The sequence below is a fragment of the Haloarchaeobius salinus genome, from assembly GCF_024464185.1.
Lineage (GTDB): Archaea > Halobacteriota > Halobacteria > Halobacteriales > Natrialbaceae > Haloarchaeobius > Haloarchaeobius salinus.
In genome coordinates, this window is the sequence record NZ_JANHAU010000006.1 from 56604 (window position 1) to 167196 (window position 110593).

General features: G+C 69.9%; 114 protein-coding genes (2 of these 114 only partly in view). 59 read left to right on the forward strand and 55 right to left on the reverse strand.

The window, feature by feature from the left end:
- Both NO345_RS16875 and NO345_RS16880 read right to left on the reverse strand, forming a co-directional pair.
- Positions 1-733: the 5' portion of a metal-dependent hydrolase gene (locus NO345_RS16875; protein ID WP_256301175.1), read on the reverse strand. It extends 224 nt beyond the left edge of the window; only the first 733 of its 957 coding nucleotides appear in the window; it begins with the start codon at positions 731-733; its stop codon lies beyond the left edge, outside the window.
- Between the two features lie 42 nt (positions 734-775).
- Positions 776-1909: a hypothetical protein gene (locus NO345_RS16880; protein WP_256301176.1), complete on the reverse strand. Its 1134-nt coding sequence runs from the start codon at positions 1907-1909 to the stop codon at positions 776-778.
- 82 nt (positions 1910-1991) lie between these two features.
- Between NO345_RS16880 and NO345_RS16885 the strand changes: the two genes are divergently transcribed.
- On the forward strand, positions 1992-2282 hold the full coding sequence (locus tag NO345_RS16885) for a hypothetical protein (RefSeq protein WP_256301178.1): 291 nt from the start codon (positions 1992-1994) through the stop codon (positions 2280-2282).
- 4 nt (positions 2283-2286) lie between these two features.
- On the opposite strand, the gene NO345_RS16890 is transcribed toward NO345_RS16885, so the two are convergent.
- Positions 2287-2946 (reverse strand): protein sorting system archaetidylserine decarboxylase, encoded by a 660-nt coding sequence (locus NO345_RS16890; RefSeq protein ID WP_256301180.1) that lies wholly within the window; start codon positions 2944-2946, stop codon positions 2287-2289.
- Positions 2947-3273: 327 nt separating this feature from the next.
- On the reverse strand, positions 3274-6105 hold the full coding sequence (locus tag NO345_RS16895) for a DEAD/DEAH box helicase (RefSeq protein WP_256301182.1): 2832 nt from the start codon (positions 6103-6105) through the stop codon (positions 3274-3276).
- A 112-nt stretch (positions 6106-6217) separates the two neighbouring features.
- On the opposite strand from NO345_RS16895, the gene NO345_RS16900 reads away from it, so the two are divergent.
- Complete coding sequence (locus NO345_RS16900) at positions 6218-7561, forward strand: hypothetical protein (RefSeq protein WP_256301184.1); 1344 nt, start codon at positions 6218-6220, stop codon at positions 7559-7561.
- Here the strand turns inward: NO345_RS16900 and NO345_RS16905 are convergent.
- Genes NO345_RS16905 through NO345_RS16915 form a run of 3 tightly spaced genes read right to left on the reverse strand, consistent with a single transcriptional unit; the run spans position 7558 to position 11171 of the window.
- Positions 7558-8295 (reverse strand): metallophosphoesterase, encoded by a 738-nt coding sequence (locus NO345_RS16905; RefSeq protein ID WP_256301186.1) that lies wholly within the window; start codon positions 8293-8295, stop codon positions 7558-7560. The genes NO345_RS16900 and NO345_RS16905 overlap by 4 nt on opposite strands.
- 3 nt (positions 8296-8298) lie before the next feature.
- Complete coding sequence (locus NO345_RS16910) at positions 8299-9897, reverse strand: hypothetical protein (protein WP_256301187.1); 1599 nt, start codon at positions 9895-9897, stop codon at positions 8299-8301.
- Complete coding sequence (locus NO345_RS16915) at positions 9894-11171, reverse strand: Single-stranded DNA binding protein (protein WP_256301189.1); 1278 nt, start codon at positions 11169-11171, stop codon at positions 9894-9896. Before NO345_RS16915 ends, NO345_RS16910 begins: the two co-directional genes overlap by 4 nt.
- 85 nt (positions 11172-11256) lie before the next feature.
- Here NO345_RS16915 and pyrB point away from each other — a divergent pair, with 85 nt between their 5' ends.
- From pyrB to NO345_RS16930, 3 genes are all read left to right on the forward strand, one after another.
- Positions 11257-12171, forward strand: coding sequence for an aspartate carbamoyltransferase (gene pyrB / locus NO345_RS16920; RefSeq protein ID WP_256301191.1), 915 nt, complete (start codon positions 11257-11259; stop codon positions 12169-12171).
- Entirely contained in the window at positions 12168-12635 is a 468-nt protein-coding gene (pyrI, locus tag NO345_RS16925) for an aspartate carbamoyltransferase regulatory subunit (protein ID WP_256301193.1), read from the forward strand. Before pyrB ends, pyrI begins: the two co-directional genes overlap by 4 nt.
- Positions 12636-12880: 245 nt before the next feature.
- Positions 12881-13762, forward strand: a complete 882-nt coding sequence (locus tag NO345_RS16930) for a hypothetical protein (protein ID WP_256301195.1) — start codon at positions 12881-12883, stop codon at positions 13760-13762.
- 23 nt (positions 13763-13785) lie between these two features.
- On the opposite strand, the gene NO345_RS16935 is transcribed toward NO345_RS16930, so the two are convergent.
- Positions 13786-14253 carry a GNAT family N-acetyltransferase gene (locus NO345_RS16935; protein WP_256301197.1) on the reverse strand — a complete coding sequence of 156 codons (468 nt, stop codon included), beginning with the start codon at positions 14251-14253 and terminating at the stop codon, positions 13786-13788.
- 219 nt (positions 14254-14472) lie between these two features.
- Between NO345_RS16935 and NO345_RS16940 the strand changes: the two genes are divergently transcribed.
- The 8 genes from NO345_RS16940 (at position 14473) to NO345_RS16975 (ending at position 19512) form a co-directional block, all read left to right on the forward strand.
- Positions 14473-15165, forward strand: coding sequence for a type 1 glutamine amidotransferase domain-containing protein (locus tag NO345_RS16940; protein ID WP_256301199.1), 693 nt, complete (start codon positions 14473-14475; stop codon positions 15163-15165).
- A gap of 72 nt (positions 15166-15237) precedes the next feature.
- Entirely contained in the window at positions 15238-15444 is a 207-nt protein-coding gene (locus tag NO345_RS16945; protein ID WP_256301201.1) for a DUF1918 domain-containing protein, read from the forward strand.
- A 25-nt stretch (positions 15445-15469) separates the two neighbouring features.
- Positions 15470-15913, forward strand: a complete 444-nt coding sequence (locus NO345_RS16950) for an RNA-binding protein (protein ID WP_256301203.1) — start codon at positions 15470-15472, stop codon at positions 15911-15913.
- 192 nt (positions 15914-16105) lie between these two features.
- Entirely contained in the window at positions 16106-16810 is a 705-nt protein-coding gene (locus NO345_RS16955) for an RNase P subunit p30 family protein (RefSeq protein WP_256301205.1), read from the forward strand.
- The gene (locus NO345_RS16960; protein ID WP_256301207.1) at positions 16794-17408 is read left to right on the forward strand and encodes a class I SAM-dependent methyltransferase; all 615 of its coding nucleotides are present in this window, start codon (positions 16794-16796) and stop codon (positions 17406-17408) included. Before NO345_RS16955 ends, NO345_RS16960 begins: the two co-directional genes overlap by 17 nt.
- 53 nt (positions 17409-17461) lie before the next feature.
- Complete coding sequence (locus NO345_RS16965) at positions 17462-17941, forward strand: Rpp14/Pop5 family protein (RefSeq protein WP_256301209.1); 480 nt, start codon at positions 17462-17464, stop codon at positions 17939-17941.
- A gap of 6 nt (positions 17942-17947) precedes the next feature.
- Positions 17948-18736: an archaeal proteasome endopeptidase complex subunit alpha gene (psmA, locus tag NO345_RS16970; protein ID WP_256301211.1), complete on the forward strand. Its 789-nt coding sequence runs from the start codon at positions 17948-17950 to the stop codon at positions 18734-18736.
- Positions 18737-18786: 50 nt separating this feature from the next.
- Complete coding sequence (locus NO345_RS16975) at positions 18787-19512, forward strand: ribosome assembly factor SBDS (RefSeq protein ID WP_256301213.1); 726 nt, start codon at positions 18787-18789, stop codon at positions 19510-19512.
- 136 nt (positions 19513-19648) lie between these two features.
- Here NO345_RS16975 and NO345_RS16980 read toward each other — a convergent pair whose 3' ends face one another.
- On the reverse strand, positions 19649-19975 hold the full coding sequence (locus tag NO345_RS16980) for an FUN14 domain-containing protein (protein ID WP_256301214.1): 327 nt from the start codon (positions 19973-19975) through the stop codon (positions 19649-19651).
- Between the two features lie 309 nt (positions 19976-20284).
- Here NO345_RS16980 and hflX point away from each other — a divergent pair, with 309 nt between their 5' ends.
- A complete protein-coding gene (gene hflX, locus NO345_RS16985; protein WP_256301216.1) occupies positions 20285-21577 on the forward strand; it encodes a GTPase HflX in 1293 nt (430 codons plus the stop codon).
- A 19-nt stretch (positions 21578-21596) separates the two neighbouring features.
- Here the strand turns inward: hflX and moaC are convergent, their stop codons facing one another.
- The 4 genes from moaC to NO345_RS17005 all read right to left on the reverse strand — a co-directional run bounded on the left by moaC (position 21597) and on the right by NO345_RS17005 (position 24903).
- Positions 21597-22121 carry a cyclic pyranopterin monophosphate synthase MoaC gene (moaC, locus tag NO345_RS16990; RefSeq protein ID WP_256301218.1) on the reverse strand — a complete coding sequence of 175 codons (525 nt, stop codon included), beginning with the start codon at positions 22119-22121 and terminating at the stop codon, positions 21597-21599.
- Complete coding sequence (locus NO345_RS16995) at positions 22114-23553, reverse strand: NAD(P)H-hydrate dehydratase (protein WP_256301220.1); 1440 nt, start codon at positions 23551-23553, stop codon at positions 22114-22116. The genes moaC and NO345_RS16995 overlap by 8 nt, the downstream gene beginning before the upstream one ends.
- An 85-nt stretch (positions 23554-23638) precedes the next feature.
- Positions 23639-23920 carry an acylphosphatase gene (locus tag NO345_RS17000; protein WP_256301222.1) on the reverse strand — a complete coding sequence of 94 codons (282 nt, stop codon included), beginning with the start codon at positions 23918-23920 and terminating at the stop codon, positions 23639-23641.
- Positions 23921-23976: 56 nt separating this feature from the next.
- Positions 23977-24903, reverse strand: a complete 927-nt coding sequence (locus NO345_RS17005) for a DNA-3-methyladenine glycosylase family protein (protein WP_256301224.1) — start codon at positions 24901-24903, stop codon at positions 23977-23979.
- Between the two features lie 135 nt (positions 24904-25038).
- Here NO345_RS17005 and NO345_RS17010 point away from each other — a divergent pair, with 135 nt between their 5' ends.
- On the forward strand, positions 25039-25503 hold the full coding sequence (locus NO345_RS17010; protein WP_256301226.1) for a DUF555 domain-containing protein: 465 nt from the start codon (positions 25039-25041) through the stop codon (positions 25501-25503).
- Positions 25504-25587: 84 nt separating this feature from the next.
- On the opposite strand, the gene NO345_RS17015 is transcribed toward NO345_RS17010, so the two are convergent.
- Positions 25588-25827 carry a UPF0058 family protein gene (locus tag NO345_RS17015; RefSeq protein WP_089731908.1) on the reverse strand — a complete coding sequence of 80 codons (240 nt, stop codon included), beginning with the start codon at positions 25825-25827 and terminating at the stop codon, positions 25588-25590.
- 204 nt (positions 25828-26031) lie between these two features.
- Between NO345_RS17015 and NO345_RS17020 the strand changes: the two genes are divergently transcribed.
- Both NO345_RS17020 and NO345_RS17025 read left to right on the forward strand, forming a co-directional pair.
- Entirely contained in the window at positions 26032-26811 is a 780-nt protein-coding gene (locus tag NO345_RS17020; RefSeq protein ID WP_256301228.1) for a DICT sensory domain-containing protein, read from the forward strand.
- Positions 26808-27563 (forward strand): class I SAM-dependent methyltransferase, encoded by a 756-nt coding sequence (locus NO345_RS17025; protein ID WP_368407890.1) that lies wholly within the window; start codon positions 26808-26810, stop codon positions 27561-27563. Before NO345_RS17020 ends, NO345_RS17025 begins: the two co-directional genes overlap by 4 nt.
- A gap of 57 nt (positions 27564-27620) precedes the next feature.
- On the opposite strand, the gene NO345_RS17030 is transcribed toward NO345_RS17025, so the two are convergent.
- Positions 27621-27920 (reverse strand): PadR family transcriptional regulator, encoded by a 300-nt coding sequence (locus tag NO345_RS17030; RefSeq protein ID WP_256301230.1) that lies wholly within the window; start codon positions 27918-27920, stop codon positions 27621-27623.
- Between the two features lie 309 nt (positions 27921-28229).
- Between NO345_RS17030 and NO345_RS17035 the strand changes: the two genes are divergently transcribed.
- Together NO345_RS17035 and msrA are read left to right on the forward strand one after the other, a co-directional pair.
- Positions 28230-29288: a CNNM domain-containing protein gene (locus tag NO345_RS17035; protein ID WP_256301232.1), complete on the forward strand. Its 1059-nt coding sequence runs from the start codon at positions 28230-28232 to the stop codon at positions 29286-29288.
- Positions 29289-29331: 43 nt separating this feature from the next.
- Positions 29332-29859 (forward strand): peptide-methionine (S)-S-oxide reductase MsrA, encoded by a 528-nt coding sequence (msrA, locus tag NO345_RS17040; RefSeq protein ID WP_256301234.1) that lies wholly within the window; start codon positions 29332-29334, stop codon positions 29857-29859.
- Positions 29860-29879: 20 nt separating this feature from the next.
- Here the strand turns inward: msrA and NO345_RS17045 are convergent, their stop codons facing one another.
- Positions 29880-32948: a PAS domain-containing protein gene (locus tag NO345_RS17045; protein WP_256301236.1), complete on the reverse strand. Its 3069-nt coding sequence runs from the start codon at positions 32946-32948 to the stop codon at positions 29880-29882.
- A gap of 95 nt (positions 32949-33043) precedes the next feature.
- Positions 33044-34033 (reverse strand): aldo/keto reductase, encoded by a 990-nt coding sequence (locus NO345_RS17050; protein WP_256301238.1) that lies wholly within the window; start codon positions 34031-34033, stop codon positions 33044-33046.
- Positions 34034-34315: 282 nt separating this feature from the next.
- On the opposite strand from NO345_RS17050, the gene NO345_RS17055 reads away from it, so the two are divergent.
- Together NO345_RS17055 and NO345_RS17060 are read left to right on the forward strand one after the other, a co-directional pair.
- Positions 34316-34603 carry a DUF8028 family protein gene (locus tag NO345_RS17055; RefSeq protein WP_497007332.1) on the forward strand — a complete coding sequence of 96 codons (288 nt, stop codon included), beginning with the start codon at positions 34316-34318 and terminating at the stop codon, positions 34601-34603.
- A gap of 126 nt (positions 34604-34729) precedes the next feature.
- Entirely contained in the window at positions 34730-35443 is a 714-nt protein-coding gene (locus tag NO345_RS17060; RefSeq protein ID WP_256301240.1) for a 5-formyltetrahydrofolate cyclo-ligase, read from the forward strand.
- 29 nt (positions 35444-35472) lie between these two features.
- On the opposite strand, the gene NO345_RS17065 is transcribed toward NO345_RS17060, so the two are convergent.
- From NO345_RS17065 to gfo6, 4 genes are all read right to left on the reverse strand, one after another.
- Entirely contained in the window at positions 35473-35829 is a 357-nt protein-coding gene (locus tag NO345_RS17065; RefSeq protein ID WP_256301241.1) for a hypothetical protein, read from the reverse strand.
- Between the two features lie 234 nt (positions 35830-36063).
- On the reverse strand, positions 36064-36891 hold the full coding sequence (locus NO345_RS17070) for a TrmB family transcriptional regulator (protein ID WP_256301243.1): 828 nt from the start codon (positions 36889-36891) through the stop codon (positions 36064-36066).
- Positions 36892-36997: 106 nt separating this feature from the next.
- Complete coding sequence (locus tag NO345_RS17075) at positions 36998-38026, reverse strand: transcription initiation factor IIB (protein ID WP_256301245.1); 1029 nt, start codon at positions 38024-38026, stop codon at positions 36998-37000.
- 313 nt (positions 38027-38339) lie between these two features.
- Entirely contained in the window at positions 38340-39416 is a 1077-nt protein-coding gene (gene gfo6 / locus NO345_RS17080; protein ID WP_256301247.1) for a D-xylose 1-dehydrogenase Gfo6, read from the reverse strand.
- A 117-nt stretch (positions 39417-39533) separates the two neighbouring features.
- On the opposite strand from gfo6, the gene NO345_RS17085 reads away from it, so the two are divergent.
- From NO345_RS17085 to NO345_RS17110, 6 genes are all read left to right on the forward strand, one after another.
- The gene (locus tag NO345_RS17085) at positions 39534-40049 is read left to right on the forward strand and encodes a hypothetical protein (RefSeq protein ID WP_256301248.1); all 516 of its coding nucleotides are present in this window, start codon (positions 39534-39536) and stop codon (positions 40047-40049) included.
- A gap of 45 nt (positions 40050-40094) precedes the next feature.
- A complete protein-coding gene (locus NO345_RS17090) occupies positions 40095-40796 on the forward strand; it encodes a ribulose-1,5-bisphosphate 5-phosphatase (RefSeq protein WP_256301250.1) in 702 nt (233 codons plus the stop codon).
- The gene (locus tag NO345_RS17095) at positions 40793-41422 is read left to right on the forward strand and encodes a ribulose-1-phosphate aldolase (protein ID WP_256301252.1); all 630 of its coding nucleotides are present in this window, start codon (positions 40793-40795) and stop codon (positions 41420-41422) included. Before NO345_RS17090 ends, NO345_RS17095 begins: the two co-directional genes overlap by 4 nt.
- Positions 41423-41882: 460 nt before the next feature.
- Positions 41883-45269, forward strand: coding sequence for a tetratricopeptide repeat protein (locus NO345_RS17100; protein WP_256301253.1), 3387 nt, complete (start codon positions 41883-41885; stop codon positions 45267-45269).
- A 60-nt stretch (positions 45270-45329) separates the two neighbouring features.
- Positions 45330-45749 (forward strand): CopG family ribbon-helix-helix protein, encoded by a 420-nt coding sequence (locus NO345_RS17105; RefSeq protein WP_256301254.1) that lies wholly within the window; start codon positions 45330-45332, stop codon positions 45747-45749.
- The gene (locus tag NO345_RS17110) at positions 45746-46405 is read left to right on the forward strand and encodes a type 1 glutamine amidotransferase (protein WP_256301255.1); all 660 of its coding nucleotides are present in this window, start codon (positions 45746-45748) and stop codon (positions 46403-46405) included. Before NO345_RS17105 ends, NO345_RS17110 begins: the two co-directional genes overlap by 4 nt.
- Before the next feature lie 16 nt (positions 46406-46421).
- On the opposite strand, the gene NO345_RS17115 is transcribed toward NO345_RS17110, so the two are convergent.
- The 3 genes from NO345_RS17115 to NO345_RS17125 all read right to left on the reverse strand — a co-directional run bounded on the left by NO345_RS17115 (position 46422) and on the right by NO345_RS17125 (position 49896).
- Positions 46422-48128: a helicase HerA domain-containing protein gene (locus NO345_RS17115; RefSeq protein ID WP_256301257.1), complete on the reverse strand. Its 1707-nt coding sequence runs from the start codon at positions 48126-48128 to the stop codon at positions 46422-46424.
- A gap of 57 nt (positions 48129-48185) precedes the next feature.
- On the reverse strand, positions 48186-49391 hold the full coding sequence (locus NO345_RS17120; protein WP_256301259.1) for a hypothetical protein: 1206 nt from the start codon (positions 49389-49391) through the stop codon (positions 48186-48188).
- Between the two features lie 322 nt (positions 49392-49713).
- Positions 49714-49896, reverse strand: a complete 183-nt coding sequence (locus NO345_RS17125; protein WP_256301261.1) for a hypothetical protein — start codon at positions 49894-49896, stop codon at positions 49714-49716.
- Between the two features lie 225 nt (positions 49897-50121).
- Here NO345_RS17125 and NO345_RS17130 point away from each other — a divergent pair, with 225 nt between their 5' ends.
- The gene (locus NO345_RS17130) at positions 50122-50670 is read left to right on the forward strand and encodes a hypothetical protein (RefSeq protein WP_256301263.1); all 549 of its coding nucleotides are present in this window, start codon (positions 50122-50124) and stop codon (positions 50668-50670) included.
- Here NO345_RS17130 and NO345_RS17135 read toward each other — a convergent pair.
- Entirely contained in the window at positions 50667-51665 is a 999-nt protein-coding gene (locus NO345_RS17135; RefSeq protein ID WP_256301265.1) for a BtrH N-terminal domain-containing protein, read from the reverse strand. The genes NO345_RS17130 and NO345_RS17135 overlap by 4 nt on opposite strands.
- A gap of 121 nt (positions 51666-51786) precedes the next feature.
- On the opposite strand from NO345_RS17135, the gene NO345_RS17140 reads away from it, so the two are divergent.
- Together NO345_RS17140 and NO345_RS17145 are read left to right on the forward strand one after the other, a co-directional pair.
- The gene (locus NO345_RS17140; RefSeq protein ID WP_256301266.1) at positions 51787-52575 is read left to right on the forward strand and encodes an N-acyl homoserine lactonase family protein; all 789 of its coding nucleotides are present in this window, start codon (positions 51787-51789) and stop codon (positions 52573-52575) included.
- 60 nt (positions 52576-52635) lie between these two features.
- Complete coding sequence (locus NO345_RS17145) at positions 52636-53796, forward strand: pyridoxal phosphate-dependent aminotransferase (protein WP_256301268.1); 1161 nt, start codon at positions 52636-52638, stop codon at positions 53794-53796.
- 263 nt (positions 53797-54059) lie between these two features.
- On the opposite strand, the gene NO345_RS17150 is transcribed toward NO345_RS17145, so the two are convergent.
- The 3 genes from NO345_RS17150 to NO345_RS17160 all read right to left on the reverse strand — a co-directional run bounded on the left by NO345_RS17150 (position 54060) and on the right by NO345_RS17160 (position 56511).
- The gene (locus NO345_RS17150; RefSeq protein ID WP_256301270.1) at positions 54060-54788 is read right to left on the reverse strand and encodes a 3-oxoacyl-ACP reductase family protein; all 729 of its coding nucleotides are present in this window, start codon (positions 54786-54788) and stop codon (positions 54060-54062) included.
- A gap of 75 nt (positions 54789-54863) precedes the next feature.
- Entirely contained in the window at positions 54864-55499 is a 636-nt protein-coding gene (locus NO345_RS17155) for a hypothetical protein (protein ID WP_256301272.1), read from the reverse strand.
- Positions 55500-55521: 22 nt separating this feature from the next.
- Positions 55522-56511, reverse strand: coding sequence for an MBL fold metallo-hydrolase (locus tag NO345_RS17160; protein ID WP_256301274.1), 990 nt, complete (start codon positions 56509-56511; stop codon positions 55522-55524).
- 108 nt (positions 56512-56619) lie between these two features.
- Between NO345_RS17160 and NO345_RS17165 the strand changes: the two genes are divergently transcribed.
- From NO345_RS17165 to NO345_RS17175, 3 genes are read left to right on the forward strand one after another with little or no spacing between them, the layout of a single operon-like run.
- A complete protein-coding gene (locus tag NO345_RS17165; protein WP_256301276.1) occupies positions 56620-57741 on the forward strand; it encodes a DUF7544 domain-containing protein in 1122 nt (373 codons plus the stop codon).
- 43 nt (positions 57742-57784) lie between these two features.
- Positions 57785-58987 (forward strand): alpha-hydroxy-acid oxidizing protein, encoded by a 1203-nt coding sequence (locus NO345_RS17170; protein WP_256301278.1) that lies wholly within the window; start codon positions 57785-57787, stop codon positions 58985-58987.
- A gap of 38 nt (positions 58988-59025) precedes the next feature.
- On the forward strand, positions 59026-59937 hold the full coding sequence (locus NO345_RS17175; protein ID WP_256301280.1) for a rhodanese-like domain-containing protein: 912 nt from the start codon (positions 59026-59028) through the stop codon (positions 59935-59937).
- Between the two features lie 3 nt (positions 59938-59940).
- Here the strand turns inward: NO345_RS17175 and NO345_RS17180 are convergent, their stop codons facing one another.
- On the reverse strand, positions 59941-60699 hold the full coding sequence (locus NO345_RS17180; protein ID WP_256301282.1) for an NAD-dependent protein deacylase: 759 nt from the start codon (positions 60697-60699) through the stop codon (positions 59941-59943).
- Between the two features lie 125 nt (positions 60700-60824).
- Here NO345_RS17180 and NO345_RS17185 point away from each other — a divergent pair, with 125 nt between their 5' ends.
- The 3 genes from NO345_RS17185 to NO345_RS17195 all read left to right on the forward strand — a co-directional run bounded on the left by NO345_RS17185 (position 60825) and on the right by NO345_RS17195 (position 62790).
- A complete protein-coding gene (locus NO345_RS17185; protein WP_256301284.1) occupies positions 60825-61286 on the forward strand; it encodes a hypothetical protein in 462 nt (153 codons plus the stop codon).
- Positions 61287-61386: 100 nt separating this feature from the next.
- Positions 61387-62001 carry a translation initiation factor IF-2 subunit beta gene (locus tag NO345_RS17190; RefSeq protein ID WP_256301286.1) on the forward strand — a complete coding sequence of 205 codons (615 nt, stop codon included), beginning with the start codon at positions 61387-61389 and terminating at the stop codon, positions 61999-62001.
- Between the two features lie 90 nt (positions 62002-62091).
- Entirely contained in the window at positions 62092-62790 is a 699-nt protein-coding gene (locus NO345_RS17195) for an SDR family NAD(P)-dependent oxidoreductase (RefSeq protein WP_256301288.1), read from the forward strand.
- Positions 62791-62803: 13 nt separating this feature from the next.
- Here NO345_RS17195 and NO345_RS17200 read toward each other — a convergent pair whose 3' ends face one another.
- Positions 62804-64000, reverse strand: a complete 1197-nt coding sequence (locus NO345_RS17200; RefSeq protein WP_256301290.1) for a thiolase family protein — start codon at positions 63998-64000, stop codon at positions 62804-62806.
- A gap of 426 nt (positions 64001-64426) precedes the next feature.
- Here NO345_RS17200 and NO345_RS17205 point away from each other — a divergent pair, with 426 nt between their 5' ends.
- Complete coding sequence (locus NO345_RS17205) at positions 64427-65206, forward strand: hypothetical protein (RefSeq protein ID WP_256301292.1); 780 nt, start codon at positions 64427-64429, stop codon at positions 65204-65206.
- Positions 65207-65430: 224 nt separating this feature from the next.
- Here NO345_RS17205 and NO345_RS17210 read toward each other — a convergent pair whose 3' ends face one another.
- The 5 genes from NO345_RS17210 to NO345_RS17230 form a co-directional block, all read right to left on the reverse strand.
- Positions 65431-65829 (reverse strand): universal stress protein, encoded by a 399-nt coding sequence (locus NO345_RS17210; protein WP_256301294.1) that lies wholly within the window; start codon positions 65827-65829, stop codon positions 65431-65433.
- A gap of 56 nt (positions 65830-65885) precedes the next feature.
- Positions 65886-66506: a VOC family protein gene (locus tag NO345_RS17215; protein WP_256301296.1), complete on the reverse strand. Its 621-nt coding sequence runs from the start codon at positions 66504-66506 to the stop codon at positions 65886-65888.
- A gap of 94 nt (positions 66507-66600) precedes the next feature.
- Entirely contained in the window at positions 66601-68028 is a 1428-nt protein-coding gene (locus NO345_RS17220; RefSeq protein WP_256301298.1) for a hypothetical protein, read from the reverse strand.
- Positions 68021-68776, reverse strand: coding sequence for an ABC transporter ATP-binding protein (locus NO345_RS17225; RefSeq protein ID WP_256301300.1), 756 nt, complete (start codon positions 68774-68776; stop codon positions 68021-68023). Before NO345_RS17225 ends, NO345_RS17220 begins: the two co-directional genes overlap by 8 nt.
- 117 nt (positions 68777-68893) lie before the next feature.
- Positions 68894-69436, reverse strand: a complete 543-nt coding sequence (locus NO345_RS17230; protein ID WP_256301302.1) for a DUF7344 domain-containing protein — start codon at positions 69434-69436, stop codon at positions 68894-68896.
- Between the two features lie 278 nt (positions 69437-69714).
- On the opposite strand from NO345_RS17230, the gene NO345_RS17235 reads away from it, so the two are divergent.
- From NO345_RS17235 to mutS, 4 genes are all read left to right on the forward strand, one after another.
- On the forward strand, positions 69715-69861 hold the full coding sequence (locus tag NO345_RS17235; RefSeq protein ID WP_256301304.1) for a universal stress protein: 147 nt from the start codon (positions 69715-69717) through the stop codon (positions 69859-69861).
- A gap of 4 nt (positions 69862-69865) precedes the next feature.
- On the forward strand, positions 69866-70885 hold the full coding sequence (locus tag NO345_RS17240) for a sodium:calcium antiporter (RefSeq protein WP_256301306.1): 1020 nt from the start codon (positions 69866-69868) through the stop codon (positions 70883-70885).
- Between the two features lie 50 nt (positions 70886-70935).
- Positions 70936-71496, forward strand: a complete 561-nt coding sequence (locus NO345_RS17245) for an SRPBCC family protein (RefSeq protein ID WP_256301308.1) — start codon at positions 70936-70938, stop codon at positions 71494-71496.
- Positions 71497-71563: 67 nt separating this feature from the next.
- Positions 71564-74242, forward strand: a complete 2679-nt coding sequence (gene mutS / locus NO345_RS17250) for a DNA mismatch repair protein MutS (protein WP_256301310.1) — start codon at positions 71564-71566, stop codon at positions 74240-74242.
- An 8-nt stretch (positions 74243-74250) separates the two neighbouring features.
- On the opposite strand, the gene NO345_RS17255 is transcribed toward mutS, so the two are convergent.
- The 3 genes from NO345_RS17255 to NO345_RS17265 all read right to left on the reverse strand — a co-directional run bounded on the left by NO345_RS17255 (position 74251) and on the right by NO345_RS17265 (position 76205).
- Complete coding sequence (locus tag NO345_RS17255; protein WP_256301311.1) at positions 74251-74718, reverse strand: cupin domain-containing protein; 468 nt, start codon at positions 74716-74718, stop codon at positions 74251-74253.
- Positions 74719-74792: 74 nt separating this feature from the next.
- On the reverse strand, positions 74793-75575 hold the full coding sequence (gene nucS / locus NO345_RS17260; protein WP_256301313.1) for an endonuclease NucS: 783 nt from the start codon (positions 75573-75575) through the stop codon (positions 74793-74795).
- A gap of 54 nt (positions 75576-75629) precedes the next feature.
- Positions 75630-76205: a DUF6735 family protein gene (locus NO345_RS17265; protein WP_256301314.1), complete on the reverse strand. Its 576-nt coding sequence runs from the start codon at positions 76203-76205 to the stop codon at positions 75630-75632.
- 156 nt (positions 76206-76361) lie between these two features.
- On the opposite strand from NO345_RS17265, the gene NO345_RS17270 reads away from it, so the two are divergent.
- Positions 76362-76976: a hypothetical protein gene (locus tag NO345_RS17270; RefSeq protein ID WP_256301316.1), complete on the forward strand. Its 615-nt coding sequence runs from the start codon at positions 76362-76364 to the stop codon at positions 76974-76976.
- Positions 76977-76981: 5 nt separating this feature from the next.
- On the opposite strand, the gene NO345_RS17275 is transcribed toward NO345_RS17270, so the two are convergent.
- Positions 76982-77623 carry a helix-turn-helix domain-containing protein gene (locus tag NO345_RS17275; protein WP_256301318.1) on the reverse strand — a complete coding sequence of 214 codons (642 nt, stop codon included), beginning with the start codon at positions 77621-77623 and terminating at the stop codon, positions 76982-76984.
- An 83-nt stretch (positions 77624-77706) separates the two neighbouring features.
- Between NO345_RS17275 and hutU the strand changes: the two genes are divergently transcribed.
- The 3 genes from hutU to hutI are packed head-to-tail and all read left to right on the forward strand — an operon-like array spanning position 77707 to position 81613.
- Positions 77707-79476, forward strand: coding sequence for a urocanate hydratase (hutU, locus tag NO345_RS17280; RefSeq protein WP_256301320.1), 1770 nt, complete (start codon positions 77707-77709; stop codon positions 79474-79476).
- Positions 79473-80399: a formimidoylglutamase gene (hutG, locus tag NO345_RS17285; RefSeq protein WP_256301322.1), complete on the forward strand. Its 927-nt coding sequence runs from the start codon at positions 79473-79475 to the stop codon at positions 80397-80399. The genes hutU and hutG overlap by 4 nt, the downstream gene beginning before the upstream one ends.
- The gene (hutI, locus tag NO345_RS17290) at positions 80396-81613 is read left to right on the forward strand and encodes an imidazolonepropionase (protein ID WP_256301323.1); all 1218 of its coding nucleotides are present in this window, start codon (positions 80396-80398) and stop codon (positions 81611-81613) included. Before hutG ends, hutI begins: the two co-directional genes overlap by 4 nt.
- A 15-nt stretch (positions 81614-81628) precedes the next feature.
- On the opposite strand, the gene NO345_RS17295 is transcribed toward hutI, so the two are convergent.
- Positions 81629-82813: an MFS transporter gene (locus tag NO345_RS17295; protein ID WP_256301325.1), complete on the reverse strand. Its 1185-nt coding sequence runs from the start codon at positions 82811-82813 to the stop codon at positions 81629-81631.
- 132 nt (positions 82814-82945) lie between these two features.
- On the opposite strand from NO345_RS17295, the gene NO345_RS17300 reads away from it, so the two are divergent.
- Entirely contained in the window at positions 82946-83224 is a 279-nt protein-coding gene (locus NO345_RS17300) for a DUF8152 family protein (protein WP_256301327.1), read from the forward strand.
- Positions 83225-83247: 23 nt separating this feature from the next.
- On the opposite strand, the gene NO345_RS17305 is transcribed toward NO345_RS17300, so the two are convergent.
- Complete coding sequence (locus NO345_RS17305; RefSeq protein WP_256301328.1) at positions 83248-84282, reverse strand: YhjD/YihY/BrkB family envelope integrity protein; 1035 nt, start codon at positions 84280-84282, stop codon at positions 83248-83250.
- Between the two features lie 123 nt (positions 84283-84405).
- Between NO345_RS17305 and NO345_RS17310 the strand changes: the two genes are divergently transcribed.
- Positions 84406-85365: a carbohydrate kinase family protein gene (locus NO345_RS17310; RefSeq protein ID WP_256301330.1), complete on the forward strand. Its 960-nt coding sequence runs from the start codon at positions 84406-84408 to the stop codon at positions 85363-85365.
- Here the strand turns inward: NO345_RS17310 and NO345_RS17315 are convergent.
- Positions 85357-86442, reverse strand: a complete 1086-nt coding sequence (locus NO345_RS17315; RefSeq protein WP_256301332.1) for a M24 family metallopeptidase — start codon at positions 86440-86442, stop codon at positions 85357-85359. The genes NO345_RS17310 and NO345_RS17315 overlap by 9 nt on opposite strands.
- Positions 86439-87560 carry a Gfo/Idh/MocA family protein gene (locus NO345_RS17320; RefSeq protein ID WP_256301334.1) on the reverse strand — a complete coding sequence of 374 codons (1122 nt, stop codon included), beginning with the start codon at positions 87558-87560 and terminating at the stop codon, positions 86439-86441. Before NO345_RS17320 ends, NO345_RS17315 begins: the two co-directional genes overlap by 4 nt.
- An 85-nt stretch (positions 87561-87645) precedes the next feature.
- On the opposite strand from NO345_RS17320, the gene NO345_RS17325 reads away from it, so the two are divergent.
- Complete coding sequence (locus tag NO345_RS17325) at positions 87646-88212, forward strand: DUF8054 domain-containing protein (RefSeq protein WP_256301335.1); 567 nt, start codon at positions 87646-87648, stop codon at positions 88210-88212.
- An 11-nt stretch (positions 88213-88223) separates the two neighbouring features.
- On the opposite strand, the gene NO345_RS17330 is transcribed toward NO345_RS17325, so the two are convergent.
- Entirely contained in the window at positions 88224-88673 is a 450-nt protein-coding gene (locus NO345_RS17330; RefSeq protein WP_256301337.1) for a universal stress protein, read from the reverse strand.
- 222 nt (positions 88674-88895) lie between these two features.
- Here NO345_RS17330 and hutH point away from each other — a divergent pair, with 222 nt between their 5' ends.
- The 3 genes from hutH (at position 88896) to NO345_RS17345 (ending at position 93817) form a co-directional block, all read left to right on the forward strand.
- The gene (hutH, locus tag NO345_RS17335; protein WP_256301339.1) at positions 88896-90464 is read left to right on the forward strand and encodes a histidine ammonia-lyase; all 1569 of its coding nucleotides are present in this window, start codon (positions 88896-88898) and stop codon (positions 90462-90464) included.
- Between the two features lie 291 nt (positions 90465-90755).
- Positions 90756-92900 (forward strand): NERD domain-containing protein, encoded by a 2145-nt coding sequence (locus NO345_RS17340; RefSeq protein ID WP_256301340.1) that lies wholly within the window; start codon positions 90756-90758, stop codon positions 92898-92900.
- 140 nt (positions 92901-93040) lie between these two features.
- On the forward strand, positions 93041-93817 hold the full coding sequence (locus NO345_RS17345) for an SDR family NAD(P)-dependent oxidoreductase (RefSeq protein WP_256301342.1): 777 nt from the start codon (positions 93041-93043) through the stop codon (positions 93815-93817).
- A 12-nt stretch (positions 93818-93829) separates the two neighbouring features.
- On the opposite strand, the gene NO345_RS17350 is transcribed toward NO345_RS17345, so the two are convergent.
- A complete protein-coding gene (locus tag NO345_RS17350; RefSeq protein WP_256301344.1) occupies positions 93830-94882 on the reverse strand; it encodes a M48 family metalloprotease in 1053 nt (350 codons plus the stop codon).
- A gap of 136 nt (positions 94883-95018) precedes the next feature.
- Here NO345_RS17350 and NO345_RS19890 point away from each other — a divergent pair, with 136 nt between their 5' ends.
- From NO345_RS19890 to NO345_RS17370, 4 genes are read left to right on the forward strand one after another with little or no spacing between them, the layout of a single operon-like run.
- A complete protein-coding gene (locus NO345_RS19890) occupies positions 95019-96098 on the forward strand; it encodes a DUF4129 domain-containing protein (RefSeq protein WP_256301346.1) in 1080 nt (359 codons plus the stop codon).
- Positions 96095-96748: a DUF7269 family protein gene (locus NO345_RS17360; RefSeq protein ID WP_256301347.1), complete on the forward strand. Its 654-nt coding sequence runs from the start codon at positions 96095-96097 to the stop codon at positions 96746-96748. The genes NO345_RS19890 and NO345_RS17360 overlap by 4 nt, the downstream gene beginning before the upstream one ends.
- Positions 96745-98091, forward strand: coding sequence for a DUF58 domain-containing protein (locus tag NO345_RS17365; RefSeq protein WP_256301349.1), 1347 nt, complete (start codon positions 96745-96747; stop codon positions 98089-98091). The genes NO345_RS17360 and NO345_RS17365 overlap by 4 nt, the downstream gene beginning before the upstream one ends.
- Positions 98088-99698, forward strand: coding sequence for a DUF7519 family protein (locus NO345_RS17370; RefSeq protein WP_256301351.1), 1611 nt, complete (start codon positions 98088-98090; stop codon positions 99696-99698). Before NO345_RS17365 ends, NO345_RS17370 begins: the two co-directional genes overlap by 4 nt.
- Here NO345_RS17370 and NO345_RS17375 read toward each other — a convergent pair whose 3' ends face one another.
- From NO345_RS17375 to NO345_RS17420, 10 genes are all read right to left on the reverse strand, one after another.
- Complete coding sequence (locus NO345_RS17375) at positions 99699-101282, reverse strand: succinic semialdehyde dehydrogenase (RefSeq protein ID WP_256301353.1); 1584 nt, start codon at positions 101280-101282, stop codon at positions 99699-99701. It lies immediately after the preceding gene.
- A gap of 43 nt (positions 101283-101325) precedes the next feature.
- Positions 101326-101796 (reverse strand): pyridoxamine 5'-phosphate oxidase family protein, encoded by a 471-nt coding sequence (locus tag NO345_RS17380; RefSeq protein WP_256301355.1) that lies wholly within the window; start codon positions 101794-101796, stop codon positions 101326-101328.
- Entirely contained in the window at positions 101796-102230 is a 435-nt protein-coding gene (locus NO345_RS17385; protein ID WP_256301357.1) for a universal stress protein, read from the reverse strand. Before NO345_RS17385 ends, NO345_RS17380 begins: the two co-directional genes overlap by 1 nt.
- Positions 102231-102290: 60 nt before the next feature.
- Entirely contained in the window at positions 102291-102617 is a 327-nt protein-coding gene (locus NO345_RS17390; RefSeq protein ID WP_256301359.1) for a putative quinol monooxygenase, read from the reverse strand.
- Between the two features lie 53 nt (positions 102618-102670).
- Entirely contained in the window at positions 102671-103522 is an 852-nt protein-coding gene (locus tag NO345_RS17395; protein ID WP_256301361.1) for an MBL fold metallo-hydrolase, read from the reverse strand.
- A gap of 91 nt (positions 103523-103613) precedes the next feature.
- A complete protein-coding gene (locus NO345_RS17400; protein WP_256301362.1) occupies positions 103614-103868 on the reverse strand; it encodes an MTH865 family protein in 255 nt (84 codons plus the stop codon).
- Positions 103869-104166: 298 nt separating this feature from the next.
- A complete protein-coding gene (locus NO345_RS17405) occupies positions 104167-104487 on the reverse strand; it encodes a hypothetical protein (protein ID WP_256301364.1) in 321 nt (106 codons plus the stop codon).
- 312 nt (positions 104488-104799) lie between these two features.
- Positions 104800-104985: a hypothetical protein gene (locus NO345_RS17410; RefSeq protein WP_256301366.1), complete on the reverse strand. Its 186-nt coding sequence runs from the start codon at positions 104983-104985 to the stop codon at positions 104800-104802.
- 151 nt (positions 104986-105136) lie between these two features.
- On the reverse strand, positions 105137-105952 hold the full coding sequence (locus NO345_RS17415; protein ID WP_256301368.1) for a DUF7839 domain-containing protein: 816 nt from the start codon (positions 105950-105952) through the stop codon (positions 105137-105139).
- An 86-nt stretch (positions 105953-106038) separates the two neighbouring features.
- A complete protein-coding gene (locus NO345_RS17420) occupies positions 106039-106878 on the reverse strand; it encodes an alpha/beta fold hydrolase (RefSeq protein WP_256301370.1) in 840 nt (279 codons plus the stop codon).
- A 95-nt stretch (positions 106879-106973) separates the two neighbouring features.
- Here NO345_RS17420 and NO345_RS17425 point away from each other — a divergent pair, with 95 nt between their 5' ends.
- The 4 genes from NO345_RS17425 to NO345_RS17440 form a co-directional block, all read left to right on the forward strand.
- A complete protein-coding gene (locus NO345_RS17425; protein WP_256301372.1) occupies positions 106974-107771 on the forward strand; it encodes an MOSC domain-containing protein in 798 nt (265 codons plus the stop codon).
- 9 nt (positions 107772-107780) lie between these two features.
- Positions 107781-108446 (forward strand): cob(I)yrinic acid a,c-diamide adenosyltransferase, encoded by a 666-nt coding sequence (locus NO345_RS17430; RefSeq protein ID WP_256301374.1) that lies wholly within the window; start codon positions 107781-107783, stop codon positions 108444-108446.
- A gap of 72 nt (positions 108447-108518) precedes the next feature.
- Entirely contained in the window at positions 108519-109637 is a 1119-nt protein-coding gene (locus NO345_RS17435) for a hypothetical protein (RefSeq protein WP_256301376.1), read from the forward strand.
- A 22-nt stretch (positions 109638-109659) separates the two neighbouring features.
- Positions 109660-110593, forward strand: partial view of a hypothetical protein gene (locus NO345_RS17440; protein ID WP_256301378.1) — the 5' portion only. 107 nt of this gene lie beyond the right edge of the window; the window shows 934 of its 1041 coding nt (coding positions 1-934); its start codon is at positions 109660-109662; its stop codon lies off the right edge, out of view.

Here is a 110593-nt window from a genome sequence, read left to right on the forward strand (position 1 = left end):
CGCCGAGAGCGGCCAGGGGCGAGACGAACTCCGCCACCCGGCGGTCGTGGACGTGGCAGATGGTCCACAGCGCGAACCACGCGAGCAGAACCTCGATGAGGAACAGCGAGACGAGGTTCACCGTCGGGTCGGCGGCGACCGCCAGCTTCGAGGACGGGCCGGCGTCCGTGAGCGGGTACAACAGCGTCGGCGGGATACCCATGAAGAAATCCCCGAAGGGGTGGGTCAACAGTCCTATCGCGGCGGCAGCACCGTTCAGAACGGGCGGAACTCCCTGCGAGAACGCGAGAGAGCCGACGACGGTCAGTCCGACGAGATACAGCACGAGGAGTCCGAGTCCGAGACGGTCGTGTGTCAGGTAGCCGACCGCGAACAGGCCCACCGTCGGCACCGACAGGGCGAGAAGACGGCTCGGTTCCGACGTCGCTTCGGAGACGTACCCGAGGAGTCCGACGTACAGGGTGCCGAGGACGCCGACGACGAGCGAGTGCGTGAGCTTCCGGTGAATCTTCCACGAATCGGTGTGCCCCCAGAGCGACTCGGTGACGGGGAACAGGTTCTCCGGGCGCGCGTTCAACGCCACGTAGAGGGTGTACACCGTGTCGATGTCCGGGACCATGCCGAAGCCGCCGGCGACGGCCGCCAGCACCAGTGACTCCCGTTTCGTCGCGCCGACGTACGAGCCGAGGAGTCCACCGAGCGCGAACGCCAGCAGCCCGTGTCCTACGTACATCGACACCGCTCCGTGTCGTTGCAGTCCCGGCGTGGTATCGTTCTACGGCAGCGCATGCGTGTTCCAGAAGATGTCGGTCGCGCGATGACGGTCGTTGTACGCCTCCAGTCCGGTCCCCAACACGCCACGGAGCATGACGTCGTCGTACAGCGTCGAGTGCGTGTAGTCGACGAACGTCATCGGAATCACGAGCTCGTCGTCCTCGCGGAGCACGCTCCCGATGGCGGTGTAGGCGTGCTTGTGGCGTGTGTCGATGACAATTCCGGCGAACACAGGCACCGTTTGCGCGTACGGCGACACCGAATGCAGCGCCTCGATGGAGCGGTAGACGAACTCGTAGCAGAACATCCCGCTGTTGCGTCCGTCCTCCAGCGCCTCGAAGGTCGTCGGCGATTCGAAGTGCTGGCGCAGGTCGATGCTGCCGAGCAGCACGTTGTCCTCGACCGAGCCGGCGGCGTACCGCGGGATGTCGTAGCTCGTGTGGCCGCGGAACGCGCCGACGAGCCCGTCGACGACGGCTTTCGGTTCCCGGGGGTCCGCGCCGGCGAACGCCTCGACCGTCGCCGGGTCGACATCGGTGTAGCGATTCTCGCGCAGTCGTGCGACCGCGCCGGGGCGTGCGTCGCCCTCGCGGATACGCTCGAAGAACGGCTCGTACGTCGAGAACTCGAAGCGCACGCCGTCGACGTCGGCGGCGTTCTCGTCGACCATCGCCGCGAGGACGTCGTGGTCCGCGACGAGCGGTTCGAACAACGAGAGGCCGAGTTCTTCGTCGAGCGCCCGTGCGTCGCCTCGCGTCGCGGTCGCGAGGTCGAGCGTCTCGTCGACGCCGTCGCCCTCGAGGAAGGCCACACCGTCGTCGAACACGAGTTCGTGGCCGCGAACGCTCGTCCACGTGCTGCGGGGCTGGAGCCGCTCTCCCACCACCGTCGTGAGGTCCTGGTCGAGGAGGTGCGTGCCCTCGACGATGCCGTAGCCGACCACCACGTTGTCGAGTGCCTTCGCGCCGCCGGCGAAGCCGACCGTCCCGAGCGCGGTGAGCGCGCGTCGACGGGTGACACGCCTGCCACCGCCCGTCGCGTGCGGATCGTCCCCCGACCCGGCGCCCGCTCCGCCGTCGTCGCGTCCCTCGTCCCCGGCCAGCGGGAGTCGCTCGCGAACGGAGTCCCAGTTCACGTCCTGACCGACGTGACAGCCGGGCCTAAAAGTTCCGTCCCCCGACGCAACCGATTAGTTGCTGCTCGTACGTGTTCGGTACGTGTTCGACGTCGTAGAGCGGGTCCGGGCCGCCGAGCTGTTCGGACTCGCGGTGTTCCTGCTCGTGGGGGTCGTCGCGGTCGCACTCGGCACCTGGAGCTTCCTCTCGATCTTCGTCGAGCTTCCGGACCTGGTCGTCCAGAACGTGGGGGTTGTTGACGAGGTGTCGTTCGGGGTGGTCCTCGCCAGCGGGCTGGTCGGCCTCGGCCTCGCCGTCGTGGTGATGCTCGGCTGGCTCGCCGTCGCGTCGACGGCCTACGGGTGGCTGAAGGCGCGGCTGGGCCGGGAGTGACGGGTCAGGCCGTCTCGTCGGTCGCCGACTCGACTGCTGCCAGCACCGACTCGCCGGCACGCACGGTGTCGCCCTTCGAGACGCGCAGGTCCGACCGGTCGACCGCGGGTGGGAACAGCACGTCGGCGCGGCTCCCGAAGGCGATGTGGCCGACGCGGTCCCCGCGGTCGACCTTCGCGCCCGGCTCGACCCACGGATGGATGCGGCGGGCGAACGCGCCGGCAATCTGGGTGAGCTCGACCTCGGTGCCGTCGAGCGGGCTCGGGTCGCCCGCGGCCGGATCCGACGCGTCGATGCGGATGTGAACGCGCTCGTTCCTGTCCGAGTCCTTCGAGAACGCCGGGCGGTGCGCGCCGGGGACGTGCTCGACCTCGCGGACGGTCCCCGAGACCGGAGCCCGGTTGACGTGCACGTCGGTGACGTTCATGAACACGCCGACACGGAGCCTGTCGTCCTCCTCGCGGACGACGGAGACCCGCCCGTCGGCAGGTGAGACGACGCCCGAGGGCGGCGGCGAGCGTGGTGGGTCGCGGAAGAAGTGCAGCGTCGCCGCGCCGGCGAGGACGAACGCCAGCCCGGCGATGGGCGTCGCCAGCACCGTCGCGACCGGGGCGGCGGCGAACAGGAGGCCGGCGTACCGCCGACCGTCGGGCACGAATCGCATGCTTCGACCACCGGGGGCGACGGCTTTGTGCGTTTCGGGACCGGGCGAGTCCCTATCAGGGTACTAATTGGTAAGAGTGCCTCGCCATTGCACTGCTTACAGATTAGCGGGAGGGGATATCTCCTCGCCCGACGACAGGACGGTATGGACTACTCCCCCAACTGTCCTGTCTGTGGTGCAACGAACACGATGTCGACGCCCCTCGCGGGGCCATCCTCGGAGTTCTACTGTCCGAGCTGCGATTCGGCCTTCTGACAGCACCGCGGACGACCCGGGCCACACTCCCCCCTTCCGGCCCGGGTCACACCATACTATTCGTGACGACAGCTACCAGAAGCTCTGCGTCCGGGCGTACTCGCGCTCCTGGGCGAGGAGGTCGCGGTAGAACGCCTGTTCGTCCTCGCGCAGTTTGTTGATGACCCGGGCCGCGTTCGTCGGGCCGACGCCACGCGCCGCGAGGGCGATGACCGCCTGCTTGCCGTGGCTCTGGACGAGGCTCGCCGCCTTGTACGCTCGTTCGGTCTTGTACTCCTGTTCGTCGTCCTTCTCCGTGGCACGCACCGCGGCGACGGTCTCCTCGTCCCACGGGTTGAGCGCGGCGATCATCGTCGAGCCACACTCGGGACACTCGGGCTGGTCGCGCACCCGCCGGACCTTCGTCTTCTGCTTCCAGTCCTGGCAGTGCACGCAGAGCTGGATGACGCGGTCGTTGCGGATGCGGTCTTTCACCGTCTCGATGACGCTCGCATCCGCGTTCTCGGGCGACAGCAGCTCCTTGCCGGCGGAGCGCCCGTCGGTGCCGATGGGGGTGCGGTCGCCGTGGACGAGCACCTCGCAGTCGCCGTCGCGAATCGCCCGGAGCACGTCGGCGGCGTTCTCGACGGCGAGGTCCTCGTGGAACACCTCGCGGACCGCCTCGTCGTAGATCGGGGTGTCCGAGAGTGCGGCGAGCAGTCTGTCGCCGGAGACGCCGCTGCCCTCCCAGCGCTTGAGCGCGCCGAACTTCGCGGCCACCTGCGAGAGCCGGAACTTGAGCGCGTCGGAGCGCTTCAGCGAGAGCTCGACGATGGCCTCGACGTGGTCCGGGTCGGTCGTCTCCAGTAGCTCGCGCACCTCGCCGAGCGAGACGCCCGACGGCACCTCCAGCTCGATGCGGTACGGGTCGGTGTCGAGCCCGACGGTCGAGCCTGCGCGTTGGCCGAGCAGCGAGGAGAGCACCCGGCCGAGCGTCGCGTTCGTCTTGTGCCCGAACGGGGCGTTGACGACGAACGTGTTGCCCCGTCCCTCGACGACGATGCGCTCGCCGGTCGGCGTCGGGGCCTCGGCCTCGACGTGGTCCTCGACCTGCGCCAGCGCGCTCGCGAGCGTCGCCTCGTCGGCCGGGTAGCGGTTCGCGAACTCGCGGGCGACGCTGGTCCGGGTTGCGCCGCGCTCGAACTGCGGCGTCGCCACGTCCCGCATCGCGCCGACCTCGCGGGCGACCGCCTCCGGCACCGGGATCTCCTGGCCGACCCACGACGGCACCTCGCCGGCGGGGTCGGAGACGGGCGACACCTTCACCGTGGACTCCTCGTCGTCGACGTTGACGATGCGCCACATCTCGCCGCGCTGGACGAACACCTCTCCCGCGGTGGCGAAGTTGACGACGAACCGCTCGTCGAGTGTGCCGACCTGCTGGCCGCTGGCGACGTCCTCGACGTCGTACGTCTCCTCGTCGGGGATCATCGAGAGGTTCGCGTAGACGTACTGCCAGGTGCCGCCGGTCGTCTCGACGGTGTCGGCGGCCTCGTCGAACCAGACGACGCGGTTGCCCTTCAGCTCGGAGACGACCGCACGGAGGTCGGCCTCCGAGAGGTCGCGGAAGGGGTACGCCCGGGTGAACAGCTCGTGGAGGGCGGGGATGGATATCTCGTCGAAGTCCATCGCGATGCCCGGCACCTGGTTCGCCACCACGTCGAGGCTACCCTCGTGGATGTTCGCCCGCTCGACCTCGCCGTCTCTGGCCCGGCGGGCGATGGCCAGCGCCTCGAACGTGTCGTCGGCGCGTGTCGTCACGACGGTCCCCGAAGAGATCTCGTCGCGGCGGTGGCCCGCACGGCCGACGCGCTGGAGGAGGCGGGCGACCTCGCGGGGGCTCTGGTACTGGACGACGTGGTCGATTCGGCCCACGTCGATGCCCAGCTCCATCGAGGAGGTACAGAGCAGGCCGTCGAGCTCGCCGGCCTTGAACGCGTCCTCGACCTCGATGCGGGCCTCCTTCGAGAGCGAGCCGTGGTGCACGCCGATGTCGGCACCGAGCTCCTTGAACCGCGAGCCCAGCGCCTCCGCCGTCTGTCGCGTATTGACGAAGATGAGGGTCGACTCGTGGGACTCGACGAGGTCGAGGATGGTCCGGACGTGGCTGGCGACCGTCGCGTCGGTGACGAGCTCGCTCGCGAGGCGTTCGTCGCCGTCCTCGACGGTGGGCTCCACGACCGACACGTCGAGGTCGCTGCCGACGTCGACCTGTCGTATCTCGCAGCCCCGGCCGCCGGTGAGGAACGCGCCGACCTCCTCGGGGTCGCCGACCGTCGCGGAGAGGCCGACGCGCTGGAACGGCCCTGCGAGCTCCCGCAGGCGCTCCAGCGCCACCGTCAACTGCGCGCCACGTTTCGAGGCCGCCAGCTCGTGTACCTCGTCGACGACGACGTGCTGCAGCGACTCGAGGCCGGTCCGGAGCTTCGAGCCGGTCAGCATCGCCTGCACCGTCTCCGGCGTCGTCACCAGCACGTCCGGCGGGTTGTTCGCCTGCTTCGAGCGCTGGTAGTCAGTCGTGTCCCCGTGGCGCACGTCCACGTCGAGCCCGAGCTGCTCGCCCCACCAGTCCAGCCGTTCGCGCATGTCCCGGTTGAGCGCCCGCAGCGGCGTGATGTACAGCGCCCGGAAACCGTAGGTGCCGCGCTCCTCGTCCTCGTGCTGGACGAGCGCGTCGAACACCGGGAGCATCGCCGTCTCGGTCTTGCCGGTGCCGGTCGGCGCGACGACCAGCGTGTGCTCGCCCGCCGCGATGGGTGGCAGTGCGCGTCGCTGGGTGCGCGTCGGCGTCTGGAACCCCCTGTCGGACAGCGCCGACCGTACCTCGCTCCCGAGGACGGTGAACGCGGCCGCTCCCTGCGTCATCGCCCGTTCTAACGGCGCGAACGGAATAAGTCGCTCGACGGTTCGTTTCGAGCCACAAAATCAGGATTTTTGACAAAGCGACTATCTCCCTCTACTCCGGTGATACATCCGGATGCGTGTACCCAACAGGTGGTATGGGGGGTACACAGTCGACGTCGAGGCGGACGGCGTCGTCGTGAGGAAGGGCCTCGACCTGGAAACCCTCCCGTTACCGGCGGTGAAGTTCGCGTTCGAGTCTGCGCGGGACGCCCCGGTCGGGGTCCGTCTCACAGAGCGACTGCCAGAGCCCGTCCAGCGGGAGCACGTCGCGGTCCACGCCGACTACGGCGGCCAGGGCTGGACCGCCTTCGAGGACGGTCGGCTCGTCTACACCGGCTCGGTCCCGCCGGGTGATACGGTCGTCACCCTGCTGATGGTCTGGCTCTCCGAACCCGACCACATCTACGGCTTCCTCGGGCAGCCACACCTGCGGGTCACGTCGAACCCGAACGCACCGTCGCTCCGCCCGGTCGGCGTCGAGACCGACCTGCTCCGTGTGGACGGCCGGTTCGCCTCCGACGAGCCGTTCGAGCGGATCCGTGCGGCCGTCGAGCGCGCGCTCTCGACGCCCGGCGACGCCGACGGTCAGGAGGTCGGATCACAGCCCGTCGCGGCCCCGCCACCGGGCGGGACCTGGGACGACAGCGAGAGCGCGTCTTCCGGCGGCGGACCTGCACGGTGCACCTCGGTCACCGAACCGATACGCGAGGCACTCCCCGAACCGGACAACGACTGGCCGCACCCCGTCGTCCGTGGCGGCGCTGGCGAGCTCGACCCGCCGGACGAGGGGACCACCGACGCCCTGCTCGACCAGCCCGTCGCGCCGGGCAGTCACTTCGTCCGCGTCGAGACGCGCGACAGCTACCACGGCGGCGGCGCGGTCGTCGTCGCCCAGGAGCTCGCCAACGCCTTCGAGATCGACGGTCGACAGGTCTCCGGCGACGGCCGCCGGGACATCGTCGACGTGGTGGTCGTCACCGACCAGTCCCCCGGTCGCATCGTCGAGGCGCTGGTCGACCGCCCGCAGGTCGTCGACGTGTTCGTCTCCCCGGTCACGGCGGCGGACGAAGCACCCGACCCCGTGATCGACGACGTCGTCGAGACGTTCGAGGAGCTCGCCGCCGAGTTCGACCCCGTCGATGCCGCCGAGCTGGAGGCCGAGCTCGACGAGACCGAGTTCCCCGGCCCCGACGGCGACGAGTTCACCATCGCCGACCTCGTCGAGGGCGAGATCGACGCCGCCGACGTGGCCGGTGACGCCGCCGACGACGAGCTGCACACGCTCCAGGAGGAGATCGGCCGGCTCGCCGACCGCGTCGCCGAGCTGGAGGAGGAACTCGACTCGCTCGACGGCGAGCCGGCGGACGTCCGCGACGACGACGGAGAGCCGACCGTCGAACCGGACGCCGACGACTAGACGCGACCGTACTCGCCGAGCCGGGTGCCGTCGAGCAGGTACGCCTGCGCGCTCGGCAGTCCATCGGGGAGGAACGGCGCGAGGAAGTCCTCGTTCACGTTCACCCACGTGCCACCGCAGAGGTCGTTGAACGCCGGGAACACCACGAGCTCGGCGTCGGTCCACGCGAGGTCCGGGTCGCGCTCGGCGAACGGCTCGCGTGCGAGCGGCCCCCGGAGCCAGACGCGTTCGATACGGCTCCCGCCGACCTCGTCGGTGAGCCGCACACAGGGGTGTTCGTGGCCGATACAGACGATGTCGGCGGCGAGCACCTCGACGTCGGGCCAGGTGTGGCCGTGTGCGAACCCCACGTCGCCGAGCCTGACGCCGGTGCCGTCGGTGACGGTCGCGTCGACCCACGACTCGATGTCGCCGTCGTGGTTGCCCTTGACGACCGTCGTCGGCACGTCGATGGACTCCAGCAGCACCTCTATCTCGCCGCGCTCCGCGCCGCCGGGGCCACCGATGGAGTGCATGAAGTCGCCGAGGACGACGAACCGGTCGGGAGCGGCCGAATCGAGCATCGCGAGGACGCTCTCGCGCCGCGCTTCGCCCCGGCTTTCGACGTGGACGCCGCTCTCGACCCTGAGTCCGGCCTCGATGCCGGCGTGGAAGTCGGCGACGACGAGTACGCGCTCCTCGCCGGTGTCGACGACGGCAGCCGGCCGGTCCGGTACCGGCTCGACGCTCGCCATCGCTCAGATCGCCTTCAGGCGGTCGTCGCCCGGCTCGTAGCACTGCCCGCCGATGAGCGCGTCCTGGATGGCGTCCTCGACTGCATCCTCGGACGCGCCGGTCTCGCCGGACACGCGGTCGACCAGTTCCGCGCGGTCCGCCCCGTCGCCGTCGTCGAGTTCGGCCATGACCTCGAGCAGGTGCGATTCGAGGTCGACGTCCTCGGCGGGCTCCTCCTCTCCGCCCTCGTCCGCCTCGGCGTCGGCTTCGTCCGCCTCGGCGTCGGCTTCGTCCGCCTCGGCGTCGGCCTCCGGTTCGTCGGCGTTCGGTTCCTCCGCGAGCTCGGCGTCGTCCTCGGGTTCGGGCGTCTCAATGCCGGCCTCGCCGGGGTCGGCCACGTCGTTCCCGCTTGCGAACTCGGTGCCGAACTCGTCCTCGATCTCCTCGCGCTCCGCCTCGCCCATCTCGTACATCCCGCCGTCGTCAGCTGCGGGTGACGCGTCGGCTTCGGTGGCGTCCTCCCCGTCGTCGCCGAGGTCGCCCGGCTCGAAGTCGCCGATGCCGGCGGCCTCGTCGTCCTTGGGTTCGCTCTCGGCGTCGCTCGTTCCGGCCCCTGCGTCGCCCGTCTCCGACCCGGCTGCGGGCTCGTCTGTCGTCTCGGACTCCCCGACGGACTCCGGTTCTGGCTCGCTCTCCGCCAGCTCGTTCCCGTCGGGTCCGGCGGAGGGCTCACTCTCCGCGGGTTCCGAGTCTGGCCCACTCGTCGCTTCGGCGTCGACATCGGTGGACTCCGCATCCTCGTCGGCCGCCCCGTCGTCGGCTGTCCCGCCGTCACCTTCGTCGTCGCCCCCGGGCGCGACCGGCTCTGCCTCACCGAGCGGCGAGCCGAACGCGGCGCGGTCCTCGTCGAGGAGGTCCGCCCAGGTCGCGGTGCCGTCGCCCTCGTTGCTCGGGTCGATGGTGACCGCGGTGGCCTCGTCGCGGTCGCCGGTGACCACGCGGACCCCGTCGAGAGCGGTCTCGCGGAGCCGGGAGAGGTAGGCCGCGGTCGTGCCGTAGTGGTCCATCGCCCGCGGGATGCCGTCGGCGAGTCCCGGCGGGACACCGCGGGACTGCAGGGCGGCACGGAGGGCGTCGCCGCGCTCCCCGAGGCCGGCCGCGGCAGCGTAGGTCGCGACGCGTTCGAGCGTCTGCTCGGCGGTGTCGACCACCCAACGGTCGCGGGTCGCAGCGTCGACCTGGGTGATGCTCTCCGGGCGGACCGACGTGTACACGCGGTCGGAGTCGTCCGGCGAGAAGGTGCGGGCCTTGCCGGTCACCGCGACGAACGCGGGCGTCTGGAGTCGTTCGAGCGCGGCCATCTCGTCGGGCTGGTACTGCCCGGCGTAGACGACGAACGCGCCGGTCGGGTCGACGATGCGCCCGCGGAGTACGTCCTCGTTGACCGATTCGACCTCGGTGAGGACGCCGACCGCGAAGAGCCGGTTGACGCGTGCGCCCGTCGGCGTGATGACGTAGTTCGGCGCGCGCTCCTCGTCGGCCTCCTGGTGCGAGAGCGTCGCGTCGTCGAACTCCGCAGCAAAGAGTCGGTAGGCGGTCTCGCGGCGCTGGATGTCGCTCATGCGTCCACCTCCTCGAGCAGCGCCCGCGCACGCTCGGCCGGGTCGTCGTCGGTCCGGTCGAAGCTCGTCGCGTCGCAGTTCGCACCGTAGTCGTCCACCGAGAAGTGCCCCCGCACCCGGTACTCGAAGCCCACGATGTTCTCGCGGATGTCCTCGGCGACGACCTCCTTGTCCATCGCGTCGCGTGCCTGCTCCTTCGCGTCGTCGAGGGTGCCGTCGTACACCTGCTCGGTCAGCTCGCGGTCGAGGACGACGGTGACGGTGGCGGTGCCGTCGTCGAGGATGGCCTTCACGCGCAGGTCGTCCTCGCCCTCGACGTCACCGTGACTGCGGCACTGGCCGTTCTGGACGATGCGGTTGCATTCCGGACAGCGCTCGATGAGCCCGGAGCCGTCACGCACGGCGAGCACGTCGCCGACGAGCTCGACGTCGTACATCCCGCCGGTGGCGATGGCCTCCGCGACGGAGACCTGTGTGGCGTCCTCGCCGACCGTGATGTCGCGGTCGAGGGGCGTGACGGTCGAGTACTCGGAGACGTTCACCTCGGGGACCCCGCGGTACTCGCGGACGTAGGCGTTCTCGACGCGGACGGGCTCGCCGTTCTCGATGGCCTCGTGGACCTCCCACGCGGTAAAGGGCAGGCGGCCGGACTCGTCGCCGAGGACGCCGCTGAGGATGTCGGTCTCGCCCTCGCGGCCGTCGATGGTTCGTCGCTCGACCTCCTCGACGGCGACCTCGATGGTGACGCCGCGGTCGCCGGACTGGAGCTCGTGCAGGGTCGCCTCGCCGCCGACCTCGTAGGGCACGTCGAGCTCCTCGTCGAGGAACGAGAGCGAGGTGCTCTCGCCGAGGTTGAGTTCGGGTTCGCCGTCCCACTCGCGCACGCCGGCGTTGCCGGCCTGCACGGTGTCGCCCGCGCTCAGACCGAAGTCCGTCCACGCGGTGTAGGATATCTTCCCGGTCTCGTCGGCGAGTTCGCCCTCGAAGATGTCCTGCTGTTCGCCCTGCGTCTGGATGGAGCGCTTGCCGACGGTGAGCACGCGGGCGGTCAGGCTGACGCTGCTGTCGTCGGTCGTCACGTCGCCGATGTCCTTCTCCGAGGGGGTACCGCCACCACCGCCGCTGCTGCCGTCGCCGTACTTGCGGCGGAGGCTCTGGACGGCTTCGTCCATCGGGACGCTGTACGACACCAGGTTCTCGAGGTCCGATTTGACCTCCTCTTTGTCGACACCGAGGTCGGAGGCGAGTTCCTCGGCGCGGTCGTCGAGACTCATGCCCGCGGATTGGTCGCGTTCCCATAAAAGGATTCGTGGCGGAAGATGGTTGGATTCAAGTCCGCCGCCGGAGCCTGTTCACTCGATGCGACACGACCACCTGCTGACGGCGAACCAGCTCACGCGGGGGGACATCGAACTCGTCCTCGACCGCGCGGCCGAGGTGGACGCGAACCCGGCGTCGTTCGGCAAGCGACACGCCGGCAAGCTCCTCGGGCTCTGCTTCTTCGAGCCGAGTACGCGCACGAAGATGAGCTTCGAGGCGGCGATGAAGCGTCTCGGCGGCGACGTGGTCGACATGGGTTCCGTCGACTCGTCGTCCGTGAAGAAGGGGGAGTCACTCGCGGACACCGTCCGGGTCGTCGAGGGCTACGCCGACGCGCTCGTCCTCCGTCACCCGCTGATGGGCGCGGCGAAGATGGCCAGCGAGTTCGTCGACGTGCCGCTCGTCAACGCCGGCGACGGCGCGGGCCACCACCCGACACAGACCCTGCTCGACCTGTACACCATCCGCGAGAACGCGGGGCTGGACGACCTCTCCATCGGTATCATGGGCGACCTGAAGTACGGCCGTACCGTGCACTCGCTGGCGACGGCGCTGACGAACTTCGACGCGAGCCAGCACTTCGTCTCGCCCGAGTCGCTCGAACTGCCCCGTTCGGTCCGCTACGACCTGCACGAGGCCGGTGCGACGGTACGCGAGCACACCGACCTGGAGACGGTGCTGCCCCAGCTCGACGTGCTCTACGTCACGCGCATCCAGCGCGAGCGGTTCCCCGACGAGAACGAGTACCACCGCATCGCCGGCGAGTACCAGATCGACGCGGAGACGCTCGAGGACGCGAAGGACGACCTCACCGTCATGCACCCGCTGCCGCGCGTCGACGAGATCGCGCCGGAGATAGACGACACCGACCACGCGCGGTACTTCGAACAGGCACACAACGGCGTCCCGGTCAGGATGGCGCTGCTCGACCTGCTGCTGGAGGGAGACTCATGAGCGACACCGACAAGCAACTGCGCGTCTCGAAGATCGAGAACGGTACCGTCATCGACCACGTCCGCGGGGGCCAGGCGCTGAACGTGCTCGCCATCCTCGGCATCGACGGCAGCGGCGGCGAGCAGGTGGCCATCGGTATGAACGTCCCGTCGGGCACGCTCGCGACGAAGGACATCGTGAAGGTCGAGGGCCGCGAGTTGAGCCAGGACGAGGTGGACGTGCTCTCGCTCATCGCGCCCGACGCGACCATCAACATCGTCCGCGACTACGAGGTCGTCGAGAAGCACCGCGTCGACCGCCCCGAGAGCGTCACGGGCGTGCTCTCCTGTCCGAACCGTAACTGCATCACCAACGTCGACGAGCCCGTCGAGACGCGTTTCGCCGTCTTGCGGGACGGCGTGCGGTGTGAGTTCTGTGGCACCATCGTGCGCGAGGACATCGCGAGCCACATCGCCGACGACTAGCTAATTCAGTCCCTCGATGATCGGAAACGAAATCGGTTCGGAAAGGACTAAATAGTCACCGGACGAACGTATTCCCATGTCGAGGAAGGTCAAACTCCTGCTCGCCCTGTTAGTCGCAGTGCTCGTGTACAAGATGGTCGCCGGCGGCGGTTCCACGGTCGAAGTCGACTACGACCTCGACGAGGAATAGCCCCTCGCGCCCTCTTTCGAACCACTTACCCCGCAAGCACCCCGTAGCGACGGGTATGTACGGCGTCGTCACGCGCAACGAGGAGGAGCTCGACTGGGCGGAGTTCGAGCTGGGGTTCTACGAGGTCAAGGACGTGACCGGCAGGGCCGTCGAGCCCGTCGCGTCGGCGGTGAACATGGTCTCCTGCTTCGGCGATACCGCGGCGGGCGAGGCGAAACCGGACCTCGTCCCCGTCAGCGACGAGGGCGAGCCGGCGACCCGTGAGCGGCCCTACTTCGACTGGGGCTACATCTGCCCGACCCGTGAGCGGTACCGTGCGGGTCTGCTGGAGACCATCGAGGACTGCGCCGACGCCAACGAGGCGGTGCGGCTCGACGACGTGGGGTTCCCCCGCGAGGAGTACTGCTACTGCGAGCACTGCCGGGACTCGTACGCCGGCTGGCGCGCGGACCGCGACGGCGGCGAGCCCGCCGACTACGACCTGGACGAGGCCGACGACGCGGACCGGTTCGACTGGCGCGCCGACGTCATCACCGAGTTCGTGGAGGAGGCCGTGGACCGGATTCCGGGAAGGGCCTACTTCACGCTCTATCCGGACCCGTACCCGGGGCACCTCTACCGGCGGGCCGGGCTGGACCTCGACGCCATCGCCGAGCACGTCGACGAGTTCGTCGTCCCGCTGTACGACTTGGTGTACGAGACGACGTACTGGCTGGAGGTCATCGCGAGCGGGTTCGTCGACGCGCTCTCGAAGCCCTTCTCCATCGAGCTGTACGCCGTCGACGTCGACATCGACAACCTCGCGCACGCGACCGAGGTCGCCGACGAGTACGCCGAGGACGTCTACTTCGGCTACGACGCGAGCCAGGCCCGGGCGACCATCCGTCGGATGAAGGCGGATTCGCAGGACGGGCAGACGTTCGGCGACGTCGAGTAGGGCGACGGGCGTGGTGTGGGTGCTCAGATTCGCGTGCGCATCGAGCGGTACGCCTGCTCCATGCCGTACGCCTCGAAGAACTCGGTCGCGCGCTCGTTGTCGACGTGGACCGAGAGCGAGAAGAACCCACAGCCGCGCTCGCGCCCCCACCTGACGAGGCTGTCCAGCAACTCCGTCGCGACGCCCTCGCGTCGATACTCGGGTTTGACGTAGAGGCCGTCGCAGTAGACGGCCGGCGGGCGGTCGTAGATCGGCGGCGTCGGCGACACCGCGCCGGAGACGTCGCCGGCGAGCTCGCCGTCGTCGGTGACGGCGACGAGGATCGTTCTGTCGTCCTCGCCGAGCCAGCTGTCGAGGCTCGGCGTCGTACGGGCCTGCTCGGTCAGGTTGCAGTACTGGGGCTCGCGCTCCTCGGCTTCGAGGAAGCCGGGGCGGAGCAGTTCGGTGGCGATGCGGTCGTGTTCGTCGGGTCTGGGTTCGCGTATCTCCATGGGTGACTGTCGGTGTCAGTCGCGCACGATACGGCGTCGTGAACGGGCGCGCCGTGGTGCCGGGCCACCCGTCCGGGCTCAGTCGCGGGTCACGGCCACCACTGCAGCGGCCCGTCACTTCGTCCTTTCGCCGCCCTGCGAACGTGTCACGCGTGACGGATACGGCAGTGCGAACCGCTTCCTCGGCCCTGAAAGGTCTCCGTGACCTAGCCGGAGCGCATGAGTTCTGCACTGTTCGTCGTCAGCCAGGAGGGGTACTGGGCGGAGGAGTGCTTCGAGCCACTGACCACGCTGACCGCGGCCGAGGCCGACGTGACCGTGGCCACACCGGACGGCGACCCGCCGGTCGTCGACGAGCGCTCGCTCGACCCCGACGAGGTCGGGGAGCAGTACGCACAGGAGGCGCGGGAGATCCACGAGACCGACGAGCGTCTCGACGACCCGGAGCCGCTCGCGACCGTCGACGCCGCAGACTACGACGCGGTCGTGTTCCCCGGCGGCCACGGCACCGTCTGGGACGTCAACCAGGACCGCCACGCTCGCGGGCTCCTGCGCGACGCCGTCGCCGGCGACGAGGGGAAGGCGCTCGTCGTCTGCCACGCCGCCGGCATCCTCGCGTTCACCCGTGAGGCCGACGGCTCGTTCCTCGTCGACGGCCGCAGCGTCACCGGCTTCCCGAACGCCTGGGAGGCGGACATCGTCGACGAGCACGACATCATGCCCGACGGCCGCAAGCTCCCGTACTGGGTCGAGGACGAGGTGGTCGCGGCCGGCGGTGACTGGGACGCCGAGCTCGAATCGGACACGTCGGTCACCGTCGACGGCGACCTCATCACGGCTCGCGGCCCGCCGTCGTCGTCCGCGGCCGCCGCGACGCTGCTGTCCGAACTCGGCATCGAGACGCCGATCTGAGACGGCGCGGGACGTGTCGACGGCCAACCGCGAATCAGTCCCTTTTTATCGCCGCCACGGATACTCCGGAGCATGAGCTTCGAGGAAGACGACACCGTCGTCCTGCACGACAAGCACAGCGAGTTCGACGGCGAGACCGGCACCATCACGCAGGTCATGGACACGATGTTCGGCGACGCCACCTACACCGTCTCCTTCGAGGACGGCCAGGAGCAGGGCATCCCCGAGGACCAGCTCGAGGCCGCCGAGGCCGACGACGACGAAGACGACGAGGAGTAATCCCGCGAAACGCGGTCCCAGTACAATGGCTTCGGTCCCGTTCCACTACGTCGACCTCCGTGCGTTCAGCTATGCGACGGAGGACGAGAAGCGCGTCGAGGACGCCCTCCGTCACTACCTCCCCGAGGAGTTCGAGCTGGAGCGGGCCGAGAGCAAGGGACACCACGGGGACCGCATCGTCGTCCTCTCCGCCCGCGTGGAGAACGCCGACGACGTGCGCCACGTCCTCGCGAGGCTGGCCGAGGCCCCCGAGGTCGACCGGCTGGTCGACGAACTCGACGACCGCGTCACCGAGAACTGCGAGTTCTTCGTCCACCTCGACAAGCAGGCCGCGTTCTCGGGCGAGACCGCGCTGGGTGACGGCATCACGTTCCGGGCGAAGGTCGAGGCGTACCCGGCGAATCGCGAGAAGGCCGTCGTCAACGCCGAGGAGACGCTGGAGCTGTTGGCCGACGACGACGAGGAGTAGCACTGGGGTCGCCGGCTCCGTTCGGTTGCGGTCGCGCCTGGTTCTGACCGCCCCAACTCGACCAGCCCCGTGCTCCTCGATTGGCCGGGGCGCGACGTGGCCACACGGGAGGAGTTTACGATGTTTGTAAACCAACGGTGTCCCCGACAGGGAACCGGAACCCTAAGGGAAGCCGCCGAGAGACGGCGAGCCATGTACGAGGCCGTCCACGCTCACCCGGACGGCGACGCGACCGTCGCCCGCTACGCCCACACGGCCGCCAGCTACGGCTTCGACGGCGTCGTGGTGCGGAACCACGGCGACGCCCGCGCCGACTACGACGCCGAGCGAATCCGCGAGGAGACGGGCGTCGACGTGGTGCACGGCATGGAGATCCGCGCGGACGACCCCTCGCAGGCGAGCGGCTACGTCGGCAACTACCGGGGCGACCACACCCTCCTGCTGGTCCACGGCGGGACGAACGCGATGAACCGGTTCGCGGTCGAACAGGACCGCGTGGACGTGCTCGCACACCCGATGCGTGGCGACGGCGACGTGAACCACGTGCTGGCGAAGGCCGCCGTCGAGCACGGCGTGCGGCTGGAGTTCGACCTGAGCCGGGTCTGTCGGCTCTCCGGCGGCGGTCGCGTGCAGGCGCTCCGGGGCCTGCGGAAGCTCGCCGAGCTGGTCGACTACTACGACGCGCCGTTCGTCGTCAGCGCCGACCCGACGAGCCACCTGCAGCTGCGTGCCCCGCGCGAGCTGGCCGCCGTCGGCGAGATAATCGGGCTCGGCGAGGAGCGCATCAGGGAGGGCCTTGCCGAGTGGGGGCGGCTCGCGGAGCGCAACCGCGAGCGCCAGTCCGAGTCCTTCATAGAACCCGGCGTGCGTAGAGGCCGGTATGAAGAGGACGCTTGAGGAACACGCCGCCCGCTTCGACGAGGTCGCCGGGGAGTACGACGACGAGCACAACCAGACCGACGAGTACCGCGCCTGCGTCTCGCTCGTGTTGGACCACGCCCGCGACGCCCTCTCGGGCACCGAAACGGTGCTCGACGTGGGCTGTGGAACCGGCGCAATCGGGCTCTCGCTCGCCGGGGACGCGGGAAAGGTGGTCTTCCGCGACATCAGCCAGGGGATGCTCGACGAGGCGCGCCGGAAGGCCGACGAGGCCGGACTCGAGAACGTCGAGTTCGGCGAGGGGAGCTTCCGCGAGCCGGACTACGGGGGGGACGTGGCGGTGGTCGTCTCGAACTTCGCGATGCACCACCTCTCCGACGAGGAGAAGCGCGAGGCCATCGACGTGCTCGCCGGGCTCGGGCCGGACCGCATCGTCCTCGGCGACGTGATGTTCTTCGGCGAACCCGACCCGGACGAGCCGTTCTACTCGCCCGAGGTCGACGACCCCTCCACCGTCGGACACCTCGCGGACTGCTTCACCGACGCGGGCTACGCGCTCATCGCGGTCGAGCCGGTCCACGACCAGGTCGGCGTGCTCGTCGGCGAGCGCGTCTGAGCCGACCATCGACTTCGAGAGGTTGAAGCGGCCACCGCCCGAACACCCGGACAGTGAAGCACCTCCCGAAGCACCTCCGGCCGCGCTACCGCTACCTCGCGGTCGAACTGGAGTCGACGCCGGACGCCTCGCTCTCGCGGCGGTCGTTCCAGCGCGAGCTCTGGTACGCGGCGGGGAACCTGCTCGGCGACCCCGGCAGCGCCGATACCGACTGCACGGTCGTCCGCTTCTCGTTCTCCGAGGGGACCGGCGAGGCGGTCGTCCGCGCACGACACGGTCACGCCGACGCCGCACGGGCCGCACTGACCTGCGTGGCGAGCGTCGATGGACACGACCTCGGCGTCGTCGTGCGGGGGATTTCCGGGACGATACGGGCCTGTGAAGAAAAGTATTTAGGACGGCCGAGGCAAACCTCGGCCCAGAGAACCGTCGCGTTCGAGGACGACGAACGACCGGCAGTCGAGCGGGAGGGCGTTCTCGACGTGCGAGTCGACGACCGGTACGTCGGCGCGACGAACACGGATTTCGAGTGACACACAATGCAGGGACAACAACAGCAGGCGTACGACCGGGGTATCACCATCTTCTCCCCGGACGGGCGTCTCTACCAGGTCGAGTACGCCCGCGAGGCGGTCAAACGCGGGACGGCGAGCATCGGCGTCCGAACAGCGGAGGGGGTCGTCCTCGCGGTCGACAAGCGCATCCGCTCCCCGCTGATGGAGCGCACGAGCGTCGAGAAGATCCACAAGGCCGACGACCACGTCGGCATCGCGAGCGCGGGCCACGTCGCCGACGCACGCAAGCTCATCGACTTCACGCGCCGCGACGCACAGGTCAACCAGCTCCGCTACGGCGAGCCGATCGGCATCGAGACGCTGACGAAGCACGTCACCGACCACATCCAGCAGTACACGCAGGTCGGCGGCGCGCGCCCGTTCGGCGTCGCGCTCATCGTCGGCGGCGTCGAGGACGGTGAACCGCGACTCTACGAGACCGACCCGTCGGGCACCCCCTACGAGTGGAAGGCGCTCGCGGTCGGCGCGGACCGCGGCGAGATCCAGGAGTACCTCGAGACGAACTACGACGACGACGCCGACCTCGAGGGCGGCATCGAGCTCGCGCTCTCGGCGCTCGCGACGGCCAACGAGGGAGAGCTGCGCCCCGAGGGTGTCGGGATAGCGACCGTCGACGCCGAGTCCGAGCAGTTCGTCGAGCTGACCGACGACGAGACCGAGGAGTACCTAGCGGCCTACGACCTGCTCGCGGCCGAGGAGGACGACGACGCTGGCGACGCGGACGACGAGGCCGACGACGACTCCGAGGAGTGACCACCCGTCACGGGAAACACCTTTTTAATCACCCCGCGTAAGGTTCGGGTATGATTTCGCTCGACGAAGCGGTGACCGCGCGACTGGAGAGCCACGGTGCGCGGTTCGAGGTTCTCGTCGACCCCGACGCCGCGCTGGCGATCAAACGAGACGAGTTCGAGGGCGACCTGGAGGACGTCATCGCGGCCGAGGACGTGTTCGAGGACGCCTCCCGCGGCGACCGCCCCGCCGAGAGTGACCTCGAGAAGGTGTTCGAGACAACCGACCCGATGGAGATCATCCCCGAGGTCATCAAGCGCGGGGAGATCCAGATAACCGCGGACCAGCGCCGCGAGATGCAGGAACAGAAGCGGAAGCAGCTCGTGAACAAGATCGCCCGGAACGCGGTCAACCCGCAGATGGACGACGCGCCCCACCCACCGGAGCGCATCGAGTCCGCGCTGGAGCAGGCCGGCTTCAAGGTCGACCCGATGGAGCCCGTCGAGAGCCAGGTCGACGACGCGCTCGACGCGCTCCGACCGGTCATCCCCATCCGGTTCGACGAGGTCACGGTGGCGGTCCACGTTCCGGCGGACTACGCGGGCAGCACGCAGGCCCAGGTCCGGAGCTACGGCGAGCTCGAACGCGAGGAGTGGCAGAACGACGGCTCGTGGATCGGCGTCGTCCGCTTCCCTGCGGGGATGCAGAACGACTTCTACGACATGGTCAACGACCGGACCAGCGGCACCGCCGAGACGCGCATCGTCAAGGACGAGGACGAGCTGAGCACGCGGTAGGGCCGTCGCGAGACTCGCCTCTCGACGGCCAGTGACGGTCCTACCGGCTGTCGGTCACGACGTACCGGTCGCTCACTCGTCGAGGTCCACGCCGCCGAAAATCGACCCGCGGGAGGCCGGAGAGCGCCGCCGTCGATTATCCCTTCTTGAAGCCGACCATGAAGCCGCCGGTGAAGCCCGCGCCGATGGACAGCGTGGAGAGGATCGGCTCGACCCAGCCGGTGTCGACCTCCTGTGCGCCCTCGGCAGCGCCGAGGATGCCGCCGCTGAGCTCGTCCCACTTCACGCTGATGTAGCCCTTCGATTCGAGGAACTTGAACAGCGCCAGTTCGATGCCGACGAGGATGGCGATGATCTTCGCCACCTTCTTCGCCGCGAACCCGATGAGGCCGCCGATGACCGCCCCCGTCCCGAACTCCAGCCCGAGTTGCTGGGGGTCGATGGCCAGCTGTAGGGATAGCATATCCTGATACGGACGCGACTGCTGAATAAGTCTTTTGGGACCTGTATTTAACAGAGTGCGGGAGGGCGGTACGATTCGGTGGTCGGGACTGACGACCGACACGAACCGCTGGGCGGGCGGGAGTACGGTCCCGTTACCGGGCTGTCGCAGGGAGAGATTCAAGAGGGGTGAGCGGCTACAGCCGGTATGCAACGTGTTCGCAGAATCGAGGTGGCGGACCGCCGAGCCTGAGGTTCGCCGCCCGGCGGGCAGCGCCCCGCTGGGAGCGTCGCAGTATCGACCGGCCGGCCGCCCGGCCGAGGTGACCCGATGAGAGCCATCGTCGCGAAGCGCGTCGACAGCGGCGTCGCCGACACCGAGGAGATACGCCAGCTCGCAGCGGCGGCGGGCTACGACGTGGTCGCGGAGCTGACGCAGTCCCGGACCGCCGACCCGGCGCTCCAGCTGGGCGAGGGGAAGGCCGACGAGCTGGCGGCGCTCGCCGCCCGGGAGGACGCGGACACGGTCATCTTCGACAACCGGCTCGGGCCGTACCAGATGTACAACCTGGGACAGAAGCTCCCGGACGACACGGAGCTGATGGACCGGTTCACGCTCATCCTGGAGATCTTCGGCCAGCGCGCCCAGACACGCAAGGCACAGCTCCAGGTCGAGCTGGCGGAGCTCCGGTACGAGCTCCCGCGCGCCGAGGCCAAGACCAGCCTCGCCAAGCGCGACGAGCACCCCGGCTTCATGGGGCTGGGCGAGTACGACGAGAGCCGCGAGCAGGACATCAAGGACCAGATCTCCCGCATCCGGGACGAACTGGCCCGTATCGAGCAGACCGAGCAGGACCGCCGCGAGCGCCGCCACGAGGCCGGCTTCGACCTCGTCGCGCTCGCCGGCTACACCAACGCGGGGAAGTCGACGCTCCTGCGCCGGCTGGCGACGGACCTCGACGTGGGCGAGAACGAGGACCTGCATCCCGACCTCGACGCGACCGCCGAGTCCGAGGACCGGTTGTTCACGACGCTGGGGACGACGACCCGGCGGGCGGACATCGACGACCGCGACGTGCTGCTGACGGACACGGTCGGGTTCATCTCCGACCTGCCCCACTGGCTCGTCGAGTCGTTCAAGTCCACGCTCGACTCGGTGTACCGGGCCGACCTCGTGCTGCTGGTCGTCGACGTGAGCGAGCCCGTCGAGGAGATCCGCGAGAAGCTCGTCACGTCCCACGACACGCTGTACGAGCGCAACGAGGCCCCCATCGTCACCGTGCTGAACAAGATCGACAAGGTCGACGCCGAGGCGCTCGCCGAGAAGCGCGAGGCGCTCTCCGCGCTCGCGCCGAACCCCGTCGCGGTGTCGGGCATGGAGGGCCTGAACGTCGACGAGCTGCGCGAGCGCATCGTCCACGAACTGCCGGACTGGGAGCGCGAGCGGCTCGTCCTCCCGATGACGGACGACACGATGAGCCTCGTCTCGTGGATCCACGACAACGCGAACGTCGACGACGTCACCTACGGCGACGAGGACGTCGTGGTCGACTTCGAGGCGCGGCCGGCCGTGGTCGAGAAAGCACGGTCGCGGGCGGGCGACCTCTCGACGCCGGTGCAGTAAGGCTGACCGGCCCCCGGCGTTACTCGACCCGTTCTTTCGTCTTCTCGACCACGCTGACGCCCTCGATTCGGGTCTCGGGGTACTCGCCGTCGTCGTCCTTCTCGGCCGCCTTCACCATGTCCCAGACGACGTTCAACCCCGTCGTCACGCCCTCCAGTGCCTCCATCTCGCAGCCGGTCTTCCCGGTCGTCTCGACGGCGACGGTCAGCCTGACGCGGTCGTCGGCGACCTCGAACGCGGTGTCGACGTTGGTGATGGGGATCTGGTGGCACATCGGGATGGTCTCCCAGGTGTGCTTGACCGCCTGGATGGCCCCGATTCGAGCCGTCGCGAGCACGTCGCCCTTCTCGACCTCGTTCGCACGGATGGCGTCGACAGTCGACTCGCGGAGGCGGATGGTCCCCTCCGCGACGGCCCGTCGCCGGGAGTCCGGCTTCGCGCCGACGTCAACCATCTGAGCGTCGCCGTCGTCGTCGACGTGGGTGAGGTCGCGGGCGTCGCCGGTCGGCTCGCTGTCCTCGCCTGCCGCCCCACCCTCAGACATCTCGACCACCCCACATCGCGTACGGAATCTCGTCGAGCAGGTCGCTGGCGAACAGGCCGTAGCCCTGCTCGGCGACGACGGCGTCGCCGGCGAGCCCATTGACGTACGCCGCCACCGAGCCGGCGGTGACGGGGTCGTGCGTGCTCGCGAGCGCGGCGCAGATGCCCGCGAGCACGTCGCCGGTGCCGCCGACGGTCATCCCGGGGTTGCCGGTCCGGTTGACGCGGGTCGTCTCGCCGTCGGTCACCACGTCGTAGGCACCCTTGACGAGGAGCGTCTGTTCGAGGTCGGCGGCGAAGTCGGCGACGAGGTCGGCCCGTGTCTCCCAGTCGTCGTCGGTCTCACCGCCCATGGCGACGAGTTCGCCCTGGTGGGGCGTACAGAGCAGCTCGGCCTCTGTGTCGAGGTCGGGAACCGCCCGGAGCGCGTCGGCGTCGACGACCGCGCGCCCGTCGTACTCGGCGAGGAACTCGCGGACGGCGGTGAGGGTCCCCTCGGCGCGGCCGAGCCCGGGGCCGACGAGCACGCAGTCGGCGTCGACGGCGGCGTCGAGCAGCTGGTCGACGTGAGTCGGGCGGAGCAGCTCGCCGGCGAACCCGCGGACGATGAGCCCCGCCTCGTAGCCCTGGACGGTGTCTGCGACGCTCGTCGGGCAGGCGACGCGCACGAGGTCCGCTCCGGCGCGCATCGCGGCCTGCGCGGAGAGAGCGGGTGCACCGGTGTAGGGGCCGCCACCGACGACCAGCACCTCGCCGAAGTCGCCCTTGTGGGCCATCGAGTCCCGGGAGAGCACGCGCAGGTCGCCAGGGCCGACGAACGTCTCGGCGGCGTCGGGGATGCCGATGTCGGCGACGGTGACCGTGGCGTCCACGTCGGCGAGCCCGGGCTTCGCGTCGTGGAACGTGACGACGTGGTCGGCCTCGACCGCGACGCCGGCCCCCTCGCCGGTGTCGGCGTCGACGCCGGAGGGGACGTCGACCGCGACGACCGTCGCGTCGGCCTCGTTGATGGCTCTCGCTGCTGTCGCCTCGGGCTCGCGGAGCGCGCCCGTCACGCCGGTGCCGAGCATCGCGTCGACGACCACGTCGGCGTCGGGGAGCGAGACGGCGGTCGAGTCACGCACCTCGCGGGTGTCGTACTCGGCCTGCTGGAGTGCGTCCCAGTTCTCCCGGGCGATATCGGTCGTGATAGTGTCTGCACGCCCGAGCAGCAGCGTCGTCACCTCGAACTCGTCGAGGAAGCGGACGGTGACGAACGCGTCCCCGCCGTTGTTCCCGCGGCCGGCGACGACGACGATCCGATCACCCGGCTCGGCAGCCTCGCGGACGGCACGTGCGACGGCGTGCCCGCTCGACTCCATCAACTGTTTGCGGGGGACGCCGAGCCCCTCGGCGTTCTCGTCGACCTGGGCCATCCGGTCGCTCGAAATCATGTCCGTGGGTTCGGACGGGGACGTGGTAAATCCGCCCCCTCGCGCGGTGCGGTCGACGCCAGCCCGCGGGCCGACGGTCCGGCTGTCAGCGCCGAATCCGGAAGCCCTCCTCGCCCTGTGGCTCCTCGTACTCGACCGCCACCGACTCGACGTTCGCGGCCGGCGAGCCCTCGTGGCACCACTCCACCATCGCCTCGACGGCGTCCTCCGGCCCCTCGAACACGGCCTCGACGCGGCCGTCGTCGAGGTTGCGGACCCACCCGTCGACGCCGTGCTCGGTGGCGGCGTCGCGGGTGTTCGAGCGGTAGTAGACGCCCTGGACGCGACCGGAGACGAACACGTGTGCGCGGGTCCGTTCCTCGCTCATGGGTGAGACGACGGCGACGTGGGAGAAAAACGTAGGTGTCGTGGCGTCGCTGTTCGTCACCCCCGCGTCCGCAGCAGGTGGAACACGTAGGTCTGCACGTACCCGGCGTAGCGGCCGCCGAAGCGGTCACGGAGCGCCCGCGACGTGTCGGCGTAGTTGCCGCGGTCGCAGTCCGGGTAGTAGTCGGAGACGACGGTGCGCATCCACGTGTCCAGCGGGATGGCCTCGTCGTAGCCCAGCGAGAACAGCAGGATGCAGTCGGCGACCTTCTCGCCCACGCCGACGAACCGCGTGAGGGACTCGCGGGCGTCCTCGTACGCCAGCCCGGCGGCCTCGGCGGGGTGGGCTTCGCCCGTGGCGACCATCTCGGCGGTGCGCTGGACGTAGGGCGCACGGTAGCCGAGCCCGAGGTCGCGCAGTTCGGCCTCGGTCGTCGCCGCGAGCCGGTCGGGGGTCGGGAACGCGTGGTAGGTGCGGTCCCCGAGGTCGACCGCCTCGCCGTACTCGCGGGCGAGCGTCGACACCATCTCGTGGATGCGCTCGACTCGCATCTGGGCCGAGCAGATGAACGAGACGGTGCAGCCGAAGGGTGGGTCCTGCACCAGCCGGAGCCCGCGGTAGGCGTCGTAGGCCTCCCCTATCAGCGCCTCGTCGGGTGCATCCGCGACGATGGCGTCGAGGTCGTCGTCGAGTCGGAGGAGGTGGACGAGCGCGTCGTGGGCGTCGCAGGTCGCCTCCCACTCGAGCGCGTCGTCGGCGACGCGGAACCGGATGGCGTGTGGCCCGCGGTCGGGCAGGGGCACGGCAGCCCCGTCCTGCTCGTCGAGCGACAGTGCGGTGCAGTACCACGGCGACCCGTCGTCGTCGCCCTCGTACATCCGTCCGTCCTCGCGTCGCCAGAGGTACGACTGGCCGCTCTCCAGCGTCGCGTGGGCGTCGAAGCCGCCGGGGAGCGACGACAGCGGGATAGACCCTGTCTCCATCGTCCGAGGGTCCGGGCCGCGCCCGTTTGGGGGTTACGAACCCGGTACGCCGTGCCCACCACCCCCGTCGTCGTCGGCCGACGGGGTGAACGAACGCCAACCTTGATACTGTTCGGCAGAGTAACACAGAATAGCATGAACTGCAGAGTTGTCGTCGAAGCTGCAGTGCCGGTATACGACGTAGCGACACCGGACGAGGCCGTTCGTATCGCCATCTCGAAAACTGGTGAGATGCTGAATCCGGACCTGAACTACGTGGAGATCAACATGGGCAGCCGGACCTCGCCCTCGGGCGAGGAGCTCCCGCCGGCGTTCATCGCGGCCGACGAGGCGCTGGTCGCCCTCGAGCTCGAGATGACGGTGTTCAACGTCGAGCGCGAGGAGCACGCCTCCCGCATCGCCCGCAAGGAGATCGGGATGCGTCTGGAGAACATCCCGCTGGAGGTCCTCGAGGTCGAGGTCCTCGAGGAGGACGAGGAGACGGACGACGACGAATCCACTGGCGACGAACTTGACGAGGAGGCGGGCGACGACACCGTGGCGGGCGAGGACGAGGGCGATGAGGAGGTCCTCCCCGAGTTCGAGGACCTCATCGAGTAGTCGGGGCGGGAGAGCCGAGTTCGAGAGAGAGAGAGAGAGCCGCCGCTGGTCGGTGCTGGTTCGGTGTAGGACGAGAACTCCCGTTTAGTCTGCGGAGACGGCGACCGTCTCTTCGGACTCCTCGGAACTCATATCGGAGGTGATGCCGTTCGCGAGTGCAAAAACAGCCGCCTTGTGGTCGGTCTTCGATTTGTGGATGCTCGTTGGTCGAATACCAAGCGATTCGTACTCGTCTAGGTTGAGGTCGCCGTCGGCCGTTGTCTCGTAGTGTGTCGATACTTCTGCGAGCAGTCCGTGAAGGTGGATGAGCTCCTGCTTCTTCATAGCAAACCGTTCTACCGTCTGGAGGGTTATATTATTATCCTGAGTCGCGTTAACACACGGTCTCTCCAGTCACCCCGCAGACAGCCGCTCACGGCCGCCTCCGGGTCGAAACGGGCCGTCGAAGCGAACTGGATTGTTGCTTGCGGTTTCCCGTGTGACGCACCCGGCGAGAACGTTTAATGTCGTCCGGGAACTGTCACTCGTATGGGTCTCAGACAGCTTATCGAGCGCGTCGAGGGGGAGTCACGGACCCTGACGGTCGTCGACAGGCAGAGCTCCGACATCGTCCAGGGGATGCTGGACGACCTGTTCGACGAGCAGCCCGTCGACGTCGTCGAGGACGGCGGCGAGGACTCCGTTCCGAACGACACCGTCGTCGTCTCGCGGACGGACGGGTCGACGGTCCACTCCTCGCTGGAGTCGATCCAGAACACGATCCTGTTCGTCAACTCCGACACCTACATCTCCGGCTCCCGCGACCTGGACGAGGTCGACACCCCGGAGGCCATCCTCGGTCTTGCCGACACGGTGTTCACCGTCGAGGGCTACCCGGACACCCGCAAGCAGAAGTTCCTCCTCATCGAGCTCTCCCGCTACATCGAGGCACGGGCGTGGCGACACGGCGTCGGCGAGCTCCACTCGAGCTTCCAGTACCTCTCGCGGCTGCGGGACGAGCGCGGCACCCACGAGGTGTACCGCGCCCTCGGTGCGACCGACCTCGACGTGAACATCTACGGGCTCGACGACGCCGCGGTCCCACCGGACATCGACGCGAACGTCCACACGAACGCGGTCGACGAGGACCTCAGACGGGCGTGGTTCGTCGTCTACACCCACCCGTCCGACCCGAGCGAGTCGGCCGCACTCGTCTGCTACCGTCTGCCGGCCGAGGACGGTCGTATCGGACCGTGGAAGGGCTTCTGGACGTTCGACGCGGACCGCGTCGCGGGGGTCCGGTCGTACGTCACCGAGACCCTCCAGTGACCGACGGACCGTCGACCGGGGGACACCGGCTCTTCGCTGCCGTCTACGACCCGGTGGTCGCGCCGTTCGAGCGGCGCATCGCGGTGCACCGGCGCTGGCTGGCGGCCGACCTCGAGGGGACGGTGCTGGACGTCGGCGTCGGCACCGGTGCGATGTTCCCCTTTCTCGCGGCGAGCGACGCCGGCGAGGTCGTCGGGGTGGAGCCCGACCCCCACATGCGAAAGCGCGCGGTCGAACGCGCCCGCGAGTGCGGGCTCTCGGTCACGATACACCCGACCGGGGCGGAGTCGCTCCCGCTCGCGGACGACAGCGTCGACGTCGTCGTCGCCGCGCTCGTGTTCTGTACCATCCCCGACTTCGACGCGGCGCTGGACGAGGTCGCCCGCGTGCTGAAGCCCGGTGGCGAGTTCCGGTTCCTCGAACACGTCCGGGCCGAGGGCTGGGCCGCGCGACTCCAGTCGACGGTCCAGCTGGTCTGGGGGCATCTCGCGGCGGGGTGTCAGCTCGACCGCGCGACGGACGAGCGGTTCCTCGCGGACGACCGCTTCGAGGCGGTCGCGTTCGAGCGGCTCGACGCCGGGATCCCGCCGGTCGACCCCATCGTCCGGGGGAAGCTTCGCCGCCGTGACGACCCAGCCAGTGGCGAGGTGGCCGACGGCGGACTCCGCGGACGGCTCCGTGGACTGCTCGGGCGTGGACCGGCACCGCCGCTGTCGGTCGTCGCCTCGAAAGAATGGATCGGGGTGCTGTGAATCCGTGGTCCCTGTTCCCTCGTGTGCTGCCCGTCGGTGGCGGGACCTGTCGGTCGGTTACGAAGACGCCTCTGCCGTCTCCATCCGGTCGACGTACTGCGCTTCCCACTCCTGTCTGGCGTCGATCTCGCGGCGACCGCGCCGGGTCAGTGTGTAGAAGTTCGTCCGCCGGTCGAGCTCGCCCTTCTCGACGAGGCCCTTGTCGACGAGCGTGTCGAGGTTCGGGTAGAGTCGACCGTGGTGAATCTCGGATTCGTAGTAGTCTTCGAGCTCTTCCTTGATCGCCAGTCCGTGGGGGTCGTCGAGCCCCGCAATCACGTACAACAGGTCCCGCTGGAACCCTGTAAGGTCGTACATAGTAATACAGAAGTATCCCGAGAAAATGAGTGTTTTGTTTCCTGAATCGATGTGGCCGATTCGGTTTCGGTGTCTTCAACACCGAGAGGATTCGACCGAATCCAGCGTATCGGCGGGCGGATATTTGGGGACACCGGTAAGGGAGATGGGAGAAGCTCGAGCACAGTCGCCAGCTCCGAGGCGCGGTGAGATGGCCCGAGGTATCTCCCCCAACATAAAGAGGACATCGGTTCGGAGCCACCACCCAGCGTCGACCCAAGGTGGTAACCCCGGCCATTTTTGAGTCCCTGGATGGAAGCCGGCCACGAGATGAACTCGCTCGAAATCGCCGCCCGGTTACTCGCGGGTCTCGGTCTCATCCTGGCGAACGGGTTCTTCGTCGCCATCGAATTCGCACTGACACGGGTCAGACAGTACTCCGAATCCGAGTTCGACACGCCGGCGCTCCGACGCGCCTGGGAGATGACCGACGACCTGGAGATCTACCTGACGAGCTGTCAGGTCGGCATCACGGCATCGAGCATCGCGGTCGGTATCGTCGCCGAACCCGCACTCGGGGCCATCTTCGAACCGTACTTCCACAACACGGCGCTGGCCTCGATCGGGGCGGGTGGGCTCCTCGCGTTCCTCATCATCAACCTCGTCCACCTCACCCACGGCGAGCAGACGCCGACCTACCTCGGTGTCGAGCGCACGAAGTTCGTCTGCAAGTGGGGCGCGCGCCCGCTGTACTGGTTCGCGTGGCTCATCTCGCCCATCATCAGCGTCGGCGACACCGTGGCGAAGGCGACGCTGAAGCTCTTCGGCGTCGAGATGACCGGGGCCTGGCTCGAGGCCGAGGAGGACGTCATCGAGAGCCGCGCGCAGCTCCGCACCCGGCTGAACTCCCTGCTCGAACAGGGTGACCTCTCCAAGGAGCGCCACGAGGAGGTCATCAACGCGCTGACCGTCGACGAGATCATGGTCGACGACGTGATGGTCGACATCGACGACGCGGTCGTCCTCTCGACCGAGGACCCCGTCGAGGAGAACCTCCAGAAGGTGTACGACTCGCCGCACACCCGCTACCCGCTCGTCGGCAGCGACCTCGACGACTACCGCGGCGTCGTCTACGTCCCGTCGCTGCTCGAGCACGTCGACGAGATTCGCACCGGGGAGTGGGACCTCGAGGACGTGGCCGCACCGCCGATGACCGTCGCCGCCGACACCAGCGTCAGCGACGTCATCGACCAGTTCCAGGCCGAGGGACAGGAGCTCGCGCTCGCCATGTCCGAGGGCGAGGTCGAGGGGCTCGTCACGGCGACCGACGCGCTGGAGACCGTCATGGGCGACATCGAGGACCCGCTCGACCGCGACGCGATGGAGTGAGCCTTCCGACGGGGTTTTTGCCGTGCCAGCCGTACGGTCGTTCATGACGACAGCACGAGCGACGCTCGGCGGCGGCTGCTTCTGGTGCATCGAGGCGGCGTTCGAGGAGCTCGACGGCGTCGAGTCGGTCACATCGGGCTACGCCGGCGGGCACGTCGAGGACCCGACGTACGAACGGGTCTGCTCCGGCGAGACGGGGCACGCGGAGGTCGTCCAGGTCGAGTACGACACGGGCGTCCTCGGCTTCGAGGACGTGCTCAAGGTGTTCTTCACGGTCCACGACCCGACGCAGCTGAACCGGCAGGGACCGGACGTCGGCACCCAGTACCGCTCCATCATCCTCGCACACGACGAGGACCAGCGGGAGTTCGCCGCGGCGTTCGTCGACGAACTCGACAGCGAGTACGACGACGACGTGGTGACGGAGGTCGTCGACCTGGAGACGTTCTACGAGGCCGAGGAGTCCCATCAGGACTACTACGACAAGAACCCGAACGACCGCTACTGCACGTTCCACGCGGACCCGAAGATCGAGAAGGTCCGCGAGAAGTTCGCGACGAAGGCACAGTAGCGGGCTCGTCGCCTCGACCGTCACTCCGCCCCCGGTGCGACCGGGAGCAATACGACGGCCCGGGAGCCATCCTCCGACCGTTCCAGCCTGAGTTCGCCGTCCGACTTCGAGACCAGCCAGCGGACGATCCACAGTCCGAGCCCGTCGGAGTGGTCCAGAGCGGTCTCCAGGCGGGATTCGCGGAGCTCGATCTCCGATTCGGGGATGCCCGGGCCATCGTCGCTGACGACGAGTCGGACGGTGGTCTCGTCCCGGCGCGCCACCGACACCTCGACCGACGGGTCGTCCCCGTCGTGGTGGACGACCGCGTTCTCCAGCAGGTTGTCGAGGACGAGCCTGAAGTGCTCGTGTGCGAGCACCGGCGGCCCGCTCGCCTCGGTGAGCGTCACCGCCGCGTGGGGGTAGGTGTCGGCCGCGTCGGCGACGACGCGCTCGGCGAGCGAGCCGAGGTCGATGGACGTCCGCGTCTCAGACTCGAACGCGGCCTCGATGCGTCTGGCACGGTGGCTCAGCGTCTCCAGGTCGGCCAGCGACTGCCGGATCGCCTCGACCGTGGCCATGGGCACGTCCGCCTGCTCGGTGATGCGGTCGAGGAGCCCACCGACGACGGTCAGATGCGTCCGAAGGTCGTGCCGGAGGACGCGGTTCAGCACGCTCACCCGCTCCGCCTGGTTCTGGAACGCCTGCTCGTGTCGCTTCTGCTCGGTGATGTCCGAGAAGGAGACGATGACCTCGCCCTCCTCACCGCCGACGGGTGCGGCGTTGACGAGCAGCCAGAGCCGCTCGCCGTCGGCCCGGTCGACCACGTACACCTCGTTCCGTATCGCCGTCCCGGTCGCCGCGACCTCCCGGAACCAGCCGTTCTCGAGCTCCGGCCCGTCGTCCGTGGTGGGGGTCACACGCCAGGGCTCGCGGTCGTAGGCGGCCGCGAGCGTCTCCGTCTCGTCGACGCCGAAGATGTCGCGTGCCCGCTGGTTCTCCTGTTCGAGCTCGCCGTCGCTCCCGACGACGAGGATGCCGACCGGACTGGTCTCGAGGAGCCGCTGCTGGCGCTCCCGTTCGGCCGCCAGCTCGTCCTCGACGACCTTCCGCTGGAGGATGGCTCCGAGGTGCGCCGTGATGGTTTCGAGCAGCTCGAGGAACCGGTCGTCGCGACCCTGGCTCGTGTCTGTCAGGAACACGAGCACGGTCAGGACGCTTCCGTCGGTCCCGAGGACGGGCATCCCGACGGCGCTCTCCAGGCCGAAGTGGGCGCTCTCCTCGAGCCGTGGGAGCTGTGCGTCGGTCCCGCGCCCGAGGTCCAGCACCCACTCGTGGTTCCCCGACGCCCAGACACGGCCGGGGAGTCCCACCCCGGGGGCGAACCGGAACGTCTCGCTCTGTCGGCCGAACGGTTCGAGTTCGGGGTCCGCGGTCCACCAGGTGTTCTGCAGCCGTAGCTCCTCGCCATCCGGGAGCCAGGCCTCGCCGTAGACGACGTTCGTGCTGGTGACGACCGTCCGCAGCGTCTCGGTCAGCGCGGCCTCGAGGTCCGGTGACCGGGCGGCCGACTGGATGGCGTCGAGGAGCAGTTCCCGCTCTCGGTTCGCCCGTACCTCCTCGCTGATATCGATACCCTCGACGACGATGGAGGCCACGGTGCCGTCGTCGCGAACGACCGGCCGGAGCGAGGTGTCGAGGTGGACGACCTCGCCGTCGTCACCGACGTTCGTCGTCTTGAACCGGACGAACTCGCCGTCGGCCGCGCGCTCGATGGCCGAGCTGATCCGGTCCTGTTCGGCGTCGGAGTGGTCCCACCACGGGAGCCGCCAGAACAGGTGCCCGGTCGCCTCGTCCGCGGTGACGCCGGCGAACTCGCAGGCCCGGTCGTTCACGTCCAGCAGCCGCCCGTCGGTGTCGAGGATGCCGAGGAACGACATCGGGTCGTCGAAGACTGCCTGAAAGCGACGCTCCGTGCGCCGGAGCTGCTCGGCGCGTGCTTCCCGCTCCGTCACGTCGCGCCCGATGCCACAGATGCCGGCGACCTCGCCATCGACCACGAACGGACTCGTCTTGAACTCGTACGGCCGCAACTCGCCACGGCCCGTGCGGACGTCGAGCTGGATGGTCCGCGTCTCGCCCGCGGTGACCGCTGCGAGGTGCTCGTCGAGCCTGGACCGGTCGGCGTCGGCGAACACCGAGTGCAGGTCGAGTCCGTCCAGCTCGCTCGCCGTCCTGTCGAGCACCGTCTCGACGGTGGAGTTCCAGCGCTGCAGGTGCCCGTCCCGGTCGAGGACGAAGTACGCGTCCTCGATGGATTCGAGCACGTTCTCGGTCGTCTCGCGTTCGCGCCGGAGACGCGACTCACGTTCGACGCGCTCGGTCACGTCGCGCGTGGAGACGACGTAGCCGTCGACCGGCGCGGTGAGGTCCTCGCTCTGACTGACGGATTCGAGCCAGCGCCAGGAGCCGTCGGCGTGCCGTGCGCGGTAGACGCTCGTGCTGACCAGCGCCTCCGACTCCTCGAGAACGGCCTCCGTCTCCGCGGCCACCTCGCGCCTGTCGTCGGGGTGGACGTAGTCGAAGACGGGGGACCCGACGAACTCGTCGCGGTCGTAGCCCAGGATGTCCTCGACAGCGGGGTTCGCGTACCGGATACGGCCGTCGGGGTCGACGACCGTGATGAGGTCCTGTGCGTGCTCGACCAGTGGTTCGAAGTCCGAGACGGTCGGATGCGTGCTGCCGGACCACGAGTCGACCGTCTGGCGGACACGCAGCGCGAACCGTCCCCGATCCGTCACCGCATCCTGCCAGATGATCTCGTCGACGGGCCCCGAAGCGGCAGCCTCGGCCAGGCCCGCATCGTCGACGACGAGCAGCGCGGGCGGTCGGTGGGGGAGCACGTCGGCACACCGTCTGAACCAGGCGAGGCCGGGGAGGCCGACGGCGACGACGCACGTCTCGGATGGGTCGTCGAGTGCGGCGACGCGGTCGGTCGCCTCGGCGGGCGGGAGGACGTCGTCGACACCGTCGACGGGGGGCTGCTCGAGTGCTCGAGGCCCATCCTCGACGGTGACCCAGACGATGCTGACCGGGGAGTCTACAGACATCGGCGGTTACTACAGGTACCGAACAGGAACCGAGGTAAAGTCTTGGCGGCTCTCCCCGACACAGCCATCTCGCCGCCGAGCAGGACCGACGACCGTCAGAGGTCGCCGAGCGGCTGCCCCTTCGCGTCGGCGAGCCGTTCGAACTGCTCCTGGCTCAGGTCGACCGCGGCCGCGCCGAGGTTCTCCTCGAGCTGTTCGACGGTGCGCGCACCGAGCAGCGGGACGCTGACGCGGTCGTGGTGCTGGAGCCACGCGATGGCGGTCTGGGCGGGCGATGCGCCCACCTCGTCGGCGACGGCGTGGAGCTCGTCGAGCAGGTCGAAGTTCTCGTCGGTGAGGTAGTTCTCGCGGAAGCGGTCCTCGGCGGCGACCTTCGAGTCCTCGGGGGTCTGGTCCTCACGCGTGTACTTCCCGGTGAGGAAGCCCTGGGCGAGCGGGCTCCACGGGCAGAGCCCGAGGTCGTAGTCGGCGCACATGTCGAGGTAGTTCGCCTCGACCTCGCGGTCGGCGAGGTTGTACCGGGGCTGCGTGACGGTGAAGGGCTCGTAGCCCTTGCGCTCGGCGAGCTCGTTCGCCTTCGCGACCTTCCAGGCGTTCGGGTACAGCGTCGACGCGCCGAGGTAGTTCACCTTGCCGTCCTCGACGAACCGGTTCAGCGTGCGCATGAACTCCTCGGCGGGCGTGTCGTCGTCCCAGCGGTGGATGTACAGCAGGTCGACGTAGTCGGTGCCGAGACGGTCGAGCATGCGGTCGATCTGCCGACGGAGATGCTTCCGGGAGAGCCCGCGGCCGTTCGGGTCGTCCTCGCGTGTCGGCCAGTAGATCTTGGATGCGATGACGTAGTCCTCGCGGTCGCGGTCCGCCAGCCAGTTGCCGATCCACGTCTCGCTGTCGCCGCCCCCGTAGACGTCCGCCGTGTCGATGAACCGTCCACCGTGGGACTCGTAGGCGTCGAGCAGTTCGTAGGCACGGCTCTCGCCGATCTCGACGCCCGCCTCGGTCTCGCGGCCGAAGCGCCAGGTGCCGAAGGCGAGTTCGCTGACCATCGTGCCCGTCCGTCCGAGCGGAACGTAGTCCAGTTCCATAGGCTCGGGTTGCGCGCCCGGACGTATAAATTCGGAACCCCCGGTAAACCGCTCGTGGTGCGCGCGACTGTTTATCGCCGGCCGAACGGCCCGTTCGAGAGCGTCAGGCAACGCCTGATACCGCTCTCCCAGATCGGACGTGGCCGTGTGCAGAGAACCCTCTTGGGGTCGCACAGGTGCTTGTAAAACTTCTAAACGCCGCTCGAAAGGTCTCGAAGAACGACGAAACGACATGGAGGCTGGTAAAACACACCGAAATTAACCGAACGCTCGGCCCGTTATATGGGGCTGTCCGACCAAGGTGTTGGTGCCGACGAGGTGCCCCCGATGTCCACCGCGCTTCCCGACACCCACGACGCACGCATCGACGTCAGATCACTGCTCGCTCCCGTTCGAAAGGGCAGCTTCTGGCTCGCAGTCGTCCTCCCGTTCGTCCACCTGCCGCTGCTCGCGTCGGGCCTCGGGAGCGCGGACGGCGCAGGGGCGTTCCTCGTACTGCTGGCCCTGAACGCGCTCGCGCTCGTCGTCGGCCACGGTCACGGGCCCGACGACGACGCCGCAGGCGCGTGAGGTCCACGGCACCCCACCCCTCCACCACCACGACCCGATTTCCACACCTCGTCCCCGGCGGGGGTATCCAGTACACGACCACCGACACCTCCGCCTTTTTTCGCGTCCGGCCCCAACCCCGACCCGATGGACAAGGAGACGATCCGCCGGGCGGTCTGGGACGACCTCGAGGAGAGCGGGACGGCGCGGTTCCCGTACCCGCCGCACGACCGTATCCCGAACTTCGCGGGGGCGGACGCGGCGGCCGACCGACTGGCCGAGACCGACGAGTGGCGGGCCGCGGACACCGTGAAGGCGAACCCCGACGCCCCACAGCTCCCGGTCCGGCGGGCCGCGCTCCGGGCCGGCAAGACCCTCTACGTCGCGGTGCCACGGCTGCGCGACGAGCGGTGCTTCGTCGAGCTTGACCCCGATGCGGTCGTGGACGTCGACGCCGCGACGACCGTGGGTGGGCTGGCCGACGCCGGTGTCGCCGTCGGCCCCGAGGACGTGCCACACGTGGACCTCGTCGTCAGCGGGAGCGTCGCCGTCTCGGAGGACGGCGCGCGGATCGGAAAGGGCGAGGGCTACAGCGACCTCGAGTTCGCGGTCCTGCGCGAGTTCGACCGCGTCACCGACGAGACGACCGTCGCGACGACGGTCCACGAACGACAGGTCCGGTCGGAGCCGCTCCCGCACGACGCCCACGACGTACCGATGGACCTCGTCGTGACGCCGGAGCGGACGTTCCGTCCGGGCCGGGACGGCCGACGACCGACCGGGCTCGACTGGACGGCGCTCTCCGGGGAGCGAATCGGTGAGATACCGGTCCTGCAGCGACTCCACGACGAGAACCGTTGAAGACGGTCGGGGGCCGGGAGACCGCGGGCTCAGAACTGCAGCGGGTAGTCCGACGGCTCGCGCGCCACGTCCACGAGGAGCTCGCGCGCGGCGTCGACGACCGCGTCGGACTCGCCCGTCGCATCCTCGGCGGCCGATTCGACGCGCATCCGCGTGACCGTCGGGGTACAGAAGTCGAGCGTCGTCGGCTCCAGCCCGAGGACGGTCGTCGCGGCGTCGAACCGACGCTCGAACGGGGCGCTGTGGTCCAGTACCGGGTTGACGTCGGTCCCGCCATCGCGTCCGGACGCCGGCCGGGGTCGCGTGGCGTCCGGGTCGGACGGGAAGACGCTGTCGCGCCGGACCGGGTCGACGGGCTCGGTCGTGAAGATCGACTCCTGACACATCCCGTGTACAGCGTTCCGGACGGACCATGAATCGTACGGCCGCGGTTCGAGCGGGGACTGAGCGGCTCCAGGGAGTGGCTGTGTCGGAGGGGACGCCGACGACACGCTCGCCGCCGACTTCCACTGCGAGCGGGCCGGCCAGCTGCTCGATGTGCTGGTCGAACAGCGGCCGGACCTCGTGAGAAACCTCCGCACCGTCGCCGCACAGTGACCGAGTCGTCGCACGTCGCCCGTCTACAGCGTCGCCGTACCCTCTACCTCGCCGCGGATCGCGTTCGCGAGCAGCGGCCGCATCATCCCGACGAGCGGTGCCTCCCCGCTGTCGGTCCAGACGGCCCGGTGCGTGCGGACGCTCGGAAGCTCGGCCGGGGCGTCCGCGCTGACGAGCAGCGCCTCGCCGTCGGTCATCAGGACGCTCGACACCGCACCGTCCCGGATGGGGACCGTCTCCCACCAGGTCCACGTCTCGACGACGGTCGCGCCCGCGACGTGGTCGGCGACGCGCTGCCGGATGGACTCGTCGGGCGAGCCGACTGTCACGTCGACGCCGGCCTCGGCCGCCAGGACGAGCGCGTCGAGCAGGTCGTCGGTCAGGAGGTCGGGCGCGGCGACGGCGAACATCACCTCGTCGGCGGCGGCCTCGACGAGCGTGGCCATCCGCTCGGCGACCTCGTCGCTCCCGTCGGTGACCCATATCTCGCCGCCCTCGTCGCCGCGCTCGTCCTCGCGGAGCCGGGGGAGCAACTCGGCGAGGCGCTCCAGCTTGCGGTCGACACGCCGCTCGATGGTGTCGAGGGCGTCGTCGGAGTCGCTCCCGCGGTACTGGCGCGGCTTGGACTGCTGGACGTCGACGAGCCCACGGTCTTGCAACGTCTCCATGCAGTCGTACACACGTGCCTGCGGGACGTCCGCGACCTCGCTGGCCTCCTTCGCGGTTCCCTGTCCGATGCGGGCGAGTGCGACGAAGCACTTCGCCTCGTACTCGGTCAGCTCGAACGATTTGAGGAGTTCGACCGTCTCCGCGACGATGTCGTCGGTCGACCCCGCGTCGGTGTCTGTCATGCTCGGTCAGGTCGTTGGCTCTGGTTTGGCCGGTAGTCGTTTAGTCGTTCGCACTGGCTCCGGTGGCTGACCAGCACCCCGGAGCGCACGGGCCCGAACGAGGTCATCAGGCCGTCGCCTGGGGCGTCTGCTGGAACTCCTCGTCGGCCTGGAGCAGCTCCTTGTAGCGGTTCCGGATGGTCACCTCGCTCACGTCGGCGGCCTCGCCGATCTCGCGCTGGGTGAGCTTCTCGTCGGTCAGCAGCGAGGCGGCGTAGATGGCCGCCGCGGCGAGCCCGACGGGCGACTTGCCGCTGTGGACGCTCTGGCGCTTGCCGGCCTCCAGCAGCTCCTCGGCGCGGTGTTTGAGCTCGTTGGGGACCGCGAGCTCGGAGCAGAACCGCGGGAGGTAGTCCAGCGGGTCGGCGGGCTCGAGCGCGAGGTCGAGCTCCTTGACGATGTAGCGGTACGCGCGGGCGAACTCCCGGCGGCCGACGCGGCTGACCGGCGCGAACTCGTCGAGGCTCCGCGGGACGTTCGCCTGCCGCGCGGCGGCGTACAGCGACGCCGTCGCCATCGCCTCGATGGACCGTCCCGGCAGGAGGTCGTCCTCCAGCGCGCGGCGGTAGATGACCGACGCGGTCTCCTGGACGTTGTCCGGGAGGTCGAGCGCGCTGGCCATCCGCGTGATCTCGCCGAGGGCCTGCTTGAGGTTGCGGTCGCGGGCGCTCTGTGCACGGAAGCGCTCGTCCCAGGTGCGCAGGCGCTGCATCTTCTGGCGCTTGCGCGAGGAGAGGGCGGAGCCGTAGGCGTCCTTGTTCTGCCAGTCGATGACCGACGAGAGCCCCTTGTCGTGGAGCATCTGCGTCGTCGGTGCGCCGACGCGGGACTTCTCGTTCTTCTCCCGGCTGTCGAACGCGCGCCACTCGGGGCCGTGGTCGACGAGGTCCTCCTCGAGGACCATGCCACAGCCGGCACAGACCGTCTCACCGTGTTCGTCGTCGGTGATGGCGTCGGCACCGCACTCGGGACAGACCTCGAGCTCCTCCCGGGTGTCCTCGGCGGCCTCGCGCTGCTCGTCCGCTCTGGTACGCCGTCTTCCGCGCGACGGCGCTCGACTCTCGGTCGTCTTCAGCGTCTGTTTCGGTCCGGTCATGGGTGAACCATCGAGCGGCTCGGGTGCTCGTGTACGTCCACCTATGGTGCATACTACCTTAATAGTTTCTGCTAGAGTACTACGATAGTAGAAAACAGACTGTTGGTCGCTACCCGGGCGCAGTATCGCGGTTTCGGGGACACACGTGGACGGACCGATGTGGCGCACCTACCGAGGGAGTACCCGACGGCGGCCGACGGTGAACCCGCACCGGGGACGTGACTCGGGGCACGGATGTACGGTACCACCGCTCCCCACTTCGTCGTACACCGCTACACGTTAGGTACGGTGCTCCTCGAGAGCGGGACGCGTCTCAGAGCTGGTGGCGTGTCCCGTCGTCGGCCGCCGCGTAGACCGCCTCGACCGTCCGCATGTCGACGAGACCGTGCTCGCCGTCGGCCGGGATCTCCTTCCCGCCGAGGACACGGTCCGCGAAGAAGCAGAATATCTCGCGCATCTGGTCGGCCGGCTCGTACGTCACCCTGGTCTCGCCCGTCGCCGTCGAGACGAGTAGCTCGTTCTCCCGGTCACCGAAGAAGCCAGGTCGCAGCCGGAGCTCACCCGCCGTCCCCACGATTCGGAACTCGGCGGTCTTGTACGCGTTCTGCGAGACGGAACAGAGCGCGGTGACGCCGTCGGGGAACGCGAGCTGGAAGCTCGCGCGCTCGTCGGGCACGCGGTCGAACCACTCGCTCCCGCCGGACCAGGTCGATGCACTCACCGCCACCGGGTCCGCATCGAGCACGAACCGTGTGGTGTTGATGGGGTAGACGCCGAGGTCGGTGACCGACGCGCCGGGGCCCGCGAGCTCCGGGTCCAGCCGCCAGTGCGACGGGTCGTCGAACATCTCCGCGATGGGCTGGGACATGTGGCCGTGGACCGTCACGGGGTCGCCGACGACCCCCTCGCGCACGAGTCGCCGGACTGCACGGCAGGCCCGGTCGGTCTGCATCCGGTAGCCGACCATCAGCGGCACGCCGGCGTCCGCACAGGCCGCGACGAGGCGCTCCGCACGCTCGACGGACCCTTCCATCGGTTTCTCGCAGAGCACCGCCTTCCCGAACTCGGCGGCGGTCTCGACGTGTGGCAGGTGGAGCGCGTTCGGCGTGCAGACGTACACCGCGTCGTAGGCGTCGACGGCCTCGCCCGCGGCGAACTCGTCGTAGGAGATGCCGTGTTCGACCGACGCCCAGTCGGTGACGACGTGCTCGCGCTTCGCCGCGGAGCTGCTGACGCCGACCGTGGCGCGGCAGTGCTCCAGGTCGGCGAGCGCGGGCAGGACACGCTCGCGTGACCACCAGCCCAGGCCGACGATGGCGACCCGGAGCGTGCCGTCGGCCGTGTGTTCCCAGTCGCGCCCGTCCGTCCCGAGATGTACGTCGAGGTCCATGGTCGACCGTCCACGGCGACGACCGTAACTCCCCGGACTACGGCGAGACTGGCGGGGGCGGCGCGTCGGCGAGGGCAACCGTTTTCGCCCGCCGGCCCCACTGCCAGAGCGAGAAGCGTGTCCCACGTCGCCGCCGGAACCAACCTCGTCGTGACTGCCCTCCTCGCACCCGGCATCGTCGCCCACGAGTTCGCACACGAGCTCGCATGCCGGCTGCTCGGGGTGCCAGTCCACGGGAGTGCGTACCTCAACCCGCTGGCGAGCGACGCGTACGTCGACCACGAACCCATCGAGTCGTTCCCCGCCGACGCCGCCGTCGCGCTCGCCCCACTGGTCGTCAACACGGGGCTCGCGCTCGCCGCGTTCGGCGGCGCGGTCGTGCTGGCCGGGACGCCGCTGTGGCCCCTGCTCGTCTGGGTCGGTGGCACCCTCGCACTCACCGCGTTCCCCAGCCACACCGACACCGAGTCGCTGGTCGAGACGGCGCGGAGCCTCCCCGCGCTCGCCCAGCCAGTCGGTCTGCTCGTCGCGGTCCCGGTCCGGCTCGCGACCGCGGTCCCGGGTGTCTCCGGCTTCTACGGCTTCTTCTACGCGCTCTGGCTGTACGCCGCCGTGGCCGGCCCCGCGGGGTGAAGAGGGACACCCTAATGTACCACCGACCCCACGGTTCGGGGTACCATGGACTACAGTGCGGTCTTCTTCGACCTCGACAACACGCTGTACCCGTACCAGCCCTGCAACGCGGCCGGTAAGCGGGCGGCCTGGCATCGTGCGACCGAGCTCGGCTACGACCTCGACCGGGAGGCGTTCGAGGCCCGCTACCAGGAGGCCCGGAGCGAGGTGAAACGCGAGCTCGCCGGCACCGCGTCGGCCCACGAGCGGTTCCTCTACTTCAAGCGGCTCATCGAGATCCACACGGGCACGCACAAGTCCCGTCACGCGCTGGAGCTCGGCGAGGCGTACTGGGAGGCGTACATCGACGAGATGGCGCTGTTCGACGGCGTCGTCGAGACGTTCGACGCCATCGCCGCGGCGGGGCTGGACATCGCCATCGTGAGCAACCTCACGACCCGTATCCAGCTGAAGAAGATCGAGCACCTCGGCATCGAGGGGAGCATCGACCTCGTCGTCACCAGCGAGGAGGCCGGCTCGGAGAAGCCGGCCTCGATCATGTTCACGCTGCCGCTCTCGCAGCTCGACCTGCGGCCGAGCGAGGTCGTGATGGTCGGCGACTCCGTGACGGCTGACATCGAGGGCGGGAACGCTGTCGGGCTGACGACGGTGCTGTTCAACTCCGAGGAGACGGAACTGGAGAGCCGGCGACGGCCCGACCACCACGTCGACGAGTTCGCCGATGTCGCTGAGGTGGTCGCCGCATGAGCTACGAACGGCAGCGCCAGGCGGTCGTCGACTGGGCACCCGAACTCGCGGACCTCACGCCGGGCCGGACCGGCAACCTGAGCGTGCGCGAGGGCGACGCCTTCGCCGTGACGCCGACCGGTGTGCCCTACGACGGCTTCGACGCCGAGGACGTACCCGTCGTCGACCTCGCGGGCGAACAGCTCGCGGGCGAGATGAAGCCCTCCAGCGAGGTCCCGATGCACCGGCACCTCTACCGGTTCCTCGACACCGGCGCTGTCGTGCACACGCACTCGACGTGGTCGACGACGATGTCGGTGCTCCACGAGCCGCTGCCCCCGGTGCACTACATGATCGTCGCGGTCGGCCGCGAGGTGCCGGTCGCGGAGTACGCGCCGTACGGCACCGAGGAACTGGCCCGGAACATCGTCGACGCGATGGACGAGGCGGACTCGCGGGCCTGCTTCGTCGAGAACCACGGGCTCGTCGTCACCGGCGAGGACCTCCCGGAGGCCGTCGAGAACACCGGTCACGTCGAGAACCTCTCGCAGGTGTACCTGCAGGCGAAGGAGAACGGCGAGCCACGGGCGCTCTCCGACGAGCAGCTCGCGGTCGTCGAGGAGAAGTTCGAGTCCTACGGGCAGTAGTACAGGTCGTCGCGTTCACGGCCTGCGAGTCCCCTGACTGGACGGACCGAATCGTCGCGGGGACGGAAGGTTCGGTGGACGGGCGGTGGTGGGCACGATCCCCGCCCGTCGTCGCTGCCACCGGCGGCCTGGGCAAGGGGCCGGTGGCGTCCGAAACCGCACGGCCGACGGGTGTGGGCAGGCACGAACCCGCGCCGTCGGCCATACCACCGGGGACCTGGGCAGGGACCCGATGGCGTGACAGGACCAGCGGCGCAGCCACGTCGGCGTCCCCCCGGGCACCGACGTGGTTCGGGCCGAACGTCTCGACCCTCCGTATCCCCCATCACGTCGACGTGGCCGAAGGGCCCACTGATCCCACTCGTGGCAACGGATGCATCCATCCTCAACTCACCGACCGACACAGTGTCTCAGGACGTGAGTTTTAATAATGACCCTGACAAATCACTGCTGACGATACATGAGTCCCGACGACGTCGCGTCCGCGGTCGAACTCCTCGACCGGCGGCGGCAGGTACTGGGCCACCTCGGTGGAGACGGACAGCACGTCAGGGACCTCTGCGACGAGCTGGACGTGTCACGCTCGACGGTCAACCGGGCCCTCCGCGAGCTCGAGGACGCGGGGTGGGTCGAGCGCGCGGACGACGGCTACGTCCGGACGACGACGGGCTCGCTGGCCCTCCAGAAGTACCGCGACCAGGTCACGGCCCTCGACGCCGTCCAGACACACGCCGATGCGCTGTCCCCACTGCCGGGCGACACGCTCCTCGACCCGGCGGTGCTGGCCGACGCGACCGTCGAGACGGTTGCCGACGCCGACCCGTTCGAGCTCGTGGGGCGGCTCCGCTCGGCGTTCGAGGACGCCAACGCCGTTCGCGGGGCCTGGCCCGCCGTCACCGACGACCGGACCGTCAGCGCACTCGCGACGCTCGCGGACGACCGTGGAGCCGTCGCACTCGGCGTCGACGAGACGGTGCACGCGACGATGCGGTCGGTCGCGCCGACGGTCTTCGGACAGACCGGCACCGAACACTGTCGGGTCGAGACCAGCGACGACGTGCCCGCGCGTCTCGGGGTCTTCCTCGTCGACGGCCCCGACGACCGACGCGTACTCGTGACGATCTACGACGGGGCCGGCACCATCCACGCAGTCGCCGACGTACCGGCGAACGACGCGGTGAGCAGCTGGGCCACGTCCGTGTTCGACACCACCGGGGTCCCGTCGTTCGACCGGACGGCGGTCGTCAGCCCCATCGTGACCGCCGGGTCGGAAGCCCCGGCGTGGCACGACGAGACCCAGGACGTGCTCCGTAGCCAGGGGTTCGTCCCCGTGGACGCGAGCACGCTCGCCCACGACGGCGAGTGGTCGCCCGGGGCCATGCTCCGGACGACGCCGACGCTCGCGGCCGTCGCGGCCGGGCAGACACTCGACCGCGAGCACGTCGTCGATGGGCAGCGACGGGAGGTCTCGGTCGACCTCGTCGACGCGCTCGCGGCGGGCGGGAACCTGGCGCTCGTCGGCCCGCCGGGGTCGGGCAAGAGCACGGTCTGCAAGGCCGTCGCGTGTCGCTGGCGGGACCGCGGCATCGGCCCGGTCTGCTACAGGGAGAGCGACAGCGCCGCGGTGCTCGACGATCCCTTGACGCTCGCCTCGTCGCTCGAGACGGCGTCCGGAACCCCGCTCGTCGTCGTCGAGGACGCCGTCCGACCGACGGCCAACGCCATCTTCGAGACCGTCGAGCAGCTCACCGACGAGGTCGCCTTCCTGTTCGACTCCCGGCGGTCCGAGTGGGCATCGCCGCCGGAGCCGCTCGACCCCCGCCGCGAGTCCCTCCGGCGCGACGGCGTCGAGTTCGTTCCCGTCCCCGGCCTGGACGACGAGGAGCGCGAGCGACTCCACCACCACGTCGAGGCCATCGTCGACGGCCCGATCCCCCCGTTCGACGAGTTCGTCGCCGACGAGGACAGCGCCGACGACTCCCTGGGGACGCCCCGAGCCGCGGGGAGCAAGGGTGCCGGGGAACTGCTGACGCTGGCTCACCGCTACGGCCACGCGGCGGACATCTCCCTCGAACGGGACCGACGGGCCGCGAGCCCGCTGTCGCGCAACGTCCGTGACGTCTACGACGCCGTCGCCGACGACCGGGACGTGCTCGTCGTCGCGACGCTCGTGAACGTGCTCAACGCCGCGGGACTCCCGGTGGACCGTGACCTCCTCGACGCGCTCGCCCTCGTGGACGACGGCCCCGACGGCCACGCCGTCGAGACCGCGGTGGACGTGCTCGAGGGTCGGATGCTGTTCCCCGACGAGAACGGGATGGAGGTGGTCCACGACGAGTGGTCGCACCGGTTCCTCACGCACCTGGTCGAGGAGCGCGAGGACGCCAGCGCACATCGCGTCTTCGCCGCGTCCGTCAACCCGCTGTTCCGACTCGTGACCGAGCCCGACCTGCGCGAGGAACTCGTCCGCTACCGACAGGGCGACGCCCCGACCGTCGCCGCGTTCGACGACAGCCCGGACCACTGGCGGGACGTGGTCGTCGACCGCGTCTACGACCTCGGCCGGGACTCCCCCAGCCTCGCCTCGCTGTACGGGCACCCGAAGTACACCGAGCTGACGCTGCCCGACTCCTGCTCCACGCTGTGTCGGCGCAGAGCCCTCGTTGGGCGCGCACAGATGCACGTCAACGCCGGCGAGTTCGAGGCGGGCCGCCAGGAGTGCGAACGCATCGTCGAGATCGCGGCGGCGCTCGAACCGGAGCGGAAGGGCACGCTGCTGCGTGCACGGAGCCTGGAGTTGCGGAGCATCATCGCCGAGCACAAGGGGGAGTTCGACCGCTCCCGCGAGCTGGCCGAACAGTCGCTGGCGCTGGTCCGGGAGGTCGACGACCGGAAGGGAGAGGCGTCCGTACTGAACGGCCTCGGCCTGGTCGCGTGGTACCAGGGCGACATCGACGAGGCCGAGCGGCGACTCCGGGACGCGCTCGCGATCTACGACGAGGTGCAGGTGAAGGAGACGGAGTCGTCGGTCCTGAGCCATCTGGGGATCATCCAGTGGGAGCGCGGGAACCTCGAGAAGGCCGTCGAGTTCTTCGAGGCGAGCCACCACATCCGACACGAGATCGGTGCCCGTCGGAAGGCCATCAGCACCAGCATCAACCTCGGCGTCGCGGCCAGGGATCGCGGCGACCTCGACGAGGCCGTCGGCCGGCTCCGTGGTGCCGTCGAGGAGGCGCGACTCCTCGGCGTCGCGAAGCAGGAATCGAACGCGAACAGGGCACTCGGGAACGCGCTCCGCTGGCGTGGCGAGTTCGACGGGTCCGCGGAGCACCTAGAGCGTGCGCTCGAGATCGCCCGCGACGAGGAGCTCCGGTACCACGAGTGCCGCGCGCTGCGTGGGCTGGCGGCGACCCGGCGGGAACGCGGCGAGCTCGGCGAGTCGGAGCGGTTGCTCGACGCCTGCGACGAACTCGCGACCGATGTCGGTGACGGGCGGGATACTGCACTCGCACGGGCACACCGTGGCCTGCTCGTACTCGCCCATGGAGCCCCCGACGAGGCCAGCACGGTGCTCGGCGAGGCCGTCGAGACCCTGGAGTCGCTCGACCGGTCGCCTGGGCTGGCACGGGCCAGACGCTGGCACGCACGGGCGCTCGATGCCGCCGGCGAGCACGAGCGGGCTCGCGACGCCTACGAGGCGGCCGTCGACCAGTACGAACGTATCGGTGCGACCCCCTACCTGCGGGAGACGCTCGACGAGCTCAGCGAGGTCTGTGAGCGCACCGGCGCGGACGAGACGGCGGCGACGTACCGGGACCGACTGGACGCCCTCGAGGCTAACAACTGACGTCGCCTCAGCCAGTAGCGATACGAACTTCTTAATATATCTGGGCGGTTGTGTTAATACATGACCGTCGTCAGCGTCTCCATGCCGGAGGAGTTGCTCGAACGCATCGACCAGTTCGCGGACGAACACGGCTACACGGGCCGGAGCGAGGTCGTCCGCGAGGCCTCGCGGAACCTGCTCGGCGAGTTCGAGGACAAGAAACTGGAGGACAGGGAGCTCATCGGGGTCGTCACCGTGCTGTTCGACTACGAGTCCTCGAAGGTCGAACACCGGATGATGAACCTCCGGCACGAGTACGAGGACCTCGTCGCCTCGAACGTCCACAACCACGTCGGCGACCACTACTGCATGGAGCTGTTCATCCTCGAGGGGAGCCTCACCGACATCTCGACGTTCGTCGGCAAGATCCGGGCCACGAAGGACATCCTCTCGGTCGACTACTCGGTGATGCCCATCGACGACGTGGGGACGATCGCGTGAGCCCGTCCGGCACCACCGTCCTCGTCGTCCGGAACGAGGTCGACCCCGACGCCGAGTACCACGAGGAGGCGCTGCTCGCCCAGTTCGACGAGCCGGTCGTCGTCCGGTACCCCGACGGCGACAGCCCGTCGCTCGACGGCGTCGACGCGGTCGTCCTCACGGGGAGCACAGCCGGCGTGTACGAGGCCGACGACCACCCCTGGATGGACGACGAGATGGCGCTCGTCGACGAGCTCGTCGACCGCGAGATACCGACGCTGGCGGTCTGCTTCGGCCACCAGCTCGTCAACGCCGCCCTCGGCGGCACGGTCGAACACGTCGGGACGACGGCGACACTGGTCGCCGTCGAGTTCGCCGACGACCCGCTGTTCGACGGCGTCGACCCGGTCGTCCCCGCCGTCCACGGCGACGCCGTGACCGAGGCGGGCGACGGGCTCGACGTTGCCGTCTCCGCCGAGCACTGCGAGGTGTTCGGCACGAGGCACCGCGACGCGCCGCTGTGGACGGTACAGTTCCACCCCGAGTTCACCGCCGCGCACCGCGACCGCCTCGTGGCCGACTTCGACTGGGACGACGGCGACCACCAGTTCGGGAACGTCGACGCGACGTGTGTGTACGAAAACTTCCTCACGCTGGCGGCCGAGCGGTCGGACTGACCCCGCCGATCGGTGCCTACGACGACTCCTCGCGGCCCGTCAGTGACGCGACGGCCTCGCGTTCACGGGCCGTGGCGACGACCGACCGGATCGAGGACTCGTCGAGCCGGTACTCCCCGGTCGACTTCTCGCGGGCGACGACGCCCTCGCGCCGTAGCTCGGTGAGCGCGCTCTGGATGCGGTCGCTGCCGGTGTCGACGAACGTCGCGAGGTCGCTCACCGTCAGCGGAGCCTTCTCGCCGAGCACCGTGACGACCTCCCAGGTGTAGCGCTCGTTGCAGTCCGCCTCCCGGATGGCCCGCTCGACACGCTCGACGACGGGCTCGGTCTCGACGAGCTCGGTCACGTCGGCGGTCGCGTCGAGCTGTGCCTCGGCCGTCGCCTCGTCGCTCCGACCGGACCGCCGACGCTGGAGCTGTTCGACGGCCGTCTCGAGGAACGCGATGCGGTCGCGCTGGTCCCGGACGATGTCGGCGTCCACGTCGCCCCCGCGCAGCGACTCCGCCTCCTCGCGCAGGCTCTCGTTGCGTTTCTCCAGGCGCTCGACCTCGCCCTCCAGCTCGCGCACCCGTCGGCGGAGCTCGTTGCGCTCGGCCTCGATCTCGGCGTTGGTCTGGTCCTCGTCGTCCGCCTCGGACACGTCGTCGGTCGCCGCATCGCCGGTCGGGAGCGTCGACTGCTCGCCGGGCGTCTCGATGCCGGTGTTGCCCGCCATCGCGTCGGCCATCTGCTTGGCGGCGTTCGAGATGTCCTTCGCGCGTTCGAGCTCCTCCTCCAGCGTCTCGATGCGCTGTTCCTTCTTCTCGACCTCGGCCTCCAGCTCGAGGATGCGGCTCTCGCGCCGGGACTTCTCCTCGCTGATCTCCTCCAGGTCGTCGACCAGGGAGTCGCTGACCGACTTCAGCTCGGGCCGCTCGAAGTCGTCGAGTCCCGGCGTCGCGCCGGCGTCGAACGTGCGCTTGCGCCGGAACTGCACCGTCTCGACCTCCTGTTCGGCCCAGTCGGACATCATGAACGCCTGTCCCGCGTCGAGGTCGGTGACGCGCGCCTCGTACTCGCTGCCCAGGATGCGTCCGACAACGTTCGTGTCGTTCTCCCAGGTGAGCCGGTGCCAGACCAGCCAGTTCGCCTGCGTGATGAAGTCCTTCTTCACGTCGGCCGGGCGCTGGCTGATGCCGACGATGCCCAGCCCGTGCTTGCGCCCGCGCTTGCCGATCTTGATGAGCATCTTCCCCGTCTCGTCCATCCCACCGCCCTCGGGGATGTACTCGTGGACCTCCTCGACGACGAGCAGGAACGGCTTCTTCAGCTTCTTCTCCTTGGCGAACAGGTGCTTCGCGGTCTCGAGGATGAGCTCGTTCGCCTGCCCCTCGTCGAGATAGCCCGACACGTCGAGGATGATGGGGACGTTCTCCTCCAGTGCGAGGTTCGCCATCCGCTCGGCGTGCTCGGGCGCGATCTGGATGTCGCACTCCTCGTCCGCACCCGCGTGCAGCAGCTCGTACTCCTCCTTCAGCCCGTAGTACTCGCCGTCCGTGTCGACGATGAGCAGCGGGAAGCCCGCCTCGAGCAGCTCCTCGGCGATGACGCTCGCCGAGTTCGACTTCCCCGACCCGGACTTGCCCGTCACGAAGCCACGGCCGGTCAGCAGTTCCACGACGGGTACCTCCACGGCCGTCCCGTCAACCGTCTCTCCCAGTACGATCTCTTTCGTCTCGCTCATACCCGTCCTGCGCGGATACTTTCACCCGGGCTACCTGTATCTTTCCGTGGGGGTCGGCTACACCTGGTGGATCTCGGCGCGCTCGCCCTGGTACGCCTCGGGGATGTCGCCGATGCTCCAGCCGGGGTTCGTCGTCTCGATGTAGGCGTAGGTCCGCCCCTCGTGGTGGTACCTGAACCCCTCGATGTCGGGCCCCCAGATGCCGACACCCATGTGCCCGGGCGGCTGGATGAGCACGGCGTCCTTGTTGAACGCCGGTGCCTCGAGCACGGCCGCGAGCAGGATCGCGGTGTCCTCGCAGTCGTTCTGGCCGTCCACCAGGCTCTCCAGCATGAACTTCGTGTAGTCGTCGAAGCCGGCGGTCACGCTGTCCAGCGCGTACGGGAGCGACTGGACGAAGTCCACCGCGAACTCCACCTTCGCGTGCTCGGTCGTCGCGCCGTTGGACTCGGCCTCCTCGATCAGGAGCTTCGCGAGTTCGTTCGCCGTCCCGTTGACGAGTTCGACCGTGACGTACTCCGCCCTGGCGCGGCCACGCGACCGACGCCACGCCTGCTCGTGCGCCGACTTGAACACGAGCATGCTCACCTGCCAGTCACGGCCCGCCGTCCGACCGTCGAGTGTCAGCAGGTACGCCCCCTCGATGGGCGTCCGGCCGTAGCGACTGCCGTTCGACTCCTCCGGTTCCTCCTGGCTCGGTGCCCGTCGGATCCGCTCCTCGCCGGAGTAGACGACGAACGGGTCCGTCTCCATCACGAACTCCGTCCTGTCGGGCCCGACCTCGTCGATGTCCGCGTCGCCCGGCAGCAGGAAGACGACGTACTGCAGCCGCTCGTTCCGCGGCGCGGTCGACAGGTCGAAGTCGACCGTGATGGACTGTCGTCGCTGCGAGCGCTGGAAACGCTCGCTGGTCGCCTCGGCGATGACCTGCTGGCGCGGGTACTCCATCAGCGCGACGTACAGCTTCCCGACGTCGGAGTTGCCGACGGGCTGGTCGGGGTACACCTCGACCGTCAGCCCGTCGATGCTGTAGGACTTCACGTGGGTCCGGTTCCGCCAGTACTCGTCCGTCACGGTGAGCTCGCCGCCGTTCGACGGTGACTCCGCCGGGGGAAGCTCCCCCTCGGTCGGTACCGGGGCGCGTTTCAGTGAGACCAGCGGCAGGTCCTCCACGCGCCGGAGGGAGCTGTCCTGCGGTCGAACGAGGTCACCACGGTTGACCGGGTCGCCCTGCCGCCTGCCCGGGTCGCCGTCAGTCGGCACCTGAACCCTGCTGACACACCCTCCGAGAAGGGACGTCGCGCCAGCGCAGGCTCCCAGCAGGTGCCGTCGCTTCATGTTGTCCTGTCGTAACGACCCAGGGGTTATAAAGCATACTGTTATCTATTCACATAGGTAACCCCGTTATAGCGACGCTACCGACACGAACCGGCCGTTATCTGCCGCATCGGTCAGACAGCCCGACCTGTCACACTGCCGGCCATCGAACGAGCCGCGGCGTGCTGTCGACGGGCGACGCGTCGAACGACGTGTGTCGGGCGAGCAGACGGTGGAACAGACCGAGGTGAATCGCGGTAGACGGGACCTAGCGCTCCGGGGCGGCACCGCCGAACTCGAACGCGGACTCCGACGCCGGGGCCCGTTCGTCGGCGCGCTCGGCCAGTCTCTCGCCGAGCTCCTCGGCCTCGCGCTCGACCGCGGACGTACCAGCACCGGGGAGCTCCGTGCGGTCGGAGCTTCGAGGGCATCTTCCGAGTCGCGCCCTCATCCTCAAGCTCCTCGTGGGTGTCCGCGCGGACGGTCACGTACACCCCTTGCTCGAACACCTTCTACTACAAACACATATATAATTGTATGTTATAGGATATTTTTAACCAAGGCCAAATATTCACCAAATCCCAGTTCTCTGAAATACAAATCGAGGATGGCTGAAACGTCTTTCTCCGGCAGAAATCTTGATACCGGGTGCGGCCCAGTTACGGACGAGTTCCACGTGGGCGAACTGATACCACTCGTCGTCGCCGAGAACCTCCCCTGGTGGCTCGGTGCCCCCCTCGCACAGCTCCTGTTGCTGCTAGGGGGCATCGCCATCGAGAAGACCTACGTCAACCGTGTGACGCCGTTCACCGGTTCGATGGCGGTGTTCGTCCACGTGCTCGTCTCCGGGGAGTCCTCCATCTGGACCGGGCTCTATCTGGATCTGGGGCTGCTCCTCGGCCTGTTCGGTGTCTGGGCCTACGCGGAGAACATCGTCGTCAACAGACCGGAGTTCAAACTCCTGGCGTACTTCGCCTACGCCCCGCTGACGGTGATACTCGTCGTGCTCTTGCCGAGCTGGCTGCTGTTCCCCGCGATCATCGTCGGGGCGGTGGTGAACTTCAAGCTCGTCGAGGAGCTAGCGCCCGCGAAGCCGTACTACTTCGGCCATCCTGACGAGGAGCGCGACGAGGGTGGAGCCGACGTGGGCGACATCATCACCGCCGTCAAGGAGCGCGTACACGACCTCCAGGAGACCGTCGAGGCCCAGCGCGAGGCGAGCTAGAGCCTGTCCAGCAGGCGTTCGTACAGTGCTTCCTCGCGGTCCGTGACCGCGAGCACCGCCTCGCTCGCGTCGTCGTATGCCTGCTGGCTCTCCGCGGGGTCGTCCGCGAGGCCGGCCTGCTTCAGGTGCCCGGCGACGGTTCCCCAGTCGTCGTCGATACCGTGGACCTCGGCGACGACCTCGTCGTCCACCGCGTCGAGTTCGGGCTGGATCTCGTCGATGAAGGGCGCGAAGAGACCGCGGAACGCGCTCCCGCCGGTCCCGCGCTTCTCGACGTTCTGGTACGCGAAACGGGTGCACCACTCCGCGTCCGGCAGGTCGGGCCAGTCGGGGAGCGAGCGGCCGAACACACGCATCCCCTCGAGCCCGTTCGTCGCGTCGCCCTTCCAGGTCATCGAACCGGGGTCCAGCATCGCCCGTGCTGTCGTCCGGAGACCGTCCCGGGCCGCGTCCGCGACCGACCGCGAGGGGTCGTCCATCGCGACCAGCCAGTCGTTCGTCAGCTCGCCGAAGAAGCCGTGTTCGGAGCCCATCGCAGCACGCAGGTTCTCGAGCGAGAGCCGCTTGAGGTCGTCGTGCTCGCTGTCGGCGAGCGTCACCGACGCCTCGTCGTAGTCGACGGCGACGACGACGTGCGGACTGAAGTGGACGTCGGAGTCGTAGTAGGGGAGGTAGAAGATGTCGACGAACAGCAGGACCGGCCGGCCGGCGTCGAGGTGTGCGGTCACGTCGTCCCACGCCGCTTCGAAGGACTGGTCCGACTCCCGTTCGACGGTGACGTCCAGGTGCTCGAAGAACGTCGTCTCCAGCCACGGCGTGCGCCCGACGAACTGCTTCGACGGTCCCTCCTCGGACTCGATGAAGCTGAAGCCGAGTCCCGCGCCGATACCGAAGCACATCGGCTCGGTGAGCCCCCACCGCCGGTACGTCGCCACGTCCGTCAGCGACGTGGAGCCGCAGTGTGCCCCCGCCGCGTGGTCGAATCCGTCCAACATGTCTCGACCGAGGATGCGGGGGTAAAAATCGGTGCCGGAACGACACGACGCCGGCCGGGGACAGTCGCGGGCGACGCCCGTCGTCCCGAGCTTTGAGGACACTGGCACACCGAGTGAGGCTATGGCCGACATCTCGCTCACCCCGGTCCGGCGGGGCCGGCTCGTCGTCGACGAGGGCTACCTGTTCGAGGACGTTGGACTCGGGACGGCGTCGACGCCGGACCCGACCCACGAGCGCGTCGCGTGTCCCGTCTACAACGTCGTCGTCGAGCACCCGGACGCGACCGTCCTCTGGGACACGGGCTCGCACCCCGACGCCGCCGACGGTCACTGGCCGGCAGCGATGTACGACGCGTTCACCCACGAGGGCTGCCGGCCGCTCGACGAGGACCTCGACGCGGCGGGCTACGACCTCGTCGACGTCGACGCCGTCGTCCAGAGCCACCTCCACCTCGACCACGCCGGCGGCCTGGGAGCGTTCGCGGGCACCGACGTTCCGGTCTACGTCCACCGCGAGGAGTTCGAGTTCGCGTGCGTCAGCGCGAGGACCGATGCGGGCGACGCCGCGTATCTCGCCGGCGACCTCGACCACGACCTGAACTGGCGGCTCGTCACCGGCGAGCGCTCCGCGCCCTTCCGCGACGTCGAACTCGTCCACCTGCCGGGGCACTCCCCCGGACTCGTCGGGACGGTGCTCTACCGCGAGTCGGACACCGTGATCCTGGCGGGAGACGTGGGGTTCGTGGACGGGAACGTCGACGACCGACGCCCGATGGACGGCTCGCTGCTGTGGAGCAAGCGGGACTGGTTCGACAGCCTGGACCGGCTCGCCGACCTGCGCCGCCGGCACGACGCGACAGTGGTGACCGGCCACGACCCCGACGCACCCGCCCTGCTCGAATCACTCTGAGCCCACCGTCCAGACCACCGGCTCCCAATCGCTTTTCCCGACGCCCGCAAATCCCGTGGTATGGCAGGCCCAACCGAGCGCGTGCAGGCGGTCGAGCGGTCGAGCATCAGGGTGATGTTCGACCTCGCAGAGCGACACGACGGCGACCTCGTCAGGCTGGAGGTCGGTGAACCAGACTTCGACACGCCGGCGCACGTCATCGACGCGGCCGCCGAGGCCGCACGCGCCGGGCAGTCCCACTACACCGCCAACGCCGGCCTCCCCGAGTGCCGGCGCGCTATCGCCGATACGATGCGCGAGCGCTACGACGTCGACCACGACCCCGGGGAGGTCTGTGTCACCGTCGGCGGCATGGAGGCGCTCCTCCTCGCCGTCCTCGCCACCGTCGGCCCGGGCGAGGAGCTCGTCGTCCCGGGCCCCACCTGGCCGAACTACGAGACACAGGCCACCCTCGCCGACGGCGAGTTCGTGGAGGTGCCGATGGCCGCAGAGGATGGCTACGCGCTCGACGCCGACCGGGTCATCGACGCGATGACCGAGGAGACCGCCGCGGTCGTCCTGACCACGCCGTCGAACCCGACCGGGCGCGTGTTCGATCCCGCCGAGTGCCGCGCCGTCGTCGAGGCCGCCGCCGAACACGACGCCTACGTCGTCGCCGACGAGGTGTACCTCGGGCTGACCTACGACGGCGACCCGACGGGCATCGCGGCCCACACCGGCCACCCGGACCACGTCCTCACCGTCGGCTCCTGCTCGAAGACCTACGCGATGACGGGCTGGCGGCTCGGCTGGCTCGCCGGCGATTCGCACATCATCGACGAGATAGTGAAGGTCCACGAGTCCACGACGGCCTGCGCCTCGACCATCGCCCAGCACGCCGCCATCGCCGCCCTCACCGGTCCGCAGGACCCCGTCGAGGAGATGTACGACGCGTTCGAGTCGCGTCGCGACCTCGTCGTCGACCGCATCGACGCCATCGACGGGCTCACCGCCCCCCGGCCCGAGGGCGCGTTCTACGCCTTCCTCGACCCCGGCGTCGAGGACGACCTCGACCTGGCGAAGTTCCTCCTGCGCGAGCACGGCGTCGTCCTCGCGCCCGGCAGCGGCTTCGGCGACACCGGCGAGGGACACCTGCGGCTCTCCTTCGCCAACTCCGAGGAACGCCTCCACGAGGGCTTCGACCGGCTGGAGGCCGGGCTGCGCGCGTACCGGAACCGGTAGACGGACTGGATTTTCACAGCCGGTTGCTGTGGCGCGCGGGGTCCCCGTGAGCGAGCCTGCGAGCGAACGGGGGCTCGTCGGACCGCAGGTCCGATGGTGGGACTGAAAGGGGCGAGGCGGTCGGCGAACCCTGGCGACGTGAACACCGCAGGCACGAGGAGCACAACGAGCCACGGGAGCCGAGCGCCTCGGGGCTTTCGGGCCGATGCTGTCCCCAGCAATTCCCACGACCCGACACCCAGACCTCCGCACTCCACGAAACTTCAGCCCATCCGTTCGCCACCGTTCACGTTCAGCGTCTCCCCGGTCACGAACGTCGCATCACGAAGGTACGCCGCCGCCTCCGCGATGTCCTCGGGCTGCCCGAAGTGGCCGACGGGAATCCCGGCCATCTCCTCGGCCTTCTCCTCCGGGGAGCGGTCGGCGGTCATGTCCGTCTCGATGTGGCCGGGCGCGATGGCGTTGACCCGGATGTCGGGCGCGAAGTCGCCGGCGTGACTCCGCGTCAACGAGATGAGCGCACCCTTCGACGCTGCGTAGTGGCACTCGATGGGCGCGCCGGTGTGGGCGAGGATGGAGGAGACGTTCGTCACGGAGGGGTCGTCGTCGGACGTCTCCAGAGACGACAGGGCGGCCTTCGTGACGTTGAACGCGGAGTTGACGTTCACGTCCATGATGCGGTCGAAGTCGGCGGGCGAGAGCGATTCGGTGTAGACGTGCTGGTCGATGCCGGCGTTGTTGACGACGTGGTCGACGCCGCCGAACGCGTCGGCCGCGGTCTCGACGAGCCGTTCGGCCGCATCTGGCTCCGAGACGTCCGCGCCGACGACGACGGCGTCCTGCCCGTGTTCCCGGACGCGGTCAGCCACCTCGTTGGCGGCGTCCTCGCTGGAGTGGTAGTTCACCGCGACGTCGTAGCCGTCGCTGGCGAAGCGGAGCGCGATTGCACGGCCGAGGCCACGGGACGAACCGGTGACGACTGCTGCTGGCATACCGGTTCCACGCTGGCCGGTCCCTTCGTGGTTCGGGTCGCGGAAGCCGACGTGTCGACGTCCGGGTCGTCGCGGTCAGCACGCGCCGCCGCCACCGCCGGCCGCGCCCGCGCCGGCACAGGAAGCCGCGCTGGCGCTGGCACCGGCCGCCGCGGCCGCGCCCGCGGTGACGATGGCAGCGTCGGCGGTGTGGCTGTAGTCCTTGCACTCGCCCCAGGCGACGGGCGCGATGTCGTCGTCGATGTCGTCCATGGCCTCGACGCTGTCTCGGAGGTCGGCGAGCCCGAAGCCGGGGTCCGTCGCGAACCGGTCGACGAGCTCGTCGGTGAGCGCGACGCGGCGGCACTCCTCGGCCTCGAACAGTTCGTCCCCATCGAAGGTGAACTGGACGTCGTAGTGGCGGACGAAGACGCCGTCGAAGGGGGTATGGAGCGCCTCGGCAGCCTCGCCGACGAGGTCCCAGACGCGGTCCATATCCGGGTCCTCGACGTGCTCGCCGAGGGAGAAGCGGGCGATGGGAACGACGACGGGCTCGCCGTCGGGGCCCTCGTTCACGACCGCGACGCCGGTGACGCCGCAGTCTTCCACGTCGTAGCCGCCGGCGTCGACGGCCTCGCGGAGGGCTTCGTCGGCGTCGCTCTGGCGTGATTCGAGGTCGACCTGTTCGTCGGGCGTGTCGTCTCCGAGGAGGCGTTCGAGCAGGGCGGGCATCACCAGACGTTTCGACGAGCCGTCACTTCTGCGTTTCGGAATCCCAGGCCGCCGTACCCCTCTCGTGTGCGGTCGCCTCGGTCACGTGCGCGGCGGTCTCGTACACCAACGGGTCGTCGTCGACCCGGGTTACCAGCCCGGCGCTTTGGAGGTGTTCGAGGTGGGCGAACGCCTCGCCGGCTCCGAACTTCACGTGGTAGCCGTCCATCTCGCCGAACAGCTCCTCGGCGAGCGCCCACGGCGTGGCCGGCTCGACGGTCCCGAGCGCGGCCAGCGCGCGACCCGACCGCTCGCGGTGGTGTGCGCGCAGTTCCGCGACGCGTGGCGCGAGCGGGAACGACTCGCCGTGGCCCGGCCGCGCTTCGTCGACACGGTCGTCGAGTCGCGAGAGGGTCCGCCGGTAGGCCGTCAGCGGGTCGTCCTGTCGGGTGTCGCCGCCGCCGACGTTCGGGGTGCAGGTCCGCAGGACGGCGTCACCGACGAAGCCCACGGCGTCGACGAGGAAGGCGGCGTGGCCGGCGGTGTGTCCCGGGGTGTGGCGCACCTCCACGCCCGCGACCGTCTCGCCATCGGCGAGTTCGCGCACCGGAACCGTGTCGGGCACCGGCGACGGGCTGTCGAACTCGACCAGCGTCGCGACCCGTTCCGGGGGAACCCCCCAGCGGTCGAGCTTCGCCGCATCGCGCTCCAGTCGACGCTCGCGCTCGGCGGCGTAGTCTCCGACGAGCGGCGCGTCGCGCTCGTGCATCGCGAGGGTCGCGTCGGCGACCTCGCGGAGCCTCGCCGCGTTTCCGGTGTGGTCGGCGTGCCAGTGGGTGACCAGGACGTGTTCGATGTCGTCGAGCGCGACCCCGGCCGCCGCGATGCCGTCGGTGAGTCGGTCCCACGCCGACTCGCTCGGTGGCCCTGGATCGATCAGGACGCCCCTATCCGGGAGCAGGTACGCGCTGTTGCCGCCCTCTGCGCTGCCGTCCGATCCACCGGACACCGGTATCCGTCGTACGTCTGCCATCGAGTGGTCGTGACCACGGTCGGTCGGCGGAAACGTGTTCCGGGTCGACACGCGGAATCCTGTCGGTTCTCCGGTACATCTATGGTGGTGCCGGCGAATCGATGGAGCATGTCCCTCCACGCAGTAGACGAACTCGACGACGCGATCGACGTGACGAGGGGGTTGCTGTTCCCCTTCGACCTGTGGCTCTGGCTCAAGCTCGCGCTCCTCACGCTGTTCATCGGCGGCGGCGCGGGCTTCCCGTCCTATGCGTTCAACTTCGCCCAGCCGTCCGGCACCGTCGACGCCGGCGGCATCGTGGACGACGGCCAGCTGCTGCTCGTCGTCGGCGTGCTCGTCGCACTCGCCGTCGGGTTCTTCATCGTGCTCGGCATCGTCGGCGCGGTCATGGAGTTCGTCTTCGTCGAGGCGCTCGTCTCCGGCGAGGTACGGATCAGACGCCACTTCGGCGAGTACTGGCGGCGCGGGCTCCGCCTGTTCGGTTTCCGCCTCGCGATGACGCTGCCGATGCTGCTGGTCGTCCTCGGCGTGATCGTCGCGTTCCTCTTCCCCGTCCTGCTCGGCGGCGGGTTCGAGCTCGGCCTCATCCTGCTGCTGGCCGCCATCCCGCTCGTCCTCGTCCTCGCGTTCGTCGTCGGCATCATCAACGGGTTCACGAGCGTCTTCGTCGTGCCGGTGATGCTCGCGGACGACTGCGGCGTCCTCGACGGCTGGCGGACCCTCTGGCCCTCCATCACCGAGGAGACCGCCGAGTACATCGGCTTCGCCGTCATCAACTACGTCATCCGGCTCGTGACCGGGACCGCCGCCACGGTGGTGCTCGGCGTGACTGCGCTCGTCCTGCTCGTGCCGGCCGGACTGGTCGTGTTCGGTGTGCTGGCCGCACTCCCGGCTGCACCGGGCCTGCTCGGGGTCGCCGCGTTCGTCGTGGTCGGTGCCGTCTACCTCGCCGTGCTGTTCGCGGTCTGGGCGGTCGTCCTCGTGCCGGTCGAGTCCTACCACCGGTACCACGCGCTGCTCGTCCTCGGCGACCTCCTGCCGAACTACGACCTCGTCGCGGACCGGCGGCCGGACGACGAAGGCGGCTCCGGCGGCGCGAGTCCCGAGGACGAATCCGGCGGCCTCGACGACGACGCCGGGGATGGGTTCGACGACGATGATGACTTCGGCGACGCCGAGGATGGATTCGACGACGACGGCTTCGGCGACGGCTCGCCGGGGCCGGCGTAGGCCCGCCCCTAGACTGAAGCGACGACCCGTCGATGCTGGCCGTATGACCGACGACGAGGACGCCTCGACACCGTACGGACGGCACCGGCAGACGACCGTCTACACGACCGGGATGCTCACCGGGAACGTCCCCGACATCCCCGTCGACCCGGACCGACTCGCCGAGCGCGCCCGCGAGGAGCTCGACGGCCGAGCCTACGACTACGTCGCCGGCGGGGCCGGCGGCGAGTCCACGATGCGGGCGAACCGCCGGGCGTTCGAGGACTACCGGATCGTCCCCAGAGTGATGCGCGACACGGGCACCCGCGACCTCTCGACGACGGTGCTCGGACAGGAGCTCGCGGTGCCCGTCCTCCTCGCTCCCATCGGTGCACAGGGTATTGTCCACGAGGACGGCGACCTCGCGAGCGCCCGCGCGGCGGCGCAGTGGGATATCCCGTACGTCTGCTCGACGCAGGCGTCTGAGCCGCTGGAGGACGTCGCCGAGGCCCTGGGAGACACCCCGAAGTGGTTCCAGCTCTACGCCAGCGAGGACCGCGACCTCACCCGGAGCCTCGTCGAGCGTGCAGAGGACGCGGGCTACGACGCCATCGTCGTCACGCTCGATACGCCCCACCTCGGCTGGCGCGAGCGCGACCTCGACCGCGGGTTCCTCCCGTTCCTCGACGGCGACGGCATCGCGAACTACGTCTCCGACCCGGTGTTCCGGGACCGGCTCGACCAGCCACCGGAGGAGAACCCCCGCGCCGCAGCTCAGGAGTTCGTGCAGGTGTTCTCCGACGCGACGCTCACCTGGGGCGACCTCGCGTGGATCGCGGAGCTGACCGACCTCCCGGTCGTCGCGAAGGGCGTCCTCCACCCCGACGACGCACGGGAGGCCGTGGCCCACGGCGCAGCGGGCGTCGTCGTCTCGAACCACGGCGGTCGCCAGGTCGACAACGCCGTCGCCGCGCTCGACCAGCTCCCCCGCATCGTCGACGCCGTCGGTGACGACGCCGCGGTCGTCTTCGACTCGGGCATCCGCCGGGGAGCGGACGCCGTGGTCGCGCTCGCGCTCGGTGCCGACGCGGTCTCGCTCGGGCGGCCCTGGGTGTACGGCCTCGGCCTCGCGGGCGAGGAGGGCGTCGCCAGCGTCTGCGAGAACTTCCTCGCGGACCTCGACCTGACGGTCGCACTCGCGGGGTACGACGACGTGGACGCGTTCGACGAGTCGGCGCTCCAGCGCGGCCGCGGGGACGGCAGCTAACCGGAACGCATTTTTTATTCCGGGCAGATAGGCACGATATGAAACGACGTGCACTGCTCACGTCCGGCACCCTCGCGCTCGGGACCCTCGCGGGCTGTCTCGGCCGCGGCGACGGCGAGACCGACCCCGCGACAGCGACGGACGCTCCGACGGAGACGGCCGGTCGGACGACCGACGCGAACACGCCACAGGAGATCGGCGCGGAGGAGACGGAGTCCGGCGGTTCGTCGGGCTCGCCACGCGAGGTGACCGCGAACCCCGGCGACCCGAACCCGACGGACGGTCTCCCGCCCGAACCCGACGACGTGCCGGCCGAGCGCGAGGTCGACACGTCGAGCTACGGGACGTCCACCGTCGAGGGCGAGCAGATCGAGCTCGCACCCATCGCGGACGTCCACTACTGGTGGGCCCGGCAGGAGGCCCGCATCGCCGACGCCCGCGGCCTGAGCCAGTACCGCGAGTCGCACATCCTGGGGGCCGTCGCGAGCCCGGTCGGGACCGCCATCGACGACACCCACGTCGGCGACTGGGCGACCGACGAGCGCATCGTCTGCTACTGTGGCTGTCCACACCACCTCTCCTCGCTCCGTGCGGCCGAGTTGCAGTCTGCCGGGTACGAGAACGTCTACGTCATCGACGAGGGCTTCTTCGAGTGGGTCGACCAGTCCTACCCAGTCGTCGGCTCCGACGCGTCGGACCGGACGCTCTACCGCATCCGGGGTCGGACGCGACCGCGGTACGCCGGCGAGATGGTGCTGGCACGCCACGTCGGCAGCGACCGGGTCGAGGCAGCACCGGTCCAGCGCGACGGCAGCTACGAGATCCACGTCCGGTTCGCGAACGTGACACCCGGCTCTCGGCTCCGGATCGAGACACCGGAGTACACCGTGACCGCCACGCTCGACGAACTGACGAGCGACGTCGTCACGCCGCGGCTGGGCGACGACTGAGCCTCAGCCGTCGGCCAGCTCCACCACGCGCGCTGCGACCGCCGGGAGGAACTCCTCGACGGGCTCGCGGGCCACGTGGTCCGCCCGGCCCGCGTACTTCGTCCGGTCGAGGTTGACGACGACGAGCGTCGCACCGTTCCGGAGCGCGGTGTCGGGCAGCAACCCCGCAGGGTCGACGGTCAGCGACGAGCCGGCGGCGAGGAACACGTCCGCCGTCTCAGCCCGCCGTCGCGCCTCCTGCATGGCCGCCGGGGGCAGCTGTTCGCCGAACAGCACCGTATCCGGCTTGTAGACGCCGCCGCAGTCACAGGTCGGTGCTCCCTCCCCGGATTCGACCCGCTCGCGAGCCGCCTCGACGGGCATGGACGCGCCACAGTCCGGGCAGGTGGCCCGCGTGCCGGTGCCGTGGAGGTGGACGATGGACTCGGAACCGGCCGCGGGATGCAGCCCGTCGACGTTCTGCGTGAGGAGTGCGTCGAGGTGTCCCGCCTGCTCTAGCTGTGCCAGCGCGTCGTGAGCCGGGTTGGGTGCGACCCCGCTGTCGAAGAAGTGCTCGTGCAGGGAGAGCCAGTCGGACCAGAACCGCTCCGGCTGTGCTCGGTAGCGCCGGAGGGTGAACGCCTCCTCGTCGAACACGTCCCAGAGGCCGCCCTCGCTCCGGAAGTCGGGGATGCCGGAGGCCGTCGAGAGGCCCGCGCCGGTCAGTACGACCACCTCGTCGGCGTCGGCGATGGCCGCGGCGACGGTGTCCGGGTCGGTCATGCGCGACGGTTCGACCGGCAGCGGGAAAGCCCCTTTCGTCCGTGGTCGTGCCGCCGCGACGCACCGCCAGGTCGTGGTGTGGAGTGAGTAGACAGATTGATGACCGTATCGTCACGAACTCGAGTATGGAGCGGCGTCAGGTACTGTCCGCGCTCTGTGGTGTGCTCCCGCTCGCGGGCTGTCTCGACCGGGACGGCTTCGGCATCGAAGACGCGGACACCACGGTCACCGACCGCCGGTGCGCCGCCGACCCGACGAGCGAGGGGTCGGTGCGGTTCGACGGTCCAGCCGTCGTGGTCGTCTCCGGCGAACTCCTCTCGCACAGCCGCTGCGACGACGTGAACGTGAGCGTGTTCACGTCCAACGACGAGCGCGAGGTCGGGATGGCCATCGTCGAGGTCACACCGGTCCCGCCGTCCGGGACCGACACCGACTGCGAGGAGTGCGAGGAGCCGGCGGTATGTACGTACCAGTCCAGACTCAGCTTCTCCGAGCGCATCGTCGGCGTCGACCTGGTCCACAACCTCCCCGGCGGGGGTGCGACCGACGTCGCCGTCGAACGGCGGCCCCGACGGACCGACGGGTGACGGAAGTGCCGTTCGTCGGTGCCCGGCAGCGAGGGACGACCGGAATCGCCACCGATATCAGTATCCGAAGGTTGAAACGCGCCCATCACCTCCAGCGTGTATGGAATACGAGACACTTCTCGAGCGAGCCCACGACGATCTCCCCGACAGACCACAGGACGCGGGCAGCCGCCTCACCGTTCCCGACCCCGCGGGCGAGACCGACGGCGCGTTCACCCGCCTCACCAACCTCCAGGCCATCGCCGACGCACTCTCGCGGGACTCGAAGCACCTCCACCGGACGATCCAGCGCGAGCTCGGTACCAACGGCCAGTTCGACGGCGACCGCGCCCGCTACAACGGCTCGTTCTCCGTCTCCGATTTCGACGAGGCCATCCAGCAGTACATCGACGAGTACGTCACCTGCGGCGAGTGCGGCCTGCCCGACACCCGCCTCGTGACCGAGGACGGCGTCGACATGCTGCGCTGTGAGGCCTGCGGTGCCTTCCAGCCCGTCTCGAAGAGCAAGTCCCCGAGCAGCGCCAACGTCAACCCCGACGAGGTCGAGGAGGGGCGCACCTACGAGGTCAAGATCACCGGGACCGGCCGCAAGGGCGACGGCGTCGCCGAGAAGGGCAAGTACACCATCTTCGTCCCCGGCGCACAGGAGGGCGACGTGGTCCAGATCTACATCAAGAACATCTCCGGCACGCTCGCGTTCGCGCGGCTCGCCTGACTCTGCGGTTCTACGCTTTCGAGCAGTTCAGCAGGTAGCGACCGCCACCTCCGGCGGGAGCGTTTAGCTGGTCCCGCGCCTCCATCGGGTATGGACATCGACCGCTACGACTCACTCGACGGGCAGGTCGCGCTCGTCACGGGCGCGAATCGGGGGCTCGGTGCCGAAATCGCGGCCGAGCTGGCCGAACTCGGCGCGACCGTCTACGCCGGCGCGAGACGGACGGACGACGTGACGGCGGACGACCTGCGACCGGTCGAGCTCGACGTGACGAACGACGGGTCGATGCGGACGGCGGTCGAGCGCATCGACGAGGAGGCCGGGCGGCTCGACGTGCTCGTGAACAACGCCGGCATCGGTGGCCCCTCCGCCGCGCTGCACCGGCTCGAACCGCGCGACATCGACGCGGTGTTCGACGTGAACCTGCGCGGGCCGACCATCCTCACCAGATTCGCCCTCCCGCTGTTGCTCGACCGACCGGGCGGGCGCGTCGTCGACGTCTCCTCGGGGATGGGCGCGCTCGACGAGGGGATGGCCGGCGGGAGCGCCCCGTACAGAATCTCGAAGACCGGACTCAACGGGCTGACGGCGTACCTCCACGGCGAGTATGTGAGCGATGGATTGCTCGCCAACTCGGTCTGTCCCGGCTGGGTACGGACCGACATGGGTGGCCCCGGGGCGACCCGGAGCACCGAGGAGGGCGCGGACACGCCGGTCTGGCTGGCGACGTTCCGGCCCGGCAGTCCGGGCGGGCGGTTCTGGCGGGACCGGTCGGTCATCGACTGGTGAGAAGGGGAGGGCCCTACTCGCGCTCGATGAGCGTCGCGATGCCCTGCCCGAAGCCGATGCACATCGTGGAGAGCGCCGTCTCCGCGCCGGTGCGTTCGAGCTCGTGGACGAGCTTCGTGACGAGCGCCGCGCCGGTCGCGCCGAGCGGGTGGCCGTGGGCGATTGCGCCGCCGTTGACGTTCGTGCGCTCCCACGGCGCGCCCGTCTCCTCGAGCCACGCGGCGACGACGCTCGCGAACGCCTCGTTCACCTCGAAGATGTCCACGTCGTCGACGGTCAGGTCCTCGGACTCGAGGAGCTGCTTGGTGGCCGGGATCGGCCCGGTGAGCATCATCACGGGGTCGACGCCGACGACCTCCTGGGCGACGATGCGGGCCATCGGCTCCCAGCCGTTCGCCTCGGCAACCTCGCGCGAGCAGACCAGCGTCGCGGCCGCGCCGTCGACGATTCCCGAGCTGTTGCCGGCGTGGACGACGCCCTCGCCCTCCTCGCGGAACGCGAGTGGGAGCCCGCCGAGGGTCTCCATGTCGGTGCCGGGCCGGGCGTGACCGTCACGTTCGACCGTGATCGGCTCGCCGTCGAGCGTCGTCTCGACCGGGACGACCTGCGAGTCGTAGCGGCCGGCCTCCCACGCCTCGCCCCAGCGACGCTGGGAGTCGACGGCGAGTTCGTCGAGGTGCTCGCGGTCGAAACCCCACGTCTCGGCGATCCGCTCGGCCGACTCACCCTGCGGGACGAGTTCCTCGTAGTGCTCGCCGTAGGTCTCGGCCATCGAGCCACCGTCGGAGCCCATCGGCTCGCGGGTCATGTGCTCGACGCCGCCGGCGACGACGACGTCCTGGAAGCCGGCGGCGACCTGCCCGGCGGCGAAGTTGATTGCCTGCTGTCCGGAGCCGCACATCCGGTTGAGCTGGACCCCCGGCGGGCCGTGGCGTCCCTCGTAGGACGCCCCCGGACCGGCGTCGGCGGGTATCTCCTCGCCCCAGCCCGCGACGAGCGGGGCGATGCGGCCGATGTTCGACCCCTGGTCCCCCTTCGGCGTGACACAGCCGTACACCACGTCGTCGACGATGGCGGGGTCGAACCCGTTGCGTTCCTCCAGTGCCCGGAGCGGGACCGCCGCGAGGTCCTGCGGGTGGGTGTCCCGGAAGGCCCCGTCGCGCTTCCCGAACGGCGTCCGCACGGCGTCCACGATGACTGGCTCGTTCATCGGTGGAAACTATACCACGATTTACTTGTTTCTTTCGCCAGGGCGGACGTCAGCTGACAGAGAGCGAACGAACTGTGTGTACATCCAGAAATCCGGGGAACTACTGGAACACAACCACTTATAAGTAATATAAGTACACGATAGGAAATTTTAATACCCCGTACTGTGAACGTCGATACACATGACGCGTACCCACGTCGTGCGGAACGAGGCTCGCACTGGTGGCGACCACCGGTACGCCGCACACGGCGACAGGCCGTCCACCACCGTGACGGGTACGCCGCTTTCTCGCTGAGCGTCCGCCCCGTGCCGGCTCCGGCAGCCGGCGTCGCGTGACACCGTCCACCAGCCCGCGGCCGCGTCGGCTGGCACGGGTCGCGCGTGGAGGTACCGCAGTTCGACCGCCAGCCCCGACTCCACGAACCCATGACCGAGTTCACCTTCGAGACGGACGCCCAGCACGCACCCTACAACCTCGCCTACCTCGTCGACGACCGCAGCTACTGCTACCACCGGTTCGACGTCGACCCGGCGTACGACGACGGCGTCGTCGACCCCGACACCGGTCGCCGCGACGCCCCGCCGGACTTCGGGGCCCGCCGCCGGGCGGTCGTCGAGTTCTACGGTCGCCGGTGCGGTCGATGTGCCGCACGAGTCGACACCGGAAGCGCCGACGACGGCGAGGTCGCGTACCTGTTCAGCGTCGCAGACGACGCCGAGGACAGCTGGGCGCTGTGGCACCTCGTCGCCGTCTGCGAGCCGTGCTACGACCTGCTCAGCACGGACTGTACGGACCGGATCGGCGGCTTCGGCGACGCCTACCGGCGCGCGCCACAGTTCCCCGCGTGGACCGGCGACCCGCGCGTGGCGGTCGAGCGGCTCCCGCTCTCCGGGCGTGAGGTGTGGTTCCGCGACCGACTGAGCGAGCGGATCGACGTCGACGGGTCGCCCGGCGAGAGCGTCAACGCGGACGCTGCCCGCGAGGCCTGCCTCGCACGGACCACACCCGCCGCGGTCGCGGTCGCGCTCAACGAAGCGCTCGTCGCCGACGAACGTGGCCCCCTCTCGACGGCGAACCGCCGGCTCTCGGACCGATGGGTCGCACTCTCCGAGCGGGAACGGGCCGAGTACGAACGGCGAGCGGTCGACGCCGAGACGGTCGTCGGTGGTGGGTTCGAGCCCTGCATCGACCTCCAGCGCGCCTGAGCGTGCACCGGCTTCCGGGGCTCGCGCATCCGTCGAGCCGTGTTCGTCACCCCCCGCTGACGCCCATCACTCCTCCCGCTGGCTCCCACCCCCTCTCCCCGACGACGCGACCGCCCTAACTGTCCGTCGCTGACGCTCTCGGACCACGACGGTCTCGGGATAGTCTACCGGACCGAGATGTCGCTGGTCGCGGGGAGCCGTCGAGAAGCTGAGTCGGGGCGGCGTTACTCGCTCTGCGGCGGCGCGACGAGGACCGGGCGGTCCGCGTCGAGGATGACACCCTGGGTCGTCGAACCGAACAGCGCCTTCCCGGCTGGCGACCGTCGGCGGCCGCTCACGCAGATGCAGTCGACGTCCTTGCCGCTCGCCTCGTCGAGTATCTCGGTGGCGGGGTCGCCACTGGATTCGGAGAGCGAGTAGTCGATACCGGCCTCGTCGAGCACGTCACGCACCGCGTGGACCGTCGCGAGCTGGGTCACGGACGCCCCTTCGGGGTTGTCCCGGAAGACGTGGAAGATGGTGACGTGGATGGAATCGGGGGCGTCGGGTAGGTCGACGACTGCCTCAGCCTGGGATCGTGCGCGCTCTTCGGCCGTATCGAGTGCCAGCAGTACCTCGTACATACCACCCGCTACTCCCGTGGGTGGCTTATCTTTGGGGGGTTATTTGCACGGGCTGGTCACGAGACACCGCCGACGCCGCTGTCCGCGTCCGGCAGGTCGTGCTTTTCGACCTCGATGCCGAGCTCCTCCAGTGCGGCCGCCATGTGCTCGTCCTTGGCGTAGTCCGCACCGTCCGCCTCGCGGATGCGCTGGGTGGTCGCGAGCACCTCGCCGCGCCGGTCGTCCGGGATCTCGTACTTGTCCGCCGCGAGCTCGATGACGAGCCCGTTGTTGTCGGTGGTGTAGAGCGAGTGGAAGATGCCCCGGTCGAAGATGTTGTAGCCACGGCCGTCGGCCTCGATGGCGTCCACCATCTCCTGGAACCGGTCCGGGGCGACGCTGAACGCGAGGTGGTGGACGCCGCCGACGCCGGTGCGCTGTGGCCCGGCGTTCGACGGGCGGTCGTCGCTCACGAAGAACGTGAGGATGCGGCCGTCCCCCGTGTCGAAGAACAGGTGCGTCTGCGAGGGGTCGTCGAGGTTCGGCTGTCGGAGCACGAGCGGCATCCCGAGCAGGTCGCGGTAGAACGCGACGGTGTCCGCCTCGTTGCTCCCGATGATGGTCATGTGGTCGGTGCCGGTGGTGCGGAACGGGCTGTCCGGTGCCTCGGCGGTGACCGGAATCTGGTCGTCTCCCATGGCAGTCGAGTAGGCCACGAAGACGAATATACCTGCCTCCAAACAGCGCAGGTGACGCCGACGTCACCGGAGTACGGTCCCGTCTCGTCGGCCGTCAGCGCCGGTAGTGTCGCTCCCACTTCGGCACCGACCGTCTGTAGAGCCCGATGCCGACGCCCCCGACCACGACGCCGCCGACGCCGAGTGCGACCAGCAGCTCGGTCGAGACGGGCGCGAGCACGAGGCCGACGACGAGGATGGGGACGAGCACGACCGCCAGCGCGAGCCCGAAGCCGGCGAACAGCACCGTATCGAACAGGAACTCGTTGGGGTCGAAGCCAGCCAGGGCGACGGTCACGCCGAACAGGTAGAGCGCGACCCCCACGAGCAGCACCAGCCCGACGACGGCCTCCGGGAGCCGTGCGCCCTGCCAGCCGACCGCGAGCAGGAAGTACCCGACGCAGGTCGGGATACCGAGCACGAGGAACGCCCGGAACTTCGCCCGGACCACGTCGGCGACGGAGACGGGGTAGATCTGGTAGCTCGACACGTCGTCGTACATCGTGATCCAGTTGTAGGTGGTGAAGGCCGAGAGCGCGAGGATGGCCCCGAACGAGATGCCGGTCGAGGGTTCGAGTCCGGTGATGGTCTCGGCGAGGTCGATGAGCAGCCAGCTGACCGCGAAGAGGATGCCGCCGGAGAACAGCACCTTGCCGAGGCCGCCGCTGGAGCGCTGGACGTCGAGCAGCGTCTTCACGGTCAGGCCGTCGGCGTCGAACGGGAGTCGGGCCTGCCAGCGCGGGAACGTCCGCCCGGCGGTCCGGGCCGCCTTCTCGTAGCTGGTGTCGTAGACGGCGATGCCGACGGCCGCGAGCAGCGGGATCGGCGCGAGTGCGACGAGGACCTCGAGGGCGGTCCCCCCGTCGAACAGCCCGTACGGCGTGAACCGGACGAAGTCGACGCCGGAGACGTAGGCGAGCCCCGCCCCGGCGGCGAGCACGAGCAGGAGCAGGCGGCCCGACGACCCGCGCGTCGACAGTCCGATGGCCGCGAAGGTGATGGTGACGCCGAGCAGGAACATCGCGGTCGTGGTCGCCCACGCCGTCGGGATCGCGAGCAGCGCGAGGTCGCCGGACGCGACGGCCGGCGTGAAGCCGACGGCGATGGGTAGCAGGAAGAGGACGGCGTAGTACACCGCGTCCTTCAGCAGGAAGACGCCGAGCAATCGGCGCTGGGACACCGGCAGGGTACGCGCGCTGAACACCAGCATCGTCACGTCGCCGAGCACGTCCCGCATGGCGTCCTGCCCGACGAAGCCGGTCGAGCCGGTCCGCAGGCCGAAGAAGAGCGCGAGCCCGTGGACACCCGCGACGACGGCGGCGATGTCGGTGCCGGTCGTCGTCAGCAGGTACACCGCCCCCGAGGTCAGCAGCGCGACGAGGACGGGGAACGCGCCGAACCGGCTCCCGCCGAACAGCTCGCTGTGGAGTCGCCACTCCTCCCGGAGCATCTCGACGAACAGCCGGCGGTTCAGGCTAGTCATCGCCCGGGGACGCCATCGGTTCGGTCCACTCCTCGTCGCTCCCGACGTTGGCGACGAACGTGTCGAGCAGCGACTCGTCGCCGTCCATCTCGCCCGGTCGCCGGTCGGCGATGAGCCGGCCCTCGTAGACGATGCCGACGCGGGTGCAGATCTCCTCGGCGACCTCGATGTGGTGCGTCGAGATGAACAGCGTGTTCCCCCGCTCGCGGTAGTCCTGGAGGAACCGCTTCACGCGCTCCTGGACGATGGGGTCGAGGTTGGCCAGCGGCTCGTCGATGAACACGACCTGGGGCTCGTGGAGGAACGCCTGCGTTATCATCACCTTCTGCTGTTGCCCGCGCGAGAGGTCGGTGCTGAGGGTGTCGAGCTTCTCCGCGAAGGAGAGCCGCTGTGCCCACTGCTCGACGCGCTCGTCGACCACGTCGGGCGGGACGTCCCGCACCGTCGCGACGAAGTCGAAGTACTCCCGCGGCGTCATGAAGCTCGGCGGCGACTCCTGCTCGGGGAGGATGCCGACGTGCCGGCGGACCTCGACCGGGTCCGCGACCGGGTCGTGGCCGAGCACCGACGCGGTCCCCGAGTCGGGCTGGAGCTGCCCGGTCAGGATGCCGATGGTCGTGGTCTTGCCCGCGCCGTTCGGTCCGAGCGCCCCGAACAGCTCGCCGGCCTCGATGTCGAGCGAGAGGTCCGCGAGCGCGGTGACGTCGCCGTAGGTCTTCCGGAGGTTCTCGGTTCGGATCGCACTCATCAGTCGTCCGATGTAACGTATCGAAACATAAAGACGGTTCTGCCCGACGAGGTAATCACTCCTTATCCGGCTCTCACGCCGGTAGAACGGCCGAGGGGTCCTCCCGGACCCGCTCGCTCAGTCCGGCCGGCCGCTCCGGAGCCGCCGTCCGAGCCGCTGGAGCGGTCTCGTCCCGGTGTACAGCTGGACCAGGAGCGAGCCGATCATCGCGACCGAGAACACGACGGCGACCCCGACCGCGCCCACGTCCGCCAGCAGCGGGACGCCGAGGTCCGCGGCGATGACGGTCGCCATCGCCGCGAGCCCGAGCAGCAGGTAGTGCTGGTACCACGGGAGTCCCGTGTTGCTCATGACGGTCGTGTACGGCACGAGCTCGTCGGCGAGGTCGGTGAGCGACACCGACTTCGTGTTCGAGTCGTACTCCACGATCTCCAGGCCGTCGAGCTTCGGCAGATGGGTCTGGTGCAGGGACGCGTAGACGCTGTCGCGGATGTTCCGCGGTGGCGGTGACTCGCCCGTCTCCTCCGCCGCGATTGACTCGGAGAGCTCGCGGAGCGTCGAGTCCCCCCCGGTTCGACGGAGCTCCTTGAGCACGAGCCGGCGGCGCTGGTTGCTCAGTACGGAATGTATCTCCCCCTCTTCGAGCGCTGTCGCGTTCACAGCGCGTTCGGTACGACTAATCGATGGCGTGCTGATTGACACCTCTCTTCTCCCCCGCTATGAGGGAGGGTATCAACCCTAATAGCTCTACGCCCTGTATGGCCAACACGTTTATATACTCGCCCGTTGGAGGTGGGTGCTTGGCAACGACTCGTTACCGGGCGGTTTGGTCGCATAATGATTGCTTACGGTTATTTACGTCGGCCACTGACGGTCGGCATCGCTGTCGGTCGACGCGACACCCAACAGTTAACCCTGCCGCCGACACTGCCACGGATATGCACGTACTCGTCCCCATCGACGGCTCGGACCCCGGCGTCCGGGCCCTCTCGTTCGGGATCGATCTCGCGGACCGGTTCGAGGGCGAGCTGGGAGCGCGGCCGAGACGAAGCTCGACGCCCAGCAACGTGACGGTGGTGCCCTGACAGGATGCTGAACGTCCTGCTGTTCCTCGGACTCGCAGCGGTCGGAACCGGGGTGACATGGGTCGGTAGCACGTGGTTAGAGCGGGCGAGCGAGCGCATCGGCGTCCACTACGGCCTCCCGCCGGTCGTGCAGGGTGCCATCGTCGCCGCGGTCGGCTCCAGCTTCCCGGAGCTGTCGAGCGTCCTGCTCTCCGTGCTCGTCCACGGCGAGTTCGAGCTCGGCGTCGCCGCCATCGTCGGCTCGGCGGTGTTCAACATCCTCATCATCCCCGCCGCCGCCGGCCTGAGCGGGGATATCGGCCTCACCGCCGACCGCGACCTCGTCTACAAGGAGGCACAGTTCTACATGCTGTCGGTGGCGACGCTGTTCCTCGCGTTCGCGTTCGCGGTCATCTACTACCCGACCGAGACCGGCACGGCACTGCGGGGGACCATGACGCCGCTGCTCGCGCTCATCCCGCTCGCGCTGTACGGGCTCTACATCTTCAACCAGTACCAGGACACCAACGACTACGACGCCAGCCACCACGAGCGCTCGACGAACATCGGGCGTCGCTGGCTCGAACTGATCGCCGGCCTCGCGGTCATCCTCGTCGGCGTCGAGATGCTCGTCGTCAGCGCCATCGAACTGGGTGACGCGCTCGGCACCCCGTCGTTCGTCTGGGGGCTGACCGTCATCGCCGCGGGGACGAGCCTCCCCGACACCGTCGTCAGCGTCCAGGCCGCCCGTGGTGGCCGCGACTCGACCAGCCTCGCGAACGTCTTCGGGAGCAACATCTTCGACCTGCTCGTCGCCGTCCCGCTCGGCGTCGTCGTCGGCGGTGCCGTCGAGATAAACTTCTCGCGGGCCGCCCCGATGATGGCCTTCCTCGTGTTCGCGACGGTGGTGCTGTTCACCCTGATGCGGACCGACATGAACGTCTCCGGCAGGGAGGCATGGCTCCTGCTTGGGCTGTACGCCCTGTTCGTCGTCTGGCTCGTCCTGGAGGAACTCGGCGTCACCACCCTGGTCAAGGGCGGCTGAGGGTCCGGTGGCGGAGACAGCTATTTTTCGGTCCGGTCCACAGTGCGGGCGTGGACGCCGTCGAACTATCGACAGTGGTGTACGTGCCCCGCGAGGAGGCGTTCGAGTTCCTGCTGGACTTCACGAACCACGAGCGCTACTCGGAGTACGTCGCCGACGTCACCAGACGCGGCGACGGCTCCGTCGGCACCCGGTTCGACGTCACGCTCCAGTGGTGGCGGCTGACCTACACACTCACGCCGGCGGTGACCGGGCTCGACCGCCCGGACCGCATCGACTGGCGGGTCCGGGACGACGTGCACGCTCAGGGCTACTGGGCACTGGAGGCGGTCGACGACGACCCCGACGCCGGACACACCGTGGCCGACGGCGGCGAGGGTGACGACCGCCCGGGCACCCGCATCCGGCTCCGCATCGAGTTCGACCGGCGTCGCTCCCGGCTCGGCCGGCTCCGGCTCCCGCCGATGGTCTCGACCGACTGGGTGCTCCGGCGCATCAAACCGCTGGCCGCCCGCGAGGCCCAGCGGGTGTTCGAGCGGGCGGTCGCCGACCTGGAGGGCGAGCGTCGGCGCGTCGACCTCGAGTTCCACGTCCGCCCGTCGACCATCTGACCACAGCCACCCCGACTCCCGCCACAGACCGGGTCGCTCTTGTGGGTCGGCCGCCTGAGCCGCACCCATGGACGGAGCGCTCGGACCGCCGGCGAAGATGGCCGAGCAGGCCGACGAGCTGACGCCGATGATGCGGCAGTACTTCGAGCTGACCGGGCGCTACGACGACGCGCTCGTGCTGTTCCAGGTCGGCGACTTCTACGAGACGTTCTGCGAGGCCGCCGAGGTCACCAGCCGCATCTGCGAGGTGACCCTGACCAAGCGCGAGGACTCGACCGGTCGCTACCCGATGGCCGGCGTCCCCATCGACAACGCCGAGAGCTACATCGAGTCGCTGCTGGAGGCCGGCTACCGCGTCGCGGTCGCGGACCAGGTGCAGGAGCCCGAGGAGACGACCGGTGTCGTCGACCGGGCCGTGACCCGGGTCGTCACCCCGGGCACGCTCACCGAGGACGAGCTGCTCGCCTCGGCGGACAACAACTTCGTCGCCTGTCTCACCCGGAGCGCGGACCCGGACGACGAGCCGGCGACCTCCGGCGAGTACGGCTTCGCGGTGCTCGACGTCTCGACGGGCGACTTCTACGCGACGGCCCCGCCCTCACCGGCCGCCGTCGCCGACGAGGTGGGCCGGTTCGACCCCGCCGAGGCCATCGTCGGGCCCGAGGTCGGCACCGACGCCTTCCCGGCCGACTGCATGGTCTCGCCGTTCGACCGGACCGCCTTCGACCGCGACGCCGCGGCCGGGAAGGTCCGTGAGTACTTCGGCGACCCCGACGCCCTCCTCGCGGGGGCGGCCGAGATCCGGGCCTGCGGCGCGCTGCTCGCCTACGCGGAGTACGCTCGCGGCGGTGCCGGCGAGCCCGCGACGGACGACTCCGCGGGTGCAACGGAGTCCGAGGACGGGCATCTCGACTACCTGAACCACCTCACCCGGTACGACCCTCGCGAGTACATGGTGCTCGACCCGACCGCACTCGCCAGCCTCGAACTGTTCGAACGCCGGGCGGTGCGGGGCGTCGAGGGCGCGACGCTCGCCGACGTGCTCGACGAGACCGCCTGCGCGATGGGCCGTCGCCGGCTCACAGACTGGCTCCGCCGTCCGCTCGTCGACGAGGAGCGCATCGCCGGCCGCCACGACGCCGTCGGCGAACTCGCTCGCGACCCCGCTACGCGGGAGCGGCTCCACGAACTCCTCCGGGACGTGTACGACGTGGAGCGGCTCATCGCCCGCGTCTCCCGGGGTCGCGCGAACGCCCGCGACCTCCGCTCGCTGAAGGACACCCTCGACGTGGTGCCCGAGCTGAAGTCCGCCCTCGGCGACGTCGACTGCGACCGGCTCCGCCACCTCCGAGACGGGCTCGACGAACTCGAGGACGTGCGCGAGCTGATCGGCCGGGCGGTCCGGTCCGAACCTCCCATCGAGGTAACCGAGGGCGGCGTGATCCGGGAGGGCTACGACGACCGGCTCGACGACCTCCGCGAGACCGAACGCTCGGGCAAACAGTGGATCGACGAGCTCGAAGCCGGCGAGCGGGAGCGCACCGGCATCGACTCGCTGAAGGTCGGCCACAACCAGGTCCACGGCTACTACATCGAGGTGACGAACCCGAACCTCGATGCGGTGCCCGCGGACTACCAGCGCCGGCAGACGCTGAAGAACTCCGAGCGGTTCTACACGCCCGAGCTGAAGGAGCGCGAGGACGAGATATTCCGGGCGGAGCAACGGGCCGACGACCTCGAGTACGAGCTGTTCCGCGAGGTGCGCGAGACCGTGGCCGCCGAGACCGAGCGCGTCCAGCGCCTCGCGGACCGCGTGGCGGCGCTCGACGTTTTCGTCGCGTTCGCCACGGCGGCCGCCCAGTACGGTTACAGTCGTCCCACCTTCTCCGAGGAGGGCATCGACATCGCCGCCGGACGGCACCCGGTCGTCGAGCGCACGCAGGAGTCGTTCGTGCCGAACGACGCCAGCTTCGACCGCGAGGAGTTCCTCGCCGTCGTCACCGGCCCGAACATGAGCGGGAAGTCGACGTACATGCGGCAGGTCGCGCTCATCTGCGTGATGGCCCAGGCCGGCAGCTTCGTGCCCGCCGCATCGGCCGACCTGCGCATCCTCGACCGGGTGTTCACCCGCGTCGGCGCGAGCGACGACATCGCCGGCGGCCAGTCGACGTTCATGGTCGAGATGACCGAACTCGCCGACATCCTCCGGGAGGCCAGCGAGGACTCGCTGGTCCTGCTCGACGAGGTCGGCCGCGGGACCTCGACGGCCGACGGGCTCGCCATCGCCCGTGCCGTCACCGAGTACGTCCACGACGAGCTCCGGGCGACGACCCTGTTCGCGACGCACCACCACGAGCTAACCGAGACGGCCCGCGGGCTCGACGGCGCGTTCAACCTGCACTTCTCCGCGACCGAGACCGACGACGAGGTCCGGTTCAACCACGAGGTCGGTCCCGGTCCCGCCACGGCGTCCTACGGCGTCGAGGTCGCCCGCGCCGCCGGCGTGCCCAACGCGGTGCTGGACCGCTCGCGGGAGCTGCTCGCGCGGACGACCGCCGAGCCGGTCCCGAACAGTGGCGTCGACGAGCCAGCCGAGGCTTCGGACGTCGCTGCAGAAGGTGCTGACGGCGTCGAGGCCGAGGACGCCGCGGCCGTCGCCGGCCGGCTCCGACAGCTCAACGTCGCGGACACGACACCGATGGAAGCGCTGCGGCTCCTCGACGAGCTGCAGCGAGAACTGGAGTAGTCCGGGGCCTATACGGGGGCCTCGAACTGGTTGTCGCACTCGGGGCAGCGCAGGTACTGCCCGTCCTCCGTCATGAGGAACTGGAGCGTCTCCGACTCCCCACACTCGCGGCACTCCATCGGCACACGGATGTCCTCGCTCGGCGTCGGTGCCCCGAGCGCGATGACGACCGCGTCCTCGTCACCGTCGTTCACGCTCGTCTGGAAGTCGCCCGGCGCGAAGCGGACGACCTCGTGCTCGCCGACCACGAACTCCTCCTCCGGCGTCTGGAACGTCACCTCGCCCTCGACCACGTAGAACACCTCCTCCTGGTCGAAGTGGGCGTGCATCCCACCGGAGAGGGACTCGCCGGGCTCGATGGCGTAGTAGTTGATCGCGAGGTCGTCGGTACCGAGGTGGTCCGACAGGCCGCGCCGGTCGAGGTCCGAGCCGTCCATGAACGCCGGTTCCACGTCGTCGATGTCGACTTTCTCCATGCGCCGGAGTCCGGACGGGAGCGTGAAAAGTCTCCCCGTCCCGGCGAGGGCGTCGCCGGCGTCCCGACTGGTTCTCACTCCCCCTCGGACGGGGGCTCGACCGCCGAGAACTCCAGCCCCCGGTCGGCCAGCATCCGGCGGGCGCGGTCGGTGACCGACGGCGCGACGAGGATGCCCCGGACCGTGGCGTCGGCGTGCAGGTCCCGCTCCAGCGCGTCGACGTACCGGGTCAGCTGGCCGACCGCGTCCGGCCCGACGCGCTTTCGCTTCAGCTCGACGACCACGACGTTGCCGTCGGCGTCCTCGCCGAAGATGTCGACCGCGCCGGCGGCGGTCCGGCGCTCGGTGACGAGCGGCTGGAACCCCGGTTCGACCAGGTCGGGCGACTCCAGTACTCGCTGGCGGAGGTCCTCCTCGGAGCCGGTGAGCGAGAGCGACTCGCCGTCGTCGACGGCGAACGCGGACACCTGCCGGACCGACTCGAAGCTGACGACGAGTTCCTCGTCGGGGCTCTCACGTGTGCTGACCAGCCGAAGCGGGGCGTCGTCGTCCGCGTCTGTCCCCTCGTCCCCGCCTTCGACGCGCTCGACGCGCTGTGAACAGCCCGGTGGCTGCCAGTTCACCGGCTGCTGGCCCTCGTCGGTGTGGACCAGCACTGTCCCGTCGGGCTTCGCGGTGACGTGGCGGTCGCCCGGGCCGAGCGTGCTCGACGCGCGGCCCTCGTAGTCGACCGAACAGCGGCCGAAGACGGTGAGCAGGTCGCCACGCTCCAGCGCCCCGGCCATCGCCGCTTCCGCCTCGGAGAGCGTCGGCTCGACGACGGTCCGGACGCCGGTCCCGGTTCGTTCGGTTGTCACTGCCCGCAACTCGGGGGCGGCGGTACAAAAGCCGCACGCGTCGGGGCAGGCGTGTCAGGGTGGCAGCAGCACGGTCCGGCCCTCGGCCGCCCACTCCCGCACCCGGGTCCGGAGGTGCTCGCGGGATGCCGCCCCGTCGAGCCTGCCGGAATCGTGGAGCACGCGCACCGTGTCGGCGACGCCACGGAACCAGGCCGACACGCGTGCGGCGTCGCCGACCGGGTCGCGGCCACGCCGGAGCGAGACGAGCGCGCCGTCGCCCACGGGTTCGGCGTCGTCCAGCGCCCGGGCGAACCAGCAGGGCTGGAACGCGCGGACGTCGCCGGTTCGAGAGACCACGAACGCGGCCTCGTACTCGAGGAAGTCGAACCGCCCGGGGAGGGTGTCCAGGCTGGGCACCGAGCCCCGTGGCTGGGGGTCGACCGGGGCGTCGTGGTCGGACGGGGTGTCGGGTCGCTCGCCAGCCACGACAGCTTCGTGCGCTGCCTGCTCCCAGCCCGCATTGGCTCCGAACGGGCTGTCCGGGCCGAGATCGTCGGACAGCGCGAAGCCGAGCGCGCCCCACTGCGAGTGATGCAGCGAGTACGACCCGTCGGCGCGTCCGTAGGCTACGAGCGCGCGGTGGCCCATCTGTTCCCCCTCGGCAGTACGTCCATCGGCCGTCCAGCTACGTCGAGTGCTGTCGTCATCCGACCGTCTTTGGTCCCGTCCCCGGCCATAAACTGTCGGCTGGGTCGGACCGATGGAAATACCAGTCCGCCGGCAGATCGTCGGGACGTAGGACCGATGCCGAACCTCGAATGGCGATTCGACCGGGGGTCATCGCGGTTCCACCGACTCCTGTCGTCGCTCCTGATCGGTTCGTTCGGCGGTGCGACGTTGCTCCTTCTGTACGGGGCGACCGGCTTCACGACGGCAGTCATCCTCGGCGGCGGCACCCATCGACCGCTCGCGCTCGCCGTGGTCGGGCTCCTCGTCGGTGGTCTGGCGGCCGTACACGCCGTTCGCGGACTCCGGGTCTGGCCCGTCGATGTACGCGGGTTCCGGCGGCTGGTGGTCGCCTCGATGGTGGGTGCCGTGTGGTTGTCCGCGGCCGCGACCGTCTCGTTCGACGCGGCTCTGGTCGCGTTCGGAGGGGTGTTCGTCCCCGCTGCACTGGTCCGTGGGACGTGCCGGTCCGCCGGCTCCGTGGACACGGACACCGGCCGGGTGACCGTTAACGGGCGAACGACGAGCACCGGGGACATTGTGTCGATCCGGACGCTATCGGTGTTGGGCATCACCGTCGTTCGGTTCGAACCCGCGGCCGACGCTGACGAGGCGTTGCGGATGCCGTTCGTCTGCTCCACGGAGACGGCACGGGAGGTGCGAGCGCTGCTCGAACCGGAGGCCGACGGCTGATCTCCTCACCGCAGCCGCGGCGCGAGCGCACCCAGCAGCTTGTTCTCGGCGCGCCGGAGGTGCTCCTCGGCGGTGCGGCGGTCCACGTCCAGTGCCTCGCCGAGGTCCGCGGTGGTCGCCTCCCGGGGAATCTCGTAGTAACCCGCCTCGAAGGCGGTGGTCAGGGCCTCGCGCTGGCGTGGGCTGAGGTCGGGGAGGACGGCGTCGAGGTCGACGAGGGGTGAGCTCCGGCTCGGCCGCGCCCGGTCGTGCTTTGCCTCGACGGTCACGTCGTGGTCGGCCGCGATGTCGCGGTAGAACCCGGTGAGGTTCGCGGGGTCGAGCGCGAGCACGCGGACGACCTTCGCGCCGCGCTCGTACCGGATCGGCGGGACGAGCAGGCAGTCGTTGGCCGCGACGTACGGCTCGATGGTGTCGTCGTGCTCGCGGAGGCAGTCGGCGGTGACGAGCAGCAGCTCGTCGTCGTGGGCGACGGCGTCGGAGACGCCCACGGCGGCCTCGACGTGCTCGCGCACGCCCTCCGCGGGACCGCGCACGTGGAGCAGGTCCCGGTGGTCGTTGCACCAGAGCTCGACCGAGGCGTCCGTGCCGGCGGTGGCGGCGGCGTACGGGCTGTCGTCGGCGACGCGGGCGGTGACCTCGTGCATCGGTGGCTGTTGGCACGCCTTATTTAAAAACACCTCCCATAGCTTGCCATTCTCCCATCGGGCTGGCCCCCGTCTCTCCATGTATGCAACAGCACGGTGACGACGCGAGCGACGACGACGGCCACGACGTCGGCGAGCCGTCCGAACAGTGGCGCGAGTACCAGGGCGCACCGACCGGCACCGACATCGAGTGCGAGGGCTGGCGGCAGGAGGCCGCGCTGCGGATGCTGAACAACAACCTGGACCCGGAGGTCGCCGAGAAGCCCGAGGAGCTGGTGGTGTACGGCGGGACCGGGCGTGCGGCCCGGAGCTGGGACGCCTACGACGCCATCCTCGGGGAGCTCAGGGAGCTCGCGGACGACGAGACGCTGCTCGTGCAGTCCGGCAAGCCCGTCGGCGTGTTCCGAACCCGCGAGGAGTCACCGCGGGTGCTCATCGCGAACTCGAACATCGTCGGGCGCTGGGACAGCTGGGAGCACTTCCACGAGCTGGAGGCGAAGGGGCTCATCATGTACGGCCAGATGACCGCCGGCTCGTGGGCGTACATCGGCACGCAGGGCATCATCCAGGGCACCTACGAGACGCTCGCCGAACTCGCCAGGCAGCACTACCCCGAGAACGACGGCCTCCGGGGCAAGACCGTCGTCACGGCCGGGCTCGGCGGGATGGGCGGCGCACAGCCGCTGGCGGTGACGATGAACCACGGCGTCTGCATCGCCGCGGAGGTCGACGAGGAGCGCATCGACCGCCGCATCGAGACGGGCTACTGCATGGCCAAGACCGACGACCTCGACGAGGCCATCGAGCGCGCCGAGGAAGCCGCCGAGGCCGGCGAGCCGTTCTCCATCGGCGTCCACATGAACGCCGCCGACATGTTCGACGGGCTGCTGGAGCGGGGCTGGGTGCCCGACGTCGTCACCGACCAGACCAGCGCACACGACGAACTGGAGGGCTACTACCCGTCGGGCTACACCGTCGACGAGGCCGACGAACTCCGCGAGCGCGATCCCGAGCAGTACGTCGCGGAGAGCATGGACACGATGGAGCGCCACGTCGACGGCATCCTCCGGCTGCAGGACGAGGGGGCCATCGCGTTCGAGTACGGCAACAACATCCGCGGGCAGGTCGAGGACCACCGGAACCGGGAGGACGCGTTCGACTTCCCCGGCTTCGTCCCCGCCTACATCCGGCCGCTGTTCTGCCGCGGGAAGGGCCCGTTCCGGTGGGCCGCGCTCTCGGGCGACCCGGCCGACATCCACCGGACCGACGAGGCCGTCCTCGAACTGTTCCCCGAGAAGGACCACCTGCGTCGCTGGATCGAGCTCGCACAGGAGCAGGTCCACTTCCAGGGGCTCCCGAGCCGGGTCTGCTGGCTCGGATACCAGGCAGGAGATGATGACGATGGACTCACCGAGCGCGCCCGGTTCGCGCTCCGTATCAACGAACTCGTCGCCGACGGCGAGATATCGGCACCGGTCGTCGTCACGCGGGACCACCTCGACGCGGGCTCCGTCGCCAGCCCGAACCGCGAGACGGAGGCGATGCGCGACGGCTCCGACGCGGTCGCCGACTGGCCCATCCTGAACGCGCTGCTGAACACGGCCGCCGGGGCGGACATCGTGAGCGTCCACGACGGTGGCGGCGTCGGCATCGGCAACTCGCTGCACACGAACAACCACGTCGTCCTCGACGGCAGCGAGCAGGCCGCCGAGACGGCGAAGCGCGTGTTCACCACCGACCCCGGCATGGGCGTCATCCGGCACGCCGACGCGGGCTACGAGGAGGCGCTCGCGGAGGCCCGCGAATCCGACGTGCGAGTCCCGATGCGCGACCGTGGTGAGTCCAACCGATGACGGCGTTCACCGCGCCGCCCGACTGGGCCGGTACCTCGTCGGACCCGAACGACGAGCAGTTCGGCCACGTCGTCGAGGCCACGACGCTCTCGTCCGCCGACGACTACGACGCCGTCCTCGTCGGCGAGCCGTACGACGGTGCGGTCATCGGCCGCAAGGGGGCAGCCGACGGTCCCGCCGCCATCCGTGACACACTCGCCGGCGTCAAGAGCCACCACTTCGACGCCGGCCCCGTCTCGGGAGTCGGCGACCTCGGCGACGTTGCCCCCCCCGCGGCGGGCGGCGTCGAGGGCGTGCAGGACGCGGTCGCCGACACCACGGCCGCGGTCCACGAGGCCGACGCCCTCCCGGTCTTCCTCGGTGGCGACAACTCGCTGACCGTGGCGAACGTCCGGCCGCTGCTCGATTCGGGGAGCGTCGGCATCGTCAACTTCGACGCGCACCTCGACTGCCGCGAGGTCCCCGACGACGGTCCGACGAGCGGGACACCGTACCGCCAGCTGTTCGAGTCAGGGCTCGACGCCTACGCCCCGGTCGGGGTCCGGCACTTCGAGACCTCCACTACGTACCACGACTACCTGCGCGAGCAGGGCGGCGCGGTCGTGACTGCGGAGGAGGTCGGCGAAGATGCGGTCACAGCCGCGGACCGAGCGCTCGACGGCCTCGGCGACGTGGACCACGTCTACGTCTCCGTCGACGTGGACGTGCTGGACGCGACGGCCGCACCGGGTGCGAGCGCGCCGACGCCCGGCGGACTGACGACCAGGGAGCTGTACCGGGGACTCAGAATCGTCGCCAGCGACGACCGGATTGTGGGGTTCGAACTCGTCGAGACAGCTCCGTCGCTCGACGCCGACGACGGCCGAACCGTCGACGCGGCGGCCCGTGCGGTCGCCCACTTCCTCGCGGGGTGGTCGGCGTGACCGACCTCGTCGTCTACGACATCGGCGAGCTGGCGGTCGGCCCCGGCACGGACGAGCCGATGGAGACCATCGGGAACGCGGCCGTCGCGGTCGACGATGGCATGGTCGTCGCGGTCGGCGACACCGACGACGTGACCGACGAGCACCCACCGTCCGCCGCCACCGAAGCCCACGACGCGGTCGGACAGGCCGTCCTCCCGGGTTTCGTCGACCCGCACACCCACGCGCTGTTCGCCGGCGACCGCTCCGACGAGTTCGAGGCCAAGCTACGCGGGAGGACCTACCAGGAGCTTCTCGCGGAGGGCGGCGGCATCCTCCGGACGGTCGAGGCGGTCCGGAGAGCCGACGAGGACACCCTGCTCGCGAACCTGCTGTCCCACCTCGACGTGATGCTCGAACACGGCACCACGACGGTCGAGGTGAAGTCCGGCTACGGGCTCGACACCGAGACCGAACTGGGGATGCTCCGGGTCATCGGTCGCGCCGACGAGCAGCACCCGGTCGACGTGGTGCCGACGTTCATGGGTGCCCACGCCGTCCCGCAGGGGATGGACACCGACGACTACGTCGACGAAGTGGTCGAGGAGCAACTTCCCGCGGTCGCCGAGCAGGGCATCGCGCAGTTCTGCGACGTGTTCTGCGAGGAGGACGTGTTCTCGGTGGCACAGTCCCGGCGCGTGCTCGAAGCCGGGATGGAACACGGACTCACGCCGAAGGTCCACGCCGAGGAGCTCGCCCACATCGGCGGCACCCAGCTCGCAGCCGAGATCGGCGCGGCCAGCGCCGACCACCTGCTCCACTCGACCGCCGAGGACGTCGACGCGCTCGTCGACGGCGGCGTCGTGCCCGTCCTCCTGCCCGGCACGGCGTTCGGCCTCGGTGCCGAGTACGCCGACGCCGAGACGATGCTCGACCGCGACGCACCGGTCGCCATCGCGACCGACTTCAACCCCAACTGCCACAGCCACAGCATGGGGTTCGCCCAGTCGCTCGCCTGCGTCGGCATGGGGATGACCCCCGCCGAGGCGCTGCTGGCGAGCACGTACAACGCCGCCGAGGCGCTCGACCTGCCGGCCCGGCACGGCACGCTCCGGGAAGGCGCACCCGCCGACCTCGTCGTCGTCGACGCGCCGTCGTTCCGGCACGTGCCGTACCAGTACGGCGTCAATCTGGTGGAGACTGTCTGGAAGGACGGCGACCGAGTGCACGGCTGAGCGACCCGACTATCCTCACAGCCCCAGCCGGAGCGTCCGGTTCGCCAGCAGCGTCGCGAGCCCGACGGCCATCACGACCGCGAGCAGGGAGAACGCGGTCAGCCACGTCGTGAAGTCGGCGACGCCGCCGACGACGACGCTGCCGGTCGCGCCGAGTAGCATGTAGGCGGTGCGGACGAGGCCGAAGCCGACGCCGCGCTCCTCGGCCCCGAGCAGGTCGATGAACCGGGACTGGATGGGTGCACCCCACGACATCGAGAGGCCGACGAGCACGGACGCGACGGCGAACGTCGGGAGGCCGGCATCCCGGCTCGCGCCGACGACGAGCAGCGAGTAGCCGACGATGCCCGAGCTCATCGTGAGCATCGCCGTGGCGTCCCGGCCGAACCGGTCCGAGAGCGACCCGGTCAGGGGCTGTGTCGCGCCGTGGACGAGGAAGTACAGCGAGAACAGCAGGCTCGCCTGCGTCGTCGTCAGCCGTCCGGCCTCGTCGAGGAACGAGGGGAGGAAGGACGCGGTCGCCTGCCAGGTGAACGCGCCGAGGAACGCGAGCAGCGTCGTGTACGCGATGGCCGGCCGCGAGAGCAGTTCGGCGAGTGGCTCGAACGCGAACCGCTCGCGCATCGGCTGGTCCGGTCGGACCGGCTCGGTCGGCCGGACCTGTGTCGCGAACAGCGCGAAGACGGGCACCGCGGTGACGACGCCGAGCGCGATGGCCCAGCGCCAGCCGAACCGTGCGCCGACGAGGGCGGCCACGGGCGGGACGACCAGTCCGGCCATCGGGCCGCCGGCGACGTGGACGCCGATGGCCCGGCCCACGTCGTCGAACTGCTTCGCGAGGAACGTCGTCGCGACGGAGTAGTGCAGACCCGCCCCGGCACCGAGGAGCACCGCGCCGACGATGAACACGGGGACAGAGGGCGAGAGCGCGAGCAGGGCGGCGGTGACGCCGGTCGAGCCGACGGCTGCGAGGATGACCCGGCGCTCGCCGAAGCGGTCGCCGAGCACGCCGGACGGGAACTGCGTGAGCGCGTACGCCGCCCACATCCCGGAGAGCGCGAGTCCGAGGACGCCGTAGCTGACCCCGAAGTCGTCGACGACGAGCGGGAGCACCGGGCTGATCGCCAGCCGGGCGACCATCGTCGCGGCGAACGCCAGCGTGCAGGCGACGAGTGCGGTGTGTGCGTACCGCCAGTTCACGGGCGAGGTAGCGTGTCGTCGGGAAAGCCGGTTGCGGAAGCGGCCGCGGTCGCCGGTGAGCGCGGGCTATGTCACCGGTGGCCGTGCGCGGCCGGCGGTGCGTTCATCCCGGACCGGAGCCTATCCGGGGGCATGACCGGTGACGGCGCACTCGCCGACCTGGCCGCGACGCTCCGCCGAACCGAGGAGTACCCCGTCGACCGCGTGGCCAACCGCTGGCTCGGGGAGGCCGAAGCGGTCGCGGGCGACCTCGCCGACGCGGACCTCCCGGACGAGGTCGTCCACGAGCGGCTGGGCCACGTCGAGCACCTGCTCTCGAACGTGGACGGGACGGGCTCCGCGGAGGCCGACGCGCTGGTCGAACGGGCGAAGGCGCTGACTGCGACGGCCATCGAGCGGTACGAGGACTGACGCGAGGGGGTCGAGGGGCGCGGTCAGCCGTCGGGCCACCAGCGCAGTTCCAGTCCCACGGAGCCGCCGACGCCGAACAGCCCGTCCTCCTCGTCGACGACGGCCGACTCGGGGGCCTCGACCGCGACGGTCTCCCCGTCGACGGTGACCGAGAGCGTCGCGTCCTCGCCCTCGAGGCTGGCCGCGAGCCGTTCGAGGTCCGCCAGCAGCTCCTCGCGGCTGGTGCTGGTCTCGCGGTCGGTCCGGTCCCGTTCGACGCCGCCGAACACCGGTTCGATGTCCACGTCGCGCGAGCGGTTCGACAGGACGGCGTTGACGGCCGCACCGACCAGGATGAGCAGGCCGACGACGTAGAGCCAGGTCAGCAGCACGAGGATGCTCGCGACGAGGTTCGCGCCGGTTCCCCCCGATTTGAATGCCGTGAAGACGACCTGCGCGACGGTGATGCCGACCGCGGCGAGCGCGGTGCCGGGGACGACCTCGACGAGTGAGACGTCCGAGTCGGGGAAGACGTAGTACATCGGATAGAGGACGACGAACAGCCCGGCTGCGGTCGCGATCGCCCGGAGCACCGTCGCGGGGACGCCGTCGCCGCGCACCGTGACCAGGCTGCCGACGGCGCTCGCGAGCAGGATGGCCAGCGCGACGGTGACGAGCAGGAGCAGCCCGTCGCCGAGCTGGTCGGCGAACGTGTTCTCGTGTTCGGTCTCGTAGATGTCCGAGAAGGCGGTGTCGAGCCCGCGGAAGATGCGCAGGGTCCCCCAGACGAGGAAGGCGACCCCGAGGAGGGAGACGGAGGCGTCGGCGTCGGCGAGCCCCTGCTGGATGAGGTCGCTCGACTGCTCGGTGAGCACGGCCTGCATCACCGACACCACGGAGTCCTCCAGTGCGACGTTCTGTAGCTGCTGTACGAGGGCGAGCACCAGCAACAGGAGCGGCAGGATGGAGATGAACGCGTGGTAGGCGATGGAGCCCGCCATGAACGTCAGCTTCTCGGCCCTGATCTCGTGGACCACGGCCGTGCCGACCTCCCGGGCTCGACGGCGACTGACTCGCATGGGGTGACGGAGACGGGCCGGGGGGATATAGCCCGTGGCCTCCACTGCAGGCGGACTCCCGGGAGTGGGAACGCGGCTGCCACGAGAGGTGCGTTTAGGTACGCCGACCGAGAAGCCGTCTCCATGACCGACCACCGCGTGCTCGTCGCGGGCGAGACGCTCGTCGACTTCCTGCCCGAGCGCCCCGGCCCGCTGTCCGACGTGGCGTCGTTCGACCGGCGGGCCGGCGGTGCGCCCGCGAACGTCGCCGTCGGGCTCGCCCGGCTCGGGCACACGCCGCTGTTCTGGACCCGGGTCGGTGCCGACCCGTTCGGGGGCTTCCTCGCGGACACGCTCGCTGACGAGGGCATCCCCGGACGGTTCGTGGAGCGCGACCCGGACGCGAAGACGACCCTCGCGTTCGTCACCTCGGACGAGTCGGGCGACCGCGAGTTCACCTTCTACCGCGACGGCACCGCCGACACCCGTCTGGAGCCGGGAACCGTCCCCGACGACACCCTCGCCGACGTCGAGCGGGTCGTCTGCGGCGGCGTCCCGCTCGCGTCCGGACGGTCCCGCGAGGCCACGCTCGACCTGCTCGCGCGGGCGAGCGACGCCGGGACCGGGACGTGGTTCGACCCCAACTACCGGCCCGATCTGTGGCCGGGCGACGATTTCGCGGCCGTCGCCGGCGACGCCCTCGCCGACGTCGACGTGCTGAAGGCGACCGAGGAGGAGCTCCGGGCGCTGGGCCTCGCGGGCGACTCGCCGCGAGCACTCGCCGAAGCCGCGACCGAGCGCGGCCCCCGCACCGTGCTCGTGACGCTGGGCGGCGACGGTGCGCTCGCCCACGCGACGGCCGACGCGCCGTGGGGGCCGGCGACGGTCGAGCACGGGAGCTACGACGTGGACGTGGTCGACACGACCGGAGCCGGCGACGCGTTCTTCGCCGGGGCCATCGCCCGGACGACCGAGAGCGATGCGTCCCTCGGGTCGGTTCTCTCCTACGCGAACGCGGTGGCGGCCGTGGCGACCACCGCCAGGGGGGCGATGGCCGCGCTCCCGTCACACGACACTGTGGTGGCAGTACAGGACTCAGCGTAACGGGCCTGGCCGTGACAGGCAGACCTCGTGGCCGACGGCGTCGTGGTCTCGCGTCGGCCAGTCGTCGGTCCGGGTCAGCACCTCGAAGCCGTCCGCGGTGACGAGGACGGTGTCCTCGCTCTTCGCGCCACGGACCGTCGGGTTCCAGGCGTAGCCCTGCGGGAGCTGGACGGTGGCCCCGCTCCCGGGCGTGGCGATCCACTCCCGCCCGGCGAAGCCCGCGGCCCCGCCCTGGTGGTGGTTCCGCCACTCCTCGGGGAAGCCGACGGTCCCGTAGGCGTCCACGATGTCGGCGAACACCTCGCCGGCGGTACCGTCTTCGCGCCCGACAGCCCGAGTCGCCGCCAGCGCGGTCGTCTCGATGCGGGCCGCCGCGGCGTGCCGTTCGGCGAGCCAGTCCGGTTCGTCGAACGCGACCGTCCGGGTGCAACTCGCCGCGAGCCCCTCCCGGGTCCCGGTGACGGAGACGAGCGCGTAGCTGTCGAGGCTGGCGTCGGTCGGCGTGCAGTGCCGGTAGGCCTGCGCACGGCGCTCGCCGCCGACGAGGACGACCGGCGAGTCGATGCCGCGGGCGGTCAGTGCTGCCCGGAGTCGGGCGGCGACCGCGCGCTCGGTGTCCGAGCGAGTGCAGTCGCGACAGACCGTCTCGACGGCGGCGGCGACGTCGTGACCGAGCTCGCGGTACCGCTCGACGTCGCCGTCGGTCAGCGGCTGTCGCAGTGCGGTGGCGTCGACCGACTCGAACCCCGGCACGTCGAAGTCCGCCGCGGCGGGGGTCGCGGCGCGGTCGGCGACGGCCGAGGCGAGGTCGTCGGCGTGCCACGGGAACGACTCGACCGGCAGCCCGTCGAGCGCCTCGTCGGCCAGCCGGTCGGCCTCGATGTCGTCCGTGACGACCTGGAGCCCGGTGCCGTCGTAGCCGACCGCCGCGACGCCGACGTCGTCAGTTCGGTCGACGATGCTGTCGCCGCCGGTGAGCCAGGCGAAGCCGTTCGGGCGGGCGAACCAGACCGATTCGAGCCCGCGCTCGTCGAGGAACGCGTCCAGCCGCGCCAGCTTCGTCCCGGAGACCGTCATCCGTCGGGGCTCACCCAGCGCCCCGTCTCGTCGCTCTCGGCGATGGCGTCGAGCACGCGCTGGACGGCCATCGCGTCGCCGAAGTCCGGTTCGTACGGGTCACCCGACGCGACTGCGGAGAGGAACTCGTAGTTCTCGTGCACGAACGTGTGCTCCCAGCCGACGACGTGGCCCGGCGGCCACCAGTGATCGACGTATGGGTCGTCTTCGCCGGTGACCAGCACCGTCTCGTAGCCGCGGTCGCCCTCGCGGCACACCTCGAGCTCGTTCAGCCGCTCTAGCGAGAAGCGCAGGCTCCCCTCAGAGCCGTGGACGGCGACGTGGTGGTCGTTCTTGTGTCCGGTCGCGAAGCGCGAGGCTTCGAACGTCCCCACCGCGCCGCTCGCGAACTCGGCCTGCGCGCTGTAGGCGTCGTCCACGGTGACGGGCCTGGCCTCGCCCGTCTCGGGGTCGGGTCGCTCCTCGACGAACGTCTGCAGGTGGCCGCTCACGTGCTCGATGGGGCCGGTCCGGTCGCCGACGAGGAAGTTCGCGAGGTCGACCGTGTGTGCACCGAGGTCGCCCAGCGCCCCCGAGCCGGCGAGTTCGGCGTCGTTGCGCCAGCTCCACGGTGCGTCGGGGTCGACCAGCCAGTCCTGCAGGTACTGCCCACGGAACTGGTGTATCTCGCCGAGTTCGCCCGCCTCGATGAGGTTCCGTGCGTACTGGAGCGCCGGCACGAACCGGTAGTTGAACGCACAGCCCGCGGTGGCGCTGCTGTCCGCGGCGGCCTGTACCATCCGCTCTGCGCCCTCGGTCGTCGGCGCGAGCGGCTTCTCACAGAGCACGTGCGTCCCGGATTCGAGCGCGGCGACGGAGGGGTCGACGTGCAGGAAGTTCGGGCCGAGGTTGTAGAACACGTCGACCTCGTCGACCACGTCGCGCCAGTCGGTCGCGGTCCGTTCGAAGCCGAGTCGTTCCTTCGCCTCGGCGAGTGCGTCCTCGTCCGTCCCGACGAGCACGTCGCGTTCGACCGCCGGAGCGTCCGGGAAGAACATCGGCAGGCGGGCCAGCGCGTTCGCGTGGGCCTTCCCCATGAACCGGTAGCCGAGGAAGCCGACGGAGAGTGGATCGTCCATACCGGGGCGACGGCCGACGCCGGGTAAAGCCTTCGCCCGGGGCGGCGACGACAGGTTTACGCGCGACGACCGACCAGTTTCGGACGTGACTCTCCGCGACTCCGTACGACGGCTGGCCACCAGGCTCGGCCTGGGTAGCGGCGGCGTCCGGGCGGGCCCCGAAGCCGTCCTCGGAACGGTGGCCGAGGACGACAGCCCGACCGAGACGCTGGTCGATGCCGGTGTGATACGTCCCGTCGCCGACGGCTACGTGCTCGCCGACGAGTTCGAGAACCGCTGGCTCGACTCGATGGCTCCGTTCCGCGAAGCGACGGCCGAGCAGATCGCCGACGGCATCCGTGGTGTCCGGCCGGACGCGACGGTCGGAGTCGAGGACCGGGACGGTCGGCCGACGCTCGTCGTCGCCGACGGCTGGGACGGGGGGACGCTCGAACTGTCGCGGGCGGCTGCGATCGCCGACGTCGCGGCGGTCAACACGCTTGCTGGGTCGGACGTCGCTCCGACCGACCGGCTGGCCTGTCTGTCGGTCCTCAGGCGGCACCTCGGGGAGTGTCCGGACTGCGGGACGGTGCTGGTCGAGGAGACGGACGTCGACGACGGCAGCACGGTCGTCGCGTGCCCGGACTGCAGGGCCGAGCTCTCCCGGTCCTGACGGCCGCCGACTCACTCGCCGCGGACGAACGTCACCGGACACGGGGCGTTCAGCATGACCGACTGCGCGGTCGACCCGAACACCGCCTTCCCGGTCGGCGAGCGGCTCCGGCCGCCGACGACGACGAGGTCCGCGTCCTCCTCGCCGGCGAGCTCGACCACGCGGTCGCCGTAGTCGCCGACGCCACCCCGCACGACCACGTCGAGGCCGGCGTCGGCGAGCGTCGCTCGGATCTCCCGCACCGTGGAGTATCGCTCGGCGACGTCGTCGGCCGTCACCTCCGCGGCGGGCTCTATGTCGAGCTTCTCGCGGACGTCCGCGTACTCGTCCTCGCCGAAGACGTGTGCGAGCACGACCGTCGCGCCCGCCGGCCCGGCGATGTCCGTGACCGTCGCTGTCAGTGCCTCCACCCGTTCCCTGTCCCCGCGGCCGACAGCGAGCAGTACCGTTTCGAGTGCCATTTGTCCCGCCTACGACCCGCCCCGACATAAAATCGCGTGGTCGTTTACTCGGTTCTGGATGAAGATTTAGGGCTCCGGGGGCGCCACACCCGTGAGCGCCCGACGCCCAAGTATAAATACGCCTCCTATAGGTGGGGCAGTTCCCTTCGGGCTGGCCGTCGTTGTCCGTGGTATGAACGAGGACCGAGGGCTCGATACCGGACGGACGGCGGGTGACCACGCGTGACCGTCACGCTGGACAGCGAGACGCTGACGCCGGCCGACGTGGCGGCGGTAGTGCGCGAGGACGAGCCGGTCGCGGTCGCCGACGACGCCCGGGAGCGGGTGCGCACGGCACGCGAGCGGGTCGAGGACGTGCTCGAGTCCGGCGAGGCGGTGTACGGCCTCAACACGGGGTTCGGCGAGCTCGTCAACGAGCGCATCCCGCCGGAGCGCGTGGTCGACCTCCAGACGAACCTGCTCCGGAGCCACGCCGCCGGTTCGGGGCGCGAGTGCACACGAGAGGAGGTCCGCGCGATGCTCGTGACGCGCGTCAACGCGCTGGTCAAGGGTAACTCGGGCGTCCGCGAGACGGTCGTCGACCACCTCGTGACGATGCTGAACGAGGGGGTACACCCGGTCGTCCGCTCGCGTGGGAGCCTCGGTGCGAGCGGCGACCTGGCCCCGCTGGCGCACATGGCACTGGTCCTGCTCGGCGAGGGCGAAGCCGACCGCGACGGCGAGCGCCTGCCCGGCGACGAAGCCCTGGCGGCGGCCGGCCTCGAACCGCTCACGCTCGAGGCCAAGGAGGGACTCGCGCTCATCAACGGGACCCAGCTCACGGTCGGGAAGGCCGCGCTGGCGGTCGTCGACGCCGAGCGCGTCGTCCGCGCCGCCGACGTGGCGGGGGCGCTCACGACCGAGGTGACGATGGGGACGACCGCGAGCTGTGCGCCGGTGATCCAGGCGGTCCGCCCGCACGACGGGCAGGCGGAGAGCGCCCGGAACGTCCGCCGCTGCTGTGACGACTCGGAGATCGTCGAGTCACACCGGAACTGCGACCGCGTGCAGGACGCCTACAGCATCCGGTGTCTTCCGCAGGTCCACGGTGCCGTCCGCGACGCGGTCGCCCACCTCCGCGAGGCCGTCGAGACCGAGCTGAACAGTGCGACCGACAACCCGCTGGTGTTCGACGCGGACGCGACCCACGCCCGCGCCTCGGGCACCGAGACGGCCGCGGTGCTCTCGGGCGGGAACTTCCACGGCGCACCGCTGGCCCACCGGCTCGACTACCTGACCGCCGCCATGACCGACCTCGCGGCCATCTGCGAGCGCCGCGTCGACCGCATGGTGAACCCGAACCTGCAGGAGCCCCACCTCCCGCCGTTCCTCACCGCCGAGAGCGGCCTGCGTTCGGGCTACATGATCGCCCAGTACACCGCGGCCTCGCTGGTCAACGAGTGCCGGTCGCTCGGGCGGAGCGCGACCGACAACACGCCCGTCTCCGGTGGACAGGAGGACCACGTGAGCATGTCGGCACAGGCCGCACACCACGCTCGTACCGCGGTCGACGACGCGACGGCCGTCGTCGGCGTCGAGCTCCTCTGTGGCGCGCAGGCCATGGAGTTCGTGGACGACGATCTCGTCCCCGGCGCGGGGACGGGAGCAGCCTACGACGCGGTCCGGGAGCTGGTCGACCCGCTGGACGCCGACCGGGAGCTCGCCCCGGAGATGGACCGGGCCGCGGCGCTCGTGGAGTCGGGGATGCTCGACGAGGCGGTGGCAGAGGCGCTCCCGGAGCCGCTGGAGTAGGAAAACGACTCGACGTGCGCGACCCACCGGGGCACCGAGGGGGTGGGGGGAGTTGGGGGAGTGGTGCCTCCGACGCTACACGCCGCGTCGCAACCGTCTGGTGCTCCCTCGCCCACTTAAGGGTTTTACAATCTCGCACCGCTAGACTACCGTTTTCGACCGTCCGCTTGCGTTTTCGCCATCCCGAACGTGTTCTACGAGTGCTCGCAAAGGCTTCCCGGTAGAATATCGTCTGGCGTGACAGGCGGCCCCCCGACACGCTTATGCCCGGGCCGGAACCAGTTCGCCGGCATGGAGTTCATCGCGTCCGGCGAGGGGGGCGACCACGCCGGCGTCGACGCGGAGCGGACGGTCTGGCGGGCGGTCACGCGTGCGTTCGGTCCCGGCGACCGCGGTGTCGCCTACTGGCGCTACCCCATCGTCTCCCCCGGGCGCGACGCGTTCGACCGGGAGGCCGACTTCGTCCTGCTACACGAGGCGTTCGGGCTGGTCGTGATCGAGTGCAAGGGCTACCGGCTGGACCACGTCGCCGCCATCGAGGGCGACCGCTGGCGACTGCAGGGCACCCGGCAGTCGACCGCGACGCCGTACACGCAGGCCCGGGACCACGGCTTCCGCCTGTTGAACCACCTCGACGACGAGCCAGCCCTGACGGACGACCGGGGGAACCCGGCCGTGCCGGCGAACTTCCTCGTCGCGCTCCCGAACGTCGAACGCGACGCCTGGGACGACCGCTTCGGCTCGGTCCCGTCGGCCCCGCCGGTGCTGACGGCGAGCGAGCTGACGCCGGGGTCGCTGCGCGAGCGCCTGGAGCGGACGGCCGGCGAGCCGCTGGACTCGGCGACGTACGGGGCGGCACGGGCGGTGTTGAGCGGCGGCCAGCCAATCAGCGGCGAGTCGCGGCCCGAGACCGGAGATGGACCGTCACCCGAGGACGCGAGTACGAAGGCCGAACTGTACGAGCACGTCGCGGGCGGGCTGAAGCGACTCGACGCGAAGCAGGAGGCGATCGGCCTGCAGGTTCCCGACGGGCCACAGCAGATCCGGGGCATCGCCGGCTCCGGCAAGTCGGTACTGCTCGCACAGAAGGCCGCCCAGATGCACGCCCGGCACCCCGACTGGCGCGTCGTCGTCACGTTCCAGACGCGCTCGCTCTACCCGACGGTCATCGAGACCATCAGACGCTACCACGAGCACTACGCCGGGTCGGAGCCGGACTGGGACCGCCTGCAGGTGCTGCACGGCTGGGGCGGCCGGACCCGGCGCGGGCTCTACTACGAGGTCGCCCAGGCCGCCGGCGTCGAGCCCCGGACATTCGACGACGCGCGCTCGGCGTTCGACCGCGACGACGGCGACCTGCTCGCCCAGTGCTGTGACGAGGTGCTGGACGCGGGCCCGATTCCGGAGCGGTACGACGCCATCCTCGTCGACGAGGCGCAGGACTTCGAGCCACCCCTCTTCCGGCTCGCGTACGCCGCGCTCAGACCGCCGAAGCGGCTGGTCTGGGCGTACGACGAGGCCCAGAGCCTCCAGACGCTGTCGGCCCCGCGTCCGACCGACCTGTTCGGCACCGAGCCCGACGGCACACCTCGGGTCGACCTCCAGGGCACGTACGAGGGCGGGGTGCAGAAGAGCGAGGTGATGCGGACGGCGTACCGCACACCTCGACCCGTGCTCATGCTCGCGCACGTGTTCGGGATGGGACTCCTCCGCGACGGCGGCGCGGTCCAGGCGCTCACCACCCAGTCCGGCTGGGAGGACATCGGCTACGAGGTCGAGGGCGACTTCCGGCAGTACGGCTCGCCGGTCACCCTCCGCCGGCCCGCCGAGCACTCGCCACACCCGCTCTCGGGTGTCGACGCCGCGCGACCCTTCGTCGTCACCGAGACGTTCGACGACCGCGGGGCGGAACTGGACGCCGTCGCCGATGCCATCGAGCGCGACGTGACCAGGCACCGGCTCGCCCCCGAGCGCATCGCGGTCGTCGTCCTCGGACCCGTCCACGACTCGCGGGACTGGGGCGAGTCGCTCGCCGACAGACTCCGCCGCCGTGATATCGACCCGAACCTCGTCTGGGAGAGCGACCCCGACGTGTTCGACCGCCAGGGCGCGGTCACCATCTCGCGTGTCAACCGCGCGAAGGGGAACCAGGCCGCCCAGGTGTACGTCGTCGGCCTCGACACCGTCTCCGACGGCAGTCGGTCGGCCGACCTGGTCCAGCGCCGGAACGAGGCGTTCGTCGCGCTGACCCGGACGAAGGCCTGGTGCACCGTCACCGGCGTCGACCGCGACGACGTGGCCACCGACCGCCTGTTCGCCGAACTCGACGACGCAGTCGCCGGGACCACCGGACGACCCCCCGTCGTGACCTTCCCCGCGCCCGAGCCCGCGAACCTCCAGCGGACGATGGTCGACGCGACGCTGGACGCGTTCTGAGTTCGAGTGATTCCCATGACAGGTGGGGCTTTCCGAACGGTCTCGCGACCACCAGTCCCACGACTAATCACGGGTTCAGCTACCGGAACAGGTCGTGACCGATGCGAACAACTAACAATCCCGGGTCCGTTTCCGGGCGCATGGATCTCGGACTCGACGACAGGACAGCACTGATCACGGGTGGTGCGGGCCGTCTCGGCAGCGAGGACGCGCGGCACCTCGCACAGGAGGGGGCCGAAGTCGTGGTCCTCGACGTGGACGAAGACGGCGCGGAGCGCGTCGTCTCGGAGATCGAGGACGACGGCGGCGACGCGATGGCGGTCACCTGCGACCTGACCGACCGCGAGGACGTGCGCGAGAGCGTCGCGGAGGTGCGCGAGGCGACGGGTGGCGTCGACATCCTCGTCAACAACGCCGGGTTCGTCGACGCCGTCTCGCGGACGGGCGACTTCCCGGACGAGCTGTGGGACCGCGACGTGGAGCTGAACCTCACCGGCGCGTACAACATCACGAAGGAGATCTTCCCGGCGATGCGCGAACGCGGCTGGGGCCGGGTCATCACGATGGCGTCCATCGCGGGCACGCACGGGAGCTTCGGCCAGCTGTCGTACTCGACGACGAAGTCCGGGCTGGTGGGTTTCGGGAAGACGCTCGCGCTGGAGGGGGCGACCGACGGCGTCACGTCGAACGTGCTCGCGCCGAGCATCGTCGTGAAGGAGCTGGCGGAGATGGACCCGGAGACGCTGGAGCAGTTCCAGCCGTCGTTCGAGCGGGTGCGGCAGGCGACGCCGATGGGCGAGCTGGGCCGGGAGGACGACGTGGCTCCGATGGTGTGCTACCTCGCCAGCGAGCAGGCCCGGTACGTGACGGGACAGGTCATCGGTATCACCGGCGGCGCGGACCTGCTGTCGACCTGAACGCCGGTCCCTTCAGAACTCCTCTCGCTCGAGCTGCTGGAGGCGCTCGATGCGCTGCTCGGTCGCGGGGTGCGAGCGGGTCTCCACGGTGAACTGGGTCCCGTCTTCGGGCTCGTCGCCGGTCGAGAAGCCGTGCGGGAGGAAACAGAGGCCGGCGACACCGGCGTACTGGCTGCGCTTGTCGGCGGTCGGGGTTTCGACGGACCGGTCGAGCGTCCGGAGCGCGGTCGCCATCGCGGTGGGCTGGCCCGCCAGGATGGCCCCCGAGCGGTCCGCGACGTACTCCCGGTAGGTCGAGAGGTGCTGGCTCAGGCCGAGCACGACCGCGCCGGCGATACCCAGGAAGATGCCGCCGAGGACGGCGGTCACGAGCACCGCGAACGCGAACGAGACCGTGTAGCCGAGGGTGAACGGCGGTGCTCCGATGAACGGGGCCGAGAGGACGTACGCGGCCACGACGACCCCGACCCAGACCGCCGTACTCGCCGCCCGCGAGCCGAAGGGACTGAAGTCGTCGCTGATGAGGGCGGGGACGAACGACGCGAGCGTCAGCACGACCGCGTCGCGGTTGCGGAGGTGTGCGAGCTCGTGGGCGAGCACGGCGTCGAGCTCGTCGTCGGAGAGCGCGTCGAGCAGGCCGGTGCTGACGACGACCGTGCCGTCGGTCACGCCGCCGACGGCGAAGCTGTTGGGTACGTCCGTCCGTGCGACCGCGAGCGAGGGGGCCGCCATGTCCGCGCCGACGGCGAGGCGCTGGAGGCGACCCTGCACGTCGGGGTACTCGTCGCCGGAATCCAGGGGGGCGTCGACCTCGTCGAGCAGCTCGCGCCGGCTGTAGCGGAGCTGCGCCCAGCCGAACGCGAGCGCGACCGGCAGGACGACGACGGCCCCCCACACGAGCGGCGAGGTGCCCGAGAGCCCGACCGCGTTGGCGACCGACACCTGAAGCGGCGCGAGCCAGGGGGCGACGAGGTAGGCGGCGGCCGCGACGAGGACGACATCGACGACGAGTATCGCCAGGAGGGCGAGGAGGATGCGCCACGTGAGGGCGGGGTCACGTTCCATCAGTGCCAGTTCGTTCCCGCGGAAACAAAAATATTCGTGAACTGATGGGAGGGGACGCTGCACACCGATTATTTCGGACCGGGAGGGGACGGTTGAATGGTAATATATTTAAACGATTGGACATTTCTTCGTACGTGTGGGTTACGACCTGAATCGCGCGGTCCTCGTCGTGCTCTCCGTCCTGACGGTCCTCCTCGCGGCGTCGCTGTTCCCGGCGTCGGGGTACGGGACGTACCCCGGCTCCGTCGGGGGTGACGCCGCCGGACCGTCGAACCCGACAGCATCGCCCGACGCCGACGAACCTGTCGACGTCGGAACAGCCACGTCGGAGACGACGGCGACACCGACCGGGACGCCGCGCACGACCGAGGCACCCGAGACGACCCGGACCACGGAGCGACCGGACCCCGCGACCGGCGACTCCGGCCCGGACCTCGGCGGCGGCTTCCCGGTCTCGTCGTTCCTCACCCAACTCGTCGTGCTGTTCGTCTTCCTGCTCGCTGCCGTCGGCGTCCTCGGGCTCGTCGCCGAGGTCGAACGCGAACGAACCGACGACTTCGACGGATACGTCGTCGACCTCCCGATGCTGCCGACGTTCCGGATCCGGGCCTCGTTCCTCGCGATTCCGCAGGGGACGATGTCCGTCCTCGTCGGGCTGACGGCCTCAGCCCCGCGGGTGCTCGACGGCCTCGGGCGCACGGTCGGCGGCGTCTTCGCCGGCCTCGACGAGCTCGCGTCTGGCATCGGGACGGCGTTCGTCGCCATCCCATCCGCCCTCGGCAGGGGCCTCGCCGCGATCCCCCACGGACTCGTGAGCGGGCTGGGATCGCTCTCGCTCGGCCTCTCCTCGCTGACCGCCGGCATCTCGGCCCGGGACTGGCTCTCCCGCGGCGACGACAAGCCCGCCGACCCGCGCGACGGCGCGCGAGCAGGAGACACCGACGACGAGGAGGCAGCCGAATCGGGCCCGGTCAGCATCGACGAGGCCTGGGAGGCGATGGCCGGCTACGTACCGCTCCGTCGCCCCGAGTCGAAGACCCCAGCCGAGGTCGCCCGCGCGGCCGTCGACGGCGGTCTCCCGCGGTCCGCCGTCGAACGACTGACGGCCGTGTTCCGTGACGTCCGCTACGGCCGCTACCCCCGGACCGACGACCGGAAACGCACGGCACGCGAGGCGCTCGCCGAGATACGGGAGCGTCTGGAGGGCGACGGATGATACCCCGCGTCCTCGCCGGGTTCGGCATCTCCGTCCGCCGGGCGCTGACCGTCGTCGGGACCGCGTCGCTCGTCGGCGCGCTGGGGCTCGCGTTCCTCCCGATGCCGCTCGACGCGCTGCGCGGTCCGGTGACGACGGTCGCCAACGGCACCACCATCGTGCTGCTCGCCGTCACCGCCGCCGTCCTCGGCGTCGTCCGCATCGTCCGGGAGCGAGACGACGCCGCCACGGAGCCGCCGTCGGTCGGCGTGCCCGAGGCGGCGAACTACAACTCGGTCGGCGCGACCGGCCACGATCTCGACGCGACCATCGAGAAGGTCGACGGGACCCTCCACGACCCCGGTCCGTCCGAGTGGTGGAAGGCCCGCGACCGCGAGCGCGTCGAGGACGAGATCCGGACGGCCGCCATCGACGTGCTCGCCCGACGGGAGAACTGCAGCCGCGACGAAGCCGCGGCGATGCTCGAGGCCGGCACCTGGACGGACGACCCCCGGGCCGGCAGCTTCCTCGGCGACGAGACCGCACCCGAACCATCCCTCAAGATGCAGTTCTACGACTGGCTGTCCGGCGAGGCGTACGACCGCCACGTCGAACACACCGTCGACGAGATCGTCGCGAGAGCCGACATCGAGGAGGTCGAGACCGAATGACGCGGCGGGACACCGGCCGCTGGAACGTCGGCCTCACCGTCGCCCTCGTCACGGGGACGCTGGGGCTGCTCGTCCAGAACACGGTCGTGTTCAGCGCGGCCGCCATCGGCCTCTGCTACGCGGTGTACGGCTTCGCGAGCCGGCCGCCGACGCTCGACCTGGACGTCGAGCGCACGCTCGCCGACACGTCCCCGATGCCCGGCGACGAGGTCGAGGTGACGATCACCGTCCGCAACGCCGCGGACGAACCGCTCGCCGACCTGCGGATAATCGACGGCGTCCCCGAGACGCTCGGCGTCGTCGACGGCTCGCCACGGCACATGACCGGCCTCCAGCCGGACGAGAGCGAGTCGTTCACCTACTCGGTGAAGGTCCGGCGCGGCGTCCACGAGTTCGGCGATCCGACCGCCATCGCGCGGAACGTCAGCGGTGGCGTCGAGGTCACGGAGACCGTCTCCCTGCAGAGCCGCCTCTCGTGTCACGCCCCGGTGGAGGACATGCACCTCGCCGACCAGACCATCCCGTACCCCGGTCGCGTCGAGACCGACTCGACGGGGTCGGGCATCGAGTTCCACTCCATCCGCCAGTACCATCACTCGGACCCGATGAACCGCATCGACTGGCGCGAGTTCGCCCGCAGCGGCGAGCTCCGCACCGTCGAGTTCCGGACCGACCAGGCGGCGACCGTCGTCGTCGTGGTCGACACGCGCCGCGAGGCACGTGTCTCCCGTCGTGCCGAGGAACCCGACGGCGTCGAACTCGGCACCTACGCCGCCGGCCGGATCGCGGGGCACCTGCTCGACGCCGGCAACCGCGTCGGCCTCGCACAGTACGGCAGTTCGCTCGGCTACCTGCGCCCCGGCACCGGCGACGCGCAGGCGGCACGCATCCGGAACAACCTCGACGTGCAGTCGGCGACCTCAATCCCGGTCCGCGGGACCGGGAGCGCGACGGACCCCGGGCGCGACGACCCGGACGGAGACGACCCCGCGCCGTCCTCCGGCGACACCGACTCGGGCGGGCTGGCTGCCACCGACGGCGGCTGGCGCGTCGACTGGCTCCGTCGCCGAATCCCCAACGGTGCGCAGGTGGTGTTCGTCTCGCCGCTGCTCGACGACGCACCGCTCGAACTGTTGAAACGACTCCGGGCGTCCGGCCACGCGCTCCGGGTCGTCTCGCCGGACGTGACCGCTACCGAGACGCCAGGGGGCGGCCTCGCTGCCATCCAGCGGCAGGGCCGCGTCTCGGCGCTCCGGAACCGGACGACGGACGTCGTCGAGTGGTCGCCGGACGAGCCGCTGTACGCCGCCATCGAACGGGCCACGCGGAGGTGGCAGCGATGACGCCGTACGAGTTCGACGACGGGCCGGCACGGTTCACCAGCCGGCTGGCGCTCGCCGTCGCAGGCGTCGCCGTCCTCCTGCTCGGACTCGGGACCGGACCCGGCCTGCTCGGGCAGGGCCCGGAGCTGTTGCTCGGTCTGCTCGGTGCCGGGGCACTGGTTCACGGTGCGCGCCGCGTCACCGAGGACGGGAGCCGGTCGCGAGCGGTCGGGAGCATCTGGTTCGTCTTCGGAATCCTCGGTGTCGTGGCCGCCATGGGTGCGTACAAGCCGTCGCTCGCGGCGGCCGGCGTCACGACGTTCGGAACGCTCTCCGTGCTGCTGCTCGGCCTCTCGGGCACCGTCGGCATCGACGAGGGGCTCGTCCGGTCGCTCGGCGGTGTGCTCTCGCGGTCGCTCGTGGTGGTCGTCGCCGGCACGGTCGTGCTGGCCGGGGTCCACGTGGCATTGTTCCGGTCGGCCGCCGTCGTGACCATCGCGGGCTACGGCGCACTCGTCGGCACGGGCCCGCTGGTCAGCTTCGTCGTACTCCAGCTGGAGGTGCTCCTGCTCGCGGTGCTCGTCGAGCGCGCGCTGGCGGTCGTCGACGGCTGGCTCCCCCGCCGACGGTTCGACCGCCGCGGGACCGCGCTCCGCGAGCTCGGCGTCCGCGTCGGCGACGTGCCGACCGGCGTGTACGTCCTGCTCGGGCTCCAGTTCCTGCTGGCGATGACCGGTACGGGCCAGGCCCTGTTCGCGCGCCTGCTGGTCCAGGCCGGCCCCTTCGGGACGGTCGTGGCGCGGTTCCTCGGGTGGTGGGTGCCACACGCGTTGCTCGGTGCCGGCATCCTCCTGTTCGGGAGTGTCGTCGTCGCCCGGCTCGGCCAGCGAGTCGTCGTCGGCTGGATCGGTCGGGAGCCGCCGAAGACGCTCGGCTACGCCGCCGGTGGTGTCGTGGTCTCGGTGCTCGTCGGCGTCCTGACGGCGCTCCCGCCGGCCCGGTGGCCGGTCGACCGGCTCGTGGCGGACGGCTCGGTGCTCGACGTCTCCTTCGGCACCTACGGCATGGGGACGACGTTCCTCGCGCTCGTCGTCGTCGCGCTGTGTGCCGTCCTCGTCTCGCTGCCGGTGGTCATGTTCCTGGTGTGGGACGAGTCGACCGCGGCACCCGACGGCGGCCCGACGGCCGGTGCGGGGCTGTTGCTCCTCGCCAGCATCGCGGCCGGCTTCGGCGACGCACCGGCACCCGTCGTGTTCGTCGGCGTGGCCGCCGCGCTGGCGACGTGGGACCTCTCGGTGAACGCGTCGCTGGTCGGTCGGGAGGTCGGCCGCGCGGCCGAGACGCGCCGGGGCGAGGTCATCCACGCCGCCGGCGTGCTCGCCGTCGGTGCCGTGGCCGTCCTCCTCACGACGCTCGGCGTCGAGTTCATCGGAGCCGCCACGCTGGCCGTCGACGTGCCGAGGTGGCGGGCGGTCGGCGCGCTCGCCCTGCTGCTCCTCGCGCTCGTCTGCTTCGCCGCGCTCGCGTCCGGTGATGGCGAGGACCGGCTCGGGGACGACGGTGACGGCGGCGGGGACGACCAGCCGGTCGAGTCGCGGGCGTGGTACGCCAGGTTCGACGACCTCTGATTACCGCAGGAACGGCACCTTCCGCCAGAGCCGGAGCGAGGCCGAAAGCGCCCGGGCGTACCACTCGGACGGGACGCCGAGGGGCGGGGTGACCGGGTAGTTCCTCGCCGCGATGGTCTGTGACTCCGTGTACCGCATGAGCCCCTCCTCGCCGTGGCGACGACCGATTCCCGAGTCCTTCCGGCCGCCCATCGGTGCGTCGATGGCCGCCCAGGTCTCGAGGTAGCCGCCGTTGATGGTGACCGTCCCGGTGTCGATGGCCCGGGCGACGGCCCGTCCGCGGTCGCGGTCGGTCGTCCAGACGCTCGCGTTGAGCCCGTAGTCGGTGTCGTTCGTCCGCTCGATGGCCTCGCGCTCGCCGGAGACCGGTGCGACGCTCACGACCGGGCCGAACGTCTCCTCGCAGGCGGCCCGGGCGTCGTCAGGCAGGCCGGTGAGGACCGTGGGCTCGTAGAAGTACGGGCCGAGGTCGGGCCGGTGGTCGCCGCCGACGTGGACCGTCGCACCCCGTTCGCGGGCGTCGGCGACGTGTGCCTCCACGGTCTCGAGCTGGTCTGCCGAGGCGAGCGAGCCAACGTCCACACCGTACCGGTAGCCCGCCCCGAGCGAGAGGTCGGAGACGGCGGCGACGAACCGCGAGCGGAACTCGTCGTACAGCGACTCGTCGACGAAGACGCGCTCGGTGCCGATGCAGAGCTGGCCGGCGTTCGTGAAGCACGCGCCGACGACCCCCTCGACGGCCTCGTCGAGGTCGGCGTCGTCGAGCACCACGACCGAGTTCTTCCCGCCGAGTTCGAGGGAGCAGTCCACGAGGTTGCGGCCCGCGGCGGCGGCGACCTCGCGGCCCGTGGCGGTCGAGCCGGTGAAGCTGACGTAGTCCACCGAGTCGACCAGCGCAGGCCCGAGTTCCCCGCCGTCGCCGGTGACGACCTGCACGAGGTCGTGGGGGAGGCCCGCCTCGCGCAGGAGTTCGACGAGCGCCAGCGCGGTGTACGGCGTCGTCTCCGCGGGCTTCAGCACGACGGCGTTCCCGGCGAGCAGCGCGGGGAGCGCGTCGGAGATGGCGAGCGTGATGGGGTAGTTCCAGGGTGCGATGACGCCGACGACGCCGACCGGATGGTGGACGACCTCGGCCGTCGAGGAGAGCAGGGGGACGGCGGCATCGCGTCGCTCGGTCGCGAGCATCTCCGGAGCGCGGTAGCCGTAGTAGCGGCTCGTGAGTGCCACGTCGAGCACCTCCTCGAAGGCGTGGGCGCGGGACTTGCCGCTCTCGAGCTGGGCGAGGTCGAGCAGCTCGTCCTGACGGTCGAGGACGATGTCGTGGAGGCGTTTCACGACGGCGGCGCGCTCCTCGGGCGAGCGGTCGGCCCAGCGTTCCTGCGCCGCGGCGGCCCGCTCGACGGCGTACTCGACGTCCGCGGGCTCGCACTCGGTCACGGTCGCAGCGGTCCCACCGGTGAACACCTCGGTGACGGCGCGGCGGTCGCGGTCGTCGTCGGCCGTCGCCACGAGGCCGTCGAGCCGCTCGAAGCGCGCCCGGGTCAGCGTCGACGGGAGGGCGTCGTCGGCCAGCAGGTCGGTCATGGCCGGTGCTACGGGGCGGGGGAGTAAAACCGTGTCCGAGCGGTCACTCGGCGTCGGCCGCGGCCTCGCTCGGCATCCGGTCGGAGAAGTCCCAGGTGTACGCCTTCGTCACGTCGACCGCGATGCGGACCTCCTCGCGGTCGGGGTCGAGCAGGTTCCGCGCGAGGTCGGAGTCGGTGCCGCCGAGGTAGCGGTCGAGGAGGCGACGCAGCAGCGCCTTCTCCTCGTCGGGCCCGACGGCCGCGATTCCCTGCCCGCGGATGCCGCGGTACGGCGGTCGGTTCGTCGAGATCTCGAACGCGACGGTGTCGTCCTCGCGGAGGTAGCGCACCACGTCGGCCGACGCGGCCGTCGCGCAGGCCAGCTGGCCCGCCTCGGGGTCGTACTCGAACCAGAGCGACAGCATCCAGAGCCCGCCCTTCGGCGTGCGACAGGCGAGCCTGACGGGTATCCGGGCGTCGTCCAGGAACGCGGCCACGTCGTCGTGGTCCCACGCCCCGCGGAGCGGGAACATCAGCGGACGACCGTCACCGGGCAGTGGGCACGTCGGACGACGGCCTCGGCGACGCTGCCGAGCAGGATGCGGCTGACGCCCGTACGTCCGTGGCTGCCGATGAGTATCTGGTCGATGTCGTTCTCGTCGGCGTACTCGTTGATGGAGCGGGCCGGTCGGCCGACGACGACCTCCGTCTCCAGTTCGGCGTCGTACTCGTCGGCGATCTCCTGGGCCCGGGCGAGCAGCTCCTCGGCCGCCTGCTCCTCCTGCTCGTACCACTCCTCCCAGTAGCCGGGGAGGCCGCCGTCGAACGGGGCGCTGTACCCCGCCTCCATCAGGTCGATGACGTTCAGGACGACGACCTCGGCGTCCGGGTGGGTCGTCAGCGCGTGCTCCAGTGCCGTCCGTGCCTGTTCGGACTCGTCGAAGGGGACCAGGATTCTGTCGACCATATCTGAACCCTCACCCGTCAGCCGCTTAAAATGTCGCACGACTCCCGCGGGGTGGGAACGTCAGTCGAGGGCCTCGACGCCGAAGCTCGCGGTGTGAACGTCGCCGTCGACGGCGAACTGCGTCGTCTCCATCTCCCCGTCGACGAACTCGGGAAGGCGGTCGACGAACCGCTCGTAGTGGTCCGTCTCGATGTGTGCCTCCGCCGACGCCGCGTCTTCGTACCGCTCGACGAATCGGACGACGTTCGGGTCGCCGATGTCGGTCGCCGCGTGGTAGGAGAGCACACCGGGTTCCGAACGGCTCCGCTCGGCGAGTTCGTCGCACAGGTCGAGTGCCTCCGCCCGTCGCTCGGGGACGATGGGGATGCTGGTCAGGACGACGTACATGGCTGGACCGATGGACGGGGACGTAAAGTCGGTTGGGCCGTCGTGGGGGTCAGTCACAGGGTCTGCAGGACCCCGACCACGTCCCGCTCGATGGTCGGCGACGCCCACTCGTTCGAGAGCTCGGCGACGATGTCGTCGTGGTCGCCGTGTCGCTCGACGGCGTCCTCGACCGCGGCGACCCACTCGGGCAGGAGGTCGGTGTAGGCCGCCAGCGCGTCGTCGGGGTCGTCGCGCGCCCCGAAGTGGCCGTAGCAGAGCGTCTCGGCGTCGAGCTCCCGAAGTCGGGCGACGGTCTCGAGGCTCAGTTCGAGGTCGAAGTCGGGCGCGGGCGTCGTCGGGAGCAGCTCGCCGAACAGGTGCATGCCGGCGGCGTCGCCGGCGAACAGCGCGCCCGTCCGGTCGTCGAGCACGGCGACCTGGTGGGGTGCGTGCCCCGGCGCGTGGACCAGCTCCAGCGACCGGTCGCCGCAGTCGACCGACTCGCCGTCAGAGACGACACGACACCGGTCGCGGTCCACGAGCTCGGGGCGGCCGTAGCCCGCCGCCACCTCGTCGCCGACGGCGGCGCGGGCGCTCTCGTACAGCCGGTCCCGCTTCGCCTCGTCGGTGAGGTAGTCGACGCCGCGCTCGTGGACGACCACGGTGGCGTTCGGGCAGTGCTCGGCGAGCGCGCCCGTCGCGCCGGCGTGGTCGAGGTGGACGTGCGTCGGGAGGATGTGGCCGACCTCGTCGGGGTCGACGCCGGCCTCGTCGAGCCCCTCGATGACGTACTCGACACCGGCGGCTGGACCGGGGTCGACGACGACCGGTTCGGCGGCATCGACGACGTAGGGCGACATCGCACCCGGGGTGTCCATCATCCGGGCGTCGAGGGCGTGGGTGTCGGGGGCGACCTGCGTGACCATGGGCTCCGTTCGAGTGGGGCCGGGAAAAGTCGGTCGTCCCCGGCGCTGTCGGGAGCAGTCGCACTACCGAAAGAATCGACTCGGGAGCCGCTCAGTCGAGGTGGCCGGCGTCCTTGAGGTTCTCCATGATGTCGTCGACGAACGACTCCACGTCGTCGTACGGGAAGTCGCCGCCCGGCAGCTTGGTCTGGAGCTCCATCGCGGTCATCGAGAAGTCGCCGGACTCGAACCGGGTTCCCGGGCCGTTCGGGAGCGCCGGAACGAGGTCCATCGGGCTGGAGATTGGGTAGTCAGCGCCACCGAAGGCGTCGATCATCTGCTCGCGAAGGTCATCTTCGTCTGCCATGGACTCCCGTTCGGACGGATAAATAATAAATCATGGGGTAGTTGGTTCCCCGCCGGCCCCAGTTCGGTCCTACTCCGTCCTCGCGCGGGCCGGACTTGACGCTACCGGTGGATGGAACGCGAGCGGCGGAACCGCCCGCAGGAGGCGACGAACGGTGGGATGGCAGGCACGGTCGCGGCGGCCTGACGGTGCCGGACCGTCGTCGCGGTCGGTCGTGAGGGCCGTCGTCGGCGGGGACGGCGTCTGCAATCGCTGGAGGTGACCGCGGGGAGGCGGTCTGGGGGACCGGGCGGCGGCGTTACGCCGTGGCCGCGGTCCTGTTCGCGAGCGCGACCTCGTGGACGGCCTCGATGCCGGTGCCGTCCTCCAGGTCGGCTCGAACGGTGCTGTCGTCGGGGGCCGCGGAGCGAAGCGTGACGGTCGCACGGACGTCGACGACGATGGCGTTGAGGTTGGGCGTGATGCCCGTGATCTCCTCGACGTCGACGTCGTCCAGCGCGTCGATGCGTGCGACGACGGTCGCCGCACCGGCGAGCAGGTCGCCGGGTGCACCGTCGGGGACGCGGACGCGCAGGTGGACTGTCGCTTCGGTCTCTCGGCCGAGACTGGCCTGTGCCATACGCCCCCGCCGCGAGTCGAACGCGGTGGCCGACGCGAGGTCGGTGGTCGCCGTCCGCGAGGGTGGTGCCCGTGTCGTGAGCCGCACGGGCGGTCGTGTGCTGCGGTAGCGTCGGTCACACCACGTGGTGCGAGCGGACGCTACAGTCGGTGCTCGGTTCGTGTGGTGGCGCTGCGGTCGAGGTGAAGCGGCGACCCCGCCGGTGGGTCGGGATGGAACCAGTTCGGTCCGGAGAACCCGACTGCCGGCGCGAGCGGCGGTGCCTAGGAGCCGTGGAAGTCGGCAGAAACACCGCCGAGCCGCGTCAGACCGTCACGCGGCGCCGGCAGAGACGAACCGAACGGCGGGATACCCCTTCGGATTCCCCGGATCGCTCGGTTCACCATCCCCAGCGCCGCGCTGGCAGCCGGCGGCGGAGGAACCCTCCACGCCGGGGTTGGCGGCCTCGCCAGTGACCGCGGTGGCGAACGCCGAGATGGTGAACGTCGAGCGGGTCATCGTCAGTGGGCACCCCGTTCCCGGTCGAGAGTCGGGATTGAGGTGTCAAATCGTAGATTGGACCTTCACTTAAATATACCGATATGAGCACCGGTGTGGCGTCCCCCTCTGTCGGATACACTGCAGTAATCTCCGTGGGCGGTCGTCGTCCTCAGAGGTCGGCGGCGTCCACGACCTCGTAGCCGATGTTGCCGTCGCGGAGCCGGTCGGTGTGCCGCGAGAGTTCGTCCGTGACGACCACCAGCAGCACGGTCAGGCCCTTCGTCGCCGCCTCGGTGACGGCTTCGGCGGTCCCGAAGCGGATGTCCGGTTCGAGGTCGGCCTCGGAGCAGGCCACCAGCGACTCCGTGCCCGACACAGCGAGCAGGTCGTGGGTGCCGGCGTGGTCCGCGAGAGCGGCCGGGTCGACGGCCGACGAGCCGCCCTTGGCGACCCGCGGTACCGAGACGACGGTCACCGTCCCGAGCTCGTAGTCGAGCACGCCCTCGAAGTCCGTCACACCCACGTCCTGGCCGGGGTCGGCGCTCGTGACCGCCACGGCCGTCGCACTGCCGTCACCGTCGGTCGCGGCCCGCATGACGCCGTCGCGCATCGACATCGTCACCGTCAGTCCCTCCTCGATGTCGTCGTCCGCGACGGCGGTCTCGGCGTCGACCTGCCCGATGACCTCCTCGGAGACGTGGGTGACGTACTCGCGGAGGTCCTCGGTGCGCGAGATGAGCCAGTCCACGCCCTCCTTGCTGACCTCGTAGCGGCCGCGTCCGAGCTTGCGGACGTAGTCGCGCTCGACGAGGTCCTGGAGGTAGTCGCTCACCGCCTGTGCCGTGACACCGATCTCGTCCGCGATCTCCTGCTGGCTGACCGCGGGCTGGCGCTCCGCGATCTCCGAGAGTATCTGGTAGCGCGTCGCGTTGCGCTTGCTCTGGAGGACGCTCAGTTCCTCCTCTGGGTCGGCGTCGGGGGCCATCGTCGGAGCTTGGGCTGTCGATGACAAGTAGCTTTGCACTAACGGCCACCTGGGTTGGGTTGCCGTCGGGTCGGTCCGCAGACGGCTCAGCCGGTCGTCCCGGCGCAGAACTCGGTCAGCAGCTCGACCATCCGGTCCGGGTCCTCCCGCGGCGGCCAGTGCGCGCAGTCCTCCAGCACCGTCAGCTCGGCGTCCGGTGCCCGTTCAGCCGCCCGCCCGGCGAGTTCGACCGGGACCACCTCGTCGTGTCGCCCGTGGACGAACAGCGTCGGGGTGTCGAGCGCGTCGAGCCGCGGCGTGAAGTTCGTCACGTAGCCCTCCCGCGTCATCTCGTGTCTCCGGAAGTTCCGGAACGCGACGCAGGCGTTGGGTTTGCGGGCGTACTCCCAGACCGCGTCGACGCACTCCTCAGAGAGCGTATCCGTGTCGTGGACGATACCGCCGAGGCTCGCCTTCGTGAACCCGCGACTCCGCCGGAACAGCGCGACCGCGATCCGGTTGAGGAACGGTAGCCGGGAGAGCACGTACGAGAACGTTCCACGCGGGAGTTCGGTGCCGAGCCCGAAGCAGCTCGTCGCGACGAGCCGGTGGACCTCGACGTCGGTGTCCAGCGCGAGACCCAGCGCGACCGCACCGCCCAGCGAGAGCCCGCAGACCGACGGGTCCTCGATGCCGAGTTCGTCGCAGAATCCCGCCATCGTCCGGGCGTGCCGGTCGATTGTGTAGTCGACGTCCGGGACGTCGCTGTCGCCGTAGCCGAGCAGGTCCGGTGCGTAGACGGTGAACGTCTCCGACAGCGGCTCGATCACCTCGCCCCACGAGACCGGGCCGGCGTCGATGATGCCGCCGTGGAGCAACAGGAGTGGTGGTCCCTCGCCCGCCTCGACGTACCGGATGTCGTGTCCGTCGACCTCGACCGTCGCCATGGCCCGGCCTTCGCCCACCGCCGAGATAAATCGGTGGGTCGGAACCGGTCGCGGGAACCACAACCGTTGACGCCCCCCGTCCCCAATCGACTGGTATGCCGACCGTCGCGAGCCTCCGCGTCTACCCCGTCAAGTCGCTCGACCCGCTCTCACTCGACGCAGTCGACGTCAACAACGGCGCGCTCCGGCACGACCGCGAGTACGCCATCGTCGACGAGGAGCGCGAGTTCGTCAACGGCAAGCGAGAGCCCGCGCTCCACCGCATCCGGTCGCGGTACGACCCCGAGCGCCGCGAGCTGTCGGTCCGCGAGCACCGCGACGACGACTGGGCGACCTTCAGCATGGACGCCGAACGCGGCGCGCTGAACGCCTGGCTGAGCGACTTCCTCGACTATCCGGTCAGCGTCGTCCGCGACGCCTCCGGCGGGATGCCGGACGATACGGCGGCCGACGGACCGACGGTCATCGCCCGCGAGACGGCCGCCGAGATGGCCGGCTGGTACGACGGTATCGACACCGCGGAGATGCTCCGCCGACTCCGCCCGAACGTCGTCGTCGAGGCCGGCGAGGCGTTCTGGGAGGACCGGCTGTACGCCGACCGCGGCTCCGTCCGGCAGTTCACCATCGGTGACGTCGAGTTCGAGGGCGTCCAGCCCTGCCAGCGCTGCGTCGTTCCGACGCGGGACCCCGACACCGGTGCCGAGACGGCCGACTTCCAGGCGACGTTCGTCGAACGGCGGGAGGCGACGCTGCCCGAGTGGGCCGACCGCGACTGGTTCGACCACTACTTCCGGGTGATGGTCAACACCCGGATTCCGGAGGCGTCGTGGGGCAACGTGCTCCACGTCGGCGACGCCGTCGAACTGGGCGATTCAAGGTCGGACGCACCGTAGGCCGTCACGATGACCGACAGCGAGCAGACCGGCGACGCGCGACGACCCGCTTCGGGGCCCATCGAGCCGTCGGCACCCGATGAGTTCGGCCTCGTCCAGGCGTTCTGGGGCGACGGGAAGGGGAAGACGACCGCGGCGCTCGGCATGGCGTTCCGGGCCGCGGGCCACGGCTACCGCGTCCACGTGCTGCAGTTCATGAAGGGCGGCGCGGACAGCGTCGAGGACGTCCGCGGCGAGTACAACGCCATCGACGCCATGCCGGGGCTCTCCTACGAGAACACCGGCCACTACGGCTGGCACCGGTTCGCGGACGGCACGGACGACGACGAGCACGCTGCGCAGGCGGCGGGAGGGTGGGCGCGGACCCGGGAGATTCTGGACGGCTGTGACGACGCCGACCTGACCGCGCCGCTCGACCTCGACGGCGACCCGACGGACGGTGTCCACATGCTCGTGCTCGACGAGGTGCTCTATGCGGCGAACCGAGGGTTGCTCGACGCGGACGAGGTCCTCGCACTCGTCGAGGAGAAACCCGCCGACCTCGAACTCGTGCTGACCGGCGGGCACGAGCGACCGGACTGGCTTGACGACGTGGCCGACCTCGTGACGAACGTCCGGAAGGAGCGCCATCCAATCGAGGCCGGCCAGCGCGCCCGCAAGGGCACCGAGTTCTGAGCGGAGAACCGCCCCCGCGAGGGGGAGCGCACGGCCCGAAGTATTTTGTCGCAGATAGGTATAGACGTGTGTATGTCACTGCTGCCGGTCGACACCGACGCCCTCGAAGACATCTGTCGGTCCGTCGCGATGGCGAACTACGGATTTCTGTACGTGACGGACAAGCGGGGGACCATCCAGAACCGATACGAGAGCGCAGACACCGGCACGCTCAACGCCCGAAACCTGTCCACGTCGGACCTCAAGAAGGCGCTCCGTGACCTCACCGAGGACGAGTTCTCCGATCTGGAGCAGATCCGTGACGGCGTCTACTACGTCGACACGTTCAGCGTGGGGAGTTCGGACGCGGTCACGAACGAACTGACGAGCGTGTTCAGCCAGCGGATCGTGATCACGTCGGAGACGCTCCGGTCGCGGTTCGACCTGGCCATCGACGACGTGGACTACTTCGCGAGCGAACTGGAGTCCCGCGACCTCGTGGCGCGCATCACGGCGGGCGAGCGCGACTACTACACCATCGGGCCGCGCCTCAAGGAGCACGCGGGCAACGTCGGGCTGGACTCCCAGCTCGAACGCAAGGCAGCGCGGGGGAAGATCAGCCACAGCGACCTCGAGAAGGTCATCGACGTGGCGGCGACGACCGACGTTATCCGCTACCTCGAGCAGGAGGGGTTCGTCGTCGACCTCGACGGCGAGTACCTCGTCAAGAGCGCGCTCGACGAGTTCGCGCGCTACGTCGCCAGCGAGACCGAGGACGCTGTCGAGTCCCACTTCGAGGGCTCGCAGTACCTCGTCCCCACCCCGGAGTTCCCGGGGGTCGTCCGCTCCGAGATCGAGGCCAGGTTCGACGTGCTCTCGCAGGCCCACGGGATGCAGGAGGAGATCGTCGAGGCGACACAGGACGCCCTCGCCGACCGGCTTGACCTGGAGGTGGGACGCGAGATGGTGGTGATGCGCGACGAGTTCGACTCCTACGTCGACGGCGAGGCCCGACGGGTGCTGACCGACGTGAAGTCCGAACGCGACGTGCTGCCGGCGTCGCCGACGGAGTTCGAGGAGGCGGCGACCGAGCACGTCGAGGAGATGCAGGTGAGCAACGACCCGTCGGTGAACCGGCACGTCAGGGACGCCGTCGCGGAGCGGTACGCAGACGTCGTCGCGGAGCAGGAGTTCGGTGGCGTCGACAGCTAACCAGCCAGCAGTATCTCAGACAATGCCACGAAAGTACACGTTCGAGACCACGACCGTCGATGGCGTCGACTACGTCATCGCGAACCCGGTGAACGAGACCGACGAGATGGTCCGCATGGAGGCGGACTGGACCAACGGAGACGACGTAGAGGGCGAATGGGAGCGTGCCGTGCGGGCCATCATCAAGGGGGACCTCCTCGGGGAGATGAACCTGGAGGAGGGCAACGGCCGCATCGACCGGCAGACCGCCGTCGAGACGCTCGCGGCGGCGGAGGACGAGTACGGCAAGGTCGTCTCCAGCGAGCGCCAGGCCGACGCACTGCTCGAGTACTTCGAGGACCAGGACATCCTCCGATTCGACGGCAACGACGTCGTGCTCCTCCAGGACCCGCGCGACGACGAGCTCTCGGGGCGGGCCGCGCTGAACTGGGCGGCCGGCATCGAGGCCTGCGTCGACAAGATCGACGAGACGATGGACCGCGTCGAGCGGGCGAAGGACAAGCTGGAGGACAAGATGGACGAGATCGACACCGGGTCGAACCGGATCGACGAGCGCATCCAGGAGACGGCCCAGGAGCTGAAGGCCATCGGTGACGGCCCGGGCGTGCCGGACGACCCCTCACAGCTGGACGAGAGCGAGCGCAACCGCTACAACCAGCTCAAGCGCCAGTTCATCTACCACAAGCAGATGAAGGAGGTCGACCAGGAGAACCTGCTCGAGACCGTCGAAGCTGGCACGTCCGAGCTGGCCCACCAGATCTCCATGCTGAACTCCGCGAAGGAGGCGCTGGTGACGAAGGAACAGGAGATCCGGGTGGTCGCCGTCCAGAAGCGGGAGTTCCCGAACGACGCGACGAACATCGTCGAGAACATGGGGACACTGGCGACGAAGCTCGGCGGCGTCGGCGACATCGACGAGAAGATCGACCAGACCTCCGCGACGGACCTGGCGTCGA

Bases quoted from the DNA above. Each gene is read 5' to 3' on its own strand.
- NO345_RS16890 (WP_256301180.1), bottom strand. From the start codon at position 2,946: ATGCGATTCGTGCCCGACGGTCGGCGGTACGCCGGCCTCCTGTTCGCC.
- NO345_RS16895 (WP_256301182.1), bottom strand. From the start codon at position 6,105: ATGACGCAGGGAGCGGCCGCGTTCACCGTCCTCGGGAGCGAGGTACGG.
- NO345_RS16900 (WP_256301184.1), top strand. From the start codon at position 6,218: ATGCGTGTACCCAACAGGTGGTATGGGGGGTACACAGTCGACGTCGAG.
- NO345_RS16905 (WP_256301186.1), bottom strand. From the start codon at position 8,295: ATGGCGAGCGTCGAGCCGGTACCGGACCGGCCGGCTGCCGTCGTCGAC.
- NO345_RS16910 (WP_256301187.1), bottom strand. From the start codon at position 9,897: ATGAGCGACATCCAGCGCCGCGAGACCGCCTACCGACTCTTTGCTGCG.
- NO345_RS16915 (WP_256301189.1), bottom strand. From the start codon at position 11,171: ATGAGTCTCGACGACCGCGCCGAGGAACTCGCCTCCGACCTCGGTGTC.
- pyrB (WP_256301191.1), top strand. From the start codon at position 11,257: ATGCGACACGACCACCTGCTGACGGCGAACCAGCTCACGCGGGGGGAC.
- pyrI (WP_256301193.1), top strand. From the start codon at position 12,168: ATGAGCGACACCGACAAGCAACTGCGCGTCTCGAAGATCGAGAACGGT.
- NO345_RS16930 (WP_256301195.1), top strand. From the start codon at position 12,881: ATGTACGGCGTCGTCACGCGCAACGAGGAGGAGCTCGACTGGGCGGAG.
- NO345_RS16935 (WP_256301197.1), bottom strand. From the start codon at position 14,253: ATGGAGATACGCGAACCCAGACCCGACGAACACGACCGCATCGCCACC.
- NO345_RS16940 (WP_256301199.1), top strand. From the start codon at position 14,473: ATGAGTTCTGCACTGTTCGTCGTCAGCCAGGAGGGGTACTGGGCGGAG.
- NO345_RS16945 (WP_256301201.1), top strand. From the start codon at position 15,238: ATGAGCTTCGAGGAAGACGACACCGTCGTCCTGCACGACAAGCACAGC.
- NO345_RS16950 (WP_256301203.1), top strand. From the start codon at position 15,470: ATGGCTTCGGTCCCGTTCCACTACGTCGACCTCCGTGCGTTCAGCTAT.
- NO345_RS16955 (WP_256301205.1), top strand. From the start codon at position 16,106: ATGTACGAGGCCGTCCACGCTCACCCGGACGGCGACGCGACCGTCGCC.
- NO345_RS16960 (WP_256301207.1), top strand. From the start codon at position 16,794: ATGAAGAGGACGCTTGAGGAACACGCCGCCCGCTTCGACGAGGTCGCC.
- psmA (WP_256301211.1), top strand. From the start codon at position 17,948: ATGCAGGGACAACAACAGCAGGCGTACGACCGGGGTATCACCATCTTC.
- NO345_RS16975 (WP_256301213.1), top strand. From the start codon at position 18,787: ATGATTTCGCTCGACGAAGCGGTGACCGCGCGACTGGAGAGCCACGGT.
- NO345_RS16980 (WP_256301214.1), bottom strand. From the start codon at position 19,975: ATGCTATCCCTACAGCTGGCCATCGACCCCCAGCAACTCGGGCTGGAG.
- hflX (WP_256301216.1), top strand. From the start codon at position 20,285: ATGAGAGCCATCGTCGCGAAGCGCGTCGACAGCGGCGTCGCCGACACC.
- moaC (WP_256301218.1), bottom strand. From the start codon at position 22,121: ATGTCTGAGGGTGGGGCGGCAGGCGAGGACAGCGAGCCGACCGGCGAC.
- NO345_RS16995 (WP_256301220.1), bottom strand. From the start codon at position 23,553: ATGATTTCGAGCGACCGGATGGCCCAGGTCGACGAGAACGCCGAGGGG.
- NO345_RS17000 (WP_256301222.1), bottom strand. From the start codon at position 23,920: ATGAGCGAGGAACGGACCCGCGCACACGTGTTCGTCTCCGGTCGCGTC.
- NO345_RS17005 (WP_256301224.1), bottom strand. From the start codon at position 24,903: ATGGAGACAGGGTCTATCCCGCTGTCGTCGCTCCCCGGCGGCTTCGAC.
- NO345_RS17010 (WP_256301226.1), top strand. From the start codon at position 25,039: ATGAACTGCAGAGTTGTCGTCGAAGCTGCAGTGCCGGTATACGACGTA.
- NO345_RS17015 (WP_089731908.1), bottom strand. From the start codon at position 25,827: ATGAAGAAGCAGGAGCTCATCCACCTTCACGGACTGCTCGCAGAAGTA.
- NO345_RS17020 (WP_256301228.1), top strand. From the start codon at position 26,032: ATGGGTCTCAGACAGCTTATCGAGCGCGTCGAGGGGGAGTCACGGACC.
- NO345_RS17030 (WP_256301230.1), bottom strand. From the start codon at position 27,920: ATGTACGACCTTACAGGGTTCCAGCGGGACCTGTTGTACGTGATTGCG.
- NO345_RS17035 (WP_256301232.1), top strand. From the start codon at position 28,230: ATGAACTCGCTCGAAATCGCCGCCCGGTTACTCGCGGGTCTCGGTCTC.
- msrA (WP_256301234.1), top strand. From the start codon at position 29,332: ATGACGACAGCACGAGCGACGCTCGGCGGCGGCTGCTTCTGGTGCATC.
- NO345_RS17045 (WP_256301236.1), bottom strand. From the start codon at position 32,948: ATGTCTGTAGACTCCCCGGTCAGCATCGTCTGGGTCACCGTCGAGGAT.
- NO345_RS17050 (WP_256301238.1), bottom strand. From the start codon at position 34,033: ATGGAACTGGACTACGTTCCGCTCGGACGGACGGGCACGATGGTCAGC.
- NO345_RS17055 (WP_497007332.1), top strand. From the start codon at position 34,316: ATGGGGCTGTCCGACCAAGGTGTTGGTGCCGACGAGGTGCCCCCGATG.
- NO345_RS17060 (WP_256301240.1), top strand. From the start codon at position 34,730: ATGGACAAGGAGACGATCCGCCGGGCGGTCTGGGACGACCTCGAGGAG.
- NO345_RS17065 (WP_256301241.1), bottom strand. From the start codon at position 35,829: ATGTGTCAGGAGTCGATCTTCACGACCGAGCCCGTCGACCCGGTCCGG.
- NO345_RS17070 (WP_256301243.1), bottom strand. From the start codon at position 36,891: ATGACAGACACCGACGCGGGGTCGACCGACGACATCGTCGCGGAGACG.
- NO345_RS17075 (WP_256301245.1), bottom strand. From the start codon at position 38,026: ATGACCGGACCGAAACAGACGCTGAAGACGACCGAGAGTCGAGCGCCG.
- gfo6 (WP_256301247.1), bottom strand. From the start codon at position 39,416: ATGGACCTCGACGTACATCTCGGGACGGACGGGCGCGACTGGGAACAC.
- NO345_RS17090 (WP_256301250.1), top strand. From the start codon at position 40,095: ATGGACTACAGTGCGGTCTTCTTCGACCTCGACAACACGCTGTACCCG.
- NO345_RS17095 (WP_256301252.1), top strand. From the start codon at position 40,793: ATGAGCTACGAACGGCAGCGCCAGGCGGTCGTCGACTGGGCACCCGAA.
- NO345_RS17100 (WP_256301253.1), top strand. From the start codon at position 41,883: ATGAGTCCCGACGACGTCGCGTCCGCGGTCGAACTCCTCGACCGGCGG.
- NO345_RS17105 (WP_256301254.1), top strand. From the start codon at position 45,330: ATGACCGTCGTCAGCGTCTCCATGCCGGAGGAGTTGCTCGAACGCATC.
- NO345_RS17115 (WP_256301257.1), bottom strand. From the start codon at position 48,128: ATGAGCGAGACGAAAGAGATCGTACTGGGAGAGACGGTTGACGGGACG.
- NO345_RS17125 (WP_256301261.1), bottom strand. From the start codon at position 49,896: ATGAGGGCGCGACTCGGAAGATGCCCTCGAAGCTCCGACCGCACGGAG.
- NO345_RS17135 (WP_256301265.1), bottom strand. From the start codon at position 51,665: ATGTTGGACGGATTCGACCACGCGGCGGGGGCACACTGCGGCTCCACG.
- NO345_RS17140 (WP_256301266.1), top strand. From the start codon at position 51,787: ATGGCCGACATCTCGCTCACCCCGGTCCGGCGGGGCCGGCTCGTCGTC.
- NO345_RS17145 (WP_256301268.1), top strand. From the start codon at position 52,636: ATGGCAGGCCCAACCGAGCGCGTGCAGGCGGTCGAGCGGTCGAGCATC.
- NO345_RS17150 (WP_256301270.1), bottom strand. From the start codon at position 54,788: ATGCCAGCAGCAGTCGTCACCGGTTCGTCCCGTGGCCTCGGCCGTGCA.
- NO345_RS17155 (WP_256301272.1), bottom strand. From the start codon at position 55,499: ATGCCCGCCCTGCTCGAACGCCTCCTCGGAGACGACACGCCCGACGAA.
- NO345_RS17160 (WP_256301274.1), bottom strand. From the start codon at position 56,511: ATGGCAGACGTACGACGGATACCGGTGTCCGGTGGATCGGACGGCAGC.
- NO345_RS17165 (WP_256301276.1), top strand. From the start codon at position 56,620: ATGTCCCTCCACGCAGTAGACGAACTCGACGACGCGATCGACGTGACG.
- NO345_RS17170 (WP_256301278.1), top strand. From the start codon at position 57,785: ATGACCGACGACGAGGACGCCTCGACACCGTACGGACGGCACCGGCAG.
- NO345_RS17175 (WP_256301280.1), top strand. From the start codon at position 59,026: ATGAAACGACGTGCACTGCTCACGTCCGGCACCCTCGCGCTCGGGACC.
- NO345_RS17180 (WP_256301282.1), bottom strand. From the start codon at position 60,699: ATGACCGACCCGGACACCGTCGCCGCGGCCATCGCCGACGCCGACGAG.
- NO345_RS17185 (WP_256301284.1), top strand. From the start codon at position 60,825: ATGGAGCGGCGTCAGGTACTGTCCGCGCTCTGTGGTGTGCTCCCGCTC.
- NO345_RS17190 (WP_256301286.1), top strand. From the start codon at position 61,387: ATGGAATACGAGACACTTCTCGAGCGAGCCCACGACGATCTCCCCGAC.
- NO345_RS17195 (WP_256301288.1), top strand. From the start codon at position 62,092: ATGGACATCGACCGCTACGACTCACTCGACGGGCAGGTCGCGCTCGTC.
- NO345_RS17200 (WP_256301290.1), bottom strand. From the start codon at position 64,000: ATGAACGAGCCAGTCATCGTGGACGCCGTGCGGACGCCGTTCGGGAAG.
- NO345_RS17205 (WP_256301292.1), top strand. From the start codon at position 64,427: ATGACCGAGTTCACCTTCGAGACGGACGCCCAGCACGCACCCTACAAC.
- NO345_RS17210 (WP_256301294.1), bottom strand. From the start codon at position 65,829: ATGTACGAGGTACTGCTGGCACTCGATACGGCCGAAGAGCGCGCACGA.
- NO345_RS17215 (WP_256301296.1), bottom strand. From the start codon at position 66,506: ATGGGAGACGACCAGATTCCGGTCACCGCCGAGGCACCGGACAGCCCG.
- NO345_RS17220 (WP_256301298.1), bottom strand. From the start codon at position 68,028: ATGACTAGCCTGAACCGCCGGCTGTTCGTCGAGATGCTCCGGGAGGAG.
- NO345_RS17225 (WP_256301300.1), bottom strand. From the start codon at position 68,776: ATGAGTGCGATCCGAACCGAGAACCTCCGGAAGACCTACGGCGACGTC.
- NO345_RS17235 (WP_256301304.1), top strand. From the start codon at position 69,715: ATGCACGTACTCGTCCCCATCGACGGCTCGGACCCCGGCGTCCGGGCC.
- NO345_RS17240 (WP_256301306.1), top strand. From the start codon at position 69,866: ATGCTGAACGTCCTGCTGTTCCTCGGACTCGCAGCGGTCGGAACCGGG.
- mutS (WP_256301310.1), top strand. From the start codon at position 71,564: ATGGACGGAGCGCTCGGACCGCCGGCGAAGATGGCCGAGCAGGCCGAC.
- NO345_RS17255 (WP_256301311.1), bottom strand. From the start codon at position 74,718: ATGGAGAAAGTCGACATCGACGACGTGGAACCGGCGTTCATGGACGGC.
- NO345_RS17265 (WP_256301314.1), bottom strand. From the start codon at position 76,205: ATGGGCCACCGCGCGCTCGTAGCCTACGGACGCGCCGACGGGTCGTAC.
- NO345_RS17270 (WP_256301316.1), top strand. From the start codon at position 76,362: ATGCCGAACCTCGAATGGCGATTCGACCGGGGGTCATCGCGGTTCCAC.
- NO345_RS17275 (WP_256301318.1), bottom strand. From the start codon at position 77,623: ATGCACGAGGTCACCGCCCGCGTCGCCGACGACAGCCCGTACGCCGCC.
- hutU (WP_256301320.1), top strand. From the start codon at position 77,707: ATGCAACAGCACGGTGACGACGCGAGCGACGACGACGGCCACGACGTC.
- hutG (WP_256301322.1), top strand. From the start codon at position 79,473: ATGACGGCGTTCACCGCGCCGCCCGACTGGGCCGGTACCTCGTCGGAC.
- NO345_RS17300 (WP_256301327.1), top strand. From the start codon at position 82,946: ATGACCGGTGACGGCGCACTCGCCGACCTGGCCGCGACGCTCCGCCGA.
- NO345_RS17305 (WP_256301328.1), bottom strand. From the start codon at position 84,282: ATGCGAGTCAGTCGCCGTCGAGCCCGGGAGGTCGGCACGGCCGTGGTC.
- NO345_RS17310 (WP_256301330.1), top strand. From the start codon at position 84,406: ATGACCGACCACCGCGTGCTCGTCGCGGGCGAGACGCTCGTCGACTTC.
- NO345_RS17315 (WP_256301332.1), bottom strand. From the start codon at position 86,442: ATGACGGTCTCCGGGACGAAGCTGGCGCGGCTGGACGCGTTCCTCGAC.
- NO345_RS17320 (WP_256301334.1), bottom strand. From the start codon at position 87,560: ATGGACGATCCACTCTCCGTCGGCTTCCTCGGCTACCGGTTCATGGGG.
- NO345_RS17330 (WP_256301337.1), bottom strand. From the start codon at position 88,673: ATGGCACTCGAAACGGTACTGCTCGCTGTCGGCCGCGGGGACAGGGAA.
- NO345_RS17340 (WP_256301340.1), top strand. From the start codon at position 90,756: ATGGAGTTCATCGCGTCCGGCGAGGGGGGCGACCACGCCGGCGTCGAC.
- NO345_RS17345 (WP_256301342.1), top strand. From the start codon at position 93,041: ATGGATCTCGGACTCGACGACAGGACAGCACTGATCACGGGTGGTGCG.
- NO345_RS17350 (WP_256301344.1), bottom strand. From the start codon at position 94,882: ATGGAACGTGACCCCGCCCTCACGTGGCGCATCCTCCTCGCCCTCCTG.
- NO345_RS17360 (WP_256301347.1), top strand. From the start codon at position 96,095: ATGATACCCCGCGTCCTCGCCGGGTTCGGCATCTCCGTCCGCCGGGCG.
- NO345_RS17365 (WP_256301349.1), top strand. From the start codon at position 96,745: ATGACGCGGCGGGACACCGGCCGCTGGAACGTCGGCCTCACCGTCGCC.
- NO345_RS17370 (WP_256301351.1), top strand. From the start codon at position 98,088: ATGACGCCGTACGAGTTCGACGACGGGCCGGCACGGTTCACCAGCCGG.
- NO345_RS17375 (WP_256301353.1), bottom strand. From the start codon at position 101,282: ATGACCGACCTGCTGGCCGACGACGCCCTCCCGTCGACGCTGACCCGG.
- NO345_RS17380 (WP_256301355.1), bottom strand. From the start codon at position 101,796: ATGTTCCCGCTCCGCGGGGCGTGGGACCACGACGACGTGGCCGCGTTC.
- NO345_RS17385 (WP_256301357.1), bottom strand. From the start codon at position 102,230: ATGGTCGACAGAATCCTGGTCCCCTTCGACGAGTCCGAACAGGCACGG.
- NO345_RS17390 (WP_256301359.1), bottom strand. From the start codon at position 102,617: ATGTACGTCGTCCTGACCAGCATCCCCATCGTCCCCGAGCGACGGGCG.
- NO345_RS17395 (WP_256301361.1), bottom strand. From the start codon at position 103,522: ATGGTCACGCAGGTCGCCCCCGACACCCACGCCCTCGACGCCCGGATG.
- NO345_RS17400 (WP_256301362.1), bottom strand. From the start codon at position 103,868: ATGGCAGACGAAGATGACCTTCGCGAGCAGATGATCGACGCCTTCGGT.
- NO345_RS17405 (WP_256301364.1), bottom strand. From the start codon at position 104,487: ATGGCACAGGCCAGTCTCGGCCGAGAGACCGAAGCGACAGTCCACCTG.
- NO345_RS17410 (WP_256301366.1), bottom strand. From the start codon at position 104,985: ATGACCCGCTCGACGTTCACCATCTCGGCGTTCGCCACCGCGGTCACT.
- NO345_RS17415 (WP_256301368.1), bottom strand. From the start codon at position 105,952: ATGGCCCCCGACGCCGACCCAGAGGAGGAACTGAGCGTCCTCCAGAGC.
- NO345_RS17420 (WP_256301370.1), bottom strand. From the start codon at position 106,878: ATGGCGACGGTCGAGGTCGACGGACACGACATCCGGTACGTCGAGGCG.
- NO345_RS17425 (WP_256301372.1), top strand. From the start codon at position 106,974: ATGCCGACCGTCGCGAGCCTCCGCGTCTACCCCGTCAAGTCGCTCGAC.
- NO345_RS17430 (WP_256301374.1), top strand. From the start codon at position 107,781: ATGACCGACAGCGAGCAGACCGGCGACGCGCGACGACCCGCTTCGGGG.
- NO345_RS17435 (WP_256301376.1), top strand. From the start codon at position 108,519: ATGTCACTGCTGCCGGTCGACACCGACGCCCTCGAAGACATCTGTCGG.